The organism is Acinetobacter sp. C15, from assembly GCF_013420645.1.
Lineage (GTDB): Bacteria > Pseudomonadota > Gammaproteobacteria > Pseudomonadales > Moraxellaceae > Acinetobacter > Acinetobacter indicus.
This window is the reverse complement of the sequence record NZ_VOXR01000001.1, coordinates 57,672-173,014: the sequence shown is the minus strand read 5'-3', so window position 1 is coordinate 173,014 and position 115,343 is coordinate 57,672. Positions and strand designations below refer to the sequence as shown.

The 115,343-nt window shown below is 45.5% G+C and carries 110 protein-coding genes, 1 pseudogene and 1 riboswitch (2 of these 112 cut by a window edge); of the genes and pseudogenes, 73 read left to right on the top strand and 38 right to left on the bottom strand.

The window, feature by feature from the left end:
* A protein-coding gene (gene metK, locus FTT63_RS00835) for a methionine adenosyltransferase (RefSeq protein WP_005177421.1) crosses the window boundary here: on the bottom strand, positions 1-24 show its beginning. It extends 1,143 nt beyond the left edge of the window; the window shows 24 of its 1,167 coding nt (coding positions 1-24); its start codon is at positions 22-24; its stop codon lies beyond the left edge, outside the window.
* Positions 25-666: 642 nt separating this feature from the next.
* Here metK and tkt point away from each other — a divergent pair.
* From tkt to FTT63_RS00820, 3 genes are all read left to right on the top strand, one after another.
* Positions 667-2,655: a transketolase gene (tkt, locus tag FTT63_RS00830; protein WP_127799373.1), complete on the top strand. Its 1,989-nt coding sequence runs from the start codon at positions 667-669 to the stop codon at positions 2,653-2,655.
* Between the two features lie 87 nt (positions 2,656-2,742).
* Positions 2,743-3,192, top strand: coding sequence for an N-acetyltransferase (locus FTT63_RS00825; RefSeq protein ID WP_127799375.1), 450 nt, complete (start codon positions 2,743-2,745; stop codon positions 3,190-3,192).
* A 112-nt stretch (positions 3,193-3,304) separates the two neighbouring features.
* On the top strand, positions 3,305-3,889 hold the full coding sequence (locus FTT63_RS00820; RefSeq protein ID WP_005177424.1) for a YceI family protein: 585 nt from the start codon (positions 3,305-3,307) through the stop codon (positions 3,887-3,889).
* Between the two features lie 85 nt (positions 3,890-3,974).
* Here FTT63_RS00820 and FTT63_RS00815 read toward each other — a convergent pair whose 3' ends face one another.
* Positions 3,975-4,685: a glutamine amidotransferase gene (locus tag FTT63_RS00815; protein WP_127799377.1), complete on the bottom strand. Its 711-nt coding sequence runs from the start codon at positions 4,683-4,685 to the stop codon at positions 3,975-3,977.
* Between the two features lie 237 nt (positions 4,686-4,922).
* Positions 4,923-6,434 (bottom strand): aldehyde dehydrogenase family protein, encoded by a 1,512-nt coding sequence (locus tag FTT63_RS00810; RefSeq protein WP_016658247.1) that lies wholly within the window; start codon positions 6,432-6,434, stop codon positions 4,923-4,925.
* 245 nt (positions 6,435-6,679) lie between these two features.
* Here FTT63_RS00810 and FTT63_RS00805 point away from each other — a divergent pair, with 245 nt between their 5' ends.
* Positions 6,680-7,861: a transcriptional regulator gene (locus tag FTT63_RS00805; RefSeq protein ID WP_168406582.1), complete on the top strand. Its 1,182-nt coding sequence runs from the start codon at positions 6,680-6,682 to the stop codon at positions 7,859-7,861.
* Positions 7,862-7,918: 57 nt separating this feature from the next.
* Here FTT63_RS00805 and FTT63_RS00800 read toward each other — a convergent pair whose 3' ends face one another.
* Together FTT63_RS00800 and FTT63_RS00795 are read right to left on the bottom strand one after the other, a co-directional pair.
* The gene (locus tag FTT63_RS00800; RefSeq protein ID WP_180191881.1) at positions 7,919-8,914 is read right to left on the bottom strand and encodes an alpha/beta hydrolase; all 996 of its coding nucleotides are present in this window, start codon (positions 8,912-8,914) and stop codon (positions 7,919-7,921) included.
* Positions 8,915-9,160: 246 nt separating this feature from the next.
* Positions 9,161-10,333: an iron-containing alcohol dehydrogenase gene (locus FTT63_RS00795; protein ID WP_104491824.1), complete on the bottom strand. Its 1,173-nt coding sequence runs from the start codon at positions 10,331-10,333 to the stop codon at positions 9,161-9,163.
* 454 nt (positions 10,334-10,787) lie between these two features.
* Here FTT63_RS00795 and FTT63_RS00790 point away from each other — a divergent pair, with 454 nt between their 5' ends.
* From FTT63_RS00790 to FTT63_RS00775, 4 genes are all read left to right on the top strand, one after another.
* On the top strand, positions 10,788-12,806 hold the full coding sequence (locus FTT63_RS00790; RefSeq protein ID WP_180191880.1) for a hypothetical protein: 2,019 nt from the start codon (positions 10,788-10,790) through the stop codon (positions 12,804-12,806).
* 87 nt (positions 12,807-12,893) lie between these two features.
* Entirely contained in the window at positions 12,894-14,609 is a 1,716-nt protein-coding gene (locus tag FTT63_RS00785) for an AAA family ATPase (protein ID WP_127799385.1), read from the top strand.
* Positions 14,610-14,862: 253 nt separating this feature from the next.
* Positions 14,863-15,783 carry a LysR family transcriptional regulator gene (locus tag FTT63_RS00780; RefSeq protein WP_005177438.1) on the top strand — a complete coding sequence of 307 codons (921 nt, stop codon included), beginning with the start codon at positions 14,863-14,865 and terminating at the stop codon, positions 15,781-15,783.
* Positions 15,784-15,956: 173 nt separating this feature from the next.
* Positions 15,957-17,138: a CynX/NimT family MFS transporter gene (locus FTT63_RS00775; protein ID WP_227554659.1), complete on the top strand. Its 1,182-nt coding sequence runs from the start codon at positions 15,957-15,959 to the stop codon at positions 17,136-17,138.
* 43 nt (positions 17,139-17,181) lie between these two features.
* Here FTT63_RS00775 and FTT63_RS00770 read toward each other — a convergent pair whose 3' ends face one another.
* The gene (locus FTT63_RS00770; protein WP_034597660.1) at positions 17,182-17,634 is read right to left on the bottom strand and encodes a DUF441 domain-containing protein; all 453 of its coding nucleotides are present in this window, start codon (positions 17,632-17,634) and stop codon (positions 17,182-17,184) included.
* 151 nt (positions 17,635-17,785) lie between these two features.
* Here FTT63_RS00770 and FTT63_RS00765 point away from each other — a divergent pair, with 151 nt between their 5' ends.
* Positions 17,786-18,496, top strand: coding sequence for a pseudouridine synthase (locus FTT63_RS00765; protein WP_163170057.1), 711 nt, complete (start codon positions 17,786-17,788; stop codon positions 18,494-18,496).
* A 21-nt stretch (positions 18,497-18,517) separates the two neighbouring features.
* Here FTT63_RS00765 and FTT63_RS00760 read toward each other — a convergent pair whose 3' ends face one another.
* From FTT63_RS00760 to FTT63_RS00750, 3 genes are all read right to left on the bottom strand, one after another.
* Positions 18,518-18,961 (bottom strand): GNAT family N-acetyltransferase, encoded by a 444-nt coding sequence (locus FTT63_RS00760; protein ID WP_005177446.1) that lies wholly within the window; start codon positions 18,959-18,961, stop codon positions 18,518-18,520.
* 92 nt (positions 18,962-19,053) lie between these two features.
* A complete protein-coding gene (locus FTT63_RS00755; RefSeq protein WP_127799418.1) occupies positions 19,054-19,389 on the bottom strand; it encodes a type II toxin-antitoxin system RelB/DinJ family antitoxin in 336 nt (111 codons plus the stop codon).
* A 112-nt stretch (positions 19,390-19,501) separates the two neighbouring features.
* Positions 19,502-20,404 carry an RluA family pseudouridine synthase gene (locus FTT63_RS00750; RefSeq protein ID WP_016658238.1) on the bottom strand — a complete coding sequence of 301 codons (903 nt, stop codon included), beginning with the start codon at positions 20,402-20,404 and terminating at the stop codon, positions 19,502-19,504.
* 128 nt (positions 20,405-20,532) lie between these two features.
* Here FTT63_RS00750 and tsaE point away from each other — a divergent pair, with 128 nt between their 5' ends.
* The 4 genes from tsaE (at position 20,533) to hfq (ending at position 24,546) form a co-directional block, all read left to right on the top strand.
* Complete coding sequence (tsaE, locus tag FTT63_RS00745) at positions 20,533-21,012, top strand: tRNA (adenosine(37)-N6)-threonylcarbamoyltransferase complex ATPase subunit type 1 TsaE (RefSeq protein ID WP_075166770.1); 480 nt, start codon at positions 20,533-20,535, stop codon at positions 21,010-21,012.
* Positions 21,002-22,984: a DNA mismatch repair endonuclease MutL gene (gene mutL, locus FTT63_RS00740; RefSeq protein WP_168393937.1), complete on the top strand. Its 1,983-nt coding sequence runs from the start codon at positions 21,002-21,004 to the stop codon at positions 22,982-22,984. Before tsaE ends, mutL begins: the two co-directional genes overlap by 11 nt.
* Before the next feature lie 6 nt (positions 22,985-22,990).
* Complete coding sequence (gene miaA, locus FTT63_RS00735; protein ID WP_005177459.1) at positions 22,991-23,935, top strand: tRNA (adenosine(37)-N6)-dimethylallyltransferase MiaA; 945 nt, start codon at positions 22,991-22,993, stop codon at positions 23,933-23,935.
* A 92-nt stretch (positions 23,936-24,027) separates the two neighbouring features.
* The gene (gene hfq / locus FTT63_RS00730) at positions 24,028-24,546 is read left to right on the top strand and encodes an RNA chaperone Hfq (RefSeq protein WP_104472242.1); all 519 of its coding nucleotides are present in this window, start codon (positions 24,028-24,030) and stop codon (positions 24,544-24,546) included.
* 133 nt (positions 24,547-24,679) lie between these two features.
* Here hfq and FTT63_RS00725 read toward each other — a convergent pair whose 3' ends face one another.
* On the bottom strand, positions 24,680-25,978 hold the full coding sequence (locus FTT63_RS00725) for a peptidylprolyl isomerase (protein WP_016658233.1): 1,299 nt from the start codon (positions 25,976-25,978) through the stop codon (positions 24,680-24,682).
* Entirely contained in the window at positions 25,978-28,443 is a 2,466-nt protein-coding gene (locus FTT63_RS00720; RefSeq protein ID WP_180191878.1) for an LPS-assembly protein LptD, read from the bottom strand. The genes FTT63_RS00725 and FTT63_RS00720 overlap by 1 nt, the downstream gene beginning before the upstream one ends.
* Positions 28,444-28,563: 120 nt before the next feature.
* Here FTT63_RS00720 and FTT63_RS00715 point away from each other — a divergent pair, with 120 nt between their 5' ends.
* From FTT63_RS00715 to pyrF, 28 genes are all read left to right on the top strand, one after another.
* Positions 28,564-29,577 carry an aminoglycoside phosphotransferase family protein gene (locus FTT63_RS00715; RefSeq protein WP_005177470.1) on the top strand — a complete coding sequence of 338 codons (1,014 nt, stop codon included), beginning with the start codon at positions 28,564-28,566 and terminating at the stop codon, positions 29,575-29,577.
* The gene (gene murU / locus FTT63_RS00710) at positions 29,577-30,266 is read left to right on the top strand and encodes an N-acetylmuramate alpha-1-phosphate uridylyltransferase MurU (protein ID WP_171431954.1); all 690 of its coding nucleotides are present in this window, start codon (positions 29,577-29,579) and stop codon (positions 30,264-30,266) included. The genes FTT63_RS00715 and murU overlap by 1 nt, the downstream gene beginning before the upstream one ends.
* An 86-nt stretch (positions 30,267-30,352) precedes the next feature.
* Positions 30,353-30,985, top strand: coding sequence for a 16S rRNA (guanine(527)-N(7))-methyltransferase RsmG (gene rsmG / locus FTT63_RS00705; protein WP_075166778.1), 633 nt, complete (start codon positions 30,353-30,355; stop codon positions 30,983-30,985).
* 24 nt (positions 30,986-31,009) lie between these two features.
* Entirely contained in the window at positions 31,010-31,792 is a 783-nt protein-coding gene (locus tag FTT63_RS00700) for a ParA family protein (RefSeq protein ID WP_005177476.1), read from the top strand.
* Positions 31,789-32,676, top strand: a complete 888-nt coding sequence (locus FTT63_RS00695) for a ParB/RepB/Spo0J family partition protein (protein WP_005177477.1) — start codon at positions 31,789-31,791, stop codon at positions 32,674-32,676. Before FTT63_RS00700 ends, FTT63_RS00695 begins: the two co-directional genes overlap by 4 nt.
* Before the next feature lie 31 nt (positions 32,677-32,707).
* Positions 32,708-33,340: a MotA/TolQ/ExbB proton channel family protein gene (locus FTT63_RS00690; protein ID WP_005177480.1), complete on the top strand. Its 633-nt coding sequence runs from the start codon at positions 32,708-32,710 to the stop codon at positions 33,338-33,340.
* Positions 33,341-33,348: 8 nt separating this feature from the next.
* Positions 33,349-33,771: a biopolymer transporter ExbD gene (locus FTT63_RS00685; RefSeq protein ID WP_005177483.1), complete on the top strand. Its 423-nt coding sequence runs from the start codon at positions 33,349-33,351 to the stop codon at positions 33,769-33,771.
* Positions 33,771-35,495: a lipid A export permease/ATP-binding protein MsbA gene (gene msbA / locus FTT63_RS00680; RefSeq protein ID WP_180191877.1), complete on the top strand. Its 1,725-nt coding sequence runs from the start codon at positions 33,771-33,773 to the stop codon at positions 35,493-35,495. The genes FTT63_RS00685 and msbA overlap by 1 nt, the downstream gene beginning before the upstream one ends.
* Positions 35,496-35,501: 6 nt before the next feature.
* Positions 35,502-36,518 (top strand): tetraacyldisaccharide 4'-kinase, encoded by a 1,017-nt coding sequence (gene lpxK, locus FTT63_RS00675; RefSeq protein ID WP_075174512.1) that lies wholly within the window; start codon positions 35,502-35,504, stop codon positions 36,516-36,518.
* A complete protein-coding gene (kdsB, locus tag FTT63_RS00670) occupies positions 36,515-37,279 on the top strand; it encodes a 3-deoxy-manno-octulosonate cytidylyltransferase (RefSeq protein WP_180191876.1) in 765 nt (254 codons plus the stop codon). The genes lpxK and kdsB overlap by 4 nt, the downstream gene beginning before the upstream one ends.
* An 8-nt stretch (positions 37,280-37,287) precedes the next feature.
* The gene (locus tag FTT63_RS00665; RefSeq protein WP_075166783.1) at positions 37,288-38,271 is read left to right on the top strand and encodes a DNA polymerase III subunit delta'; all 984 of its coding nucleotides are present in this window, start codon (positions 37,288-37,290) and stop codon (positions 38,269-38,271) included.
* An 11-nt stretch (positions 38,272-38,282) separates the two neighbouring features.
* The gene (locus FTT63_RS00660) at positions 38,283-38,624 is read left to right on the top strand and encodes a PilZ domain-containing protein (protein ID WP_005177501.1); all 342 of its coding nucleotides are present in this window, start codon (positions 38,283-38,285) and stop codon (positions 38,622-38,624) included.
* A gap of 29 nt (positions 38,625-38,653) precedes the next feature.
* Positions 38,654-39,427 (top strand): TatD family hydrolase, encoded by a 774-nt coding sequence (locus FTT63_RS00655; RefSeq protein ID WP_180191875.1) that lies wholly within the window; start codon positions 38,654-38,656, stop codon positions 39,425-39,427.
* 59 nt (positions 39,428-39,486) lie between these two features.
* On the top strand, positions 39,487-40,101 hold the full coding sequence (locus FTT63_RS00650) for a TetR/AcrR family transcriptional regulator (protein ID WP_016658223.1): 615 nt from the start codon (positions 39,487-39,489) through the stop codon (positions 40,099-40,101).
* A gap of 5 nt (positions 40,102-40,106) precedes the next feature.
* Positions 40,107-40,679, top strand: a complete 573-nt coding sequence (locus FTT63_RS00645) for a prepilin-type N-terminal cleavage/methylation domain-containing protein (RefSeq protein ID WP_180191874.1) — start codon at positions 40,107-40,109, stop codon at positions 40,677-40,679.
* Between the two features lie 109 nt (positions 40,680-40,788).
* Positions 40,789-41,160, top strand: a complete 372-nt coding sequence (locus tag FTT63_RS00640; protein ID WP_227554686.1) for a type II secretion system protein — start codon at positions 40,789-40,791, stop codon at positions 41,158-41,160.
* Positions 41,157-41,792 carry a type II secretion system minor pseudopilin GspJ gene (gene gspJ, locus FTT63_RS00635; RefSeq protein ID WP_104472233.1) on the top strand — a complete coding sequence of 212 codons (636 nt, stop codon included), beginning with the start codon at positions 41,157-41,159 and terminating at the stop codon, positions 41,790-41,792. Before FTT63_RS00640 ends, gspJ begins: the two co-directional genes overlap by 4 nt.
* Before the next feature lie 20 nt (positions 41,793-41,812).
* Positions 41,813-42,772 carry a type II secretion system minor pseudopilin GspK gene (gspK, locus tag FTT63_RS00630; protein ID WP_171457073.1) on the top strand — a complete coding sequence of 320 codons (960 nt, stop codon included), beginning with the start codon at positions 41,813-41,815 and terminating at the stop codon, positions 42,770-42,772.
* A 148-nt stretch (positions 42,773-42,920) separates the two neighbouring features.
* Positions 42,921-43,517 (top strand): 6-carboxytetrahydropterin synthase, encoded by a 597-nt coding sequence (locus FTT63_RS00625; protein WP_005177512.1) that lies wholly within the window; start codon positions 42,921-42,923, stop codon positions 43,515-43,517.
* Between the two features lie 41 nt (positions 43,518-43,558).
* On the top strand, positions 43,559-44,272 hold the full coding sequence (gene ung, locus FTT63_RS00620) for a uracil-DNA glycosylase (RefSeq protein ID WP_005177514.1): 714 nt from the start codon (positions 43,559-43,561) through the stop codon (positions 44,270-44,272).
* The gene (locus FTT63_RS00615) at positions 44,269-45,393 is read left to right on the top strand and encodes an enoyl-CoA hydratase/isomerase family protein (protein WP_005177517.1); all 1,125 of its coding nucleotides are present in this window, start codon (positions 44,269-44,271) and stop codon (positions 45,391-45,393) included. Before ung ends, FTT63_RS00615 begins: the two co-directional genes overlap by 4 nt.
* A 3-nt stretch (positions 45,394-45,396) precedes the next feature.
* Positions 45,397-45,918 (top strand): tRNA adenosine(34) deaminase TadA, encoded by a 522-nt coding sequence (gene tadA / locus FTT63_RS00610; protein ID WP_127799402.1) that lies wholly within the window; start codon positions 45,397-45,399, stop codon positions 45,916-45,918.
* Positions 45,919-45,975: 57 nt separating this feature from the next.
* Positions 45,976-46,407: an SRPBCC family protein gene (locus tag FTT63_RS00605; protein WP_127801722.1), complete on the top strand. Its 432-nt coding sequence runs from the start codon at positions 45,976-45,978 to the stop codon at positions 46,405-46,407.
* A gap of 27 nt (positions 46,408-46,434) precedes the next feature.
* Positions 46,435-47,118: a (d)CMP kinase gene (cmk, locus tag FTT63_RS00600; RefSeq protein WP_127799406.1), complete on the top strand. Its 684-nt coding sequence runs from the start codon at positions 46,435-46,437 to the stop codon at positions 47,116-47,118.
* Between the two features lie 106 nt (positions 47,119-47,224).
* Complete coding sequence (gene rpsA, locus FTT63_RS00595) at positions 47,225-48,901, top strand: 30S ribosomal protein S1 (protein WP_005177527.1); 1,677 nt, start codon at positions 47,225-47,227, stop codon at positions 48,899-48,901.
* Between the two features lie 160 nt (positions 48,902-49,061).
* Entirely contained in the window at positions 49,062-49,367 is a 306-nt protein-coding gene (locus tag FTT63_RS00590) for an integration host factor subunit beta (RefSeq protein ID WP_005177533.1), read from the top strand.
* A 25-nt stretch (positions 49,368-49,392) separates the two neighbouring features.
* The gene (locus tag FTT63_RS00585) at positions 49,393-49,758 is read left to right on the top strand and encodes a lipopolysaccharide assembly protein LapA domain-containing protein (RefSeq protein WP_005177535.1); all 366 of its coding nucleotides are present in this window, start codon (positions 49,393-49,395) and stop codon (positions 49,756-49,758) included.
* Between the two features lie 245 nt (positions 49,759-50,003).
* Entirely contained in the window at positions 50,004-50,684 is a 681-nt protein-coding gene (pyrF, locus tag FTT63_RS00580) for an orotidine-5'-phosphate decarboxylase (protein WP_168407095.1), read from the top strand.
* 70 nt (positions 50,685-50,754) lie between these two features.
* On the opposite strand, the gene FTT63_RS00575 is transcribed toward pyrF, so the two are convergent.
* Both FTT63_RS00575 and FTT63_RS00570 read right to left on the bottom strand, forming a co-directional pair.
* The gene (locus FTT63_RS00575; protein ID WP_180191873.1) at positions 50,755-51,663 is read right to left on the bottom strand and encodes a lysine exporter LysO family protein; all 909 of its coding nucleotides are present in this window, start codon (positions 51,661-51,663) and stop codon (positions 50,755-50,757) included.
* Positions 51,664-51,704: 41 nt separating this feature from the next.
* The gene (locus FTT63_RS00570) at positions 51,705-53,234 is read right to left on the bottom strand and encodes an NAD(P)/FAD-dependent oxidoreductase (protein ID WP_160241354.1); all 1,530 of its coding nucleotides are present in this window, start codon (positions 53,232-53,234) and stop codon (positions 51,705-51,707) included.
* A gap of 157 nt (positions 53,235-53,391) precedes the next feature.
* Here FTT63_RS00570 and FTT63_RS00565 point away from each other — a divergent pair, with 157 nt between their 5' ends.
* From FTT63_RS00565 to FTT63_RS00545, 5 genes are all read left to right on the top strand, one after another.
* Positions 53,392-54,399, top strand: a complete 1,008-nt coding sequence (locus FTT63_RS00565; RefSeq protein WP_168381361.1) for an AraC family transcriptional regulator — start codon at positions 53,392-53,394, stop codon at positions 54,397-54,399.
* Positions 54,400-54,482: 83 nt separating this feature from the next.
* Positions 54,483-55,637, top strand: a complete 1,155-nt coding sequence (gene zapE / locus FTT63_RS00560) for a cell division protein ZapE (RefSeq protein WP_005177549.1) — start codon at positions 54,483-54,485, stop codon at positions 55,635-55,637.
* Between the two features lie 379 nt (positions 55,638-56,016).
* The gene (locus tag FTT63_RS00555) at positions 56,017-58,182 is read left to right on the top strand and encodes a malate synthase G (protein ID WP_005177554.1); all 2,166 of its coding nucleotides are present in this window, start codon (positions 56,017-56,019) and stop codon (positions 58,180-58,182) included.
* A 135-nt stretch (positions 58,183-58,317) separates the two neighbouring features.
* Positions 58,318-59,760 carry an aldehyde dehydrogenase family protein gene (locus FTT63_RS00550; protein ID WP_180191872.1) on the top strand — a complete coding sequence of 481 codons (1,443 nt, stop codon included), beginning with the start codon at positions 58,318-58,320 and terminating at the stop codon, positions 59,758-59,760.
* Between the two features lie 68 nt (positions 59,761-59,828).
* On the top strand, positions 59,829-60,497 hold the full coding sequence (locus FTT63_RS00545) for an SOS response-associated peptidase (protein ID WP_005177558.1): 669 nt from the start codon (positions 59,829-59,831) through the stop codon (positions 60,495-60,497).
* Positions 60,498-60,520: 23 nt separating this feature from the next.
* Here FTT63_RS00545 and FTT63_RS00540 read toward each other — a convergent pair whose 3' ends face one another.
* The gene (locus tag FTT63_RS00540; RefSeq protein ID WP_005177561.1) at positions 60,521-60,985 is read right to left on the bottom strand and encodes a MarR family winged helix-turn-helix transcriptional regulator; all 465 of its coding nucleotides are present in this window, start codon (positions 60,983-60,985) and stop codon (positions 60,521-60,523) included.
* A gap of 992 nt (positions 60,986-61,977) precedes the next feature.
* Here FTT63_RS00540 and FTT63_RS00535 point away from each other — a divergent pair.
* Positions 61,978-63,498, top strand: coding sequence for a transporter associated domain-containing protein (locus FTT63_RS00535; RefSeq protein WP_005177562.1), 1,521 nt, complete (start codon positions 61,978-61,980; stop codon positions 63,496-63,498).
* Between the two features lie 98 nt (positions 63,499-63,596).
* Here FTT63_RS00535 and FTT63_RS00530 read toward each other — a convergent pair whose 3' ends face one another.
* Positions 63,597-64,454: an alpha/beta fold hydrolase gene (locus tag FTT63_RS00530; RefSeq protein ID WP_180191871.1), complete on the bottom strand. Its 858-nt coding sequence runs from the start codon at positions 64,452-64,454 to the stop codon at positions 63,597-63,599.
* 117 nt (positions 64,455-64,571) lie between these two features.
* On the opposite strand from FTT63_RS00530, the gene FTT63_RS00525 reads away from it, so the two are divergent.
* Positions 64,572-65,033 (top strand): hypothetical protein, encoded by a 462-nt coding sequence (locus tag FTT63_RS00525; RefSeq protein ID WP_005177567.1) that lies wholly within the window; start codon positions 64,572-64,574, stop codon positions 65,031-65,033.
* 85 nt (positions 65,034-65,118) lie between these two features.
* Here the strand turns inward: FTT63_RS00525 and FTT63_RS00520 are convergent, their stop codons facing one another.
* Together FTT63_RS00520 and brnQ are read right to left on the bottom strand one after the other, a co-directional pair.
* Positions 65,119-65,364 (bottom strand): hypothetical protein, encoded by a 246-nt coding sequence (locus tag FTT63_RS00520; protein WP_016658209.1) that lies wholly within the window; start codon positions 65,362-65,364, stop codon positions 65,119-65,121.
* A 489-nt stretch (positions 65,365-65,853) separates the two neighbouring features.
* On the bottom strand, positions 65,854-67,146 hold the full coding sequence (gene brnQ, locus FTT63_RS00515) for a branched-chain amino acid transport system II carrier protein (RefSeq protein WP_163145845.1): 1,293 nt from the start codon (positions 67,144-67,146) through the stop codon (positions 65,854-65,856).
* 343 nt (positions 67,147-67,489) lie between these two features.
* Here brnQ and map point away from each other — a divergent pair, with 343 nt between their 5' ends.
* Complete coding sequence (gene map / locus FTT63_RS00510; protein WP_180191870.1) at positions 67,490-68,284, top strand: type I methionyl aminopeptidase; 795 nt, start codon at positions 67,490-67,492, stop codon at positions 68,282-68,284.
* A gap of 174 nt (positions 68,285-68,458) precedes the next feature.
* Here map and FTT63_RS00505 read toward each other — a convergent pair whose 3' ends face one another.
* Positions 68,459-69,358, bottom strand: a complete 900-nt coding sequence (locus tag FTT63_RS00505) for a LysR family transcriptional regulator (protein ID WP_075168197.1) — start codon at positions 69,356-69,358, stop codon at positions 68,459-68,461.
* Between the two features lie 176 nt (positions 69,359-69,534).
* On the opposite strand from FTT63_RS00505, the gene FTT63_RS00500 reads away from it, so the two are divergent.
* Positions 69,535-69,870, top strand: coding sequence for a hypothetical protein (locus FTT63_RS00500; protein WP_180191869.1), 336 nt, complete (start codon positions 69,535-69,537; stop codon positions 69,868-69,870).
* Positions 69,871-69,921: 51 nt separating this feature from the next.
* On the opposite strand, the gene glnG is transcribed toward FTT63_RS00500, so the two are convergent.
* Positions 69,922-71,397, bottom strand: a complete 1,476-nt coding sequence (gene glnG / locus FTT63_RS00495) for a nitrogen regulation protein NR(I) (RefSeq protein ID WP_005177581.1) — start codon at positions 71,395-71,397, stop codon at positions 69,922-69,924.
* Positions 71,384-72,493, bottom strand: coding sequence for a nitrogen regulation protein NR(II) (gene glnL, locus FTT63_RS00490; protein WP_127799497.1), 1,110 nt, complete (start codon positions 72,491-72,493; stop codon positions 71,384-71,386). The genes glnG and glnL overlap by 14 nt, the downstream gene beginning before the upstream one ends.
* A 350-nt stretch (positions 72,494-72,843) precedes the next feature.
* Between glnL and rimO the strand changes: the two genes are divergently transcribed.
* The 14 genes and pseudogenes from rimO (at position 72,844) to FTT63_RS00420 (ending at position 87,903) form a co-directional block, all read left to right on the top strand.
* Positions 72,844-74,187 carry a 30S ribosomal protein S12 methylthiotransferase RimO gene (rimO, locus tag FTT63_RS00485; RefSeq protein ID WP_005177586.1) on the top strand — a complete coding sequence of 448 codons (1,344 nt, stop codon included), beginning with the start codon at positions 72,844-72,846 and terminating at the stop codon, positions 74,185-74,187.
* Between the two features lie 48 nt (positions 74,188-74,235).
* Positions 74,236-74,964 carry a UMP kinase gene (pyrH, locus tag FTT63_RS00480; RefSeq protein WP_005177594.1) on the top strand — a complete coding sequence of 243 codons (729 nt, stop codon included), beginning with the start codon at positions 74,236-74,238 and terminating at the stop codon, positions 74,962-74,964.
* Positions 74,965-75,043: 79 nt separating this feature from the next.
* Complete coding sequence (gene frr, locus FTT63_RS00475; protein ID WP_005177597.1) at positions 75,044-75,598, top strand: ribosome recycling factor; 555 nt, start codon at positions 75,044-75,046, stop codon at positions 75,596-75,598.
* Between the two features lie 6 nt (positions 75,599-75,604).
* Positions 75,605-76,357 (top strand): polyprenyl diphosphate synthase, encoded by a 753-nt coding sequence (uppS, locus tag FTT63_RS00470; protein ID WP_005177599.1) that lies wholly within the window; start codon positions 75,605-75,607, stop codon positions 76,355-76,357.
* Positions 76,358-76,360: 3 nt separating this feature from the next.
* Positions 76,361-77,185 carry a phosphatidate cytidylyltransferase gene (locus FTT63_RS00465; RefSeq protein ID WP_045795728.1) on the top strand — a complete coding sequence of 275 codons (825 nt, stop codon included), beginning with the start codon at positions 76,361-76,363 and terminating at the stop codon, positions 77,183-77,185.
* Positions 77,186-78,382 carry a 1-deoxy-D-xylulose-5-phosphate reductoisomerase gene (gene ispC / locus FTT63_RS00460; RefSeq protein WP_180191868.1) on the top strand — a complete coding sequence of 399 codons (1,197 nt, stop codon included), beginning with the start codon at positions 77,186-77,188 and terminating at the stop codon, positions 78,380-78,382. It abuts the gene before it with no gap.
* Between the two features lie 3 nt (positions 78,383-78,385).
* Positions 78,386-79,741: an RIP metalloprotease RseP gene (gene rseP, locus FTT63_RS00455; RefSeq protein WP_104498766.1), complete on the top strand. Its 1,356-nt coding sequence runs from the start codon at positions 78,386-78,388 to the stop codon at positions 79,739-79,741.
* 42 nt (positions 79,742-79,783) lie between these two features.
* Positions 79,784-82,249, top strand: a complete 2,466-nt coding sequence (bamA, locus tag FTT63_RS00450) for an outer membrane protein assembly factor BamA (RefSeq protein ID WP_104499584.1) — start codon at positions 79,784-79,786, stop codon at positions 82,247-82,249.
* A gap of 42 nt (positions 82,250-82,291) precedes the next feature.
* Complete coding sequence (locus tag FTT63_RS00445; RefSeq protein WP_075168192.1) at positions 82,292-82,789, top strand: OmpH family outer membrane protein; 498 nt, start codon at positions 82,292-82,294, stop codon at positions 82,787-82,789.
* Positions 82,790-82,792: 3 nt separating this feature from the next.
* On the top strand, positions 82,793-83,863 hold the full coding sequence (gene lpxD / locus FTT63_RS00440; protein WP_180191867.1) for a UDP-3-O-(3-hydroxymyristoyl)glucosamine N-acyltransferase: 1,071 nt from the start codon (positions 82,793-82,795) through the stop codon (positions 83,861-83,863).
* A 5-nt stretch (positions 83,864-83,868) separates the two neighbouring features.
* Positions 83,869-84,354, top strand: coding sequence for a 3-hydroxyacyl-ACP dehydratase FabZ (gene fabZ, locus FTT63_RS00435; protein WP_087662207.1), 486 nt, complete (start codon positions 83,869-83,871; stop codon positions 84,352-84,354).
* The gene (lpxA, locus tag FTT63_RS00430; RefSeq protein WP_016658197.1) at positions 84,351-85,139 is read left to right on the top strand and encodes an acyl-ACP--UDP-N-acetylglucosamine O-acyltransferase; all 789 of its coding nucleotides are present in this window, start codon (positions 84,351-84,353) and stop codon (positions 85,137-85,139) included. Before fabZ ends, lpxA begins: the two co-directional genes overlap by 4 nt.
* A gap of 141 nt (positions 85,140-85,280) precedes the next feature.
* A riboswitch (glycine riboswitch) is annotated at positions 85,281-85,367 on the top strand.
* Between the two features lie 132 nt (positions 85,368-85,499).
* A pseudogene (locus FTT63_RS00425) lies at positions 85,500-86,749 on the top strand (D-amino acid dehydrogenase).
* A gap of 245 nt (positions 86,750-86,994) precedes the next feature.
* Positions 86,995-87,903 (top strand): AEC family transporter, encoded by a 909-nt coding sequence (locus FTT63_RS00420; RefSeq protein WP_104488970.1) that lies wholly within the window; start codon positions 86,995-86,997, stop codon positions 87,901-87,903.
* Between the two features lie 14 nt (positions 87,904-87,917).
* Here FTT63_RS00420 and FTT63_RS00415 read toward each other — a convergent pair whose 3' ends face one another.
* The gene (locus tag FTT63_RS00415) at positions 87,918-88,568 is read right to left on the bottom strand and encodes a hypothetical protein (protein ID WP_005177627.1); all 651 of its coding nucleotides are present in this window, start codon (positions 88,566-88,568) and stop codon (positions 87,918-87,920) included.
* A gap of 97 nt (positions 88,569-88,665) precedes the next feature.
* Between FTT63_RS00415 and ispF the strand changes: the two genes are divergently transcribed.
* Positions 88,666-89,154 (top strand): 2-C-methyl-D-erythritol 2,4-cyclodiphosphate synthase, encoded by a 489-nt coding sequence (gene ispF, locus FTT63_RS00410; RefSeq protein WP_005177629.1) that lies wholly within the window; start codon positions 88,666-88,668, stop codon positions 89,152-89,154.
* Here the strand turns inward: ispF and FTT63_RS00405 are convergent.
* The 3 genes from FTT63_RS00405 to FTT63_RS00395 all read right to left on the bottom strand — a co-directional run bounded on the left by FTT63_RS00405 (position 89,142) and on the right by FTT63_RS00395 (position 91,840).
* Positions 89,142-89,666: a protein tyrosine phosphatase family protein gene (locus FTT63_RS00405; protein ID WP_016658194.1), complete on the bottom strand. Its 525-nt coding sequence runs from the start codon at positions 89,664-89,666 to the stop codon at positions 89,142-89,144. The genes ispF and FTT63_RS00405 overlap by 13 nt on opposite strands.
* 64 nt (positions 89,667-89,730) lie before the next feature.
* On the bottom strand, positions 89,731-90,822 hold the full coding sequence (locus tag FTT63_RS00400) for a 3-deoxy-7-phosphoheptulonate synthase (protein WP_005177632.1): 1,092 nt from the start codon (positions 90,820-90,822) through the stop codon (positions 89,731-89,733).
* A 127-nt stretch (positions 90,823-90,949) separates the two neighbouring features.
* On the bottom strand, positions 90,950-91,840 hold the full coding sequence (locus tag FTT63_RS00395; protein ID WP_016658193.1) for a sulfite exporter TauE/SafE family protein: 891 nt from the start codon (positions 91,838-91,840) through the stop codon (positions 90,950-90,952).
* Between the two features lie 632 nt (positions 91,841-92,472).
* Between FTT63_RS00395 and lpxB the strand changes: the two genes are divergently transcribed.
* Positions 92,473-93,642: a lipid-A-disaccharide synthase gene (gene lpxB, locus FTT63_RS00390; RefSeq protein ID WP_180191866.1), complete on the top strand. Its 1,170-nt coding sequence runs from the start codon at positions 92,473-92,475 to the stop codon at positions 93,640-93,642.
* Here lpxB and FTT63_RS00385 read toward each other — a convergent pair.
* The gene (locus FTT63_RS00385; protein WP_180191865.1) at positions 93,632-94,570 is read right to left on the bottom strand and encodes an AraC family transcriptional regulator; all 939 of its coding nucleotides are present in this window, start codon (positions 94,568-94,570) and stop codon (positions 93,632-93,634) included. The genes lpxB and FTT63_RS00385 overlap by 11 nt on opposite strands.
* Positions 94,571-94,763: 193 nt before the next feature.
* On the opposite strand from FTT63_RS00385, the gene FTT63_RS00380 reads away from it, so the two are divergent.
* The gene (locus tag FTT63_RS00380) at positions 94,764-95,969 is read left to right on the top strand and encodes an alkane 1-monooxygenase (RefSeq protein ID WP_127799509.1); all 1,206 of its coding nucleotides are present in this window, start codon (positions 94,764-94,766) and stop codon (positions 95,967-95,969) included.
* Positions 95,970-96,060: 91 nt separating this feature from the next.
* On the opposite strand, the gene FTT63_RS00375 is transcribed toward FTT63_RS00380, so the two are convergent.
* The 5 genes from FTT63_RS00375 to FTT63_RS00355 form a co-directional block, all read right to left on the bottom strand.
* The gene (locus FTT63_RS00375; RefSeq protein ID WP_104513276.1) at positions 96,061-96,549 is read right to left on the bottom strand and encodes a GNAT family N-acetyltransferase; all 489 of its coding nucleotides are present in this window, start codon (positions 96,547-96,549) and stop codon (positions 96,061-96,063) included.
* Positions 96,550-96,664: 115 nt separating this feature from the next.
* On the bottom strand, positions 96,665-97,864 hold the full coding sequence (locus FTT63_RS00370; RefSeq protein ID WP_180191864.1) for an acyl-CoA dehydrogenase family protein: 1,200 nt from the start codon (positions 97,862-97,864) through the stop codon (positions 96,665-96,667).
* A gap of 26 nt (positions 97,865-97,890) precedes the next feature.
* Complete coding sequence (locus tag FTT63_RS00365) at positions 97,891-99,186, bottom strand: acyl-CoA dehydrogenase family protein (protein ID WP_127799513.1); 1,296 nt, start codon at positions 99,184-99,186, stop codon at positions 97,891-97,893.
* 224 nt (positions 99,187-99,410) lie between these two features.
* Positions 99,411-100,784 carry an AarF/ABC1/UbiB kinase family protein gene (locus FTT63_RS00360; RefSeq protein WP_005177645.1) on the bottom strand — a complete coding sequence of 458 codons (1,374 nt, stop codon included), beginning with the start codon at positions 100,782-100,784 and terminating at the stop codon, positions 99,411-99,413.
* A 165-nt stretch (positions 100,785-100,949) separates the two neighbouring features.
* Positions 100,950-101,255, bottom strand: a complete 306-nt coding sequence (locus tag FTT63_RS00355) for a hypothetical protein (protein WP_075167733.1) — start codon at positions 101,253-101,255, stop codon at positions 100,950-100,952.
* Between the two features lie 197 nt (positions 101,256-101,452).
* On the opposite strand from FTT63_RS00355, the gene FTT63_RS00350 reads away from it, so the two are divergent.
* The 3 genes from FTT63_RS00350 (at position 101,453) to aroC (ending at position 104,115) form a co-directional block, all read left to right on the top strand.
* Positions 101,453-101,830 carry a lysozyme inhibitor LprI family protein gene (locus tag FTT63_RS00350; protein WP_227554581.1) on the top strand — a complete coding sequence of 126 codons (378 nt, stop codon included), beginning with the start codon at positions 101,453-101,455 and terminating at the stop codon, positions 101,828-101,830.
* Positions 101,831-101,998: 168 nt separating this feature from the next.
* Positions 101,999-103,009, top strand: a complete 1,011-nt coding sequence (gene prmB / locus FTT63_RS00345; protein WP_045795711.1) for a 50S ribosomal protein L3 N(5)-glutamine methyltransferase — start codon at positions 101,999-102,001, stop codon at positions 103,007-103,009.
* A 14-nt stretch (positions 103,010-103,023) separates the two neighbouring features.
* A complete protein-coding gene (aroC, locus tag FTT63_RS00340) occupies positions 103,024-104,115 on the top strand; it encodes a chorismate synthase (RefSeq protein ID WP_016658184.1) in 1,092 nt (363 codons plus the stop codon).
* 362 nt (positions 104,116-104,477) lie between these two features.
* On the opposite strand, the gene FTT63_RS00335 is transcribed toward aroC, so the two are convergent.
* The 8 genes from FTT63_RS00335 to FTT63_RS00300 all read right to left on the bottom strand — a co-directional run bounded on the left by FTT63_RS00335 (position 104,478) and on the right by FTT63_RS00300 (position 110,507).
* Entirely contained in the window at positions 104,478-104,780 is a 303-nt protein-coding gene (locus FTT63_RS00335; RefSeq protein ID WP_005177656.1) for a cyd operon YbgE family protein, read from the bottom strand.
* 3 nt (positions 104,781-104,783) lie between these two features.
* Positions 104,784-104,885 carry a cytochrome bd-I oxidase subunit CydX gene (cydX, locus tag FTT63_RS00330; protein WP_002120988.1) on the bottom strand — a complete coding sequence of 34 codons (102 nt, stop codon included), beginning with the start codon at positions 104,883-104,885 and terminating at the stop codon, positions 104,784-104,786.
* Positions 104,886-104,911: 26 nt separating this feature from the next.
* Complete coding sequence (cydB, locus tag FTT63_RS00325; RefSeq protein WP_005177659.1) at positions 104,912-106,057, bottom strand: cytochrome d ubiquinol oxidase subunit II; 1,146 nt, start codon at positions 106,055-106,057, stop codon at positions 104,912-104,914.
* Complete coding sequence (locus FTT63_RS00320) at positions 106,054-107,640, bottom strand: cytochrome ubiquinol oxidase subunit I (RefSeq protein ID WP_005177660.1); 1,587 nt, start codon at positions 107,638-107,640, stop codon at positions 106,054-106,056. The genes cydB and FTT63_RS00320 overlap by 4 nt, the downstream gene beginning before the upstream one ends.
* Positions 107,640-107,831, bottom strand: coding sequence for a cytochrome oxidase putative small subunit CydP (gene cydP, locus FTT63_RS00315; protein ID WP_005177663.1), 192 nt, complete (start codon positions 107,829-107,831; stop codon positions 107,640-107,642). The genes FTT63_RS00320 and cydP overlap by 1 nt, the downstream gene beginning before the upstream one ends.
* Positions 107,832-108,534: 703 nt before the next feature.
* Entirely contained in the window at positions 108,535-109,152 is a 618-nt protein-coding gene (locus tag FTT63_RS00310; protein WP_180191863.1) for an OB-fold-containig protein, read from the bottom strand.
* A 27-nt stretch (positions 109,153-109,179) separates the two neighbouring features.
* Positions 109,180-109,488, bottom strand: coding sequence for a Rieske (2Fe-2S) protein (locus FTT63_RS00305; RefSeq protein ID WP_171065079.1), 309 nt, complete (start codon positions 109,486-109,488; stop codon positions 109,180-109,182).
* A gap of 14 nt (positions 109,489-109,502) precedes the next feature.
* The gene (locus FTT63_RS00300) at positions 109,503-110,507 is read right to left on the bottom strand and encodes an adenosine kinase (protein ID WP_104471445.1); all 1,005 of its coding nucleotides are present in this window, start codon (positions 110,505-110,507) and stop codon (positions 109,503-109,505) included.
* A 136-nt stretch (positions 110,508-110,643) separates the two neighbouring features.
* On the opposite strand from FTT63_RS00300, the gene FTT63_RS00295 reads away from it, so the two are divergent.
* The 3 genes from FTT63_RS00295 to FTT63_RS00285 form a co-directional block, all read left to right on the top strand.
* Positions 110,644-111,093, top strand: coding sequence for a GNAT family N-acetyltransferase (locus tag FTT63_RS00295; RefSeq protein WP_005177673.1), 450 nt, complete (start codon positions 110,644-110,646; stop codon positions 111,091-111,093).
* Between the two features lie 145 nt (positions 111,094-111,238).
* Positions 111,239-114,178 (top strand): insulinase family protein, encoded by a 2,940-nt coding sequence (locus FTT63_RS00290; RefSeq protein ID WP_127801033.1) that lies wholly within the window; start codon positions 111,239-111,241, stop codon positions 114,176-114,178.
* A 21-nt stretch (positions 114,179-114,199) separates the two neighbouring features.
* Positions 114,200-115,343, top strand: partial view of a phospholipase A gene (locus FTT63_RS00285; RefSeq protein ID WP_171431932.1) — the 5' portion only. 2 nt of this gene lie beyond the right edge of the window; 1,144 of the gene's 1,146 nt are visible here — the first part of the coding sequence; it begins with the start codon at positions 114,200-114,202; the stop codon is cut by the window's right edge — 1 of its three bases falls inside, at position 115,343.

The window sequence follows — 115,343 nt, the reverse complement described above, 5'->3', positions numbered from 1 at the left end:
GGTAAATACAGCGTACTCGCGCATAAGTCCTATCACAGTTATTTCAAAAGACGCAATATGTTACATCGAGTTAGACTTTAGGACTAGCTCAATACGACCAAATTGGCTGAATTTATTTCAATTCAATGACTTTTTATCTGATATAGGCATTTAAAAAACTGATATAAAATCCAAAACGGTATAGATTCATCATCCGGATAAACTTGAGTTTTAATTCAATAAATCACTATTTTAAAAGCGGCTGTATTCTTATAATTTATATTAGGAATCAACCAATTATCTTGTTTTTAGAGTTTTGGGAAAATGCTGTCTGTCATCTTTTGGTCGTCATCATGCTCTAAAATGAAGTCTGTTACTGTTGAGCAGGATTGTGCAGTTTTGAATTAAATTGAATGAATTTCACAATGAGCGCTTTTTTGTATAAAAAACCATCCAAACAGGTCAGTTATGTAACGGGAAAATCCGGATGAGCTACCCGGTTATTCGCCAGAAATTCAATTTTCTCATGCCTCTAGTCAGGAATTGTACGAAAATGCGCAGGCAAACGAATAAATACCGAAAAATTACCGCTGAGGCTTTACCCCATACGCTTTTTTTAAGACAATAGACGTGTTTTGAATTCCTATTCATCTTCCTTTATTAAACGATTTATTTGGACTCTGACCTATGACGACCCCGCTTAATGAACGTCGTATTGCAAACGCAATTCGTGTATTGGCTATGGATGCCGTGCAAAAAGCAAATTCCGGACATCCAGGTGCGCCGATGGGGATGGCAGACATCGCTGACGTGGTGTGGCGTGAATTTTTAAATCATAACCCGACGAACCCGCAATGGGCTAACCGCGACCGTTTTGTTTTATCCAATGGTCATGGTTCTATGCTGCATTATGCGCTGTTACATTTAACCGGTTATGATCTTTCAATTGAAGATTTAAAAGCATTCCGTCAACTACACTCTAAAACACCAGGTCACCCGGAATACGGCTATGCACCAGGGGTTGAAACCACCACTGGTCCACTTGGTCAGGGTATTGCCAATGCGGTTGGTTTTGCTCTGGCTGAAAAGACACTGGCAGCGCAGTTCAATAAAGATGATATGCAAGTGGTTGACCATTACACCTACTGTTTCCTGGGTGATGGCTGCCTGATGGAAGGTATTTCTCACGAAGTATGTTCACTGGCCGGTACTTTAGGTCTGGGTAAACTGGTGGTTTACTATGATGACAACGGTATTTCAATTGATGGTGACGTTGAAGGCTGGTTCTCTGATGACACTGAACAGCGCTTCCTGTCTTATGGCTGGCAAGTACTGAAAGTTGATGGTCATGATGCAGATGCTATTCGTGAAGCAACTGTGGCTGCCAAAGCTGAAACCGCTAAACCAACCATTATTATCTGTAAAACCATTATCGGTTTAGGTTCACCAAACAAACAGGGTAAAGAAGATTGCCACGGTGCACCGCTGGGTAATGATGAAATCGTGTTAACCCGCGAAGCGCTGGGCTGGACCGATGAAGCGTTTGTAATTCCTGAAGATGTGTATGCTGCTTGGGATGCGAAAACCAAAGGTGCTGAAACTGAAGCTGCCTGGAATGCTACTTTTGCTGCCTATGCAGCAAAATATCCTGCAGAAGCGGCTGAATTAAAACGCCGTTTAAGCGGTGAATTACCAGCAGAATTCTTGGCACAGGCCGATGCCTATATTGCTGAAGTGAACGCGAAAGCAGAAACCATTGCGACCCGTAAAGCCAGCCAGAATACGCTACAGGCTTTTGGTCCATTATTACCTGAATTATTGGGTGGTTCTGCGGACCTGGCTGGTTCAAACCTGACGCTTTGGAAAGGTTGCCAGGGCGTACAAGACAATGCCGCAGGTAACTATGTACACTACGGCGTACGTGAATTTGGTATGACCGCGATTGCCAACGGTGTGGCGCTGCACGGCGGTTTCATTCCTTATGTAGCAACATTCTTAATGTTCATGGAATATGCGCGTAATGCCGTGCGTATGTCTGCGTTAATGAAGCAACGCGTAATTCATGTTTATACCCATGATTCGATCGGTCTGGGTGAAGATGGTCCTACGCACCAGCCAATTGAGCAGATTGCATCGTTACGTGGTACGCCAAACCTGAACACATGGCGTCCATGTGACACGGTTGAAGCTGCGATTTCCTGGAAATCTGCTTTAAGCCGTGCGGAAGGTCCATCTGCGTTAATCTTCTCTCGTCAAAACCTGCCATTCCAGGCGCGTACTCAGGCGCAAATTGAAAACGCAGCCAAAGGTGGTTATGTGCTGGCTGAAGAAAAAGGGGAATTGAAAGCAATCATCATTGCGACCGGTTCTGAAGTGGCCTTGGCGATGGAAGCACATGCACAGCTTGAAGGTGTACGTGTGGTATCTATGCCATGTGCTGAAGAATTCATGCAGCAAGATGCGGCGTATCGTGAAGCAGTTCTGCCATCGAATATCCGTGCCCGTGTTGCAGTTGAAGCAGCGCATGTGGATTACTGGTGGAAATTTGTGGGTCTGGACGGCCGCGTGATTGGTATGACCACTTACGGCGAATCTGCACCAGCCAAAGATTTGTTCCAGCACTTTGGTATTACCACGGAAGCAGTAGTTGCTGCGGTGAAAGAACTGACGGCTTAATCGCTCAGAAATTTCAAAAAAGACGCTCCGAATGGGGCGTTTTTTTATGCTAGTTTAAAAGGCTGAATGATATAAAAGAAGACCCACATGACAGCAATCAGTATTGTGCCTTTGGCACAGACCAGTCAGCCGCAATGGCAAGCACTTTGGGTCGGTTATCAGGCCTTTTATCAAACTAAGTTATCAGATGAACTGAGTGCCCATACCTGGCAGCGTCTGACATCAGCCGAGTCTGCGCATATGTATGGTTTTGCAGCCTTGCTTGAACAGCAGATGGTCGGCTTTGTTCATGTGATGGAACATGACAGCTGCTGGACATTCAGGCCTTATGCCTATTTGCAGGATTTATTTACTCACCCCGATTATCGCGGGCAGGGTGTGGCCAGATTACTGATTGAACAGGTCTATATGGAAGCCAAAAAACGCCAGTGCGACCGGGTTTACTGGCTGACACAAGAAGCCAATCAAACTGCACAAATATTGTATGATAAAGTGGCACACAAGACCGGATTTATTCAATATAAACAAAGTCTGTAACGGCATCCATGCGTTAATCGTTTCATTGCTGCAACAGAACGTTTTATCTGTAGCAATGAACTCTAACAAGAAATCTATACACTAATAAGCATTCAAAAAGCGAGATAAAAGCATGAACTTTAAAGCACTTGTACTTGGTTTGGCGGTTACTTCAGTAGCAACAGCTGCGTTGGCAAAACCAGTGGCGTATCAAATTGACCCGACCCATACTGCAACTGTATTTAGCTGGGATCACTTTGGTTTCTCTACGCCATCAGGTAACTTCTCTAACATTCAAGGTACCATTAATGTTGATGAGAAACAGCCAGAAAAATCATCTGTCAACGTGACTATTCCATTAAACAGCCTGAACACCAACGTCAAAGCGCTGGATGAGCACTTAATGGCAGCAGACTGGTTTGATGCAGCAAAATATCCAACTATTACTTTCAAAAGTACCAAAGTTGAAACTCAGGACAAAAAGAACTTTAAAATCACAGGTGATTTAACCGTGAAAGGTGTAACGAAACCTGTAGTTCTGGATGCAGTACTGAACAAACAGGGTCCACATCCAATGACCAAAGCGGCAACTGTTGGTTTTAATGCCACCACGTCATTTGACCGTTCAGCATTTGGTATCGCCGGTTTTGTACCAAATGTAGGTGATAAAATTACTGTAAACATCACCACTGAAGCTTCTGTTGCTGCGAAAAAATAATTGCAAAAACAGCTAAAAAAAGCACCCGCTTCAGGGTGCTTTTTTTATGACGATGATAAATGTAAGGGCAATCTAAAGCTTCCGGTCAGCTTTGAGATTTTAAGCCGGCCAGAAACTGACCCAGAACCGTCGCGCTGACCTGTTGCAGTTGCGGCGCGTATTGCTGATGAGCGGCGCGTAAGGCGGGAATATTAATCTGGGCCTGACGTAATTCACAGGTATGGCCAATCAGCCATTTTTCTAAACTGTCTGCTGCAACTTCAGCATGAAACTGTAGTGCCAGAATATGTGGTCCGACCCGGAATGCCTGATTCGGATACAGGTCGGAGCTGGCCAGTAATTCAGCCTGTGCTGGTAAATCAAAAGTATCGCCGTGCCAATGCAAGACCGGTGTGTTGGCTAATGCCGCCAGTGGGTTATGCGCTGCATCTGCCAGACTGAGGCGGCTCCAGCCAATTTCTTTGGCATGGCCAGCATAGACTTTGGCACCCAAGGCATGAGCAATGAGCTGTGCACCCAAACAAATACCAATAGTGGGTAAATTCCTCTCTAAACGTACTTTTAGTAAGTCTATTTCTTGTTGTAAGAAAGGGTAGTCTGTGGTTTCATAAACGCCAATTGGGCCACCCAAAATAATCACTAATCCTTCATGCGCAAACGCCTTTTCTAGATTTTCCACACCAGCTTCAAAATACCGTACCCGTAAACCTTGTTCATACAGGACATCTTCCCACGCGCCGAGGTCTTCAAATGCAAGATGTTGAATGGCATAGACAGTGTCGGGTAAATCGAACATGGCAGATACTTCAGGCTGAAAGGGAGATTTAATGTAACGTGAAATAATCCTGAACTAAAGTGTAATACTTTAATAAAGGATAGATTTTTAATTTTATCTTCCGGTTTATAACACGCTGAAAGAGCGTGCTGCGAAAGTCATAGCATTTTATGTCGCAATAAAAACGCCCGATGCAAATACATCGGGCGCAGCTTGAAACGGTAACTTCAACGCTGTTGGAATCCTAAAGACGAGTCTTTAGAAAAAGCCAGCAGGTTTAGTTGAGTAGCTCACCAACAAGTTTTTGGTTTGTTGATAATGTTCTAACATCATCTTGTGGTTTTCACGGCCAATACCTGATTTTTTATAACCACCGAAAGCTGCATGCGCAGGGTAAATGTGGTAACAGTTCGTCCAAACGCGGCCCGCTTGAATAGCACGACCTGCACGGTAAGAAGTGTGCGCAGAACGTGACCAAACACCTGCACCTAAACCGTAAATGGTGTCATTGGCAATTTTAATGGCTTCATCAAAGTCTTTAAATGTAGTCACAGAAAGCACTGGGCCGAAAATTTCTTCTTGGAAAATTTTCATGTCATTGGTGCCTTTGAAAATTGTCGGCTCAATATAGAAACCACTGCCAACTTCATGACGTTCACCGCCACCCGTTAAAACTTGCGCACCTTCGGCACGACCTGTCGCAATACAACCCAAGATTTTGTCTTGTTGTTCTTGTGACGCCTGCGCACCAATCATAGTTTCAGTATCAAGCGGGTGACCTGTTTTAATACGTTTAACACGTTCTATCGCTTTTTCAAGGAAACGGTCAGCAATACTTTCCTGTACGAGCGCACGTGATGGACAAGTACAAATTTCACCCTGATTCAGCGCAAACATAGCAAAGCCTTCGAGTGCTTTGTCTAAGTAGTCGTCATCTTGCGCCATAATATCTTCAAAGAAAATATTTGGAGATTTACCACCAAGCTCCAAAGTCACTGGAATGATGTTTTCAGTGGCGTATTGCATGATCAATTGACCGACCTGGGTCGAACCTGTGAATGCAATTTTGGCAATACGTGGATTGGTTGCCAATGGGCGACCCACTTCTACACCGTAACCATTGACTACGTTTAATACGCCTGCTGGCAATAAATCTTGAATCAGTTCGACCAAAACTAAAATGCTGGCAGGGGTTTGTTCTGCAGGTTTAAGTACGATACAGTTACCCGCAGCCAAAGCAGGTGCAAGTTTCCATGTTGCCATTAAAATTGGGAAGTTCCATGGAATAATTTGCCCAACAACGCCCAACGGCTCATGAAAGTGATAGGCAATGGTATCTTCATCAATTTCAGAAATTCCGCCTTCTTGGGCACGAATACAGCCTGCAAAATAACGGAAATGGTCAATCGCCAATGGAATGTCGGCAGCCAATGTTTCCCGAACAGGCTTACCATTATCCCATGTTTCTGCCACTGCCAATAATTCTAGATTTTGTTCTAAACGATCTGCAATTTTTAATAAAATGTTAGAACGTGTTGTAGGAGATGAGCTGTTCCATTGTGCTTTGGCTTTATGGGCTGCATCTAAAGCCAGTTCAATGTCTTCTGCCGATGAGCGTGGGACTTTGGTAAATACTTTGCCATCTACAGGAGAGATATTTTCAAAGTATTCGCCTTTTACAGGGGCGACCCACTCGCCACCAATAAAGTTTTCGTATTGTGCTTTAAATTGAACTTTTGAACCGGGTTGATTGGGATCTACGTAACGCATAATTCTCTTCCTTTGATGGTTTTTTATAATCTGCCGTCATCTTTACCGTTTAGCACAATCCTGTATCTAAAATCAGGTTAAATTTACGGCTAAGGTATAAGGTACTTTAGTACGTTATTTGTTTAGCATACCAATATAAGGTTGGAAAAAGGTTGGAAAGTTGCAGGTTTACAAGCAGCGAACAAATCCTTACAAAAGTAAGCGGTACAATGGATGTAATGCCCACAGGATTGTGAGAATCAATAATGATGAAAAAACAAGACCTATTGGAAAAAAGGCAGCATATTGAACAATTTAGACAAAGCAGCAGTTTATCGCCGCTGCATGCGCAGCAAATTCAGCAGAGTATTTTAAAATCATGGCAACGCTCTCAAATTGCTGAAATTCCTGTTGATCGGTTGGCAGCCCCGTTAAATTATAGTCTAACGCATACACATGGTGGTTCGGCCTTACAACGTGCTGTGCAAAACTGTGCAGAGGATTTAAGACATATCGCACAGCAGTCCGACATGGTTGCAGCCGTGGGCGATGTGGGCAGTACAATTATTTGGACCGCAGCGAGCGCGCAAATGCGTAATGTGGCGGAACAGGTGCATTTTGTAGAGGGTGGGCAGTGGCGTGAGGAGTTGGTAGGCACCAATGCTTTGGCTTTGTCACTTAAAACGCAGCAAGCAAGTTGTGTGTTTTCCAGTGAACACTATATGTCATCATTACATGACTGGGTTTGTTATGCAGCGCCTATTTTAGACCCTTATTCCAAACAAGTATTGGGCGTAATTGATTTATCGACTACTTGGAAAAACCATAACAGTTTGGGGATGTTGGCAGCAGAACGCTGTGCTTCTTTGATTCAAAATGCACTGCTTGATCAGCAAAAACAGCAGCTTTATATTCGCGCGTTTCGCGTGCCACAAGTGTTATTTAATGGCAAAGTGGTGGTGATGACACCGCGTCAAATTGAAATATTGGTGATTTTGGCACTTTGTCCACAAGGCATGAGTTTAGATACTTTACACCAAGCTCTATATGGTGAGCGTAAAGTCAGTATGGGCACGCTTAAAGCTGAGATGTCTCAATTACGTGATATTCTAGGCGGGATGCTTGGTTCGCGTCCTTACCGAATTTTGGCGCATATAGAAGCCGATTTTTTACAAGCTGAGCAGGCTTTAGATGCTGGTTATGTGCAGTCTGCCTTACAAACGTGTGCAGGAGTATTTTTGGCGAAAACTGAAAGTCCATTTTTATGTGCATGGCGAGATTGCTTAGAATCTCGCCTGAGTGATGCCATTTTTAATGCACAAGATACTGATGTATTGCTAAAACATTTGGCACGCAGCCCTGAAGCGATTGACGCAGTGGAGCGTTTAATTGAATTGATGCCCAAGGGGCATCCTGCACATCAAATTTTATTAAAATACACAGCTTAAGGGATGCATCAAGTCATTTAGCCGTTAATTCACTTCCTTTAGTTCAAGTTTTTAGTTTTATAGCCCCTTGCGGTTTAACCAGTCAAACAAGGACTGATACACTTCCGCACGGACTTCGGGCGCAGAAAGTACCAAATCATGCACGCCATTTTCAATTTGGCAAAGCTGAATATCGCCATGCATGTGATGTCCATATTTTTGCATATCTGCAACATTTAAAATTACGTCAGTGCGTTGCGCAATCTCATTCCATTGGCGTGGATAACTACTTTGACTCGAATGCATAATTAAGGTGGGTACACCCAAATGTACGCTGGCATGAATTTCCTTTTGTGCTTCATGAATTGCACGTACAAAACTTAATCGCACTTTAGGATAGCGCGGTTTTTTCCATTCCAAATTAAATAACCATTCACCATGATATTGCTTGTGTAGACTTGGTACATAAAATGGATTAAGGCGGCTTGGAAATTTCATTTCTGGCAGTAATTTGCCTAATTGGCTTAAACGAGGAATGCCGACTTTTTTCTCAATTTCGCTCATATTGAAATCATAAAAAGGGCTGTTACACCATAGGCCGCGAATCAGTGGATGATTGGGATGATGTGCCACATATAACGTGGTGATTAATCCACCTGTTGAATGTCCCGCCAAAATCACTGAGTCATGTTCTTCTGCGGCAATTTGCTCAAGTGCAGCGGAAATTTCTGCATCATATTCAGACAAGCTGCGCACGTTGTACCAATGCTGATGTGACAAATGCGAACGCCCGTATTTGCGCAAATCTAAGGCATAAAAGTCGTAGCCGTACTGATTAAACTGGTCTGCCATTTCAGTTTGAAAGAAATAGTCAATAAAACCATGAATATAAAGTACGGCTTTACGGGTTTCCTGTTCAGCTTTTTTGCGTACCAAGGTAGCAATCACTTTGCCTTCATAATCAGATGGAAAATCCAGCGTCATTTGTTGGTAATCTGCACCCAAAATATCAGGTTGATAGCTTGGTGTTGTTTTTTGTTTTTTGCTTAACAGCATAAGGTGCTCGTCATCCATTTTATTTTGTCTATATCCTTGATGAGCTGTGCGCATTTGTCAAATTGAATTATGCAAACTCTCTGCATCTATAACGGTTTAGTTTTATGCTGAGAGTTCATTTTGTTCTGAACAGCAAAAAAAGCAGAACGCATCTGAGATGGTTCTGCCAAAGGGAAGGATAAAAATAAAACAGCAACAGAGGAAAATTGAAAAAAAGATGGGAGATGCTGAGCAAATCGTGATTCACTCAGCAGGAGATTCAAATTACATCGCGGCTTTAAAAATTTCGACCACTTGTGCATGATTGGCTTTACGTGGGTTGGTGAGCATGCAGGCATCTTTTTGTGCATTTTCAGCCATAATAGCCAAGTCATTTTCTTTAACGCCTAACTCTGCTAAACCTGTTGGAATACCAATTGAGCTAGATAATTCACGAATTGCATCAATTGCGGCATAGGCGGCTTCTGTGGTAGTTAATCCGTCAGTATTGACTCCCATCAATTCTGCAATATCTGCATAACGCTCAGGGCAGGCAATCAGGTTAAATTCGCAAACATGCGGCAATAAAATTGCATTACAAACGCCGTGCGGCAAGTTGTAGAAACCGCCAAGTTGATGCGCCATGGCATGCACATAGCCTAGAGAGGCATTGTTGAATGCCATACCTGCCAAATATTGCGCATAGCTCATGGCATCACGTGCTTCAATATTTTCACCATTTGCCACAGCAGGGCTGAGCCACTGGCTAATCATACGAATGGCTTTTTCTGCACAGGCATCGGTAATAGGATTGGCTGCAGTTGAAACGTAGGCTTCTACAGCATGGGTTAAGGCATCCATGCCTGTTGCTGCGGTTAAACCTGCAGGTTTGGCAATCATGAGTTTTGGATCATCAATGGCGATGAGTGGTGTACAGCGCCAATCGACAATTGCCATTTTAACGTGGGTGTCTGTATTGGTAATAATACAGAAACGGGTCATTTCCGAAGCTGTACCTGCAGTGGTGTTAATGGCAATAAGTGGGGTCATTGGCACGGTACTTTTATCAATGCCTTCATAATCACGAATATGCCCACCACCTGCGGTCACTAAGCCAATGCCTTTGGCACAGTCGTGGGAAGAACCACCACCTAAGGACACAATAAAGTCGCAGTGATTGGCATTGTAGGCATCGACACCGTTATGCACGTTAATATCGGTCGGATTTGGCTCTGCACCAGCAAAGATATGGCTGGCAACGCCTGCTTCGGTGAGGTAGCCTGCAATGGTATCGGCAACGCCAAATTTAAACAGTCCTTCATCAGTCACAATTAGGGCTTTTTTGGCGCCTAAATTTTGTGCTCTTACGCCAATTTCTTTGGCACAACCAGGGCCGAAGAGTGACACACAAGGAATATAAAAACCGTTGGTTTGATCTGCAATATTTTTAAAAGCCATGCTCAGATTCCTTCTTGCATTGGATATTGGAATAATGTGTTGTTATCGCGGTGTTGAACCGTAATTTGAGTATCCATTGCTTTGTTGTGAAATCCTACCTACCAAATACCAACCCTAGTTGCTGATCAAAGAGTGTAAAATAATCACTTGAAAATTATGGATTTTTAATTTGTTTTATTATCTGAAGTAGTGCGCAGTCTATAGGCAAGAGCACAAATCTTGTTTATAGTATTTTTTGTATCTCTAATTTTAAGGTGTGAATACAGCACACACATATTTAAAGTGTAATTCAATTAATAAGTGGCTTAAGCTAGATTGAAGAATTGTCCACTTTTTGCGGATGGGAAATAAAAAACAAAAAATAGGGATGTATCACGTGATGGGTCTATTCGGTGTAATCAAATAAAAATAAGATGACACTTAGATAGACCGCACTTAAGCATGAGGAGCGTATATGCAGCCAAGTCGCCAGCATAGCCAGTTGCATGCCGTTGCACAGCAATTGGTTCGTATTTCCAGTGTGGCCGCAGAAATCTATCAAGATCAAATGGATCTGGTTGGGCATTTTACAGCACAAAATATGTTTCGAATTGATCCTTTGCAGCATCGGGTCGAATTGTTGAATGGTCTGTTTAGCCTTGAATTTTATTCGCCAAAATCGCATACAAATTTAATAGAAACCCACTTTGAATTTGCGCGGCAACAGCAAGAAGCGTTTGAAGATTTTTTCTTACATGATCTGCATTTTTTGACAGGGGATTTAAAACCGCAGCATTCCTTATTTTTGCGTAAGCAGGCGCAGCAATTGCGGCAATTGATTCTGCAGCAAGTTTATCTTTGGGTAGATGGTGCAGCACGGGTTAAGCAATTGTTGTTGCATTTAGATGCAATGCAGGCACAAATTTTAGATCAGGCATTAATGCAGGTAGACGATCAGTATCAGCCAGTATTGACCAAATTTGTGCAGCAAGGGCAGCCAATTCCTGAAGATGTTTTAACTGCTTTATCGACACTGTGTGCTTTGGAATTTGTAGAGGGTGAAACCTTTTTGCCAGTGCAAGCACTGATGCAAAGTTATGATGATTTTTGTTTTAGTGCAGCAGAATTTCTGCCTAAAGCCATGTATCGTATTTTAAGTATCTCATTTCCAGAGCGATTTAATTTACAGGATTTAATCGATCATCAGGACGATATTCGGCTGTTGTATCGACACGCGGTAGAGCAGAGTCATTTATTAGGCTTTGTCCGGATTATGAACCGCGCGGTCTGGGCCGAAGATAATATTCTGGCCAAGCAGCATTTTCTGGAAAAAAATACCCGCATCTGGCAGACCAAAGTTGCGCGCTTGCCACTGTTTGATTATCCACGCGCAGTCAACTGGCTGTTTCGGCAATCGAAGCTGGTGCTGGACTGGCTCAGTGACAATATTCATCATTCCAGTGTCCGTGTCGCGGTGGTGGCGCTAAGTTTTGTTGATTGCAGCCAGATTCATCCACGCATTATTCTGGCCACCTTGCAGTATTTCCAGTATGCCTCGGCGCGGCTGTTTATTCAGAGCTGTGATCATTTTGCGCTGCAACATCAATGGTTTGAACATCAGCATAATTCCCGGGTGGTGCAAAAAGGCCAGCGCCAGTCACTGGAAGACCCGCGAATTAGCATCAGCCCGTCTATTTTGTATTTAGATGAATGGATGAATTTGCTGGCGATTGTTGCGGCACAGGATGAACTGCAGGTGAAACAGGTTTATGCACGTTTAAGCCGGGTGATGCAGGCCTATATGCTGCATCTGCATAAGGTCACGGCAGAACTGCCGGCTGAATTAATGCAGTTTATTCATCCGGAGAGTCAGCAATCGCGTGACTTTATGCACTGTTTACGCCGTCATCAGTTGACGCTGGAGCAATTCCGGCAGCTGTTTTATTTAAAGGCCGGGCCGGTGCGTGAATCGGTATTTGATGTCTATGTGCGCGATTATCTGGTCGATTATTTTAATGAAAAAAATTACACCCCGAAAAATGTCAGCTGGAGCAGTATTTTTCAGCGTGCGGTGCGCTGGCATCATGAGGTACATAAAGCCGAAATTCTGGCCAAGCTGAAAAAACAGTTAAACGTCCGCCACTGGCCGCCCGTATCGCTACAAGGCAGAACCCAGTATCTGGGCTGGTGCTTTGAGGAACTGAACAGTCTGGACCGGATTATTCAGGAGTCGCGCAGTTTTCATCATTGTCTGGCGGTGAGTTATAGCCAGAAAATTATTGAAGGCGAATATGTGGCTTTTCATATGTCATCGCCGTGTTATCGCCAGTCCTTAACGCTGGGTTGTCATCTGCTTGATGGACAGCTGCGCTTTGATCAGCTGGAATATCCGAACAATCATAAAGCGGAGCAATTGCTGGTCAATATTGCGGAACAGTTTATTCAATGGCTGAACAGCCGCTTAAAACCGGACCCATCTGCTGGAACTTTATGACAAGTGATGTCGCCAGATGTGGTTTTTGCCTTAACTTTTTGCTGAAAAATGGGTAGGCTATAGCCGTTCATCTACGGTATAGGTCTTATGAAACAGGAAACTGCACTCAAACTCTTAAAAGCGGGCGAAAATGTATTTTTAACAGGCTCGGCCGGTGCAGGGAAAACCTATACGCTCAATCAGTACATCAACTATTTAAAAGCGCGTAAAGTGCCGGTGGCGATTACTGCCTCGACTGGAATTGCCGCCACACATATGAATGGTATGACCATTCACACCTGGGCCGGCATTGGTATTAAAGATGTCTTGTCTGATGCCGACCTGAAAAATATGAAAGAGCGCAAATATCTGAAAGAACATCTGGAAAATGCGCAGGTCTTGATTATTGACGAAATTTCGATGCTGCATGTCAAGCAGCTGAATCTGGTCAATCAGGTGCTGAAATATTTTAAGGAAAGCGATGAAGCCTTTGGTGGTATTCAGGTGATTGTCGCTGGTGATTTCTTCCAGTTGCCGCCAGTGGGCAGAAATGATGAACGTAATCGCGATAAATTCTGCTTTATGTCGGAGGCCTGGGTCGAGGCCAAATTCCGGGTCTGCTATTTGACCGAGCAGCATCGTCAGGGCAATGACTTTTTAAACGATATTCTCAATGCGATTCGTCGTCAGGATATTGGCCCGCAGCATCTGCAGGCGCTGCAAAATACCCGTCAGCAGGATATTGGCGACACCTTTACCCGTTTATATACTCACAATATGGATGTCGATACCATCAACTTTAAGCATTTAAATGAAATTGATGCTGAAAGTCGCCAGTTCGATGCCAGCTGTGATGGGAATGACAAACTGATTGAAACCTTAAAATCTTCGGTGCGTGCGCCTGAAACCTTGACCCTGAAAAAACATGCCAAAGTGATGTTTGTTAAAAACAACTTTGATATGGGTTATATCAACGGCAGTCTGGGCGAGGTGATTGGCTTTGAAGAAGATGATGAATATGGCTGCCTGCCGAAAGTCAAACTGACTGATGGCACGGTGCTGCTGGTCGAACCGGAAACCTGGTCGATTGATAATGAAGCCGGAAAAACCATTGCCAGTTTCCAGCAAATTCCGTTGCGTCTGGCCTGGGCAATTACCATTCATAAATCGCAAGGTATGACTTTAGAAGCGGCAGAAATTAACCTGAGCCATACCTTTGAAAAAGGTCAGGGCTATGTGGCACTGTCACGATTAAAAACTCTAGATGGCCTGCGTTTATTGGGCTTTAACGAGCAGGCGCTGGAGCTGGACAGTCTGGCAATTAAAGCCGATCGCCGTTTTCAGGAACTGTCAGAGGAAGCAGAACAGAATTTTGCCGAAATTGACCTGACCGCACAGCATAAAGCCTTCATCCGGCATTGTGGCGGCACCTTGAATGAGGTTGAAATTGAACGCAATGAACGGAAAATCGCACGCAGTGGCGGCAAGCAGAATTATGCCTCAGCAACGCTAGATGAAACCCGGGCCTTGTTTGAAGAAGGTTATGAGATTGAAGATATTGCCCATGAACGTGGCCTGACTCCAGCGACGATTATTAACCATCTGGCGCGTTTGCATAAGGAACAGGGACTAGATATTTCGGTGGCGCATCCGGGTGAGGAAGTGGTGGAGCAAATCCGCAAAATTTATAAACGCCTGCAAAAACGTCAGCAAAGTGATTATTTTAATGATGATGGCACGATCAAGCTGCGCCCGATTGTCGAGCTGACCAGTCCGCGCATGGGCTATGATCAGGTGCGTCTGGCCTTGCTATATGTAGAATAAACTTTTCATCCTTCCGTAATAAAAGAGCATCTTAAAGATGCTCTTTTTTATGCTTATTCGGTATTTAGGCGTATTTCAAATTCAACTTCATCTTGCTTAAAAACAGCGCCATCTCTTAAAAGCTGCCTTATTTAGAATAATGAAACCAACTCATGGAATTTATGCTAAGATGAATTTAATTCATATTTTTATTTTTAGGGCGACATTGCATTCAGCGCAGTGCATCTCCTGATTTTGAGATACTTCATTTCCCATGCTTGAAATTCGTCATTTAAAAACCTTATTGGCCTTACGCGAACATGGTTCACTGGTGGCCGCGGCCAATGATTTATGCCTGACTCCATCTGCCATTTCCCATCAGTTGAAAGAGCTGGATCACTGGTATGGGGTGGAAGTGGTCAATCGTCGCTCGCGTCCGGTGACGTTTTCCAATGTGGGGCAGCGTTTGCTGAAACTGGCAGATGATATTTTGCCGCAGATCCAGATTGCCCAAACCGATATTACCCGGATTGTGCATGGGCAAACCGGCCGGATTATTTTTTCTTCGGAATGTCATAGCTGTTTTGACTGGCTGATGCCGCTGTTAAATCAGTACCGCCAGCAATATCCCGATGTTGATTTGGATTTTGCTTCCGGCTTTGAAGCCAATCCGCATGAATTATTACAACATGCCGAATTTGATTTACTGATTACCGCCGACCCGATTGCCTTAAAAGGCATCGAGTATTTCCCGATTTTTGAATATGAGTCGCGTCTGGTGCTGTCCAATACCCATCCATTGGTACGTGCTGCGGACATTTCGGTGCAGGACCTGGCCGAAGAAACTTTAATTACCTATCCGGTGGATAAACACCGCCTGGATATTATGGCCAAGCTGTTTATTCCGGCCAATATCTATCCGAAAGCCATTCGCACCACAGATTTAACCCAGATGTTAATCCAGCTGGTGGCCAGCGGTCGGGGTGTGGCGGCCTTACCGGACTGGGTGGTAAATGAATATGAACAAAAAGGTTGGGTCACTTCACGCCGTCTGCATTGTGTTTCGGCAGAAGGACTACGCCGCACGCTGTATGCTGGTTATCGCAGTGAAGAAAAAGAAAAAAGCTATTTTGAAGGCTTCCTGAAACAGCTGGAAAAATTTTCGCAAAAGCGTAGTCATTACTATGCACAATAACATCCGCACAAATAGCGTAATTTTTGAGTAAATAATGGTGAGGATTCAGGTCGTTGAATCATCTGCCAGCTACGCCATTTATTCAGGAAAAACATAAGATGAGATGTTTTTTTAATAAATGGCAGTTACTGAACTTGATAAGCTCAAGTCACAAGATTGAAGTGAGTAAGGGTATGTCCAAAGTACAATGGTTCAGCAGGGATATTTGGATTATTTGTGCAGGTTTTGTCGCGGCGATGCATGTCGGTAAATTACCGCCAGCGGTGCCGGTATTACAGCAGGAACTGGGGATCGGGCTGGTACAAGCTGGTTTGTTGCTGTCGCTGGTGCAAGGGGCTGGTATGCTGTTTGCACTGACCTTGGGCAGTTATGTCGAAAAAATTGGACTGAAACGCTGTGTCTTGCTTGGACTGGGCTTACTAAGCGCAGCCAGTTTGCTCGGTGGGTTTAGCCAAAGCGTCAGCAGTTTGCTGCTGCTGCGGGTAGTGGAAGGATTTGGCTTTTTACTGGTGACCTTAAGTGGTCCGGCCTATATTCGCCAGCTGGTGCCGGCAGAAGAAATTTCCGCCAAAATGGGCTTGTGGAGTGCCTATATGGGCGGCGGCATGGGGATTTCCTTATTACTGACGCCGTGGCTAATCACCATGATGGGCTGGCAAGGGGTATGGCTGACGCTAACACTACTGACCTTAAGCCTGTTTGCGCTGGTCGCCACCCGAGTGCCGAAACCGCAACAATCAACCCAGAAAATTGAAGTGTTTCAGCTGATCAAAACCACGCTCAAACATCCACCAGCGTGGATGCTGGCATTGATGTTCGGCACCTATGCCGGACAATGGTTTAGTCTGGTCGGTTTCTTACCGACGATTTATCAGCAAAACGAGATTTCCTTGACGCTGGCAGGCGCATTAACTGCCTCGGTGGCGATTGCCAATGCAGTCGGGACCTTTGCCTGCGGCATCATGTTGCAGCGCGGTTTGCTGCCTAAAACTTTAGTCCAAACCGGTTTTATCATCTTGATGCTGTGTGCCTTAAGTTTCTATATCTTTCAGGCCCAGTTACCATTTTTACTGCAGTTTGCCTGCGTGTTTAGCTTTTCGTTATTTGGTGGTCTGGTCGCCGCGGTGGTCTTTGCTCAAGCCTTGCGTTTTGCGCCTAGTCCGGTGGCCATTAGTGCGACCATTGGCATGATTTTACAGTGCTCAGCGACATCGCAGTTTCTGTTGCCACCAGCAATTGCTGCGATTGTTTTTGCCACCGGAGACTGGTTCTGGGTCGGTATTGTGATGGCTGCGTTCTCGGCAATGGGCTGGCTATTATGCCAAAAGCTGTTTCAGGCCGATGTACGTGCCTAATCGTGTATCCGTATCTCTTTAAAGCCGTGTCTGTATGAAGCGGCTATTTAGAACCAATCAATAACGATAAAATGCCGGCGGCAATTAATGGTCCGACCGGCACACCGCGCAGCAAGGCCACACCGGCAACCGTACCAATCAGCAGGCCAGCGACAATATTCGGTTGATGGCTCATCAGCTGTACCCCACGTGCACCGAGCCAGGCCACAAACAGGCCTATGCCAATCGCGAGTATGGATTTCCAGTGCATAAATGATTTCAGGATTTCATCACCGGGGATTTTACCGCTGGCAATGGGCGTTAGTACGCCAATGGTCAAAATGATAATGCCAATATTTAAACCATGCTGTTGCAAGAGCGGAAAATATACTTCCAGTGGTGTGATGCGAAACACGATTAACACCGCGGCAGCAATGGTGACGGCAGTATTGTGACTAAAAATACCGCAGGCCAATAAAATAAGCAGAACAATCAGGTTTAAATCGAGGTGTGACATACAGGCTGAACACGGTGGCATGGGAGAAAAAGAGGCCATTATTGTAGCCTTTTTCAGCGGGGCCTGCTGATAGATTCCAACTCCAGCGCGGTTTCAGTATAAAATACGCCATCTTCCATATTGATACAGCTTTCACTCCACAGGTAATTCGATGACTTTAGAAAAAATGTTGCAATCGCAAGGCTTTGGTTCACGCAAACACTGCCAGCAGCTGATTCAAAATGGTGCGATTGCCATTGAGGGTGAAGTCATCACCCAACCCAAACAGAAACTGCAGTTGCAGGGTTTAAAATTTTCGGTCTATGGGCAGGACTATACCTATCGGGAGAAGGTCTATATCGCGATAAACAAACCGCAAGGTTATGAGTGTTCACATCAGGCCACCCATCATTTTAGTGTGTTTGATCTGTTTGACGATATTTTGCTGAACCGTGGCCTGCAATGTGTGGGACGTTTAGATCAGGACACCACCGGTTTGTTATTGCTAACTGATGATGGCCAGTTTTTACAGGCGCTGACCCATCCGAAAAAGCATGTGGCCAAAGTCTATCGCATGTACACCGCAGATCCGGTCACAGATGCGCAAATCCAGCAACTGGCAGATGGAGTCGAACTGCGCAATGAAAGCGGCATTTTTGCTGCCACCGATATTTGCCGTCTGGCCGAGCACGAGCTGGAAATGACCATTCATCAGGGTGTCTATCATCAGGTAAAGCGGATGCTGGCAGCAGTTGGCAATAAGGTGGAAAAGCTGCATCGTCAGCAAATTGGCGCTTTAAACCTGCCAGAACTCGAGTTGGGGCAGTGGATCTATTTAGATGACGCCCAGGTACAGCAGGCGCGTACCCGGATGCAGGATTAAACCGGCTTTTAATAGATTGGGCTATTTTAAGAAACAGTGGTAGGTCTGAAACTCATTGTCTTTAATAAAGCCCATCTGTTCATACAGTTGATGCGATTGATAGTTGTTGTTCTGGGTTTGCAGACTAATCCGTAGTGCATTGTTATGACGGGCAAAATGAATTGCGGTATCAATCAGCTGTTTGGCCGAGCCTTGACGACGATAGACCGGCGTCACATAGACATCATCCAGAATATAATAGGTGGTACAGGCCACCGAAGAAAAGCCTAAATACAGCAGGATAAAACCGGTAATCACCTCATCTTTCACATGAATAAAAATCACGCTTTCATGATTTTCAAAACGCTGTTGTAAAAACTGGTGTGAAAGCTTCAGGTTAGAAGATGCACCATAAAATTGACGATATTCATCAAATAATACGGCCAGCTGCTCGAGATCTGCTACGGTTGCGCGTCTGACAATCATCCATGACTCCCTGCATATCTTATTGTTGTCTATGCAGCATAACCAAGTTTTTAGCAGATTAAATTAAAATATTGTTTATAAATACAACACTGTTAACTTTTGTCAGTTTCACCCAAGAGGGCATTTAATTCGGCAAACAGGTCCAGATCTTCATCGTCCAGTGGGGAAGTGTCGGGGCTGACGGGCGCAGGTGTTGGTGTGGCCTGAGTATTTTGCTGTTCTTGCTTGAGCTTTCTTAACTTGATCAGCTGCTCCAGATTAATATTCTGGTTTTCGATAGAAAAAGGAATAGATTTGGTCAGAACGACCTGTTTAAAGAACAGACGAACCGCTTGTGCCGGTGTAATCCCCAACTGTTTAAACACGGCAAAAGCCTGTTTCTTTTCCTGAGAATCCAGGCGAATTTGATAAACTTCAGTTTTTCTCATGATTTTAATTAATTTAAGTGCACTTAACTGTGTAGACACATTTTAATCTAACCATTTGTAATTTCAATATTCATACACAGGAAAAATTGAAATAAATGTAATGACAATTAGATTACAGTGTCAGGTCAAATTGGGAGCTAAACGCCATTGCTGCTTTGCTGATTGGGTCCTGAAAGCAAATATCTTTGGCCAGAAGCTGTAAAGGCGCAGAAAAATCATCTTCCGTTTTATGCTGCACCTGCGGATAAAATGGATCGTTTAAAATAGCAATTCCAAGCTGATTTAAATGCACCCGCAATTGATGCTGCTTACCGGTGACAGGTTTAAGCAAATACTTTGCCAAATGACCGTTATGCGCTAACAGCTCAATATCGGTTTCGCTGTTGGGTACTCCATCCACCACCTGCATGGTATAAAACGGCTGACCTTTTTCCATGCGGTAACGGGTGGTGCAAGGAAAACTTAAATCGGCACGAAAAGGTGCAATCGCATGATAGGTCTTGCGGACCTGACGTTCGGCAAACATTTGCTGATAAAGACCACGACTGGCCGGCTGTTTGGAAAATAGCACCACGCCGGCAGTTTCCCGGTCTAAACGGTGAATCGGGGTCAGCTGTTCATTGCCAGTTTGCTGTTTCAAACGCACCAGTAAGGTTTGCTGCACATATTGTCCGGTTGGGCTCATGGTCAGAAAATGCGGTTTATCTACCACCAGCAAATCTTCATTTTCAAATAAAATCTGATGCTGAAACGGCACCGTTACTTCATGGGCTAAAAAACGATAGTAAAAACAGTGTGTATGTGCCTGAAAGGGACTGTCTGTGTTTAGACGCTGACCATGTGCATCATAGACCAGACCATCCTGAAAGCGCGACAGCCATTCAGCTGCAGAAATATGCGGAAACTGCTGGCACAGGTAGGCATACACTGTACTTGCCGATGATGGCTGCAAGTAAACTTTGCTGGCGCTAACACCATTAATCATCGGGGGAATAAAATCGGCAGTGGAGCTCATGAACGGGTGCACATCTCAAATTAGGTAACAAATGCTGTGAAAAAATACAGATTCTGACGCAGTCGAATAGGCTTTTAAACGGCTGCGATGCTATCATAATTGCTGTTTTGAATCATGTCGCGAGTATTATGCAGTATTCATTTTGTCTGAACCTGAACAATGAACAAGAGACCCAAAATCTGGCTCAGGTTTTGGCGGCGCATTTCCCGCGCGGGGTGATTTATCTGATTGGGGATTTGGGCGCAGGGAAAACCACGCTGACCCGTTATCTGTTACAAAGCTTAGGTCATCAGGGATCGGTAAAAAGTCCCACCTATACCCTGGTGGAGCCGTATCAGGTCAATGGTCAGGATATTTTCCACTTTGACCTGTATCGCCTGAATGACCCTTATGAACTGGAGCTGATGGGCATCCGCGATTATCTGGATACAGCAAACGCCTTATTTTTATTTGAATGGCCATCAAAAGGTGGGGATGAAATTCCAGCACCGGACCTGATTATTAATATTCTAAAGTCTGAAGATGAACTGAGCCGCACCGCAACTCTCAACTCGTCTTCTGCCGCTTTGCAACACGCTCTGGAGCAGAATTTTACCCATGTCGGCTGATTTAAGTACACGTCGTATCCGCGCGCTTGATCCGGCACTGGCCAACCAGATTGCCGCCGGAGAAGTTATTGAGCGTCCGGCTTCTGTGGTCAAAGAATTATTAGAAAATGCGATTGATGCCGGTGCGACCGAACTGATTATCCGGGTGGAACAGGGCGGCAGTACCCTGATTGAAATTATTGACAATGGGCGCGGCATTCATCCTGAAGATCTGCCCTTGGCAGTGATGCGTCATGCCACCAGTAAAATTCAAACTGCCGATGACTTGCATGCCATTGTCAGCCTCGGTTTTCGCGGTGAAGCGCTGGCGTCCATTGCCGCAGTATCGCGTTTAAGCCTGATCAGCAGCCAGACAGATGAAGGGGTGGGCTATCAGGTTGAAGTGAATGGCACGGCTTTTGATCATCAGGAGATTGTGCCGGTGGCTGCGTCGAAAGGAACCCATATTCGGGTGCAGGATCTGTTTTTTAATGTGCCGGCACGCCGTAAATTTTTAAAAAAGCCGGGTACCGAATTTGGCCATATTGAAGAAATTGTGCGCCGTCTGGCACTGACGCATTTTGATATCCGTTTTGTGCTGGAACATAATAACAGCATCAAGCTGAACCTGCCGGTTGCTGACAGCGGCGAGCTGCGTTTTCAGCGTGTACAGCAATTGCTGGGACGACAGTTTACCGAAAATGCTTACTGGATTGATGCCGATAGTATCAGCATGCGTCTGTCGGGCTGGTTGGGCCATCCTTCCGATGCGCGGGCACAGGCCGATTTACAATATGTCTATGTAAATGGCCGGATTGTTAAAGACAAGACCATCTCACATGCGCTGCGCATGGCCTATGATGGTATTTTGCATGGTCATCAGCATGCGGCGTATTTGCTGTTTCTGGAAGTTGAACCTGAAAATATTGATGTCAATGTGCATCCAACCAAGCATGAAATCCGCTTTTTAAACCAGCGTGAAGTGCATGAGTTTGTGCGTCATTATGGCAAAGAAACCCTGGCACAGTTCCAAACCGCCAGTGCCGACTTGGCCACGGCCATGAAAACTGAAACCCCGGAGCCGGTGTTTGCGGCGCAGCCACGTTATCAGGAACAGTTCCAGCTGCATAAAGCAGCCGAAGCCATCGTGCCAGTATCTAATCAGGCGGCACCAGAATTACTGACAGATTTTAGCGATGCCCGCCCGCAAAGTGTGGATTATGCACTACCACAAGGCCAGAAAATGGCCAGTGGCCAGAATACCGGTTATAGCAACGCCTATACCGGTTCACAGCAGCTGAACAATGCGCTGAAAAGCTATCTGGCACCGTTACGTGAGCTGGATGAATCTGCATTATCCAGCCCACAGTCGGCCGCAGGTGATACGCAGCCAGCTCCGGTAGATGAACATCCACTCGGGATTGCCATTGCCCAGTTACACGGAATTTATATTCTGGCGCAAAATACCGAAGGCTTGATTATTGTCGATATGCACGCGGCGCATGAGCGGATTTTATTACAGCAAATGAAATCGGCTTGGGATAAGCCGGAATTCTGGACCTCACAGCAGCTGCTAATTCCTAAAGTGATTAGCATTAGCCGGATGCAGGCGATGCGGATTGAAGAGCTAAAACCGCAGCTGGCACGTTTAGGGCTGGATCTGGATCAATATGGTGATGAGCAGGTGATTGTGCGTGGGGTGCCGGCGATTTTGCATAAGGCCAATTTTGATGCGCTGATTCCTGAATTGTTGAATGATCTGGACCCGGCCGATGAAGCACAAGCGCTGCTACAAAAACGTGACCAGATTCTGGCCGGCATGGCCTGTCATGGTGCCGTGCGTGCGCATCGTATGCTGAGCCTGTCTGAAATGAACGCCTTGCTGCGCCAGATGGAACAAACCGAATTTGCCAGCCAATGTAATCATGGCCGCCCGACCTGGCGTGCCTTTCCATTGGCTCAATTAGATAAACTTTTTGCTCGAGGAGAGTAGTGGTACATGTCAAATCAATTGCCGGTCATCAATTTAATGGGACCTACTGCAAGCGGTAAAACTGCTTTGGCGTGTGAACTCTATGAACTGGGGCATTTTGAGCTGATTTCAGTCGATTCCGCTTTGGTGTATCAGGATATGGACATTGGTACCGCCAAACCAAGCAAAGCCGAGCAGGCGCGTTATCCGCATCATCTGATTGATATTATTACCCCTTTAGAGGTGTATTCTGCTGCGCAGTTTGTAGAAGATGCCTGTGCTTTAATTGATGATATGCATGCGCGTGGCAAAACCCCGATTCTGGTGGGCGGAACTATGCTGTATTTCAAGGCCTTGCTGGAAGGGTTGTCCAGTAATTTGCCAAGTGCAGATTATGCGGTGCGCGCTGAAATTGAAGATAAGGCGGCACGTGAAGGCTGGGAAGCGGTGTATGCCGAATTGTGCACGGTAGATGCTTTAGCCGGACAGAAATTTAAAGTCAGCGATAAGCAACGGATTATCCGGGCCTTGGAAGTGTTCAAGTTAACCGGTCAACCTATTACCAAACTACAAGCAGAACAGCCCAAAAATGTACCATATCGTTACACTTTTCATAATCACGCCTTGCTGCCAGATCGGGTAGAATTACATCAACGTATAGAAAAACGATTAGAAATAATGTGGTCAATGGGTTTTTTGAATGAAGTAGAAAGGCTTATTGAAAAATACGATTTAGATGAGAATTTACCCTCTATGCGCTCTGTTGGATACCGACAAGCTTTAGAATTTCTAAAGAAAAGTGATAAAAGTCTCAATAAAAAGCAGGAAATGGAGGATAAGGCCCTATTTGCAACACGACAACTTGCAAAACGTCAATATACTTGGCTCAGATCGTTGCAGGAATCGCATAAAATTCAAACATATTTTACGATAAAGCAGGCTCAAGAAGACTTGCGAAACTGTTACGGATAAAGCAAAATTTATGAACTGTCTTTTTTATAAATTTTAATTGAAAAATAAAGATAGTTTTTGCGCTGATTTTTAATTATTTTTGGAGTTATAACATGTCTAAAGGTCAAACTTTACAAGATCCGTTCTTGAATTCTCTCCGTAAAGAACGTATTCCAGTTTCTATTTTCCTTGTAAACGGTATTAAATTACAGGGTCATATCGAATCTTTTGACCAGTATGTGGTGCTATTAAAAAATACAGTAAGCCAAATGGTTTACAAACACGCGATTTCTACAGTTGTACCTGCACGTAATCCACGTCCTGCTGGTGCACCTGCTGGTGCTCAAGGCGCTGGTGGCTTCGGTGGTCAAGGCGGTGGCTTCGGCGGCGGTCAAGGTGGTGGCTTTGGCGGTCAAGGCGGCTTCGGTGGTCAAGGCGGCGGCTTCGGTGGTCAAGGTGGCTTCGGTGGTCAAGGCGGCTTCGGCGGTCAAGGTGGTTTCGGTGGTCAAGGTGCTGGCTTCGGTGGTCAAGGCGGCTTTGGCGGTCAAGGCGCTGGCTTCGGTAGTCAAGCTTCTGGTTTTGACAACGACTCTAAATTTGAAGATTCTCAAGAAGATGACAACAACCGTTAATCAATATTAAGGGCTTAAGTTCTCTTATAAAAAAACCGCTGAATTCAGCGGTTTTTTTATTGCTATTGATGGCGAGGTGAAAAGCCAGAATTAAAAAAACCAGTGCAGGCACTGGTTTTTCATTTTTTAAGACCTAGTTATTTTTACGGTCCAGGTTTGGATCTTTAATATCGACAAAGGCATTGCTGCGAATTTCACGTAACCAGCTGTCCAGTTCGGTATCAAACTGACGTTCACCTAGAATCTGGCGTGCCATACGTTCCTGGTATTCGCGGGTCATGTCCTGCTGGCGGGTATCTGTCACCTGTAGAATATGCCAGCCAAACTGGGTTTGAAATGGCTGGCTGATTTCACCTACCGGGGTGCTTTTCATTTGCTGTTCAAATTCAGGCACCATCACTCCAGGGCTAACCCAGCCCAGGCTACCGCCATCACGGGCAGAACCGGTATCGGTTGAGAAAGTACCGGCCAACACTGCAAAATCTTCACCAGCTTTGAGGCGGTTATACAAACTGTCAATCATGTGCTTGGCATTTTCTGGGCTCACCACTTCTGTTGGCTGAATCAGAATATGACGGGTTTGATATTGTGGGACCAGCGCGCGCTGTTCACCGGCTTTACGATCGACCAGTTTCAGCACATGAATACCATCATTGACTGCAATCAGCTCAGTGGTCTGACCGACGTCAAGTGCACTTACACGTGCAGCCAGTTCAGCCGGAATTTCAGAAAGGCTGCGGAAACCCATATCAGCCGATTCAACTTTGGTGGCAGCTGTGCTGAACTGCTTGTTAATGGCATTGAGGTCATTGCTGTTATTCAGTGCAGTTTTAACCTGTTCCGCGGTGGCCTGTGCATTTTCACCGGATACGCGCACATGCAACACATGCGCCTGACTGCCTAAAGCGGCCTGACCTTGCGGGGTTTTCAGGAAGTTATCGACATCCTGATCGCTAATTTTAATTCGCGACATCACGACTTGCTGACGCAGACGGTTAATTGCCAAATCTTCAGCAATACGGTTGCGTAAAGAGGCATAGGTCCCCGGTGCAATACGGTCGACTTTCTGCTGGAAATCTTCCAGACTTTTGCTGCCATTTTGCTGGGCCACACGCATCACCGCTTCATTTAATGCTTTTTCATCAGGTTTGATGTTGTAACGTTTGACCTGTTCCAGCTGTGCCTGACGCACGATCAGTTGTTCTAAGGCTTGTTGTTGTAAATATTGGGCCGGTGGCACGGTTTTGTTTTGTGCCTGTAATTGTTGCTGCATTTCGGCAGCGGTTTGCGCTAAATCACTTTGTAGGATGACACTGTTATCCACCACGGCCACGACCTGATCTACAGTTTGTGCAAAAGCAGGTGCAGCTGAAGAAATACATAAAGCTAAGGCAGTGGCTTTAAAAAATTGTTTTAACTGTGGTGTCTTCATTAACGTTGTGTCCAAGTTTGATTAGTTCTATTAAACCCTAAAATACGGTTTTCAAGTAAAGATGCAAGTTTATTGTTGAAACTGCCGAGGCCTTTCAGGTTTAATTCGGCCATGATGGCGCGTTTCGGCTTGACGTTGTGATCGGAGACATCATCCAGATCATTATAATAAGAGCGGCCGTAGACCGAGATGCCCCAGCAGCAGGATTCATAGTTCACACCGAGTAAATATTCACGGGCGACGCTATTGTCCAAATCGTATTGGGCATGACCCAGAATACGCCAGTTGTTGTAGACCGGTTGAATGAACGAGGCCACCACCTGATCATAATGATCCTGACGGTTTGGAATATGACGACGGTTAATATAGCCGACATTGTATAAATTGCCTTGTTCACCGGTATAGAACAGGTGCAGATCGCGCTGGGCATTGTCACCGTTTGACATCCAGGCGGCATTGGCACCAATATTCAGGTTTTCGGTTAACTGGCTGGCCAGACTCACTACCGGGCCGGTGCGGCTTTCGGTATCAAAGCTGTCTGCAGTATTTTCCAGGGTCACACGGCGATCTTCAAAGAAGAAGCTTTGACCCAGGCTGGCACGAATCCGCTCTAAACCTACTTCATCAAACAGGCTGTAGCTTAAACCGAGTGACAGGAAGTTGTTGTCTTCCAGGCGGTCATGGCCGTAGAAACGGTATGGGCTAAACAGCTGGTCATAATTAATGGAAGCAGTGGCTGAATCAAAATTTGGATGGCCATCCTGCTTCTGATACGGCGCGTAGGCATAGAAGGCACGCGGGGTAATGGTTTGCAGGAAGCGACCTTCTTTTTCAAAGGTCAGACCGGCGTCCAGGGTAAACTGCGGTACCGTCACCGATTTGGTTTCGCTAGATGAATCAAACTGATTCAGCGCGTTTTGGGTGTCTTTGTCAAAGAAGGTGTTGACGTTGCGAAGTGATACTTCTGGAATCACAAAAGACCATGGGTTGCGGTAGTTATAACGTACTTTAAAATCGTTATAGATACGGGTACCACTTGGCTCATAGCTGTTCAGGTCGGTGGTACTGGCTTCCAGATTGTTAATATCTTTCTTGAAGTAAGCCGTGTCGTGGTTAAACTCAATCTGGAAACCTTGCGGATTACCAGTTTTATAGTTCAATAAGAACTGTGGTAAACGCGCATACGGACGGTCTTCATCTGGAATAGTTGGGTCCAGCGGCTGGAAATCTTCAACTTTTAGCTGCGCTCTTAAACCCGGAATGCCATTGCGATAATTTAGTTCCCAGGCGCGGCGTAAGTTCAGGTCGGTTCTGGAGTTCGGGTTGTTGTTTAAGTCAGCAAAATAGTCTTTATCTGAAGCGTAGTTATATTCCAGATTGGTATTGAACTGCTCGTTAATCTGCCAGTTATGCAGAAAGTGAAAATCCTTACGATCTTCATCATTGTATTTATTGTCAGAGGCCAGGTAGCCGCCCCAGATCTGACCCTGACCAAAATTCTCGGTCAGATAGCGGAATTCACCTTCCAGCATCGGGCCACGGTCACCAATATAGCGTGGTGTCACGGTGGCATCATAGTTTGGAGCCAGGTTCAGGTAGACCGGTACCGCCAGTTCAACTCCACCATCATTGGTAAAGCCAAAACTCGGGGTCAAAATACCGGTAGTACGACGGTCATCAATCGGGAAGTTAAAATATGGCACTGCCAGCACCGGTACATCTTTTACATACAGTTTGGTGCCACGGGTTTCACCGCGACCGGTTTCCTGATTTAGCTTGATTTCATCGGCCTGAATTTTCCAAGTCGGTGCCTGTTCAGGCGGGCAGGTGCTATAGGTGGCATTGTTCAATACCAAGGTATTGGTTGAAGTGCGGGCAATCTTTTCCGCCATGCCATGTGCGTGCTGTTCTTCTGCAATATAGAAGCTGTTGTGTAAATCGCCTTGCTGGGTTTTCAGGTTGTAATTGATCTGGTCGCTTTGCGCCAGTAAACCGGCTTGCGCCATTTGTACCCGGCCTTCGGCACTGGCATAGGTCTGGGTCTGGTCAATGGTAATTTTATCGGCACGAATCTGGCGGCCTTGCTGGTCAATTACCACATTGCCTTCTAAAACCGAATCCCCATTAGGATTATAGTGACCATAATCAGCGGTAACGGTCGAGGTGGCTTCTTCAGCAGCAACGGCCACGGTGTCCGGGCTAATTGGCGTGACCCAGGCGCCTTGACAATAGGCTGAACTCAGCTCTTGGCCAAAACGCTGCTGGGCTTCTGGCGCGGTTTTATCGACATAATACTGTTCAAAAAACGACTGGCCCGGATAAGCATCCTGAATGCTCTGTTTGAGTTGTTGATTGGTGATGGATGAAGCGGGCTCTGTGGTCTCTGCATGACTGCTCATCGCGTGTCCACATAACAGGGTCAAGATCGCAGTCGCTAAAGGATTAAATTTAAACTGATGCTTCATTTGTCTCATTAACCAAGAGTGCTTAATCGCAATTAATTATTGTCGCATCATAGAGAAAAAGCGCAGAAGTAGCTACACTTAGCACTTTAAAAACTCAGCCTGTATTAGAATTTATTGCAAATGAATACACAACGTGAACAATTGATACAAACATGGATTACATCTGTACTCGGTTCAGATCAATTTGAAACTCATTTTTTAGCAGGCGATGCAAGCTTCCGTCGTTATGCACGAATCAAATTGAATAATAAAACATTTATGCTGATGGATGCACCACCAGAAAAAGAAGATTGTGGTCCTTTTGTGACGATTGATGAATTTTTTGATGCGCATGGTGTACGCGTGCCGCATATCATCGCCAAAGATTTGCAGCAGGGCTTTTTGCTACTGGAAGATTTTGGTGATGTATTGCTCTCGACCCTGTTAAATGAACAGACTGTCGATGACTACTATGCACAAAGCTTTAAGCAGCTGATCCAATTGCAGTCCATTGCTGGCGAAGGCCATTTCCCGGACTATTCCTATGAAAAACTGATCAGTGAAATGGAGCTGCTCACCGACTGGATGTTGCCCTCATTACAGATTCAGCCAACCGCAGAAGAGAGCGCGTTAATCAAGCGTACCTTTGCTATTCTGGCCAATGCGGCTTTGGCCCAGCCACAAGTGATTGTACATCGTGATTTTCACAGCCGGAACCTGATGAAAATTGCAGGTGAAACCGAACTTGGGGTGATTGATTTTCAGGATGCGGTAATTGGCGCCGATACCTATGATCTGATTTCAATTACCCGTGATGCCTACGTGCAGTGGAATGCAGATCGTGTCTATCGCTGGTTTAAAACCTTTTATGATTTGCTGCCGGAAAGCGCCAAGCAGGAGCGTGATTTTGAGCAGTTCAAGAAAGACGCCGACCTGATGGCGATTCAGCGTCATATCAAGATTCTGGGTATTTTTGTGCGCCTGTTCGAGCGTGATGGCAAATCGGGTTACTTAAAAGATTTGCCGCGCGTGATGTGGTATCTACTGGAAGAATCGCAGCCTTATGCCGAATTGCAGCCTTTTATGCAGTTTATTCGTGAAAAAGTTATGCCGGCATTTGAAGCCAAATATGGTCGTTATGAGGTAGCTGCCTGATGAAAGCCATGATTCTTGCTGCCGGTTTAGGTAACCGGATGCGTCCTTTAACCTTGCATACGCCTAAACCCTTGCTGGAAGTGGGCGGTAAGCCGCTGATTGTTTGGCATATCGAAAAACTGCAGCGCATTGGCGTAACCGAAATTGTGATCAATACCGCCTGGCTGGGTGAAAAACTGGCTCAGGCTTTGGGGGATGGCAGCCAGTTTGGCGTTAATATTCTCTGGTCGCATGAAGGCGAAGGTCTGGAAACCGCAGGCGGGATTATTAACGCGCTGCCGCTGCTCGGCAATGAGCCCTTTATTCTGGTCAATGGCGATGTCTGGACCACCATGGATTTTGCGCCATTATTGTCGGTACAACTACAGGAACAGCTGGCGCATCTGGTGCTGGTGGAGAATCCGGCGCAGCATCCGCAAGGCGATTTCACCCTCTCGGAACAAAAAGCCTATACCTTTGATCAGGAAAAATCCGGTGAAAATCTGACCTATAGCGGTATTGCCGTGATTGATCCGCAGATGTTCCAGGGCCTGGAAGGTGGCAAGCGTCCACTGGCACCGTTATTGAAACAGGCCATGCAGGATGAAAAAATTGCCGCCAGCAAATTGCAGGGTGTCTGGGTTGATGTTGGCACTCCTGAGCGATTAAATGCACTGGATCAACAAATTCAGCAAGGTGTGTACGCTTAAGTGCATATTCACTAAGCACTCGCTGCTGTGACTTGGCAGATAAATCGGTATACTTTCAGCTAACTTTTTCGAGACGTTCATTGTTTATGCATACGTTTTTTCAGGAACTCAAGCAGGGTAGTCAGGCCTTGGGTTTAGAGCTCAGCGATGAGACTTTAAATTTATTACTCCAATATCAAGATGCTTTGGTGCTATGGAACAAAGCGTATAACTTGACCGCAATTCGTGATCCGAAAGAAATGCTGGTCAAGCATTTGCTCGACAGCCTGAGTATTCTCAAAGATTTACCTGCCGGCCGTTTGCTGGACATTGGTACCGGTGGCGGTATGCCGGGCATGATCATTGCCTTATGTCAGCCGGAACGTCAGTGCGTGTTGCTGGACTCGAATGGCAAAAAAATCCGTTTCTTGAAGCAGTTTATTGCCGATCTGAAACTGCAAAACGTGGTGGCGGTCCAAACCCGAGTCGAAAATGAAGACAGTATCCGTGAGTTAGGCCAGTTTGATGTCATCACCAGCCGTGCCTTTGCATCTCTGACCGATTTTGTGGCGGCATCAAAACCGTTTATGCATGGACAGAGTATTATTGCTTCCATGAAAGGTCTGATTCCGGCCGATGAGGTTGAAGCATTGAAAGATGAGTTCAGCTGTGAAATTATCGAGCTAAAAGTTCCACGTCTGGACGAACAGCGTCATCTACTTTTATTAAAACATATTTAATTCATTCTAAGGATTGGGGTTACCATGGCACAAATTATTGCGATTGCGAACCAGAAAGGTGGTGTCGGTAAAACTACAACCGCAGTAAATTTGGCAGCATCGTTAGCTGTTTTGAAAAAGCGCGTTTTACTTGTGGATATGGATTCACAGGGAAATGCCACGATGGGTTCTGGTATCCAAAAAAACGACCTTCTATATTCCATTACCGATGTGTTGCTGGGCGAAGTGCCAATTGAAACGGCCATTACCAAATCGGAAGTGGGTTATAAGGTTTTAGGCGCAAACCGTGATTTGTCCGGTGTGGAACTGGCTATTGCCGAGCAGGAAGGGCGCGAGTTTATTCTGCGTGATGCACTGGGCGAAATTGAAAAAAGTTTTGACTATATTATTGTCGATTGTGCGCCAAGCTTAAGCTTAATTACCGTGAATGCGCTGGCTGCGGTACAGGGCGTGATGATTCCAATGCAATGTGAATACTATGCACTGGAAGGCCTGGCCGATTTAACCCAGACCATCGACCGGATTCAGCAGGCCTTAAACCCAGAGCTGGAAATTATTGGCGTGCTGCGAACCATGTACGATGCGCGTAATGCATTAACCCGTGATGTGTCTGAAGAGCTGCAGCAGTATTTTGGCAAAAAACTGTATGACACCGTGATTCCACGTAATGTGCGTCTGGCCGAAGCACCGGCGCATGGTTTGCCTGTAATTTATTTTGAGAAAAGTTCAAAGGGTGCAGTTGCTTACCTGAATCTGGCAGCTGAAATGTTAAAGAAAAGCAAAGTGAAAAAAGGAAGTAAAGCATGACCATAAAAAAACGCGGACTCGCCAAAGGTCGTGGTTTGGATGCCTTACTTGGGTCGATCCAGAAAGAAAAATTACAACTTGAAGCCCAGTCTTTGGATCATGGTCAGCTAAAACAGATTGATGTGCATTTATTAAAACGGGGTGAATATCAGCCACGCCGTTTTATCCATGAACAGGACTTACAGGAACTTGCCGCCTCGATTGAAAAACACGGGGTCATGCAACCGATTGTGATTCGTCCGATTGATGACGAACAGCATCCGTATGAAATTATTGCTGGTGAACGTCGCTGGCGTGCCGCACAGCTGGCGGGACTCACCGAAGTTCCGGCAATTGTCCGTGACCTGACCGATCAGGTGGCGATTGCACTGGCTTTAATTGAAAATATTCAGCGTCAGGATCTGAATCCGATTGATCAGGCCATGGCCTTGCAGCGCTTCCATGACGAGTTTGGTCTGAGCCATCAGGAAATTGCCGACACCGTCGGTAAGGCACGAACTACGGTCAGTAACCTGTTGCGTTTGTTGACTTTAACTGAAGAAGTTAAAGACCTGATGCAGCAAGGGCTGCTGGATATGGGCCATGCGCGCGCCATTTTGACCTTAAAAGCCAAAGATCAGCTGAAAGTGGCTGAACTGGTGATTGAAAAGAGTTTGTCGGTCCGTCAGACCGAACAGCTGGTGCGTGACTGGAGCGCACCAAAAACAGAAAAACCAAAAGCAGAACCGGCACCGGATATTCAGCAACTGACACAACGTCTGTCAGAGCGTTTCAGTGCCAATGTCAAAATTGATCATAACAAGCAGGGTAAGGGGAAGCTGGTGATCAGCTATCACTCCTTAGAAGAACTAGATGGTATTTTAAATATCTGCTTGGCTGATTAATTTTTATTGTAGATTTATTGGGGAAAATCGAATGTGGGAATTGGTAAAAGCAGGCGGTTGGCTGATGCTGCCGTTACTGTTGTGCTCTGTGTTTACGCTGGCCATCAGTATTGAGCGTTTTTTACGTCTTAAGCGTGCCGGTGTGGTGCCGAAAGCCTTGCAATTACAAACCGGACAGCCGGTGCAAGGCGTGTTACAGCAGTTGCAGCAATCGGAAAATTTACAGCACAGTACTTTGGGCCGAATCTTTATGGCTGGTGCGCAAAATAAACACCAGTCTGAACAGTTTGCGCGTGCGCAGATGGAAGCGACAGCCTCTCAGGAAATTGGCTATCTGGAAAAAAATATTAATTTCCTCGGGACTTTAAGTGCTGTGGCGCCGCTGCTGGGCTTATTGGGGACCGTTCTGGGGATTATTGAATCTTTCCTGATGATTGATATCAGTTCAAGCAACCCGACTTTAATGATTCCGGGGATTTCCAAGGCGCTGATTACCACCGCAGCGGGTATGCTGATTGCGGTGCCGGCCTTATTTGCTTACCGTTATTTCCAGCGTCTGGTACAGGAATATGTGGCCGAGCTGGAACAGCAGGCGACATTGTTTCATGCTGCGCTGTTTCATCAAACCCAGATTGTTGATGAAGACATTAAAAAAGCAGGCTAAGGTGACCTATGAAATTCAAACGCTCGCAAGTGGAAGATATTCATATTAACCTGACACCGATGATTGACTGTTTGCTGTTTATTCTGGTGTTCCTGTTACTGTCCACCAGTTTTAACCAGTTTAGCCGGATGAACCTGACCTTGCCGGAAGCGCAAGGGGTGCCACCGAAAGCCTATGACCAGAAAGTCGAGGTGGTGGTCGATGCCTCCGGGCATTATTCAGTCAACGGGCAGGCGCTTTCCAGTAAGGAAGTTGCTGATTTAAATACAGCAATTAAACAAATTTCCAATGATCGACGTGATTTAATGTTTATCATTGCGGCAGACGCGAAAGCTTCTCATCAGGATGTGATTCGTGTCATGGATGTTGCGGGACAACTGGGTTTCGTCAACATTAACATCAGTACGAAAGTACCAACTCGAGGCTATTAGTGAATCCGGATTATAAAGTCTACCTGCGTCTACTCGGTTATTTAAAACCTTTCTGGGGAATCGCAATTCTGGTTGTGGTGGGTTTTGCCATCAATGCGGCGACTGAGGTATCAGTGGCCAAGTTGCTGGAAAAAATTATTACGGCAATTCAGGAAAAAGACTACACCTTCACCCACCTGTTTCCTTTTCTGGTGGTGCTGTTGATGTTTTTTCGCGGTGTCGGCCTGTTTCTGGGTGGCTACTATACCGCGGTCATTTCACGTAATCTGGTGTTTAATGTGCGCCAGGAAGTATTTGCCAAATTGCTGCGCTTACCGTCGCAGTATTATCTGGACAATACCAGTGGCCACATTACTGCCAAAATCATGTATAACGTGGAGCAGCTGACAGCAGCCTCCACCGAATCTTTACGTACCTTGCTGCAACAGGGTTTAATTACCATTGCCTTGCTTGGTTACCTGTTTTATAGCAACTGGCGTTTGACCATCTGTATCCTGATTTTTGCCCCGCTGATTGGCCTGTTAATCCGGAAAGCCGCCAAGCGTATGCGTAAGCTGTCAATTCAGGTGCAGGATACCATGGGTGATGTGAACCACGTGGTGCAGGAAACCGTAAACGGCAATCTGGTGGTGAAAGGTTTTGCAGGTCATCAATACGAGCAGGAACGTTTTAAACAGAACTCGCTGGAAAATTTGCGCCGTGGCCTGAAAATGGTAGCTGTGCAGCAGCTAAACAGTCCGGTGGTACAGTTGATTATGTCGATTGCACTCTCCATCGTGATCTGGATTGCACTGCGCCCGGAAATTTTACGCGATACCTCAGCTGGTGAATTTGTGGCTTATATTACTGCTGCCGGGATGCTGAGCAAACCAATTAAAGCGCTAACCGATATCAACGAAAAACTGCAACGCGGTATGGCGGCGGCGCATTCTGTATTTGAACTGCTGGATATGCCGGAAGAAAAAAATACTGGTACCTTAACTCCAGCCTTAAAAGGCAATATTGAATTTGATCAGGCCAATCTGGTCTATGCCGATGGCCATCATGCCATTCATGACTTTAGCCTGAATGTTAAAGCCGGTGAAACCGTGGCACTGGTCGGACGTTCAGGGGCGGGCAAAAGCTCACTGGTTAATTTGCTGGTGCGTTTTCAGGAATTATCTTCAGGCCAGATCAAGCTGGATGGGTTGGATATTCACGAGATTGAACTGAATAGTCTGCGTACCCAAATTGCCATGGTGAATCAGCAGGTGGTGCTGTTTAACCGTACCGTGCGTGAAAATATTGCGTATGGTCAGCTGGAAGGTGCGTCGGATGAAGAGATCATCGCGGCGGCCAAAGCGGCGTATGCGCATGATTTTATTATGGCCTTACCACAAGGTTATGACACACCACTCGGTGCGCAGGGTTTAAACCTGTCCGGTGGTCAGCGTCAGCGTATCGCGATTGCCCGTGCTATTTTGAAAAATGCACCGATCCTGATTCTGGATGAAGCGACCAGTGCATTAGACAATGAATCTGAATACTTTATTCAACGTGCCTTTGATGCAGCGATGCAGAATCGTACCACCATTGTCATTGCACACCGTTTATCTACCATCGAAAATGCTGACCGTATTGTTGTGATGGATCAAGGGCGTATTATTGAACAGGGTACCCATCAGGAACTGTTAAACCAGCAGCGTGCTTATTATCAGTTGCATCAGCGCAATTTCGAGGAATAATCAGCCATGTCATTTGCACAATTCATTCAGGACGCTTGGAACAAGCAAGCCAAATGGTTGGTTGTGCTACGGCCGTTGGCGCTGTTATATCGTGGTGGCAGTGTGCTGAATCAGAAGCTGTATGCTTCGGGGATGAAAGCAGCCTATACCGCACCAGTGCCGGTGATGGTGATTGGCAACATTACCGTAGGCGGTAGCGGCAAAACGCCGCTGCTGATTCATCTGGTTAATTATCTGCATAGCCTGAATGTGCGTGTTGGGGTAATTAGCCGCGGCTATGGCGGCAAAGGCCCATTCCCGGCCTATGTTGATTTTGAATCGACGCCGGACATGGTCGGCGATGAACCCTGTCTGATTGTACAATCTACCGGTGCGCCAATGGCGGTCGGTGCCAATCGTCAGCAGAGTATTGAATTGCTGCTGTCCAGACATGAACTGGACCTGATTATCAGTGATGATGGTTTGCAACATTTGGCGCTCAATCGCCAGTTGGAATGGATTGTGCTGGATAATAATCGCGGTCTGGGCAATGAAAAAATTCTGCCTGAAGGTTATTTGCGGGAGCCGAAAAGCCGCCTGAATACAGCAACCGTGATTGAACATGCGGCACAGCCAAGTTCAGCGCTGAATATGCATCTAGAAGTGGCTGAGCCTTATTTACTTAATGCCATAGAGGGTAAGGTGTTTAATCCGCAAGATGCTTTTTATGCCGTGGTTGGGATTGGTTTTCCGCAGCGTTTTTATCGCACCTTAGAGTCGATGGGCATCCAGCAATTCCAGTGCCACGAATTTCCAGATCATCATGATTATGAAATTGATGACTTGCAGTTTGAAGATCATCAACCGATTATTACCACCGAAAAAGATGCGGTGAAAATTTTGCCCTTGCTGAAACAGTATCCTGATTTTAACCGGGAAATCTGGGTGGTGCCGGTTGAAGCGGTATTGTCACCTGCTTGTTATCAGGTTTTGCATCAACAGTTAGCGCAACTGGGTTTGACCCTGAATGAAGGACAGTTATGAAACACATCGTTATTCCTGCACGTTTTGCCAGTTCACGCTTACCGGGTAAGCCCTTACTTGAAATTCATGGCCGTCCCATGATTTTACGGGTGGTGGATCAGGCCAAAAAAGTTGAAGGTTTTGATGACTTATGTGTGGCGACAGATGATGTGCGTATTGCCGATGTCTGCCGCGCTGAAGGGGTGGATGTGGTCTTGACTTCAGCGGATCATCCTTCTGGGACTGACCGTTTAAGTGAAGTAGCGCGGATTAAAGGCTGGGCCAGTGATGACATTATTGTCAATGTGCAAGGTGATGAACCTTTGTTGCCCGCGCAGCTGGTGAAACAGGTGGCGCAGCTCTTGGTCGATCAGCCTGGCTGTTCGATGTCGACACTGTGTGAACCGATTCATGCACTGGATGAGTTCCAGCGTGACAGCATTGTCAAAGTGGTGATGTCCAAGCACAATCAGGCTTTGTATTTTAGCCGCGCGACCATTCCTTATGATCGTGACGGGGCGAAAAATGCCGTGCCGCAATTGCATGATCAGGCTTATCGTCATTTGGGCCTGTATGCCTATCGGGTAAAACTGCTACAGGAATATGTGACCTGGGACATGGGGCTGCTGGAGCGTCTGGAAAGTCTGGAGCAACTGCGTGTGCTGGAAAATGGTCATCGGATTGCGATTGCCGTGGCTGAAGCCAATTTACCACCGGGTGTCGATACCCAGGAAGATCTGGATCGTTTGAATACGCTTGATCTTGCGCATTTTGAATCGTAGAGCTGGCCATGCAGAATGAAGTGACTGCGCAGATTTATCCCTGGCAGCAAACAGTTTGGGATACACTAACGGGCAGATTTCCCCAGTTGGGCCATGGACTGCTGTTTTATGGTAAAAAAGGCTGTGGCAAAGAAGCTTTTGCGCAGCAGTTTCTGGCCTGGATTTTGTGCCAGCATCGTCATGAGCGCAATCTGCCCTGTGGCGAGTGCGGCAGTTGTCAATGGTTAAAATCAGATACGCATCCGAATTATGTTTATATCACGATCGATGAAGAGAATAAAAAACAAAACGCGAAAATTAAGATCGAGAAGATCCGTGATTTATTACCATTTGTGCAACAAACCGTAGATGGCTGGCGGGTCATTGTGATTGAGCCGGCAGAAGCCTTGAATATTGCTTCTGCCAATGCCTTGCTGAAAACACTGGAAGAGCCGGGCGAGCGGGTGGTGATTATCCTGCTGGCTGATCATTATTTGAAGTTGCCTGCAACCATTCGCAGCCGTTTACAGCATTTTGCCCTCGACCGGATTGCCCCGGAACTGGCCCATGATTTTTTAAGCCAGCACTTGCCGGAAAGCAGCGAGCAGCAAAAACAGCTGCTGATGAACCTGTCGAACCAGATGCCGCTGCAAGCCATTCAGGTGGCCGAGCAGGACTGGTTCTTTAAGCGCGCCGACTTTGTACAGGACTGGCAAAAATTGGTCAGTCAGAAAAATATGCCGATGGCAATTGCGACCAAGTGGAATAAAGAGCTGAGTTTTAGTGAATTTGGTCAGATGTTTGAATACTTGTTGTCAGATTTGATTTGTGTCAAGCTAAATCAACCGGTGAAAAACATCGACCTGACACTAAGTGCGCTGGCCGAGCAGTATTCGCTGGAAGCATTATTTGATATTTATAGTGATATACAACAATCAAAACAGATGACAGAGCAGAATGTTCAAAGCAATCTGATTCTTGATCAGCTGTGTATAAAATTGATGAATCTTTAAGGGGAAACAGTATGCAGCCACGTATGGGCGGAATTATCCAGGCCAATATTCCAGATTTAGAAACGCTCTATTTAAGTTATATGCCCTATGTGGTCGATGGCGGACTGTTTATTCCTTCCAAGCAACCGGTGCAGATGGGCGAAGAAATCTTTGTACTGGCCACTTTGCCGGAACAATCACAAAAAATTCCACTGACCGGTAAAGTAATCTGGATTTCACAAAAACAGAATGGGGTGAAATTACAGGGCTTTGGTATTCAGCTTAGTGGTGAAAAGGGTCTGTATTACAAAGCAGAAGCAGAAAGACTACTGGCAGGACTTAAGTCTTCAAATCGAAACAGTTACACTATGTAGTCTGTTCTAAGCTGTTGTAGGAAACGCCTGTGTTTGTAGATACGCATTGTCATTTAACCATGCTCGATTTAACTCCGTATGATGGAAATCTGGATCTGGCATTGGCGCAGGCGCGAGAAGCCGGCGTATCTAAATTTATGAGTATTTCGGTCGATCTGGACGACCATATCGAACTGGCAAAAATTGCCGCACGCCATGCAGATGTCGGTTATACCGTGGGTGTGCATCCTTGTGAAGATGCGGCCACTATGGCGTGTGCCACCACTGACTATCTGGTCGAGCTGGCACAACCGGAAAAAGTCTGGGCGCTGGGGGAAACCGGGCTGGATTATTATCACAGTACCGATTTTATTGCCGAGCAGAAAGACTGTTTTGCCCGCCATATTCATGCCTCGCAAATCGTAAAAAAACCGGTGGTGGTACATACCCGTTCAGCTAAGCATGATACGGTTGATATTATCCGCGCGGAAAAATCAACCCATGGGATTTTGCACTGTTTTACCGAAGATTGGGAAACCGCCAAAGCGGTACTGGACTGCGGTTACTATGTCTCTTTCTCGGGTATTGTGTCTTTTAAAAATGCCCAGGATTTACGGGATGTGGCCAAGCAGGTGCCACTAGATCGTGTCCTGATTGAAACCGATTCACCGTATCTGGCACCAATGCCATATCGTGGTAAATCAAATGAACCAAAATATGTCCCATATGTAGCCAAAGCCCTGAGTGATGTATATGATAAATCACTGGAAGAGATGGCTTTCATAACCATGCAGAATTTTGAAAACCTCTTGAACCAAAAGTAAAAATCTAGGATTTTTAAAACTGACCGATAAGTGCATAAGAGAGAGTTTATAGGGTGAAGATGGATCGTCAGGCTCAATTTCGAGCAAGAGAAACCTTAATTTTTCAAGTGGCAGAGCAATTGCTATTAGAAAATGGTGAAGCAGGGATGACGCTTGATGCCTTGGCCGCAGAATTGGACCTGGCCAAAGGCACGCTTTATAAACATTTCCAGAGTAAAGACGAGCTGTACATGTTGCTGATTATTCGTAATGAGAACATGCTGCTTGAAATGATCAAGGATGCTGAGAAAAAGTTTCCTGAACATTTGGCCTTCTTTATGCTGCATCACTTGCATCATCCAGAGCGTACGGTACTGTTCCATCAGATTGAAGAGCGCCTGTCGACTACCGGTATGGGCATCAACCATCTGTTTAACGAACTGTATCAGGTGCGTAAACAGCGCCTGCGTCTGATTATTCGCATGACCGAGCATTATCTGGAATCAATTCAGAGCAAAATGTCAGTGCGTGATTATCTGGCCTCGATCTGGTCATTGACGCACGGTGCGGCGGCCATTCTAAATTCCAGTTTTTACCAGCGTTATCTGGGTTCACGTGACACCTTGCGCGTGGCCTATATCGATCAGGCACTGGCCTTGCCGAAACAAGTTCAACATCTCGAACAGATCGTCTAAATCTCATGACTAGATCGCATCACTTCTCATCTGTTCGTGGTTTTACACTCATTGAATTGATGGTGGTGATTGTGGTCATGGCCATTGCTGCTTCATTGGTGCTGATGAATATCGGCGGGGTGGACCAGCGCAGTGCCATGCAGGCACGTGAAGTGTTTTTGATGGATGTGAAGAAGCTGCAACGCGAAGCAGATGATCAGTCGCGTGTGCTGGCCCTAAATGTGCAAAATGCCAGCGATGTGTCACCATTTCGTTATGAAGTTCTGGAATATTTGCCAGCAACCACCGCTACCGACAGTTCAAGCGTCATGCTCAGTCAAACCGCGACCCGCTGGCAAAAATATGCCGAATTTAAGATGCAAAGTTTGCCCGATGGGGTGAGCTTTCAAATCCTGCCCTTACAACACGGGTTTGAAAATGCGCAGAATGCCGCCTTGTTGCAAGGCGATGCCCCGAAACTGATCTGGCTGGGTAATGGTGAAGTCAAGCCGGTTCGAATTCAGTTTTATTTCGAGCAGCGTCCGGTTGGGGCTGAAATAGAAATTGATCATCTGGGTAAGATCGTGAATGAAGAATAAATTATTTTCAGCGTTCTCGCCTGATCTGCAAAAACTAGACCGGCTTTCCAGCTGTTCAACATCCGCGTACCGATTACGAGCACATCCGCATCAGACCCGATTCAAACGTATTGCCGGTTTTACCTTATTAGAAGTGATGGTGGCACTGGCGATTTTCGCTACAGCTGCCATGGCACTGACCCAAGTGGCCATGCAATATACCCAGTCCACCTCTCATGCCATTTTAAGAACCAAAGCGCAGTTTGTGGCCTTAAACGAACAGGCTCTAATGGAAATCCAGCAGGACTGGCTGACGGGTACGCAATCAAAACAGGTCACCCAGCAAGATGAAAACTGGCAAATTGATAAAAGTGCACAGCCGACCATTAGCCCGAATGTGCAGCGGGTAGAAGTGCAGGTCAGCTTATTTAACCCCGATACCGGCCAGGTGGAAGCTGGCATCACCCATTTGGTGTTTTTTAATCATCGGGTGGCGCAATGATTAAGGCTAAACGCGGATTTACCCTGGTCGAACTGCTGGTGGCCATTGCCATCTTTGCGGTGCTGTCTGCCTTGGGTTGGAAAGTATTTGATTATCTGGTCAAGGTCAAAGACCGTAACCAGTGGCATGAACAGCAGTTAGAAGGATTGCAGGGTGCCTATCAGCAAATTTTACGTGATAGCATTCAGATTGTGCCGCTGACCGCCAACATCAATAATGATATTCAGCCAGCTTTGGTATTACAAAACGGCCGTTTTAATTTTAGCAAGACCGGTGTGACCGATCCTTTGCAGCAGGGCATTGCCCCCACTGAACGGATTGAATATCAGTACCGGGCCGACGAACAAAAACTGTATCGTCTGAAATATGCCAATTTGCATCAGTCCGGGCAGGATCAGCCGGTTTCCAGCGTGTTATTGGGCGATGTTAGCCAATTTCAGGTCAGTGTGCTGAATCCGCAGGAACTGAGTAACTGGCCAGACAGCAGTATTGACTTAAATGATGATCAACAAAAACGTAAACTGCCAAAAGGCATTAAAATAAATTTAACCGTACAAGATGTACAATATGAATGGATTTTTAGCCTGTTAAATACCGACTTCCTGAAATCAGACAATAAAACCACATCATAAGACAGGCAGTGAATGGGGCAATGAGACAGAACATAAAACAGCAACAGGGTATTGCGCTAATCACCATTTTAATGATGGTGGCATTGGCCACCATTTTGGCGGCGACCATTGCCAAACGTCAGGCCTATACAGCAGAAAGTACCGCTTATTTAATGCGGCAGAACCAGTCCTTGCTCTATGCCAAAAGTGCCGAAGCCTTCTTTGCTGAATTGCTCAAAGATGATGCTGAAAATGCTGCCGAGGTCGATCATCTGCAAGAGAACTGGGCCCAGCCAATGCCAGCTTTTCCTGTTGATGATGGTTTTGTGTCGGGTGTGTTGAGTGATGAATCGGGGAAATTCAATTTAAATGCCTTGCTGAATGACAATGGTGGTGTCAATGAAAATGCCAAACTATATTTTGAACGGCTGCTGGTGCGTGTTGGCTTGCCTGCCCAAATCAGTGAAGCGGTAATTGACTGGCAAGATGCCGATGATTTACCCATCGGGCCGATGGGTGCCGAGAGTAGCTATTATCAGGGCCTACCTAATGGTTATTTACCTTCAAATTCCCTGTTTTATAGTGTCGAAGAACTGAAACAGGTGCGCGGCTTTGAAGAGGGCCAATATCAGCTGTTACTGCCTTATGTCAGTGCTTTGCCGAACCGCAGTACCAGTATCAACATCAATACGGCACCGGCTTTGGTGCTGGCCAGTATTGATGACAAGCTGGATGTGAACCAGATTCAGCAGGTGCTGGAACAGCGTCAGGCCAATCTGGAGCATTTTGCCAATACGCAGGAACTGTGGGAGCTGGATGCCTTTAAACAGGTGGATGCCGCCCTGAAAGCTCAGGTCGGTGCTTTACTGGGGGTACAGTCCAATTACTTTAAGGCAAAAATTGAAGTGATGCTGAGTGAACGCAAACGCCAGTTTAGTAGTGATCTGGTGCGCGATAAAAAAACGGTTTATGTGGCCTATCGCAGCATGGCACCATTTTAAAACACAGCCTTTCAGCGCAATTTTCACTGTGCATAAAGCGAGATAGGTTTTAGCTATCAAGTTAAACAGCAAATTTAATGCTTTATTCCTTTAATTTTGCTTTATAATTAATAGTCGATTCACAAATAATCTGGCCTGATCGGGACACATGTTAATTCGTAAGTTATTTAAGTTTGAAAATGCTCATATTGTGCGTAACTGCACTTCAGACCGCTGTAAACGTTCAATACACGGCCATAGCTATAAAGTTGAGCTGTTACTTAAGGCAACGAAATTAGATCATGGTCAAATGGTCTATGATTTTGGCTTGCTAAAAGGTGTGATTAAAGAAATTTTTGATTCTTTCGATCATGCGATCTGTTTCTGGCAACAGGACAATCCGGATTATATTCAGGCCTGCCAAAACTTCAGTGCACGCTGGGTCTCTTTACCAGTATCGCCATCTGCCGAGCAGTTTTCCCGTATTTTCTTCTTTCTGGCGCAGCAGGTGCTGGCCTCAACCATCACCCAGAATGGTGAAGGTGATGTTGAAGTCTATTCGGTAATTGTGCATGAAACCGATACCGGTTATGCGCAAAGCTTTTTAGAAGATATTGAAAACGAACAAATGGGACGGCTTGCCCTGGATCAGATCGAGTTTTCAGCGCAGGTGCGCGCGGAATGGTCAGATCCCGAGATGTATGAAAAATTGAAACAGGGTATTAAATTCCAAAACCCAAGCGTAGATTTACAGGTTAAACTCTAATACACACATCCTGACATGGATATAAAGGATTTAATACAGGTATGTCTTTAACTGAACAGCAACACGCGAAACTGGAGAAGGTTCAGTTAGATGCGAGCTGGAAATATGCCCTGAGCGATTTTTTGCTGGGTGAGAAAATGGATGCCTTAAAAGCATTCCTACTCGAAGAAAAACAAGCCAATAAAGTGATTTATCCACCAAGTGGCTTAATTTTTAATGCACTAAATACCACGCCGCTAGAGCAGGTCAAAGTCGTTATTCTGGGCCAAGATCCTTATCATGGTCCGAATCAGGCACATGGCCTGAGCTTTTCTGTGCAGAGAGGGGTTGCATTACCGCCATCTTTACGTAATATTTTCCATGAGTTACATACCGACTTGGGGCTAGATATTCCCAAGCATGGCGATTTAACCCGTTGGGCGGAACAGGGTGTGCTGCTGTTAAACAGTGTCCTGACTGTTGAGGCTGCACAGCCAACATCGCATCAGAAGCGGGGCTGGGAAGAATTTACAGATCATGTGATTGATGTCCTAAATGAACAGCGTGAGCATATTGTGTTCATTTTATGGGGTGCCTATGCACAGCGTAAGGGACAACGCATTGATCCGAATAAACACTTAATCTTGAAAGCCGCACATCCGTCGCCGCTGGCGGCAAACCGTGGTGGTTTTTTTGGATGTAAAGTGTTTTCAAAAACAAATAATTACCTGAAACAACATGGCATTGAGCCTATAGACTGGCAGCTGGACGCATGACACAAACTCCCGTATTGAAACAGTATCATCCCGATTTAATTGTTGAAGAAGCACAAAATGGCTGGCGTATTGTTCGTTTGAACCGTCCAAAGTCGTTGCATGCACTGGATGAATCTATCGTGACTGCTTTACTGGAAGTCTTTCAGGACTTTCATACGGATGAGCAGGTGAAAGCCATTTGGCTCGATTCCACTACACCAAAAGCTTTCTGTGCCGGTGGCGATGTGCGCAAACTGCGTCAACTGGTGATTAATGACGAAGTTGAGGCAGCCAATAAATTCTTTGAACAGGAATATGCGCTGGATTTGTTGCTGCATAACTATGCCAAACCGGTTCTGGTCTGGGGTGAAGGTTATGTGATGGGCGGTGGTTTGGGTCTGTTTATGGCAGCGCCGTTCCGTCTGGTAACCCCGCATTCACGTCTGGCAATGCCGGAAATTAATATCGGTCTTTATCCAGATGTAGGTGCATCGCGCTTTCTGGCAGATCGGGGTGCTATTGGTTTGTTCACTGGTTTAACCGGTTCGATTATGACTGCCGCCGGCGCTTACGGAATTGGCTGGGCCACACATATCTGTGATGTCGCACGTGATGTGGTGTTGGACCGGATGATTAATATTGACTGGGATCATTATCCGGCCGGGGATTTCCGTGCTATTGATGATACCTTAAACAGTATGCACCGTCCGGTTGGACCGGGGCCATTACAGAATTCGTTGGATGTGATTCATAGCGTGTGTCGTGGTGTCAACTTTGAACATGACTATGAAGCAATTGTCGGTCTAAGTGATGCGCGTAGTGACTGGTTGCGTCAGGCCAGTGAAAACCTGCAAAAAGGTTCACTGACAACTGCAGCCCTAAGCTGGTTATTATGGCAATGGGGCAAACAGGTGCATTCATGGAATGAAGTGTTTGAACTGGAAACCCAGATTTCGGCCTGGAAAATCAATCATCCTGACTTTGTCGAGGGTGTGCGTGCCCGTCTGGTCGATAAGGATTTATCTCCAGAGTGGAAGCAGGGCGCTGATCGCAGCCTGAAAGGTATTCTGGCTGATGATCCACCGGTGACGTCAATTCAAAGCTGGAATGACCTGCTGAAACGTCATGGTGTTATCAGCTGATTTATGTCTGATGTAGAAGTTTATTCTGATGAATACTGGATGCAGCATGCTTTTGAGCAGGCTGCATTAGCGGCCTCGCAGGGAGAAATTCCTGTCGGGGCAATTTTAGTCAGTCGGAACCAGATTATTGGGTCAGGCTATAATGCGCCCATTTCCCTGAATGATCCTACTGCGCATGCTGAAATTCTGGCGATTCGTCAGGCCTGTAGCCACATTGCAAATTACCGTTTGCCGGAAGATACCACGCTCTATGTCACGCTAGAGCCGTGTACCATGTGTGTGGGTGCGCTGATTCATGCCCGGGTAAAACGGGTAGTATTTGGTACCACCGAGCCGAAAGCCGGTTCTCTGGTTAGTGCACGCCAATTGCTGGACAGTGGCTATTATAACCATCTGTTTGAGTTTGAATCGGGCTGTTTGCAAACCCAGTGTGCAGCCCAGTTGAGAGATTTTTTCAAGCTGCGTCGTGAGCAGAAAAGACAGCAAAAATTACAACAAAAGTCCTTAAATGATCAGAATCTTTAAAGCATTTTCCTCTACACTAAGCCGTGTACGTGATTGAATCCCTTTAGGAACAATAAAATGAACGCTATTCAAATTAAAAAAGAATTTAATGCGCCTGTAGCACAGGTATTTGAATTAATGTCGAAACATGCCACCTATAACACCGCTTTTGCACCTTTGCAGGTTAAGCGTGTCAAGGATTCCACTGATCCTGAACGCCCGGATGGTGTGGGTTCGGTGCGCCGGATGGGTTTTGGCCCGGTTAAGCCTTTGCAGGAGCAGATTACGGTGCTCGAGCCAAATCAGCGGATTGAATATAAAATTATTAAAAATCCGTTGGTGAAACATCATTTGGGCGTGATTGAATTTGAGCCTGTGGCAGAAGATAAAACCCTGGTGACCTATCGGATTGAGCTGCAGGCACGCGCGCCTTTTGTCAGTAAACTCATTCTTGCCCAGTTGAAAACTGCAATTAAAATCGGTTTAAGTAAACTGGCTAAATCTGTATAAAAATCTGTAAATATGTCTGGAAACGCAATGACAGTTCAAATTATTACCATTGATGGGCCAAGTGGCTCAGGTAAAGGTACGCTTGCCGCCAAACTGGCTGCACATTATCAATTTCACTTGCTGGATTCAGGCGCGCTGTATCGTCTGCTTGGGCTGTCATTGCATAAGGCAGATTTGCTGGAAAGTCTGAGTAACGAACTAAGCAAATGCATCGAAATTGCAACAAATTTAGACATCAAATTTCAGAGCACAGCAACCGGCACTCAGGTCATGCTGGATGGCGAAGATGTTAGCCAGACCATCCGTACCGAACGTGTCGGAGAATATGCTTCAAAAGTAGCAGCAATTCCGGAACTTAGAACGGCATTGTTGGCCCGTCAGCGTGCTTTTGCCCAGGCGCCGGGGCTGGTAGCCGATGGTCGTGACATGGCCACCTCCATTTTTCCTGAAGCACAAGCCAAAATTTATCTGACTGCATCGGCAGAGTCGCGCGCGCAAAGACGTGTAAAACAGTTGCAGGGTATGGGGCTGGATGCTAAAATGAACGACATTTTAGCTAATATCGAAGCTCGCGACAAACGAGATATGGAGCGCGAAGTTGCTCCACTCAAGCCAGCGGTTGATGCTTACATCATTGACAGTTCAGATTTGAACATCGATGAAGTCTTTCAACTGATGACACGTTATGTCGATCGGCAGTTAGCAAACTAAATTTATTCAGCGAATGCATAGCTTGATCAGTTTTATACGGACTATGTAAACGCTTAACTAAACCGGCCTTGTCTGATCCAAGACCGCTGACTTTATCGGAAATATCATGACCGAATCTTTTGCAGCCCTCTTTGAAGAAAGCGAATTAAACCTCAACGTTGAAAAGGGTGCTGTCATCCAAGGCGTTGTAGTAAGCATCGACTCTGATTGGGTAACAGTTGACACTGGCCTTAAATCTGAAGGTATTGTTGACCGTGCTGAATTCTTAAATGAACAACGTGAACTTGAAGTTCAAGTTGGTGATACTGTTGATGTTGTTGTTGAAGCTCTCGACAACGGTATGGGTCAAACAGTTTTATCACGTGAAAAAGCGAAACGTGCTGAAACTTGGACTAAACTTGAAAAAATCTTTGAAGACGGCGAAATCGTTACTGGTGTTATCTCTGGTAAAGTTAAAGGCGGTTTCACTGTTGACATCGGTCCAGTTCGTGCGTTCTTACCAGGTTCTTTGGTAGACACTCGTCCTATCCGTGACACCACTCACCTTGAAGGTAAAGAGTTAGAATTCAAAGTTATCAAGCTTGACGCTAAACGTAACAACGTTGTTGTTTCTCGTCGTGCTGTTATGGAAGCTGAATCTTCAGCTGACCGTGAAGCGCTTCTTGCTCAGCTTGAAGAAGGTCAAACAGTTACAGGTACGATCAAGAACCTTACTGATTACGGCGCGTTCGTTGACCTTGGCGGTATCGATGGTCTTCTTCACATCACTGACATGGCTTGGAAACGTATCAAGCACCCATCAGAAGTTGTTGAAGTTGGTCAAGAAGTTACTGTTAAAGTACTTAAGTTTGACAAAGAACGTAACCGCGTATCTTTAGGCCTGAAACAATTAGGCGAAGATCCATGGTTAGCGATCATGAGCCGTTATCCTAAAGGTTCTATCGTTAAAGCTCGCGTAACTAACTTAACTGACTACGGTTGCTTCGCTGAAATCGCTGAAGGCGTTGAAGGCTTAGTACACGTTTCAGAAATGGACCACACCAACAAAAACATCCACCCATCTAAAGTTGTTCAGATTGGTGACGAAGTTGACGTTATGGTTCTTGAAGTTGATGAAGAGCGTCGTCGTATTTCTCTTGGTATCAAACAAACTCGTGCTAACCCATGGGAAGAGTTTGCTAAGAACCACGACAAAGGTGAAAAAGTTTCAGGTACAATCAAGTCAATCACTGACTTCGGTATCTTCATCGGTTTACCAGGCGGTATCGATGGTCTAGTTCACTTGTCTGACATCTCTTGGAACGAACAAGGCGAAGAAGCGATTCGTCGTTACAAGAAAGGTGACACTGTTGAAGCGGTTATCCTGTCTGTAGACGCTGAAGGCAACCGTATCAGCCTTGGTATCAAGCAATTGAACAGCGATCCATTCAACGATTTCTTGGCTGCTAACGAACGCGGTGCGCTGGTTAAAGGTACTGTAACTGCAGTTGACGCGAAAGGCGCGACTGTTAAGTTAGCTGACGAAGTTGAAGCAACTCTGAAAGCATCTGAAATCAACCGTGATCGCGTTGAAGATGCAACTAAGTTCTTAGAAGTTGGTCAAGAAGTTGAAGCGAAAATCATCAACGTTGACCGTAAGTCTCGCTCTATCAACTTGTCTATCAAAGCGAAAGACGAAGCTGAAGAGAAAGAAGCAGTAGCTAACTTACGTCAAGCAACAGCTTCTCAAGACAATGGTCCTAAGACTATTGGTGATCTGATCAAAGCTCAGATGAACCACTAAGTAGCCGTGGAAAAGTATGATTAATGTAATTTAACTCTTACTTTTTACACAAATACTGTAAACGGTAGCGTAGTATTAACTTATTGCGCTACCGTTTTGTATTTAAACAGGTTATTATCGGTTTTAAGTTAAAGTAGCTTGATAATTAAAGAGGTCGCAGATGACTACTGAAGCACTTAATAAGTCTGACTTAATAGAGCGAATTTCCCTAAAAAATCCACATTTAGCGGAACCTTTAGTTGAAGAAGCTGTTAAGATTATGATTGATCAAATGATTGAATCACTGTCTGCAGATAACCGAATTGAAATTCGTGGATTTGGTAGCTTTGCATTACATCATCGTGAGCCACGTGTAGGTCGTAACCCGAAAACGGGCAAGTCAGTTAAAGTGGCGGCAAAAGCGGTACCTCATTTCAAACCAGGTAAAGCATTGCGCGATGCAGTGAACGCATCTGCAGAGAAATAATTAATTTATATCCTGAGGTGTGTTTATGCGTTACGTCTTAGTCGCATTATTGATTGTACTGTTTGGCTATTCATTGGCTCTGGTTTTACAAAACGGGACCGAGCTGTCGGTTGACCTTTTGTTCACTCAAGTTCCAGCCATGCGTTTGGGGTTGTTGTTATTACTGACCCTGGCATTGGGTGTTGTTGTTGGACTTTTACTGGGTGTGCAGATTTTCCGCGTATTCCAGACCAGCTGGGAAATCAAGCGACTGCGTAAAGATATTGACCATCTGCGCAAAGAGCAAATTCATACGGCACAGTTGGCAGCGGCTGAGGCAGCTGCAAATACGCGCCATGAAAAAACGGTAGTCGATATTCATCCGAATGATCGTTCATCTACACCTTTATAGTGGACGCTTGAATAAAGTTGAATGGCTTTTTTGAGGTCTGCAACTTGAAATATTTAACGCTTAAGAGCTGATCTCCTAAGCGTTTTTTTATGCAGCCATGTTTTGAAACGCTTAGTTTGTTCTATAAGGTTTTATAAATAAGCAGCTTAATTTAACTGCTTTGCTTATATTCAATAAAATTCACTTGGTTGCCAGATTTGAAATTCGTATAATGCTTTAATTTTGTCAGTTTTAAGGGTCTTCTCATGAGTATTATCGTTGCTTTAGATGCAAAAAGTCATTACGACGCAATGACAATTGCCGAGCAGCTAGACCCAGCCTTATGTCGGGTTAAGGTCGGTAAAGAGCTGTTTACCCATGAAGGGCCAGCAGTGGTCAAAGCACTGCAAGATAAAGGCTTTGAAGTTTTTCTGGATTTGAAATTCCACGATATTCCTAATACCACGGCTCAGGCTGTATGTGCGGCAGCAGACTTAGGGGTGTGGATGGTGAATGTGCATGCCTCTGGCGGCCGAAAAATGATGGAAACCTGTGTAGAGCGCTTAAAAGCAGGGAATTACAATACCCAGCTTATTGCGGTGACTGTTCTGACCTCAATGGGTCGTGAAGATTTACGTGATATCGGTTTAGATATTGAGCCATTTGAACAGGTGAAGCGTTTAGCTGCCTTAACCAAAGACAGTGGTTTAGATGGTGTGGTTTGTTCAGCGCAAGAAGCCAAGATGCTGCGTGACAGCTTGGGTCAGGAGTTTGCTCTGGTAACGCCGGGGATTCGCCCTGAAGGTTCAGCTGCAGATGACCAGAAGCGTATCGTCACGCCTAAACAGGCGATGATGGATGGTTCAACACATCTGGTGATTGGTCGCCCAATTACCAAGGCGGAACATCCTCGTCAAATGCTTAAAGATATTCTAGCGACGTTGTAATCTCCCTAAACCCCCCTTTTCCAAAGGGGGGACTCCTCCCTTTGTAAAGGGAGGTTGGAAGAGGTTAAATCTAAATCACTGCCAGAATACTGACCACGATAGGTGCCAATACTGACAACACAAAACCACTGACCATGGCATGCGGAATAAAGTCATTGCCACAGGCCTGTTTCACCATTGGTAAGGTCACATCCATCGCTGTAGCGCCGGCAGAAGAAATGGCCGCACGCGGATAACGCCAACCCATCAGATACATCAGCACAATCGCAAAGATTTCGCGGAATAAATCATTCATCAGGGCAATACTGCCCAGTTCAGCTGTACGCAGTTCACTAATTACAATCCCGCTCATGGAATAAAAGCCATAGCCTTGCGACAGCATGATCAGATCTTTTAGGGAAATGTGTGATAGCCAGAATAAGCAGAACAGCGCCCCTAAAATCGAGCCAACAATACAGCCCACTGGCACCAGCAGGATGTTCCAGTTTAACCAGGAGTGGTCAAGTGGTGCACGTGCGAGATCAAAACCAATCATTAGCATAAAGACCAGTAATAAATGCCAGGTACTAATATGTAAATTGAGCTGCCAATATTCACTGCCCAGATAAAGCAGATAACCAGCGGATAAAGCAATGAAGGCATAACTGATATTGAGTAAGGATTGTAGTACCAGACTGAAGGATACGCGTCCTTGGCTGGGCTGAAAACCGGCCCATTTAAACAGGCCATAACAGCAGGCGAAAGCGCCGAGACTGGTGCTAAATGAAATCAGCATTGCGCTGGTTAAAATACGTTCCGGTTGAGGGATTTGGTTTAAAGTCTGGGCAAATTCAAGTGAAATGGCGATGAGGAGAATATAGCTAAAATAAGGTAACAGTTTTAGCATAAGCTGTTGCAGCCAGCGGGGAAACCGGGCTGCAAAGGCATAGCCGAGATAGAGACAAAATAGTAGCTGGAAAATAAGCCAAAAGGATTGCATCTATACTCGCCTAAAATCAATTCCTGCTTATTATGCCTGAATTAGCTGGCCAGCTGTTGTTTTGCACGTTTATTCAGTAAGCGATAATCGGCCGGATTCACTTTCTGGGTTTTTAACCAGTATTTCCAGGTATAGGTCGGCCAGAGGGCAAAGTTTTTACCGCCATCTTGCTGATACCAGCTGACACAACCGGATTGCCAGATGGTCCCGGCCAGCATCTCCTGAACATAACGGTTATAGTCATCATGAACCTGATCTTTAATAACTATAGCATCGGTCTGGGTACGTTCGACCAGCTTGATCATCTGCAAAATATAGTCAACCTGTGCCTCAATCATAAACACTACGGAATTATGCGCCAGCACGGTATTGGGGCCTAGCAGCTGGAACAGGTTGGGAAAGCCTTTGGTGCAAATGCCATAATAACTTTCGGCGCCATCTTTCCAGGCCTGTTTCAGCTCCACGCCATGTTCACCGACACAATCAAACGATTTCAGATAAATGCGCGGATCGGTAATAAAACCGGTGCCATAAATCAGACAATCAATTGGGCGTTCTTTGCCATCTTTGGTGATGATGCTGTGTTCAGTCAGCTCCTGAATGGCATCAGTCACCAGTTCGACATTGGTGCGATTAAAGGTCGGATAATATTTATTGGAGACCAGAATACGTTTACAACCCATAATGTAGTCGGGAATCAGCTTGGCGGCGATGCGTTTGTCCTTGACCTGATATTTTAAAAAGGCTTCGGCCAGTTTCTGGGTATATTTCATTACCCCTGGTTTTACAATCGGCACCACGCGGGATTCATTGGACCAGTACAGGCGGGCGCGGTGCAGTTTTCTAAACCAGTCAAACTTTTTAAACAGCTTTTTTTCAAGCTGGCTATAGAGTCGTTCATCGCGTGGAATCACCCAGGCGGCGGTACGCTGAAACACATACAGCTGTCTGGTTTGTGGGGCAATTTCCGGAATATATTGAATGGCACTGCCGCCAGTACCAATTGAGGCGACATTTTTACCGTTTAAGTCGTATTGATGATCCCACTGCGATGAATGAAAGACCTTGCCTTTAAATTTTTCGATCCCCGGAATATGTGGAATTTGCGGCACATGCAAGGGTCCGGAGGCAAATACCACGTATTGGGCAATTAGCTTGCGCTGCTGATTGAGCTGTAAATGCCATTCGCAGTCCTGTTCCTGATAATGCGCAGACAGGACTTCAGTCTGAAACTGGCAATAATCTCTGAGCTGGAACTGATCGGTCAGGCCCTGAATATAGGCAAAAATCTCTGGCGCTTCGGCATAGCGTTTTGACCAGTCGGTTTTGGGCGCAAATGACAGGGAATACATATGCGATTGCACATCACAGGCCGCACCCGGATACTGGTTTTCCCGCCAGGTACCACCAACCTCATTGGCTTTTTCCAGAATAATAAAATCGGTGATCTGTTGCTGCAGTAGGCGAATGGCCATCGCCAAGCCACCAAAACCGGCACCAATAATGGCAATTTTAGTTTTTTGAACGGCATGATTTGTAGAAAAATCATGATTTGACAATGCATCATGCATAGTTGTATATCCTTTTCTTTTTATTTCTATGATTAGCATATAAGCGGGTCAGTGCAGATGCCATGATAGCACTGACAGAAAAATTGATATTTTCGGCAATTTAAAAATAGTGAATGATATAGTAAAACAGATATACAGACGTGACTCAAGCGCCCCTATGAAACGATCCATTCTCGGTCTCATGTACTTAATTCAAGGTATGCGAAATGCCGGAATTGATGTGGATGAGCGTTTGCAAAGTATCGGGCTGCATGCAGATGCACTGGATGCCAGTTCGGTGATTCATCCGCGACTGGAACTGGATATTCTGAAGATTATTGGCGCCGGGGTGCGACCTGAGCAGGGTATTTTTATTGGCCAGCATTATGCACTGGCCGGTTATGGTCCCTTGCTGATGTTACTGGTGACCTCTGACACTATTGCGACCGCGATTGAAAAAGGCATTCAGTATCAGGGGCTGACTCATCTGACCGGGCAGCTAAAGCTGAAACATGAAGCAGATCGGGTGGCGCTGCAATATCTGCCGAATGATCTGGATAGCGATTTGGGTATGCTGCGGGCGCAATGTGAAATTTCCGGGACTTTCAAGTTTATTCAGGATCTTTACAAGATGATGAGCCTGAATGTGCCGCAAATCCGTATTGAACTGCCATTTGCACGTCCAGATCAGGCACAGGCCCTGGTGGCTTATCATGACTATTATGGTCATGACTTGTGTTTTGGCCATGACCATGCAGCGTTCTGGTTCGAGCAGTCGGTGCTGGAAGTGAAAATTCCATCCGCCGATTCAATTACCTTTAAGACCTTTGAAGAAAAGTGTATTCAAGAGCTGCAGCGCTTAAAACTGGAAGATCAGGCACCGACCTTGGTGCAGCGGGTCAAAGATTATCTGGAATTGCAGCAGGGCGTGATGCCGACCATGGCCGAAACCGCGCAGGCCTTACAGATTCCAGAGCGCACCTTGCGTCATCAGTTACAGCAGCTGAACACCAGTTATAAACAGATTCGTGAAGATTTAATTAAAGACAAGGCATTGAGATTAATTGAATATCAAGCTTATTCAATTGAAATGATTGCAGAGTTACTGGGTTATTCAGAACCTGCGGCCTTTAATCATGCCTTTAAACGCTGGTTTGGACAAAGTCCGCGCCAGTATGGGAAATAGCCTAAGCATTTTAAACCCAAAGTGGTATATTGTGCGGCGGTTATCTTCGTTATCATTTATTAACCCCAAAAGTACTGAATAATATGTCTGACTTCAACTCATCCCACAACACAGCATATACTCCATTGTCTCCGGCAGAACGCTATGCACAGGCGTTGGCGTCGGGGCAGTTCATGCCAGATGAAGCACAGGCCGAAGCGGTACACGAGCTGGATCGGGTGTGGCAAGAGTTAATTCAGCGTTATAAAGCCTCGAAAAAGGCCTTTCGCCGTTTTCGTCGTCAGACATCTCCGCGCGGTGTGTATATGTGGGGTGGGGTTGGACGCGGTAAAACCTGGCTGATGGACCAGTTCTATGAATCAATTCCGTTTCGCCGCAAAATCCGTATGCACTTCCATCACTTTATGCAGCATGTGCATCGTGAACTGAACAAACTGTCAGGGCAGCGTAACCCGCTCGATACAGTGGCTGACCAGATTTATAAAGATGCGGTGATCATCTGTTTTGATGAATTCTTTGTATCTAACGTGACCGATGCCATGATTCTCAGCGACCTGTTCCAGAAGCTGTTTAATCGCGGTATTACTTTGGTGGCCACCTCAAACATCGCGCCAGATGGCTTGTATAAAAATGGTATTCACCGTGACCGCTTTATTCCAACCATTGAAATGGTGAAAAAGAACTGTGCCATTTTAAATGTCGATGCAGGAGTGGATTACCGTTTACGCGTGTTAAAACAGGCGCAACTGTTTAAATCACCGCTGACGCATGACCATAATGTCTGGATGGCGCAGCGTTTTGATGCACTGACTCATACCCAAACCCATTCGGATGAGCCCATTACCATCAACAACCGTTTAATTGAAACGGTGGCGCATACTGAAGATGTGTTGTGGTGTGAATTCTCGGAAATGTGCCTGAAACCGCGTAGCCCAGCTGACTATATTGAAATTGCCAACCTGTACAATACCGTGCTGGTCAGTAATGTGCCGCATTTAACCGATTATCTGGCCGATGGTACACGCCGTTTTATTTATCTGGTCGATGAGTTTTATGATCGTGGTGTAAAACTGCTATTAACCTCTGAAGATTCGATTATTGAACTTTACCAAGGTGAAAAACTGGCCTTTGAAATTGAACGGACGCGTTCACGTTTGCTGGAAATGCAGTCCGATGATTATTTACATGCAGCGCATCGTCAGATTTCGGCTGCGGGTGCATCGACTGAAGCATCTTAATACTGAATTCGACATATTTAAAAAGCGTCCAACCGGGCGCTTTTTTTGTAGCAAAAAATCTTTGCTGCTTTTATCGACATTTTGTTCAATTCATGGCTTAATCTTGACTAATAATAAAACCCGGAAGGGCTGAAGTGCCGAATTTTCTTTACAATTCTGAACTTAAGTCTAATTTCGACATTTCAAAAACTTTATACACTGTAGGTTATATATTTCGCTTAATGATAATGTCACATCCTAAGATTATTTTATTTTTAAATAGCAATATTTATTTAATAAAAAATGATCACTATTTAGCAATGTGATAATACTATTCAGCCAAATATAAATCGGTATACTAGAATCTCTTGTATAAAAAGTAGCAATATCAGGAAAGACAATGACTGCACGTATTCAAAAAGGCAAGTTAGCGATTGCTAAAGAACTTTACGATTTCATCGAAAATGAAGCATTACCAGGTTCTGGTTTAGACAGTGACACCTACTGGAAAAACTTTGAGCAAGTCGTTGTCGACCTTACGCCTAAGAACAAGGCATTGCTTGCCAAACGTGATGATCTGCAAGCGAAGATTGACGAATGGCATCGCAATAACACATTTGAACTAGAAGCTTACAAAGCTTTCTTGTCTGAAATTGGCTACTTATTACCAGAAGTAGAAGATTTTCAAATTACGACTGAAAATGTAGATGAAGAAATTGCATTACTGGCAGGCCCACAGCTGGTTGTCCCTGTACGTAATGCGCGTTACTGCCTGAACGCAGCCAATGCACGCTGGGGTTCTCTATACGACGCACTATACGGCTTTGACGTAATCTCTGAAGAAGATGGCGCAGAAAAAGGCAAAGGCTATAACCCGAAACGTGGTGAGAAAGTTATCGCATTCGCGAAAAACTTCCTGGATGAAACTTTCCCGTTGGCGCAAGGTTCACATGCAGATGCAACAAAATATGCGGTTGAAGGCAATGCACTGGTTGTTAGCCTGAAAGATGGCTCAACTACGACTGTTGCAGATGCTGCTAAATTTGTCGGTTATAACGGCGAAGCGGCTGCACCAACTGAAGTTGTGCTGAAAAATAACGGCCTGCACGTCATCATCCAGATTGATGCCAACAGCCCAATTGGCCAAACTGATGCTGCTGGTGTTAAAGACGTAGTTCTTGAAGCTGCAGTAACAACAATCCAAGACTTGGAAGACTCTGTTGCAGCGGTTGATGCTGAAGAAAAAGTAGAAGGCTACCGTAACTGGTTAGGCCTGATGAAAGGTACACTGGAAGAGTCGATTGAGAAAAATGGTAAAACCATTACCCGTAAACTCAATGCTGACCGTACCTTCAAAAATGTTGAAGGCGGTGAAACCAAGGTTCATGGCCGTTCATTGATGCTGCTTCGTAACGTAGGTCACTTGATGACCAACCCGGCGATTCTGGTCGATGGTGAAGAAATTTATGAAGGCATCATGGATGCATTGGTAACACCTCTGCTTACTGTGGCTGACATCCGTGGTGAAAACACGATCAAGAACTCGCGTAAAGGTTCAATGTACATCGTGAAGCCAAAAATGCATGGTCCAGAAGAAGTGGCATTTGCAGTTGAACTATTCGAGCGTGCTGAACAGGCGCTGGGCTTACCTGCGAAGACTTTAAAAATTGGTATCATGGATGAAGAACGTCGTACTTCTGTGAACCTGAAGAACTGTATTGCACAGGCGAAAGACCGTACCATCTTCATTAACACAGGTTTCATGGACCGTACTGGTGACGAAATCCATACCTTCATGGAAGCGGGTCCATTCGTTCGTAAAGGCGAAATCAAAGGCCAAAAATGGTTCCCGGCGTACGAAAACCGTAACGTGATGGTCGGTCTGCAAACCGGTTTACGTGGTAAAGCACAGATTGGTAAAGGCATGTGGCCTAAACCAGACATGCTGCTAGACATGTACAAAACCAAGACTGAACATCCAGAAGCGGGCGCAAGCTGTGCATGGGTTCCATCACCAACAGGTGCAGTGGTTCACGCGATTCACTACCATCAAATTAATGTCGCGAACCGTCAGCAGGAACTGCTTGCGACTGAAGCGCTGCCATTAGATGACCTGTTAACGCCACCACTGGCAACAGACACCAACTGGTCTGACGAAGAGAAACTGAAAGAGCTTGAAAATAACTGTCAGGGTATCCTAGGTTATGTGGTTCGTTGGGTTGACCTGGGTGTGGGCTGTTCGAAAGTTCCAGACATCAACGATGTTGGCCTTATGGAAGACCGCGCAACTTTACGTATTTCTTCTCAGCACGTTGCTAACTGGTTACGTCACGGTATCGTCACGCGTGCACAGGTTGAAGAAGTGATGCAACGTATGGCGAAAATTGTGGATGAGCAAAATGCCAACGATCCACTGTACACACCAATGGCAGCAGACTTTGCCAACAACGTTGCATTCCAGGCAGCGTCTGACCTGATCTTTAAAGGTGGCGAGCAGCCAGCAGGTTATACCGAGCCGCTATTGCACGCAGCACGTTTAAAATTAAAAGGCTATACAGGTGACTAATCCTGAATTTGCCTGATCTAAAAAAGCCTTCTTCGGAAGGCTTTTTTTATGGCAATAATTACACACCGAATAGCACTAGAACTTTCTGTGCAGACCTTTTAGAGTGAGGGAAATCATCAAAATCTGGAAGATGTTATGGGCGCGTATCAATTTCTTGATCAACAGTTTATTGCCGGTGAATGGATCAAGGGCACTTCAACCCGAATCCTGGACAATCTGAATCCTTATACCGAAGAAAGCATTTTAAAATTACAAGGTGCCAGTATTGTCGATGTCGACAGTGCCTATGCGGCGGCTTTGGAGTATGCCGCAAAGTGGGCAGACAGTTCAGCCGAAGCACGAAAAAATCTGCTGCTGCGCGTAATTGAGATTATTCAGGCGCGTCGGGAGGAAATTATCGACTGGCTGATTCAGGAATCGGGCAGCACCCGCTTAAAAGCCAATATTGAAGTCGATGCTGCAATAGGCATTTTAAAAGAAAGCTCGACTTTCCCGGAGCGTATGTTAAGCCAACAGTTGCCATCTCCCGATCCAACCCGTCAAAGCTATGCGGTACGTAAACCGCTGGGCGTGGTGGCGGTAATTAGCCCGTGGAATTTTCCTTTTCATTTAAGTATGCGTTCGGTGGCTGCAGCACTGGCGCTAGGCAATACCGTGGTGCTGAAACCGGCCAGTGATACGCCAATTACCGGTGGCTTGCTGCTGGCTAAACTGTTTGAAGAAGCCGGTGCTCCGATGGGCAGCCTTAGTGTGCTGGCAGGTGCAGGTAGTGAAATCGGCGATTATTTTGTTGAACATGAAGTGCCGAAACTGATTTCCTTTACCGGTTCTACCGAAGTGGGCAAGCGCGTAGGGCAATTGGCAGTGGGCAGTCCGAATTTAAAACGGCTGGCGCTGGAGCTGGGCGGAAACGCACCTTTGGTGGTGCTGGATGATGCCGATCTGGACTTGGCGGTAGAACTGGCGGTGATGGGGCGCTTTTTGCATCAGGGGCAGATTTGCATGAGTACCAACCGCATTATTGTTGATGCAAAAGTGCATGACAGTTTTGTCGGTAAACTGGTTGAACGCAGTAAAAGCATTCCTTTTGGTGATCCGAATGAAGATACTACAGTGATTGGCCCAATTATTAACCGCGATCAGGTGCAGAAGATTCAGCATATTATCCAGCAAGGACAAGAGGCTGGCGCGACGCTGGTACTGCAAGGTGCCACGCGCGGTCATGTGATTCCACCGCATATTTTTATTGATGTTGACCCGGCGTCGAGTCTGGCGCAAGAAGAAAGTTTTGGGCCGGTACTGCCGGTGATTAAAGCGCAAAATGAAGCTGAAGCACTGATGCTGGCCAATGCCACACGTTTTGGCTTATCCAGTGCAGTCTGTAGCGCCAATATTGAACGTGCCAAAGCCTTTGCCTTAAAAATTGACGCTGGGATGACGCATATCAATGCCATTACCGTGGCGGATTATCCGAATGCGCCTTTTGGTGGCGAGAAAAATTCCGGTCTGGGGCGTTTTAATGGTCAATGGGTCTTAGAAGAGTTTTGTCGCACCCACTGGTTAACGCTACCTAGTTAAAGCGTAGGCGCAACTTAACCGCCTGAAGGCGTATAATAGAGCTGTCTAAACTGAGCAGCCATATTTCAATGTGTGCCAACTTTAAACCGCTTACGCCACAACAGCGACAGGATTTAAATCTCCCGGATATTCCTTTTGAATATGAAGATGAGGTCTATCCGGGTTATCACTTGCCTTTACTGTTCAAATCTGAACAGGGACTGGAATGGCGTAAGGTGATGTTTGGTCTGGTGCCGAAGTGGGCGGAAGATAAGAGTATTGCCCATAAAACCTATAATGCCCGTAATGAAACCCTGTTACAGAAACCCAGCTTTCAGGAAGCGGTGCTGAAACGCAAGTTTGGGGTCATTCCGGTAACGGAGTTTTATGAATCCAAATATATTGACAATAAACCGCAGCGCTGGGGCGTGCGCCGTAAAGATGGGCAGGCGTTTTATATTGCGGCTTTATATGAAATTTGCAAAATTCAGGATGAGATTATTCGTTCCTGCACCATGATTACCATGGACGCGATCGACCACCCAATGATGAAAGACTTTCATGAGCCGGGCAATGTCAAACGTTCGGTGATTGTGATTCCACATGCACGTTTACAAGAATGGCTTGGCCAAACTCAGCCGGATATTCAGCGTTTTGTCGAAGGTTTTCCGGTTGAAGAATTTGAATGCTCGCATGTACCAAAAATAAAAATCGAAAAAGTTAGCCCCCAACTGAACTTTTTCGATTCTTTGTCATAAACAGTGTACAGAATGCTGGATGATTAACGCGATAAGTTATTAAAAATATGACGCAAACTGTCCATCATTTTTTCAATCTGTAGCGGGGTTAAACCTTCAAAGGACTGTTCCAGTACCACACCGGTCAGGTCATTGATTTTTTCGGTCATGGCATGGCCCTGATCGGTCAGAATAACCCGGGTGATGCGCGCATCATCTTCACAGGAGTAGGTCTCCACCAGGCCTTCTTCTTTCAGGCGATAGACAATTTTGGTGGTGGTCGACATCTTTGATACCACCATGTCTGACAGGTCGGAAACGCTGGCATTCGGTTTGGCTTTTAGCGCAATCAGAATGCGGCGGCGTGAGTTATCCAGACCATATTTCTTGAGTGCATGATCGACATTTAACACATATTGAGCATGGACTTGGGTTACCCAGTAATAAGGAAACTGCTCAATATTGAAGTCTTCAGTAGAAGGCAGAAATTTGGAATATTTCTTGGTCATTTAGTTATTCCTTGCATTTTTAATTGTATTTGTGTGAAATCCCATCACATTTTATTTGAAATGTCATATGCTTAGCAAGTCGTTTTAATCGTATTCGTCAATAAAAGGCTCAGTCAAAGCGTTTTTATCGGGAGATCAGCTGGCTTAGACTGGGATAGTTAGGGAGAGATCATCCCTATTTTAGTCCTGATAAATGGTCACAATCTTCTGTGTAAACTTCAGTATTTCATCTTAAAGATGCGTATTTTTAAAGTGGTTTAGATGAGTAATGAGGATGAAGGTTTTATCCAGCAATCATTCAGCCTAAAACACCCCAAAGTCTTGTCTCCTAAAAAAACAACCATTTTCACTTGATCTTAATTGGCTGTTTTTTCTGCTTGAAATAGCAACTGATAGAGCGTGACACCTCTCTCGCGCAGTACTTTGATAAACGTATATTTGTTGCATTGTCATATATTTTTATTCGTTATTTTTTGCATGAAAATGATCATGATGATGATGTTAAGAGTGAAGCATTGAGGTTAGGGACTTGCTTATCTTTCTTCAGGATTTACTTTCAAACCGTTTAAGTAAAAGTAACAAATTGAAAACTGGGCTACATTTATCTCAATACTAGAAATTTGAGTCTTTTAGATAGAAAAATAATATCTTGGAATTTATTTTTTAATAAAATAATAAAAATCATATATTTATATTTAAGTTGTGAAATCTAGCCCCGATTTTTGCTCTGATTGCAGTCATTTATCTCTCTTTGGAAGTTTTAATAAAACCTGAAATTTAATTACAAACTTGTACTTTTTTTAAGCAGAAAACTTGGCTTAATTTAACCAATACAGGAATTTACCAAAAAAATTCCGAAAAAATGATTACAAAAATAGAAGATTATGCATAATATTTTTATCTACAGTTGAAAAGGTTAAATTTATGGATCCGTCGCCGGGCCCAGGTCTACATTTCGAATTACACGCTAACCCTATCGGAGAGATGAACTAATGGAGTTTTTATTAGATCCGGGAATTTGGGTTGGTTTAATAACACTTATTATTTTAGAAATTGTTCTAGGTATTGATAACCTAGTCTTTATTGCCATTCTGGCAGAAAAATTACCTCCTGAGCAGCGTGATAAAGCCCGTGTGATTGGCTTGTCTTTGGCTTTGCTCATGCGTTTGGGGTTATTATTCGCAATCTCTTGGTTAGTCACCTTGACTCAACCGCTTATTTCGATATTTGATTTAACATTCTCAGGGCGGGATCTGATTCTCCTGTTCGGTGGTTTGTTCTTGGTCTATAAGGCCGTGACCGAATTGCACGAGAAGATGGAAGGCAAGCCGGAAGTTAAAGTGACCACCAATGTGGTTTATGCCAGCTTCACCGCAGTGGTTGCCCAGATCGTAATCCTGGATGCCGTATTCTCTTTAGACTCTGTTATTACCGCAATTGGTATGGTCGACAACATCTATGTGATGATGGCCGCCATGATTGTAGCAATGGCGGTCATGTTACTGGCGTCTAAACCGCTAACAGCCTTTGTTAACCGTCATCCAACCGTGGTAATCTTGTGTTTAAGCTTCCTGCTGTTGATTGGTATCAGCCTGATTGCAGAAGGTTTTGGTTTCCACATTCCGAAAGGTTATATCTATTCAGGTATTGGTGTAGCCATTGCCATTGAAGCCTTTAACCAGTTTGGGCAGCGTAATGCGGCAAAACATGAAGCGAAAATTCCGCTGCGTCACCGTACTGCAGATTCGATTCTGAAGTTAATGGGCGGCCGTATTGAAACTACGGACATGCATTCAAGTGAAGCACAAGAAACCTTTGCGCATGAAGAGCGTTATATGATTGGCGGCGTATTAACGCTGGCAGAACGTTCGGTTGCGTCGATTATGACGCCGCGTAACCAGATTTCCTGGGTGAACATTGAAGATACACCAGAACAGATTCGTGAGCAGGTATTGTCGGTACCGCACAGTTTATTCCCGGTGTGTCGTGGTAGCCTTGACAAAGTCATCAGTATTGTTCGTGCCAAAGAGCTACTGGATGTGCTAGATGATGAAGAAGCCTTTAAGGCGCTGGTGAAACGTCACCGTCCAATTTACATTTTTGAAAAAATGAAAGTCATTGATGCGATCAATACTTTGCGTACTTCAAAAGGTTCATTGGTATTGGTGAGTGACGAGTTTGGTAATGTGCAAGGTCTGATTTCGCCGCTGGATGTGTTTGAAGCGATTGCCGGTGAGTTCCCGGATGCCGATGAACAGCCAGATTTAATCCGTGTTAACGAGACCACCTGGAAAGCGACCGGTATGCTGGACGTTTATCAGCTTGAGCTGGAACTGGGTATGCTGGATCTGGTGGAAGAAGATGCAGGCTATATTAGTGTTGCCGGCTTAATCTTGGATAAAACCCAGGGCGATGTACAAGTCGGTACGCATCTGGACTATCAGGGTGTACACTTTGAAGTCACCGAGCTGGAAGGTAATCGCATTAAAACCGTGATGATTACCTACGCTTAATTGCCAAAAGTTGGTAAATCAAAAAAGCCTCACTGATGTGGGGCTTTTTCATGTCTGGTATTTATCTAAAGTTCATTTTTCTCAAGAGCGTTACAGTTTTAGATACGCAGTTCAGCTGCAATCACCGGCCACAGGTTCTGGTGAGAGCGTTTAAACATCAGCATATGACCAATTGCCTTGTGGTCATACTGCTGCGGTTTTAGCTCAATCATTCGGGTAGCAGCATTAGGATAGAGGCGCAGTAAATCTTTGACGTTGGCTTCAGTGGCAATTTCGTCATCGGAACTCCAGAGTACGCTCATCGGGCTACGGATGTCAGCATGAAAATCTTCAAATACGCTTTTGCCAATGGCATTGATTACATAACCGGGTTTGCCACAAAACTCTGCCCATTGCCGGGCCACATTTTTCGGTAAATTTTCGCCCATACCAATGGCCTGGGTTGGGCCATATCCATGGGTAATGCGGGCGATCGGGAAAATGACCTGAAACATTAGTGGCGCCAGTAGTTTGGTGCGTCCTTTAAGGCCTTTGACATGGCCGGTCGAACCCGATACCGCTACAACTTTGGCCACCTTGGCATGGTTGGGGCAAATCCCCAGCAGCTGGCCGCCAGCACTATGTCCCAATAAAATCACCTGTTCGGCCTGGCTCAGTTGCAATACATGCTCGATACCGGCTGCAATGTCCAGTTGGCCCCAATCGACAATACTGGCTTGTGAGTGCTTTAATTTCCCTTGTAAAGAGCCGCCAATACCGCGAAAATCAAAACTGAGCACGTCATAACCTTGCTGGCTTAACCACTCGGCAAAAGGATGATAAAACCCTTGCGTGATGCCAGTCGCGGGACAAATTAGGACAGGGTAAGGCTGCTTTTTAGCCTGATGGGTGTAGAAGCGCCCACTCAGCTGATAGCCATCTGCGCAGGTAATATGGACGGGGTCAAACGAAGTCATAGGATGAACATTAAAAAAAGTGAATGACTCTAATGTAAAGGAGTTTGCTGTGAATGCAGTTGCAATCTCTGACTTCGGGGTCATGCAGTAAGGCAATTCAAATAAGGACAAAACGAAATGAATGCAATGGATCTTGATGTTGCGGTAAAAGGAGCGATTCTGGCCAGCGGTATATTTTTATGGGTGGGCATGCTGACCGGAGTGTGGAAATACTGGCAGATTCGGCATTCACCACAGGCGCGTGCTCATTATTATGTCGATATTGCGCATCGTAGCAGTTTGCTCTATGCGCCGGCCAGTCTGATTCTGGCAGCCATGGCTTATTTTTCGGTATGGTCCACCGAACTGAATTTGCTACTGGTGGCAATTAACCTGTTTTTCTTTGCTTTTTCAATCTTGAGTTATGCATTGCATGGTTATTTAAAGGACACCACCAATCAGTTTAAAACTCCGCATCAGTTGGGCAAATGGCATCTGCCGAAAAGCTTAATGAGTCTGGCGATGTTGCTGCTGGTACTGGGTGAGGTACTGGCCACCTTGCTACTGGTGGTGGGTGCGGGATTATATTTATGGGCTTAAGGGTGTGTTGCCAAGCAGTATAAAAAGCTATTTTTCTGATTCTGAGCAGATGGATGAAGGCTCATCCATCTGGGTCGGTTAAAAATTAAGAGTTGTGCTGATCAATGGGAGCCGGCTGTCGATATTTTTCATCGACCACAGCCCAAATATAGAAGGCGATACAGACGATTAGTGCGTAGATAAAGTATGCGGGTTTCAGGTTACCCTGAATCAATCCTTGAAAGACCAGCGTCAGCAGCAGCGCAAAGGTGGTGCTGAGGAAAGTCACTAAATTGTTATTTGCCTTCAGAGCGTTAATGAAGACTTGCTTATTGAAATGTAATGATAACATCTCCATCCCTCCTGTATTTTGATCAAAAACAGACTATTTTGATCGGATTAGTTTGTTTAGTTGTACTGCGAATTGCAGTGTATTTCAAGCGCCTATCGCAATATTTTGAAAGAACATAGTGTGTATAAATAAATGCTCAAATTCAGTTCATTTATTTACGGAATATTAGGGCATCACTGTAAAGAAGTGAGTAAAGATGTAGCATTATTTATGCCAGCTTAACAATAGGGCAGCTATTAGGCTTTGGTAGAAGGTATGCAAAAAGAGGGTAAAGAGCAGCATTGCGCTGAATTGAAGGGTTTCAGAGAATGAGGAGAAGCGAAAGTGGATGAGCTTACTTCAATTGACCTGGAAGTTGAGCAAGATTGAGCTAAACCAGACTGAAAGAAAGTGACACAATAAGAGTCAGTTTGGGTAAAACTTGACCATTATTGAGCAATTTAAAATCGGGTTTGGGTAAAACCAGACTTTAACGACTCGGGTTAAGGCTTAGTGTTTAACCTTGTCGATCACAATACAAATCAGCAGGACAATGGTAGATGGAATCAGCCAGGCCAGGTTTTGCGCGCTTAATGGTAAGTTCAGTAAAGCTTCAGGTAAAAAGCCATCTAGACCCGCTACTTTTAAGCCATCAATCACGCCAAAGAATAAGGCTACTGCGGTGACCGGACGAATTACACGCGCTGGAGAATGGAAGTTTTTCCAGAAAAAGCCCAGTAAGATCACTACAATCGCAGGTGGATAAATCGCGCTTAATACCGGCACTGAGAGTGCAATCAGTTTGGTCAGACCGAGGTTAGAAATCACCAGTGAGAAACCGACTAAGACAAATACCCAAGTACGATACCTAATACGGGTAATTTGCGAGAAGTATTCTGCACAGGCACAGGTCAGGCCAATCGCGGTTACCATACAGGCAATGAAAATCATGGCACTTAAGAACAGGGAACCTAAGTCACCAAAAGCATGTTGCACATAGGCATGCAGGATCACTGCGCCATTGGCTGCATTCGGTGCTACTTCATGACTGCCCAAGCCCAGTTTAAACAGGCTTAAATACACCAGGGTTAAACCGATACCAGAGATCAGTCCGGCAATCATGGCGTATTTGGTCATCAGCTTTTTATCGCTGACCCCACGCGAACGCATGGCATTAATAATCACAATACCAAATACCAAGGCACCCAGGGTATCCATGGTTAAATAACCATTGACGAAACCTTCAGAGACTGGACTGTTGATATAGTTATTAATGGCTGGCGGAATATGACCCGCGGGAATGAACGTTGCTGCAACACCCAGAATAATTAACGATAAAATTTTCAGGGGCGACAGGAAATAACCCACCGTATCCAGAATCTTGTTGGGATACAGCGCAACAATAGTCACTACAATAAAGTAGATCAGACTGTAAATCAGCAAGCTGCTCGGAGCTGCACCAAAATAAGAGGAGAAACCAATTTCATAAGAAACGGTTGCGGTACGGGGAATGGCAAATAAAGGGCCTACCGCTAAATAACACACCACGGTCAAAATCAGACTGGCTGCTTTGCCCAGTGGCGAACTTAAAAGCTGGATAGAACCTTCTACACGAGACAGGGCAATAATGGTCAACACCGGCAAGCTCACGGCTGTAATTAAAAAGCCGAAAGCTGCTAACCAAACGTGTTCACCTGCCTGCTGTGCAACAATAGGCGGAAAGATAATATTGCCGGCACCGATAAATAGTGCAAAGGTCATTAAACCTAAGGCAATAATATCCCGTGTACGTAAACTCGTCATAAGGGAGATAGATCGGTTAAACAAAAGAAAGCGATTCTAGAACATGGCAACTGCTTTGGCTAATTTATTTTATAAATCTTATGAATTATTTTTATATCTTGGCGTGGGAAATTGATCGGGTTGTCAAAAATTAGTGAAACTATATTGTTGATTTAATTTTTAAAAGATGAAAACTGTTAAATATCAAAAGATAAATTTGAAAAAACAGTCAATAAATATAAAGATTTTTAATTGTTGAATATTTAAGCAGTAGTAGGTTTGTGGTAGATGGAAGCGCTTGTGATCAAACAAAAGTCACTGAAAAGGACTATACTAAGCAAATGTTTCATAGGGGATTTTAAGCATGAGAGCGTCTGCCGTATCGATTAAAACCGAGCAGGATTTAGAAAAATTACGTGTTTCAGGTCGTTTGGCTGCTCAGGTTTTGGCGATGATCGGGGAGCATATCAAGCCGGGCGTGACCACTGAATATCTAGATGACCTGTGTCACGACTATATCGTAAATACCTTGCAGGTGATTCCGGCCAATGTCGGCTATTGCGGTTATACCAAAACCACCTGTATTTCACCGAATGAAGTGGTTTGTCATGGTATTCCATCTGCGTCGGTTGTGCTCCAAGATGGCGATATTATCAATATTGATGTGGCGGTAATTAAAGATGGTTATTACGGCGATACTAGTCGCATGTATTACGTCGGGACAATCAAGCCGGAAGCGAAAAGACTGGTCGAAACCACCTATGCGGCGATGGTCGCAGGGATTCATGCGGTGAAACCGGGTGCGACTTTAGGCGATGTTGGTCATGCAATTCAAACGGTCGCGCAGCAGGCCGGCTATAAAGTGGTGCGTGAATATTGCGGGCATGGTATTGGTAAAATTTATCATGAACAGCCAAGTGTACTGCACTATGGACAGCCCGATCAGGGGCTACAACTCAAGCCAGGTATGGTGTTCACGATTGAACCGATGGTGAATGCCGGCGGCTCCAGAGTCAAAGAGCTTAATGATGGCTGGACCGTCGTGACCACCGATAAATCACTTTCTGCACAGTGGGAACATATGATTGCCGTGACTGAAACCGGCTTTGAAGTGCTGTCGCCGTGGCCGGAAGGTACCGGAGCATACCCAGAAATCTAGCTATAAAATGGCTTATTTATACTTTAAAAGTATTAAGTGATATAAATTGACTATTTGTTAATGCTGTCTTTTGTACATATTATGTATTCATAGATTCTTGCTGTAGTTTCTAGTTTTTATAGCTTATCCATCCCTGGATAAGCTTTTTTTTTGCCTGAAATTTGATGGTTGGCTTTAACGCTGTGACAGTTTTTCCACCAGAAAATCAATAAACACCCGTACCGCCGGTAATAGCCCGCGACGGGATGGATACACGGCATGAAAAACCCCGTGCGGCGCACGCCAGTTCGGTAGCACGCGTACCAGTTCGCCTGACTGAATATACGGCTCCACAATATTGTCCGGGAGCAGGGCAATCCCACAGTCCTGACGGGCCAGTTGCGCCTGTAGCATCAGATCCGAACCCATTACGGTCGGGTTGACTTTAATTTTCTTCTGCTGCTGATGTTCATCATAAACCACAATATGCTGATCGACATGATCATCAGCCATACTGAGAATATGATGCTTGGCCAGATCTTCCGGCTGTTTCAGGTCGCCGTGCTGGTTTAAATAGGCCTGACTGGCAAAGAGATGCTGTTCAATGGTTTCAAAGGTACGAATCACCAGATTCGGATCATCATCCAGATTGCTGCGTACACGCAAGGCCAGATCAATCCCTTCATTAATCAGATCAACCCGGCGGTTACTGACCAGAAGCTGGACTTTAATTTCCGGATAGGTCTTTAAAAATTCCGGCAGAATTCTGGACATTTCATTCTGGGCAATGGAGACCGGCAGGCTAACTTTAATCAGGCCGCGCGGCTGAATACTCAGATGATCAACCAGATCATGTGCTGCCTGTGCTGCATTGGCCATCACCTGTGCATGTCGATACACGTTCATGCCAATATCGGTTACGGCAAAATGGCGGGAATTGCGCTGAATCAGGCGCACGCCCAAACGTTCTTCCAGATTGTGCACACGGCGGCTCAGTTTGGATTTGGGGATATCGGTTGCACGTTCTGCGGCGCTAAAACCGCCATGCTCAACCACCTGGGCAAAGCAGTAAAAATCATCGAGGTCCGAAAGCATGTGTAGTTATTCCATTTATGCAACGATAAGCAGATTAAATTATGATTGTTCTGGGCTGTCAATTTGATTTGTGCGGTTTTTGCAGCGTCTCTTTTCGCCTTTGTGATGCGTGGCGAGCTTAAGTTATGGCTACAAATCCTTTACACTAAGGATAAAGTCCATGAGATGATCAATACATGTCTTATCAACTGATTCAACAGCCCGATGCCGATGCCAACGTGATTTGTCCTTGCTGCCAGCAGGCGATTATTGACTGGTCACAAGAGCAGTATATTCAGCCCTGTGAGCATACGCTGTTTGTGGCGCTGGATTTGGGTTTTGAATATATTGCTGATGTATTTGAAGCAACCATGGCGCGTAGTGTCGATGAAATTCACGCACATGATGATCAGCTCAATATGTTTCAGGAACTGACCACAGCCAGCTTTCCGCATTATCTGATCATTCACACTGATTTGGGTGTGCAGGATTTATCGCGTTATATCGGCATTGCTGTGCCGGAATCCAATTAAAAAAATAAGCTCCATAAGGAGCTTATTTTTTATCATAAAGATCAGGCTGGTTTAGCCTTCAATTTCTTCCTCAACATCATCATCAGCACTGTCCATGCCCAGCTCTTTCAGCTTACGGGTTAGGGTATTACGTCCCCAGCCCAGCAGTTCAGCGGCATGGCGTTTGCGGCCACGGGTTTGTTGCAGCGCGGCATTAATCAGGGTACGTTCAAACATCGGTGTGGCGATGTCCAGAATTTTCATTTCGCCGTTTTTCAGTTTCTGTACGGCCCATTGACCCAGCAGCTCATCCCAGTGATGGATCGAGACGCGGTCTAAATGCAGATTGGACGGTACATCGCCTGATTTTTCAATTGGAATCTGTTTCAGTTCCGAAGGTAAATCTTCCGGATAGACTTCACGGCCGGTAATCATGACGGTTAACCAGCGGCAGGTGTTTTCCAGTTGACGCACGTTTCCTTGCCAAGGTAATTGCTGCATATATTCCTGGGTTTCCGGACGCAAGATTTTCGGACTCACGCCTAACTCTTTACCGGCACGCGCCAGGAAGTGCTGCGCCAGCATTGGAATATCTTCACTACGATGCGCCAGTTTTGGAATATGAATCCGGATCACGTTCAGACGGTGATACAAGTCTTCACGGAAACGGCCTTCGTGTACCAGCTTTTCCAGATCTTGGTGCGTTGCTGCAACAATACGCACATCTACCTTCACCGGAATATGGCCACCAACACGGTAGAATTCACCATCGGCTAAAACACGTAATAAACGGGTCTGGGTTTCAAATGGCATATCGCCAATTTCATCCAGGAACAAGGTGCCGCCATTGGCCTGTTCAAAACGGCCCTGACGCTGGGTGTTGGCGCCGGTAAAGGCCCCTTTTTCATGACCAAATAATTCGGTTTCAATCAGGTCTTTCGGGATGGCGGCCATGTTGAGCGCAATAAACGGCTTGCTGCTACGCGGTGAATGGCGATGCAGGGCATGCGCCACCAGTTCTTTACCGGTCCCTGATTCACCATTAATCAGTACGGTAATATGCGATTGCGATAAACGGCCAATGGCACGGAACACTTCCTGCATTGCCGGTGATTCACCAATAATTTCAGTCGATTGAATGGGCTGTGCGGTTTTGGCTGATTCCTGTTGCTGTAATTTGGTGATATGCAAAATGGCACGATTGACCAGCGCTAGCGCTTCATCAATATCAAACGGTTTTGGCAAATATTCAAAGGCACCAGTTTGATAGCTCGACACTGCAGATTCCAGATCTGAATGTGCGGTCATGATAATCACTGGTAAATCCGGATAGCTGGCTTTGACTTTACCGAGGAAGGTCAGGCCATCAATACCCGGCATACGGATATCGGTCAGGATTACATCCGGTGCATCGACACCCAGTTGCTCCAGAGCAGATTGGGCTTCTTCAAAACTGGTGACGTCAAAGCCCTCTTCCTTGAAGGTTTTTTCCAGTACCCAGCGCATGGCACGATCATCATCAATTACCCAAATTTTATTTCGCGACATGGTTAGACTCCCAAGGTATATATAAGCTAAATATTGTTTTTCCTGGAACAGATTGGCACTCAATCATTCCGTTGTGTTGATGCATAATATTCTGTGCGATGCTCAGGCCCAGCCCGGTGCCTTTGGCGCGTGCCGTAACCAGCGGATAGAACACCGATTCAATAATTTCTTCCGGCACACCGGGGCCGTTGTCTTCAATATCGACCCGTACCACCGAGCGATGAATCACGCCATTAATGGTGACCAGGCGCTGAATACGAGTTCTTAAAATCAGTTCGGGCTGATGTTCTACAAAGAACTCCTTGTTTTCCATCATGGCCTGTACCGCATTGACGCTAATATTCAGCATGACCTGAATCAGCTGGTCACGATCCGCCATCACTTCCGGCAACGACAGGTCATAATCCCGGATGATTTTGACTTTTTTCTTGGTCTGGTTGGCAATTAGCGAGCGCACGCGTTCCAGTGGTTCATGGATATTGACCAGTTCGTAACTCGGTAACTGACGTGAACCCAGCATGGTGTCAGCCAGATTTCTGAGCCGATCGACTTCATTAATAATAATGTCGGTAAACTCTGCATATTGAGAGTCATTCAGACTGCGCGCCAGTAGCTGGGTTGCACCGCGAATGCCGGCCAGCGGGTTTTTAATTTCATGCGCCACGCCGCGCACCAGCTGCCGCGCCACCTGATGCTGCTGAATCAGGTTTTCTTCTTTGGAAATTTTCAGCATCCGGTCAATCGGATTCAGCTCAATCAGCAATAAAGGATGATAGCTTTTGCCGGCATTCAGCTGCGAAGTGGTGTAATCGACATGAATGTCTTTAAAGTTGACATTAATGGTGGCTTCACGGCGGGTATAAGGCTGTCCGGTGCTTAAAGTATTCTGTAGTGCTTCGTAGGTATTAAATTCATCGGTCGGGAGATGCAGTAAATTCATTACCGGCTGTCCGGCAGCACGTAATAAACTGATATCAAACAGCGCCTCACAAGAGGAATTGAGGTAAAAAATATTCAGGTTGCTGTCAACCAGTAAAATGGCAGTGGTCAAATTGTCCACTAAAAGGCGATAGTCGATAGCCGGGCTTTGATCCATTAGCGGTGGCATCCTGTATTAAAATAGCGCAATGGCATCTTCATAAAGCAATAGATTTCTGAATTAAGAACGTTAATGATGCAAATTAAGCAAAATGCACGCCAACTTTGTTCAAATTCCTGTAAATCAAGCCAATTTATGAGAAAAATGCGCTGAAATGGACGGGTTGATTCAGGTATAGCGGATAACGCCAGTGCTGTAAACCAAAAGTGAATCAAAATGGTGCAATATTGTGTATAAGCCGGCTTTAGTGGTTGTATTTTGGTGCATTATGCAAAGAGTGGGCTATTTCTCTATTTTTATGGCCAGAAAAGTCATACAATACGCGCATTCTAGTGGAGCGCAGATTCATGAAGTCCCCCAAAGTCGGTTTTGTTTCTTTAGGTTGTCCTAAGGCATTGGTAGATTCTGAACGAATTTTAACTCAGTTAAAGACTGAAGGTTATGATGTCGCATCGGATTATGACGGTGCTGATTTAGTCGTGGTTAACACCTGTGGTTTTATTGAATCTGCAGTACAAGAGTCTTTAGACGCCATTGGCGAAGCCATGAATGCCAATGGTCGCGTCATTGTGACTGGCTGTTTAGGTAAAGACGAAGACAAGATTCGTCAAATGCATCCGAATGTCTTAAAAGTGACCGGTGCAGCAGCCTATGAAGAAGTCATGGATGCCGTGCATCAGTATGTGCCGGAGCCGCCAAAGCACAATCCGTTTATTGATCTGGTGCCAGAACAGGGGATCCGTTTAACCCCGAAACATTATGCTTACCTGAAAATATCAGAAGGCTGTAACCACCGTTGTACTTTTTGTATCATCCCGAGCATGCGTGGTGATTTAGTTTCCCGTCCGGTCGGTTCTGTTCTGGAAGAAGCCGCAGCGCTGAAACGTGCTGGTGTAAAAGAAGTTCTGGTCATTTCTCAAGATACTTCAGCTTATGGTGTGGATACCAAATACAAGCTGGATTTCTGGAACGGTCAGCCGGTTAAAACCAAATTCTATGACATGTGTGAAGCCCTGGGCCAGTTGGGCATCTGGGTCCGTTTGCACTATGTCTATCCTTATCCGCATGTCGATGCCGTGATTGACCTGATGGCGCAAGGTAAAATCTTACCGTATCTGGATATTCCATTCCAGCATGCCAGTCCGAAAATCCTCAAGCTGATGAAACGTCCGGCGCACAGTGAAAATACACTAGAGCGCTTAAATGTATGGCGTGAAAAATGTCCGGATCTGGTGATTCGTTCCACCTTCGTGGTTGGCTTCCCGGGCGAAACCGAAGAAGACTTCCAGATGTTGCTGGACTGGTTGAAAGAAGCGCAGCTTGACCGTGTTGGTTGCTTCACCTATTCACCGGTTGAAGGTGCAACCGCGAATGATCTGCCAGACCATGTGCCGGAAGAAATCAAGCAGGAACGTTATGAACGTTTCATGCAGGTGCAGCAGGAAATTTCAGCCGCAAAACTGCAAAAACGTATTGGTCAGACCATGACTGTGCTGGTGGATGATCTGGAAGAAGAATTCCCGGTTGCCGTTGCGCGTTCTTATGCAGATGCACCTGAAATTGATGGTAACGTGTTTGTTGAAGATATCGACAAGTCAAAAATTAAAGCAGGCGATTTGCTTGAAGTCGAAATTACCGATGCAGATGAATACGATTTATTTGCCAAGCTGATTGCGATCAAATCTGCTTAAGTACTGATATACAGAAAAAATTTAAATTAAATACTTTGGAGTTTGATGATGTTGGATTCTAAAAAGCCACGTTATGAACGTATTTTGCTGAAGCTTTCAGGCGAGGCACTGGCGGGTAATAAGGATATGGGGATTGATGCCCAAATCCTTGATCAGATGTCTTTGGCAATTGCGCACCTAGTCGGTCTGGGTGTGCAAGTGGGTATCGTGGTTGGTGGCGGTAACCTGTACCGTGGCAGCCAGTTACAAAAAGACGGTCTGGTCGGTCGTGTGACTGGTGACCAGATGGGTATGCTGGCGACTGTGATGAACGGTCTGGCCATGCGTGATGCTTTAGTACGCCGTAACATTAAAACACGTCTGCTTTCAGCACTGCCAATTGGTACCGTTGTAGAATCTTATTCAAGCCGTGATGCAATTCGCCACCTAACTCAAGGTGAAGTGTGCGTATTCGTTGCCGGTACAGGTAACCCGTTCTTTACCACAGATACGGCAGCCTGCTTGCGTGGTATTGAAATTGAAGCCAATCTGATTCTGAAAGCCACCAAGGTAGATGGCGTTTATAACAAAGATCCAAGCAAATACGAAGATGCGGTGAAATATGACACCCTGACGTTCGATCAGGTGTTAGATGAAAAGCTCGGCGTGATGGATTTAACCGCAATCTGCTTATGTCGTGACCACAATGTACCGTTACAGGTATTTGATATGAATAAAGCCGGTGCTTTACTTTCAGTGGTTATGGGTGAAAAAGAAGGAACTCACGTTACGAACTAATGTACGTGGGCCTGAAAGCTCTTTATACTACACGCTATTTTAGTAATTACATCTTTAAGAATTAAGTAAGGAAGATCATATGATTAACGATCTTAAAAAAGACAGCGAACAGCGTATGCAAAAGACTCTGGAGTCTTTGGAGCAAGGTTTTGCCAAAGTTCGTACCGGCCGTGCCCATCCATCAATCTTAAACGGTGTGATGGTTCCTTACTATGGCTCAGATGTGCCGTTAAACCAGGTGGCGAACGTGGGTGTTGAAGATTCACGTACTCTAATCGTACAGCCATTTGAACGTACCATGGTGTCTGCAATTGACAAGGCGATTCGTGAGTCTGACCTCGGTCTGAACCCGATTACCGCTGATTCGATTCGTGTGCCGCTACCAGCTTTAACCGAAGAAACCCGTAAAGACATGCAGAAAGTTGCGCGTTCTGAAGCGGAAAATGCCAAAGTGGCGATTCGTAACATCCGTCGTGACGTCTTGGGCGATATCAAAGCATTGTTGAAAGAAAAAGAAATTTCTGAAGATGATGAACGTCGTGCAGGTGATGATATCCAGAAAATCACCGACAAATATGTTGCTGAAGTCGACAAGCGTTTGGCTGCTAAAGAAGCTGAGTTGATGAAGGTCTAATTGTTGATGACCACATCTGAAGACTGTCAGACGCTTCCAAAACATGTTGCCATCATCATGGATGGCAACAACCGTTTTGCCAAGAAAAATCAATTGCAAAAAGGCGACGGTCACCGTGAAGGTAAAAATATTCTAGATCCGATTGTTGACTATTGTCGCAGCAAACACATTCAGGCACTCACCGTTTTTGCATTTTCAAGTGAAAACTGGAATCGTCCGCAATATGAAGTTGATTTACTCATGCAATTGCTGGAAGACACGATTCATGAGCAAATGCCGCGCATGGAAAAATACCAGATTGCCTTGCGTTTTATTGGTGATCGCAGCCGTTTATCCCCACATCTACGTGACTTGATGTTGCATGCTGAACAAAGGACTGCTAAGTTCAGTAGCATGACTTTAACCATTGCCATCAGTTATGGTGGCATGTGGGATATGGCAGAAGCAGCCAAACAGATTGCGGCTGATGTGCTGGCCAATAAAGTCGCACTGGAACAGATTGATAGCACGCTGTTCGGTCAATATGTGTGCCTGGGTGATTTACCGCCTGTGGACCTGTTGATCCGTACGGGTGGTGATTATCGGCTGTCCAATTTCTTGCTTTGGCAAGCCGCGTATGCCGAACTGTACTTTACTCCGACCTTGTGGCCAGAGTTTAGTGTGGAAGAGCTGGATGATGCGTTTCATGTGTTTGCAGGACGCGAACGTCGCTTTGGAAAAACTTCAGAGCAAATCCAACAAGAGAAACTTGAGAATTAATACATGTTAGAGCGGATAATTACCGCATTGGTATTGGTCGCTGTGGTGCTGAGCTGTATGTTTGCAACTCAGTCCCATTATCCAATGTTTGTGCTGATGATTTTTGCAGCAGGGGTTGCGGGCTATGAGTGGTTCAAACTCATGCCAAGAACAACAAAATATGTCATCAAGCCCATGGCTTGGGGTTATGGTCTGGTGACCGCCGCTCTTTCCGCGCTTGCTTTATATTTTAGTGATATTGCGTTATTGCTGTGGTCAGCCTCGATTTTAACCTGGCTGCTCAGCCTGTATTGGGTTAAATCCTATCCTGAATATGATGGCTGGTACAATCCAAGCCTGAACTTTATTGGCTTTGTGCTGATTTCTGCCGCCGTGACTGCCATTTATGCGGTCTGGACCCATTCACCGTGGTGGCTGATGTATCTGTTCCTGCTGGTTTGGGGTGCAGATTCAGGCGCTTATTTTGTCGGACGCAAGTTTGGTAAAAAGAAACTGGCACCACATGTCAGTCCAAACAAATCGGTGGAAGGTTTATATGGTGGCGTGTTTACCGCCATCCTGATTGTGCTGTTTGTAGAAATTGTCTATCTGGACTTAAGCCTGACCCAACATATTTTATTCCTGATTCTGTCCATGATAACCGTGTTTAGTTCGGTACTGGGCGATCTGTTTGAATCCATGATCAAACGCCGTGCCGGAATTAAAGACTCTGGTCGTATTCTGCCAGGACATGGTGGAGTGCTGGACCGCATTGACTCCTTGCTCGCAGCGGCTCCAATCTTTGCTGCAAGCATGTATGTACTGAAACTTATTGGCGTAGATTTATAGATGTTACAATCTGTTTGTATATTGGGTGTTACAGGTTCGATTGGTCAAAGCACCTTAAAAATACTGCAACAACATCCTGAAAAATATTCGGTATATGCCGTAACGGCTCACAGTCGTATTGCTGAGCTGGTTGAAATATGCAAACAGTTTCATCCCAAAGTGGCCGTGGTACCGGCTGCACAGGTCGATTCCTTAAGACAGTTGTTGCAGCAGGCCAATCTTGCCGATATTGAAATCCTCTGTGATGAAGCTGGTTTAATAGCTGTGGCTTCACATCCTGAAGTGGATGTGGTGATGGCGGCAATTGTTGGTGCCGCAGGTTTAATGCCAACCTTGGCCGCAGTGCAGGCCGGTAAGCGCGTGCTACTGGCCAATAAAGAAGCCCTGGTGATGTCCGGTGACCTGATGATGCAGGCAGCGCGTGATCATGGCGCTTTATTATTGCCGGTCGATTCCGAACACAATGCAATTTTCCAGTGCCTGCCGCAAAACTATTTTGAGGTCGAGCGTAATGGTCAACCAAAACTGGGTGTGCAGCAGATTCTGCTGACCGCATCGGGTGGGCCATTTTTAAATCATAGTCTGGAACAGTTACACAGTGTGACCCCGGCGCAAGCCTGTAAACATCCCAATTGGTCTATGGGTCAAAAAATTTCCGTCGATTCCGCCACCCTGATGAACAAGGGTCTGGAGCTGATTGAAGCCTGCCATTTGTTCGCAGTAAAAGAACAATTTGTTACAGTGGTGGTGCATCCACAGAGTATTATTCACTCCATGGTTCAATATGTCGATGGAACAACTTTGGCACAAATGGGTAATCCGGATATGTGTACGCCAATTGCGCATGCGTTGGCCTGGCCGGAACGTCTGCAGACGCATGTTCCGCCGCTGGATTTATTTATCCATTCACAGCTGAATTTTCAGGAACCGGATACCACGCGTTTCCCGGCCTTAAAGCTGGCACGTCAGGCCATGCAGGCAGGCGGTATTGCACCGACCTTGCTAAATGCGGCCAATGAAATTGCAGTGGCATCTTTCTTGCAAAACCAGCTTGGGTTTACCCAGATTCCAGAAATTGTTGAACAGACCCTGAATCATCTGGCCAATCGCGCCGCAGATTCAATTGAAACCATTCTTCAGGCAGACCAGAATGCCCGTGCTTTTGCACAGCAGTGTGTGATTCAGACAGGAAGTTAAGACATGAGTGCCTTATTTATTATTGTTGCGGCCATTCTTTTGTTGGGGCCGTTAATTGCAATTCATGAATTTGGGCACTACTTTGTTGCACGCAAACTGGGGGTCAAAGTCCTGGTTTATTCTATTGGTTTTGGCCCGACAGTGCTGAAATGGACCTCGAAGAAATCCGGTATTCAATATCAGCTCTCGGCTTTGCCTTTGGGCGGCTATGTCAAAATGCTGGATGAACGTGAGGGCAATGTGGCAGAAGAAGATCTGCCTTTTGCTTTTAACCGTCAGCATCCGTGGAAACGGATCGCGATTGTCGCGGCAGGTCCTTTAATTAATCTGGTTTTTGCGATTGTACTGTTCTGGATTCTGTTTTTACCGTCTCAGGAACAGCTGAATACCCGTGTTGGGAAAGTCTTGCCACAAACGCCTGCGGCTGAAGTGAATATGCAGCCGGGTGACCGGATTACCGCAGTCGATGGTACCCAGGTTAGCACCTGGGAAAAACTGAATTTTGCGCTGGTGGATCGTGCCGGTGAAACAGGTACCATTCATATTCAGGCCAACCGCGATGGTCAGCCACAAAACTTTCAATTACCGATTCAAGATTTCTTGAAAGATCAATCTCAGTCACCACTTGAGGTGCTGGGCTTTACGCCATATCGTCCGAATATTCCAGCAGTGGTCAGCAAACTGAGTGAAGATGGCGCTGCCATTCGTCAAGGGATGAAAGAAGGTGACCAGATTTTAGCGATTGACGGTGTTGTCATGAAAGACTGGTACGATGTGGTACAAGTGGTACAGGCATCGCCAGAGAAACTGTTGAAGATTGACGTGTTGCGTCAAGATCAGCGGGTACAGCTGGAAATTATGCCGCAGGCCAAACGCGACAATATGGGCAACACCACCGGTATGTTAGGTGTACAAAGTGACCCGGGAAAAATAACAATTCCTGAAGAATATAAACAAACCATTCAATATAGTCCTACAGAAGCCTTAATGATGGCGGTCGATAAAACCGGTCAAATTTCCTCGATGATTTTGAACTCCATCGTCAAAATGGTGCGTGGTCTGATTGGTTTAGATAACCTGTCTGGCCCGATTACCATTGCCAAGGTGGCAGGACAAAGCGCTGAAATGGGCTGGCAAACTTTTATTTCGTTTATGGCCCTAATGAGTGTAAGCTTGGGTATTCTAAATTTACTGCCAATTCCAATGCTGGATGGTGGACATTTGGTTTATTATTTTATAGAACTAATTCGTGGTAAACCTGTTTCTGAACAAATACAATTAGTTGGTTTAAAAATTGGTATGGTATTGCTCGGTAGCATGATGCTTCTGGCATTATTTAATGATTTTATGCGTTTATAACAACGTGGATAGGCAATAAATTTAACATTGGAAAAGACTGGCATGCAGCACACACATTTATTTATGCCTCTGGCACTGGTTAGTGCTATGGCAGCAGTACAACAAGTATATGCAGCAGATGAATTTATCGTAAGAGATATACAAATTGACGGACTTGTTCGTTTAACGCCAGCCAATGTTTATGGAATGATTCCTGTAAATAGTGGTGATCGTGTCAACGATGCCACCATTGCAAATGCAATTCGCAGCCTGTATGCCACAGGTTTATTCGATGATATTAAAGCTGCCCAGCAAGGTGATACCTTGGTGTTTCAGGTGGTAGAACGTCCGATCATTTCGAAAGTCGAATTTAAAGGCAATAAATTAATTCCAAAAGAAGCCCTTGAAGAAGGCTTAAAGAAAATGGGCGTGGCTGAAGGTGAAGTGCTGAAAAAGTCTGCTTTGCAAACACTAGAATCGGAACTTGAACAGCAATACATGCAGCAAGGCCGTTATGATGCCGATGTCAAAGTCATTACCACAGCACGTCCGAATAACCGCGTCGACCTGACCATCGAGTTTATTGAAGGTAAAGCGGCCAAAGTTTTTGATATTAATATCATTGGCAATACCGTCTTTAAAGACAGCGAAATTAAACAGGCCTTTGCAGTCAAAGAAAGTGGCTGGGCTTCTGTGATTTCACGTAATGACCGTTATGCGCGTGAGAAAATGGCAGCAAGCTTGGAAGCTTTACGTGCGCTGTATTTAAACCGTGGTTATATCAACTTTAATATCAATAATTCGAGCCTGAACTTAAGTGAAGACAAACAGCACATCTTCATTGAGGTGTCGATTGATGAAGGCGAACAGTTCAAATTTGGTCAAACCAAATTCTTGGGTGATGCTTTATATGCACCAGAAGAATTAAAAGCGCTGCAAATCTATAAAGATGGTGAAACCTATTCGCAAGAAAAGGTCAATGCGGTTAAGCAGCTGCTGCTTCGCAAGTATGGTAATGCCGGTTATTACTATGCAGAAGTGAATGTGGTGCCACAAATTAATGAAGAAACCAAACAGGTTGATCTGAACTATTACATCAATCCGGGCCAGCAAGTCACCGTACGCCGGATTAACTTCAGTGGTAACACCAAAACTGCCGATGAAGTATTACGTCGTGAAATGCGCCAGATGGAAGGTGCATTGGCCAGTAATGAAAAAATTGATCTGTCTAAAGTCCGTTTAGAACGTACTGGTTTCTTTAAAACCGTGGATATTAAACCGGTGCGTGTTCCGAATGTACCGGATCAGGTTGATCTTAACGTTGCGGTGGAAGAACAGCATTCAGGTACTAGTACATTGGCGGTGGGTTTCTCGCAAAGTGGCGGTGTAACTTTCCAGGCCGGTTTAAGCCAGACCAACTTCTTGGGCACCGGTAATGCCGTGTCGATTGACCTGTCGCGTTCAGAAACACAAGACTACTATAACCTAAGTGTAACCGACCCGTACTTTACTATTGATGGTGTACGTCGCGGTTATAATATGTACTACCGTAAAACCAAACTGGATGATGACTATAACGTTAACAACTATGTGACCGACAGTTTCGGTGGCGGGATTAACTTTGGTTATCCAATTGATGAAAACCAGAGTATTAGTGCGGGCTTAAATATTGATCAGACAGAAGTGACAACCGGTCCTTATGTATCGACTTATGTTCGTGATTATCTACTTGCCAAGGGTGGTAAAGCAACAGGGCGTACGGATACCTTCTGTCCAGAGGGTTCATGGGATGAAGAAAATCGTGAATGTACTGCACCTCAGGAATTTTTTAATGAGTTTAAGGGTGATTTCTTAACTTATAATTTGAACTTGGGCTGGTCATATAATACTCTTAACCGTCCGATTTTCCCAACGACGGGGATGTCACATCGGGTGAATGCTGAAATCGCCTTACCGGGCAGTGATGTGGAATATCAAAAAGTCACCTATGATGCGCAGGCCTATTATCCGCTGGGTAAAGATTTTGTGCTGCGTGGCTATGGTAAAGTGGGCTATGGTAATGATTTACCATTCTATAAGAACTTCTATGCCGGTGGTTATGGCTCGGTACGTGGTTATGACAACAGTACGCTTGGTCCAAAATATGATGGCGTATACTTTGATGAAACTAATCAAAGAGATCCATCTCCAGAAGAAGTGGGTGGTAATGCTTTAGTACAGTTTGGTACTGAACTGGCTTTACCGGTACCATTTAAAGGCGATTGGGCGCGTCAGGTTCGTCCGGTGCTTTTTGCTGAGGGTGCGCAAGTCTTTGATACCCAATGTGATGTTCCTAATACGGCAGAAGAACGTCAATATTGTAAAGACAATTATGGCTTTGACTTTGGCAATATGCGTTATAGCGTCGGTGTAGGCTTTACCTGGATTACCATGATTGGCCCATTGTCCTTAAGTTATGCATATCCGCTGAATGAAAAACCAGGTGATGAAACCAAGAATATCCAGTTTGAAATTGGCCGTACGTTCTAAGTACGGTCTGTTCATGGATGCTTGAAATAGGGATAGATCAAGATGAAGAAGATACAACTGGCGGTTTTAGGTTTCACACTGTCCTGTGCCGCAGCGGCACAGGCAGCAGGTTATGGTGTGGTCAGCTTAGAACGTGTGGTTGAAAGCAGCAGCTATTTAAAACAGCAAAATAGTGCATTGCAACAATCGCTTAAACCTCAAACCACTAAACTTGAACAGCTGGGTAAAGAGCTGGAAACGTTACAGCAACGTGCTCAGCAGTCAGCAAATTTATCTGAAGCCGATAAGCAGAAATTGTCGGCGCAGTATCAGGCCAAGTTAAAAGAATTTAATACTTTACAGCAAAGTTTGCAGACCAAAGTGCAGGCTGATCTGCAAAAAATGAATGACAGTTTTGAGCAGCGTATCAAGCAGGCAGCAGAACAATTGCGTAAAGAAAATAATTTAGATGTGGTTTTGAACAAAAACTCAGCACTTGCCTATGACCCTAAGTATGATTTAACTGATAAAATGATTCAAAAGGTTAATGCAATCAAGTAATCAATGAGTTATCAACATTATCGCTTAGAAGAACTTGCTCGTCTGGTCCAGGGCGAGCTGGTCGGTCAGGCCGATTTAGGTCTCCAGGGTTTAGCGAGCCTGGAGCTTGCTGAACCGCAGCACATTGCTTTTGTCAATGCCGATAAGTATGTGGAGCAGGCAAAAGTATCTAAGGCGGGTGCTTTAATTGTCACGCCCGAGTTACAGCAGCAGCTTGATACGCATCAGAACTTTATTGTGGTGGCAAATCCGTATCTGGCGTTTGCAATTTTAACCCATGTCTTTGAGCGTAAGCACACCCAAATGGGTATTGAAAGTACCGCACAAATTCATCCCTCAGCGATCATTTCTGAAAGTGCTTATATTGGCCATTATGTGGTGGTGGGTGAAAATTGTGTGGTGGGTGATAAAACCATTATCCAGTCGCACAGCAAAATTGATGATTTTGTTGAAATTGGTAAAGAATGTTTTATTGATTCGCATGTCACTATTACTGGTGAAGCTAAAATTGCTGATCGGGTCCGCATTCATGCCAATACCGTAATTGGTAGCGAAGGCTTTGGTTTTGCTCCGTATCAGGGTAAATGGCACCGTATTGCACAATTAGGTTCAGTACAGATTGGTAATGATGTACGAATTGGTTCGAATTGTAGTATTGACCGCGGTGCGCTGGATGACACCATTTTGGAACATGGTGTCATAATTGATAACCTTGTGCAAATCGCCCACAACGTGAAAGTAGGGGCCAATACTGCTATCGCTGCAAAATGTGGTATTGCCGGCAGTACTATCATTGGCAAAAACTGTATTCTGGCAGGCGCATGTGGGGTCTCTGGTCATCTTTCTATTGCCGACAATGTGACTTTAACCGGAATGTCAATGGTCACAAAGAGTATTTCTGAACCAGGAACCTATTCTTCGGGCACCGGTGCATTACCAAATGCGCAATGGAAACGCGCGGTGATTCGCTTTAGACAATTAGCAGATGTGCCATTGACCCAATTGCAGAAAAGACTCGATCATATGCAGACTCAAATTGAGTCCCTTGAATCAACTTTAAAATTGCGTAAATAATTATGATGACTGAGTCGAATACCCCAACATTTACGAAACCTGAATTGCCAATGCATATTCAAACCATCCGTGAATATTTGCCACATCGTTATCCATTCTTATTGGTAGATCGAATCGTTGATGTAACTGACAACGGGATTGTGGGTTATAAGAACGTTTCGATTAATGAAGAGTTTTTACAAGGACATTTCCCTGAATATCCAATTATGCCAGGGGTGTTGATTGTAGAAGCGCTGGCACAGGTTTCAGGCGTGCTTGGCTTTATTATGAATAATCAGAAACCGACTGCGGGTGCATTATTCCTATTTGCCGGTGCCGAAAAAGTTAGATTTAAAAAACAAGTGGTTGCAGGCGACCAACTTGTATTAAAATCTGAATTAGTAATGCAGAAACGTGGTATTTACAAATATAATTGTATCGCCACGGTCGATGGCATTGTTGCAGCAACCGCGGAAATTATGATTTCGCATCAGAAAACAGAGCAAGCATGAGCAATAACCCCCTCATTCACCCCACCGCTATAATTGACTCCTCTGCAGTCATTGCGCCTGATGTGCAAATTGGACCTTATAGTATTATTGGTCCGAATGTCAGCATTGGTGCGGGTACAAAGCTGCATTCACACGTGGTGGTGGGTGGCTATACCCGTATTGGTGAGCATAATGAGATTTTCCAGTTCGCAAGTGTTGGCGAAGTCTGTCAGGACCTGAAATATCAGGGTGAAGAAACTTGGCTGGAAATTGGTGACTATAACCTGATTCGTGAACATTCCAGCTTGCATCGCGGGACGGTTCAGGACAAAGGCATCACTAAAATTGGTAGCCACAACCTGTTGATGGTCAATACGCATATTGCTCACGACTGTATCGTGGGTGATCACAATATTTTTGCCAATAATGTCGGTGTCGCAGGGCACGTGCATGTCGGTGATTATGTGGTGGTGGGTGGAAACTCGGGTATTCATCAGTTCTGTAAAATTGACTCTTACAGCATGATTGGTGGCGCATCTTTAATTCTGAAAGATGTACCGGCCTATGTGATGGTTTCGGGTAATCCTGCGCATGCTTTTGCTATGAATATTGAAGGTATGCGTCGTAAAGGCTGGTCGAAAAATGTGATTCAAGGATTACGGGACGCCTTTAAACTGATTTACAAATCAGGATTAACCACTGAAGAAGCCATTCAGAAAATCCGTGCAGAGATTCTGCCAGAAGTGCCGGAAGCACAGCGTTTAATTGATTCACTAGAACAGTCTAAACGCGGGATTGTACGCTAACACGCTGTTTGAAGCTGATTCAAAAAACTGCTCCAATTGGGGCAGTTTTTTTATATCCAGATTTTGAGGTTTCTTGAACATCAGATACAAATTTCTACTCGTGCTTGGCCCGGATTTTGCTCATATTCAAGCTATACAATAAAAATTATTGCGGGAGAGCGGCACTTGGTGCTCGCCGAAGGAGCAACGACCCCGGAAACTCTCAGGCAAAAGGACCGTAATAATTCAAAACTCTGGAGAGAAGCACGCGCAGTGCTCACCGAAGGGGATGGTTGGGCTGAACATCAGTTCAATCGAAGCTCTCAGGTACCCTGACAGATGGGGCATCACGTCTGAAACAGCTGTTCCAAGGAGCGTTTTATGCCGAATGTTGTTGTCATTGGTGCAGGAATTACCGGGGTCACTTCAGCCTATGAGCTGATGCGTTTGGGCTATCAAGTCACGGTGATTGACCGGCATTTATACCCGGCGATGGAAACATCGTATGCCAATGGTGGCCAGTTATCGGCCAGTAATGCAGAAGTCTGGAATCAGAAAGCCACTGTACTGAAAGGCCTGAAATGGATGTCGCAAAAGTCGGCGCCGCTCTTATTAAATCCTGCATTTGATCTGCATAAGTATGGCTGGCTGATCGAGTTCTTAAGCAATATCCGCAACTATGAACACAATACCCAGGAAACAGTGCGCCTGGCACTTCTGGCACGCAAACGTTTATTTGAAATTGCAGAACAGGAACAGATTGATTTCAATCTGGAAAAACGTGGAATTTTACATTTTTATCATAATAAAGCGGATTTTGACTTTGCAATTCGGGTCAATGATTTGCTCTGTCAGGGGGGCTGGAGCGTTATCAGGTCAGTCTGGATGAAATCCGACAGATTGAACCAAGTCTAACTGGGCAATATTATGCAGGTTTTTACTGCCCGGGAGATGCCACCGGCGACATTCATAAATTCACGGTGGGGCTGGCTCAAGTCACCATGCAGCAGGGTGTACGTTATATTTTCGGCCGGGATGTTCATGATGTTCAGCTAGACGCCCAGCAGGTACAGCTGAGTTATCGGCCAGCCATTGAAGATCCGCTGGCAGATCAGCCGATGGTGGAAACCTTACATGCCGATGCCGTGCTGATTTGCGGCGGTGTGAGGAGCTATCAATTGGCGCGACAGGTAGGTGATCGGGTCAATGTTTATCCGGTCAAAGGCTATTCCATTACCGTCAATTTACAGGATGAACAGAGCCAAAAGCAGGCACCTTGGGTCAGTCTGTTAGATGAAAGTGCCAAAATTGTGACCTCACGTTTAGGCACAGATCGGCTGCGGATTGCCGGAACGGCCGAATTTAATGGTTATAATCGCGATATTCGCCATGACCGGATTCAGCCACTGGTGCGCTGGGTGCAGCGGAATTTTGATATTTCAACCGAAAGCGTGGTGCCGTGGGCAGGTTTACGTCCGATGATGCCAAATATGATGCCGGTGATTCGGCAGGGCCAGCATCCACGGGTATTTTATAATACTGGCCATGGGCATCTGGGCTGGACCTTATCTGCGGCGACAGCATTGATGATTAGTCAGGAAATTGCGCAGCATTATCCGGTGACCGGGTAATGAGAACATTCAGTTAAGCTCTGTTTTAAAGTAACAGGGCTTTAGGAGAGATGCTGATCATCTGCCGGGTTCTGGCAAAATAAATCCATCAAAATGAAGCAAATCGCTGTCAATTCAACGGACTATTTGGCTTATACTCAGGCTTTAAATAAAATATCTTTTTGCTTTAAGATTTTGAACTGCCATTAAAAAAATGGATTGAGATGCTGCCGTCCTGGGCAGACCGCGATATGTATGGATAAACGATGGCAAATATAATTCTGGTTGCGCTATTTCCTTTAATCTTTCTGATTGCGTTGGGCTATGTACTCAAGCGCTTTAGGTTTTTAGAAGATAAATTCTGGCACGGTGCAGAAAAGCTCAACTACTATCTGCTGTTCCCGGTGATGCTGTTTTTGGGCCTGGCGCATGCTGAAATTCAGGCCAGCGAAATTCGCCACATGATGCTGGGAGCGGGTCTGACCCTGCTGATTGCGGTTTGTCTGTTATATATCCTCAAGGCGCTGTATGGCACTGCAGCGGCACGTTTTGGCGTGTATATGCAGGGCATGGTGCGTTTTAATACCTATATCGGTCTGGCGCTGTCGGCGTCTTTGTTTTATCAGCAGGGTATGGCGCTGTTTGCTATTCTGCTGGTGTTTTGCATTCCTCTGGTCAATGTGCTTTCGGTTTTGGCCCTGACCAATTCAGAAGGGATGCGCTTGCAATCCATCCTGTTATCATTATTGAAAAATCCCTTAATTTTAGGCTGTATTGCAGGCGGGGTGTTTAATCTGCTGAATTTACGCTTATGGATTGGCTTTGAAAATTATTTAAAACAGATTGCCATTTCCAGTTTGCCATTGGGCTTGATGTGTATTGGTGCAGCATTACAGTTTCAGGGGCTGCGTAAAGATCTGCGGACCTTGTTATTAAACACTTTTGGACGCTTGCTGTTGATGCCGATGATTGCGTTGGCGACCTGTCTGGCATTGAATCTGCCGGCCCTGCATACCCAGATTCTGGTGATGTTTTTTGCCTTGCCGACGGCCTCATCGGCTTATATTCTGACCAAAGTTTTGGGGGGAGATAGCCAGCTGATGGCCAGTGTGATTAGCCTGCAGACTGTGTGTGCGGCGTTCAGTTTGCCATTGATTTTGTGGTGGGTGATGTAAAGCGCTGTCAGGTTTTAATCATAGAGTCGATAAATACCACTAAAACGCTCGCAGCCTTTTTGTTCAGTACGCACCGCTAGATAAGCCTTCTGAAAGTCGAGCTGGTAATTGCAGTCATGTTCATTGTCAATAATATGCTGCTTTTGCTGCGGTGAGGTATAAGCCAGTAAGGAAATGGTTTGGGTATCTAGCTTGTTGTTTGGACTGCGATAGGCCACACCTTCAATTTTAATACTGTCTTTATTCAGTTGATGAATCTGCAAATGTACCGGTTGCTTGGCCAGTTGTCCCTGTTCAAATTTCAGATAATGCTGGGTCATGCTCTGGTTCATCGAGCTAAAGAAATTTAACTGATCCAGACGCGCTTCAAACTGTTGTTTAAAACACTCGGTGGTTTTACACTGCTGCGCACGTTTAAACCAGAGCTGATGGGTATCTTGCAGAATACGCAGCGGGGCATCGGTCACCAGAAAAGCTGTCAGAAACTGATCATTGAGCTGCTCACGAATCTCCTGTAAATCGGCATGGCAGATTTTATTGAAAGCAGGCGTGTTGGCCTGCTCGCAATTGATTTTCTGTGCATGCGACAGCGGGGTGCCCGCGGCGCCCAAAAACAACAGGGTTCCAATGATTTTTATAAGATTCATCTCGGTTTTCAACAGCATGATCGCTTATACTTTCATTAGCTTGCGTAAGCTAACTATAGCGAAAGAGAAACTGTGAATACAAGATTTCAATCGTTTATTTCTGAAGGAGTTGAATATGGTTGCACAAATACGAATTGGGCAGGGAATAGACGTACATGCCTTTGAAGAAGGCGATTTTGTGACATTGGCTGGGGTTAAAATTCCACATACCCATGCTCTGAAAGCCCACTCAGATGGGGATGTGATTTTACATGCGCTATGCGATGCCTTATTGGGTGCATTGGCACTGGGCGATATTGGACAGCATTTTCCCGACACCGATCCTGAATTTAAGGGCGCTGACAGCCGGGTGTTGCTGAAGCATGTTTATCAGCTGATTTTAGACCGCGGTTATCTATTGAATAATGCCGACATTACCGTGGCCTGTGAACGCCCGAAACTGGCCAAGCACAATCTGGAAATGCGCCAGAGTATTGCCGATGTGCTGGATGTGGATGTGACTCAAATCAGCATTAAAGCCACCACCACGGAAAAATTAGGCTTTACCGGCCGTCAGGAAGGAATTCTGGCTACAGCTACGGTGTTAATTTGTCACGCAAAGTGATCGGTTTTCATTAAGGAAATTTGCAGTTCCTGGGTTGCTTTACGGCCCTGAAGTTGTAAGGCAACAGCGTGAATCAGACCGGTCCAGGTTTCATTCGGCTCCCAGATCTGGTGCAACATTTCCTGCGCGGTAGGCATGTCCATATTCATATAATACTGACGATATAAATACATCAGGCTGCTGACATGCTGATTGGTACCGCAATGCAACCACACCATCTGATCCTGCACCAGATGATCAATCAGGTCTAAAACCAGCAGACATTGGGCGTCAGATGGAGTTTCCCAAGAGATGGGCAGTTGTACATAGTTCAGGCCCAGTTCCAGACAGATTTTATCTTCATTGGCTAGATGCTGCTCGGCATCACTCAGTGCGACATTAACCACAGTGGTAATGCCATATTCTTTAATCTGACGTAACTGTTCCGCATTCGGCTGGCCGGATGTGTACAGGTGTTCATGCACAAACTGAAAGTGATCAATTTGGCTTAAAGCGGTTTCAATTTCATTCATCAGATAAAATTTCCTGCAACTGAAATGGAAACGCCATCTTGACGATGGCGTTTTTGAGTCAGTTTTAGCGGCTGGCTAAAACCTCTTTCAATGCTTCATGCATCTCAAGCAGGGATTTTTCAGTGGTTTCCCAGTCGATGCATCCATCGGTAACAGACTTACCATACTCCAAATCGCAAAGATTTGCAGGAATATCTTGACGACCGCCTTTTAAATGACTTTCGACCATAATCCCGACAATTGATTTATTGCCATCTAAAATCTGTTCGGTGATGTTTTTTAAGACCAGTGGTTGCAGGTACGGGTCTTTGTTGGAGTTGGCATGACTGGTGTCAATCATGATTTTGGTGCTGACTTTGGCTTTAATTAGCGCTGCTTCTGCATCGGCGACTGAACCGGCATCATAGTTTGGCTTGCCATTACCACCACGCAATACCACGTGCGCATAGTTGTTACCGCTGGTACGAATTACCGACACCTGACCATGTTCGTTCAGCCCCAGGAAGCTGTGACCATGTTTTACAGACTGCATTGCGTTGGTCGCAACAGTTAAGCCGCCATCAGTACCATTTTTAAAGCCAACCGGTGAAGACAGGCCAGAAGACATTTCACGGTGAGTCTGACTTTCTGTGGTACGCGCACCAATCGCTGACCAGGAAATCAGATCCTGATAATACTGTGGAGAGTTCGGGTCCAGTGCTTCAGTGGCACAAGGCAGACCTTTTTCATTCAGTTCCAGCAGCAGTTTACGGCCAATACGCAGACCTTTTTCAATATTGAAAGAGTCATTCATGTCCGGGTCGTTAATCAGACCTTTCCAGCCCACGGTCGTACGCGGTTTTTCAAAGTACACCCGCATTACGATGTATAAGGTATCTTTTACTTTTTCGCTCAGCACTTTCAGGCGGTCTGCATAATCATGTGCTGCCACAGGATCATGAATCGAGCAAGGCCCAATGACCACAAACAGACGTTTGTCTTTACCATCAAGAATATTGCGGATGGTTTCACGACCTTTCAGTACGGTGTGATAAGCAGAGTCAGTCAGTGGAAGTTCTGCTTTGAGTTCAGCAGGGGTCACAAGTGGCTGGATGCTTTTAATATTCACATCATCGATATCTGAAGGTGTAATAGGGTTAGACTGTAAAGTGTTCATTGCCGTCACTGGTTTAATCGTATACAAGATTGTTTAATAGCCTGAATATAACACGAATATAGCAGCCTATTGTTATAAAAAAGATCAATAGATTACTGAAAAAAAAGTGATGAATCGCAGAGATAAATTAAACTGGCGATGTTTTTTCAGCGCTCACCACCATCGCCGCTTCAACTGGTTGTGCCGGTTTGGATTTGACCGGGTTCAGCATAAAGTTCACCCCAAGCGCGAACAGGGTAATGCCCAGCACTTTACGGATAATTTTTTCAGGCAGGCGTGAGCTGACTAAAGTACCGACCACAATTGCCGGAATAGAACCGACCAGTAACCACATCAGCAGTTCAAAATCGACATTGCCCGAGGTCATGTGACCCATACCGGCGACAAAGGTCAATAAGACTGCGTGGACCACATCGGAGCCGATAATGCGGATCATTGGCAAGTTCGGGAACATTAGCACCAGCGCCATAATGCCGAAGGCACCTGCACCCACCGAAGATAGGGTGACGAACACACCCAGGACAATTCCCATCACCACAATCATCGCGCGCTTGTTGGTGGCCTTCAGGTCGACCTTTTCCAGGTCTTGAGTCATATCTGGCAATTCGTGTTTGCGATATTTGTTGAAAAATTTTTCAATCTGGCTGCGGAAAATAATAGATATGCCGGTTAGGGTCAGCATAAAGCCTAAGACCATGGTCAGCACAGCTTTATAATGCGTGGACTGGCTTAAATAGTTGTCGAGTACCCAATGCGTTGCAAAAGACGCCGGGATACTGCCGACAGACAGCCAGATCACAATTGGCCAGACGATATTCATTTTTTTGGCATGGACTAGTGAACCACAGAATTTGGAAATTGCGGCATAGAGCAGATCGGTACCAATGGCAATGTGCGGTTCAATCTTAAACAGGCTGATTAAAATCGGGGTCATTAACGAACCACCGCCTACACCAGTCACACCTACACAGAAGCCAACCAAAACACCTGCCAAAATAAACTCAACTGCACCAAACATGGGGATATGCCATACATCAAAAAACGTGCTTATCTTATGACTTTCGGATATAAGTCGTTGGCATGATTAATGATTTGCTTATTCTAAAAAATGCTAAAGATGAGAAAAAGATCAACATTTATAGTGAAACAGCGTGGAGTAGATCTATCTGAAATCTGCTGGATTTAAAGCTGAAAAAAAGGGGATTTTTTAGTAAAAAGATCAGGATGTGCAGGGCCGAATAGACGGATTTTGTGATGACAGCGCAGCAAAATGGAAAGATAAAAAGATTAAAAATAGCAGGAAATTTCACTTTAAAATTATTATTTGTGTATTCAGTGTCATTACATAGGGATGACATGTGTTGGGGTTTTGGATTTTATTTGATCAATCTTTCAGCATGATAAAAAGCAGTTAATGGTCATGAAACTGCAAGTCAGGTGGAATAGAGTGAGATAAAGCGGTGAAAGCGTGATAAATGAATGGGCCCAGCACAGCATCATCAATCAAACCTGATAGTCATACTGGATAAAAATAAAGCAGTTAAAATATAGAAAAACCTGAATTTTTTCTCAGCTCAGGACAAACAGTCGTTACAGTCACTTCAAGCAGAATATGTTAAAATTTCACGCAGCAATTGAAGGAGCAAGGTCTTGCAAAAACGAAAACTGAAAATAGGCATTGTGGTGGGAGAAGTTTCTGGGGATACCTTGGGTGCCAGACTGATCCGCCGTTTTCGTGAGCAAGGCATTGAGGCCGAATTTGAAGGCATTGGCGGCCCGCAAATGATGGCTGAAGGCTTTAAAAGCTATTATCCGATGGATATTTTGTCGGTCATGGGCATTGTTGAAGTCTTAAAAGACATTAAAAAGCTGTTTGCCGTGCGTGATGGACTGGTTGAACAGTGGGTCAAGGAGCCGGTCGATATTTTTATTGGGGTTGATGCGCCGGATTTTAACCTGCGATTATCGAAAAGCCTGAAGCAGAAAAGTCCAAGCATTAAAACCGTGCAGTATGTCAGTCCTTCGGTCTGGGCATGGCGTCAGGGTCGTGTTCACGGCATTAAAGCCAATATTGATCTGGTGCTGTGTTTATTTCCATTTGAAAAAGCCTTTTATCAAAAATGGCAGGTTCCGGCTGCCTTTGTCGGGCATCCATTAGCGAGTCAGTTGCCTGTCGATAATAATCTGGCCGATGCCAAACTGGAGCTGGGGCTGGAAGCCTCACAAAAGCATATTGCCTTATTGCCGGGCAGTCGCCGTGGTGAAATTGAGCGTTTAGGGCCATTGGTTCTGGCGGCCGCTGAAATTCTGGCTGCCAAATATCCAAACTATCACTTCTTAATTCCCGCCATTAACGATGCGCGTAAACAGCAGATTGAAAGTTTATTACAGCACTGCGCTGCTGATCTGAGATCACGGGTCAGTCTGCTGGAAAATACCGATACAGAATCAAAAATTGGCCGTCAGGTCATGAATGCGGCGGATATTGTGGCGCTGGCTTCGGGTACTGCAACGTTGGAAGCAATGTTATTGCATCGTCCGATGGTGACTTTTTATAAGCTCAACCGGATTACCTACTGGATTGCCAAACTGCTGGTTAAAATTCCGTATTACTCGCTACCGAATATTATTGCTGGTAAAAAAGTGATTGAAGAGCTGATTCAGGAAGAGGCTACGCCAGAGCGTCTGGCGCATGAAATTGAAAAGCTGATGCATATTGAAGCTGCACAAATTCAGGTGATGCAGCATCGCACCATGCATAAACAGCTGCTGTCGGGCAATTGTGAAGACCCGGTGGCCGCGATTCTGGCTATTTTATAAGAACCTGCTGAAACTGCTGCCGGTACTGGCTTGGGGTCAGGGCAAACTGTTTTTTAAAAGTCTGGCTAAAGGCGGTTTCAGAAGAATAGCCAACTTTATAGGCAATTTGCTGGATTGAGAGCTGGCCATGACGTAAATATTGAGCCGCCAGTCTTAAGCGATGTTGCTGTAAATAGGCCAGTGGCGATTCACCAACAATCTGGGCAAACAGATTGGCAAATTTTGAGCGCGACATGCAGCATTGTTCGGCCAGGGTTTCGACGGTCCAGCTTTTTTCCGGTTGTCCATGAATGGCGGTTAAAGCATTGGACAGTTCCAGATGGGTCAGGGCACTGAGCCAGTTATTAGAATCATTCAGCTGGGCAATATAATCACGCACACATTCAATAAATAAAATACTGATCAGATGGTCAAGAATTTTATCGCGGCCGGGACGAATCTGATGGCTTTCTACCGCCAGAAACTGTAAGCCAATTTGCAGCCATTCCGGCGCAGTGCTGCTCATAATATGATGAATATGCATATAGTCCGGCAAGGCATTTAACAGCGGCTTGGCCATAATGCTGTCCATTGTGCCGTGCATGGCTAAAATAAATGATTTTTCACCGGATGCTTCACCAAACTCGATGGTCTGCTGGCGTTTCTGCTGAAACAGGTCACTAATATCCAGGGCATCTAGCCACTTCAGTTGCGTGCTACTTTTGCCAACATGGCTACCGCCGGAAGGAATCAGCACAATATCACCGGCCTGCGCATAGACCTGACGCTGGGTCGATAATTCCAGATATAATTCACCACTTAGTACCACATAGGCAATAATGGCGCTGTGATCCTGATATTGAAATGCCCAGTTTCCCTGTGGATTCAAATAGATAAATTCAGATTTGTTGAGATGAATATCATCAAAAATTTTACTTAAAGCATCCATACCGGGTTGATATCTTCTTATTTCGAGCTTAGCTATTTGGTCATTAAGCCTGAATTTATCGTGTGATGAAAGGCCAATTTCAGGCAATGTGGGCCAAAGACGTTTACATAGCTTTTTTGGACGTTTGCAACTGTTCTCTGTGGCTTGTTTGCTGAAATATATAGATAAGTTAAGCAGGATGGAAGTGCAGGCAATGAATGCTCCGCTACAACTCACAGAACAACAACAGCAATTTTTACTTGAAAAATCCGGTCTGGCTTTAGATAAAAAACGTTATTTATGGCTGATTAGCCCATTTTTACCGGTTTTAGGCATTGGGATTCTGGCCGGTTACCAGTTTGCACCGAAACCATTTAAAACTGTATTTGCCCTAGGTGGACCACTGTTAATTCATGTGATTATTCCCAGCATTGATACTCTGGTTGGTAAAGATGAGCACAATCCAAGCCCAGAAGAGGTCAAGCTCTTGGAGCAGGACCCGTATTATTCCCGTCTGGTAAAAAGTTTTATTCCCTTGCAGTATATCGCCAATATTTATGCGGCCTATCTGGTCTCACGTAAAGAGACTTCGCTGCTGGATAAAATTTTTCTGGGTGCGTCGATGGGACTGGTTAATGGGGTGGCGATTAATACTGCACATGAACTGAGCCATAAATCCTCCAAACTGGAGCATTATCTGTCGCATCTGGCGCTGGTGCCGTCGGGTTATAACCATTTCCGGATTGAACATCCGTATGGGCATCATAAACGCGCTGCAACCCCAGAAGATCCGGCGTCTTCCCGTATGGGCGAAACCTTTTATGAGTTCTGGCCACGTACGGTGAAAGGCTCGTTTAAATCGGCAATTGAAATTGAAACCCAGCGTTTAAAACGCAAAGGCAAGAATTTCTGGTCCAAAGACAATGAATTGCTACAAGGTTGGGGCATGAGTGCGCTGTTTCATGCCGGAATGCTGGCCAGCTTTGGGAAAGGCATTGTGCCGTATTTAAGCACGCAGGCCTTTTATGCAATCAGCCTGTTTGAACTGGTCAATTATATTGAGCATTATGGCTTGCTTCGACAAAAAGATGCGCAGGGCAAATATAAGCGTACCCAGCCGGAACATAGCTGGAACAACAATAATATTGTCACCAATCTGTTTTTATATCAGTTACAGCGTCATTCCGATCATCATGCCTATCCGACCCGTCCATTTCAGGCCTTGCGACATTTTGATGAAGCCCCTGAATTGCCAAGCGGTTATGCCAGTATGTTGCTGCCGGCGCTGATTCCACCGCTGTGGTTTAAAATGATGGATAAACGCGTGTTCAAGCATTACAAAGGTGATTTAAACAAAGCCAATATTCAGCCGAAACGCCGTTTAAGCCTGTTTAAAAAGTTCGGCCTGAAGGCAGATTAAGTATAGAAAAATCCATTCGACTGTTTTAGTCAGCCCTATGGTGAGTAGGGCTTTTTTGTACGCAGGCGGTTGATGTTACCCAGATTCATGTTCATTTAACGCTCTTTTCCATCCAGATTTCACAGGCATGACTATGACCGGTCTGGCCTTGTGGGGCAGACAAATGTACAAAACCGAGCTTTTCATAGAGTTTCACTGCCTGCCACAGTGATGCTGTGGTTTCCAGATAGCAGGACTGAAAACCGGCCTGCTGGGCAAAGTCAAAAGCGTGTTCCAGAATCTGTTTGGCAAATCCGTAGCCACGTACTGCTGGCAGAAAATACATTTTCTGGATTTCCAGGCGGCTTGGATCACCCTGCAAAGGCGCAGCACCGCCACCACCAAAAATGTCGCCTTGATTATTGGTAACGACCCAATACTGTGCGTGTGGCTGTGAATACACCGCATATAAATCATCGACCGCAGCATCGGCCACGGCAAAACCGGATTCCGGCGCCAGTCCAAATTCTTTGGAAACCTCACGAATAATACGGGCCAGTGCAGGATTATCTTGGGCTTGAATCGGGCGTAAAAAATACATAAGCGCAGTGCTAAAAGATAAAGAGATGAATTTTATCACTAAATATTCATCTCTTGAGCAGATTTGAGGCACATCTATTGGACTTTAAATGTCGCTTGATGCTGTACTCGGTATCTTATTTAAGTTCACTGGAACTTTTGCCCAGTTCACGTCGGGCAATAATCAGTTGCTGAATTTGCTGGGTGCCTTCAAAAATATCCAGGATTTTGGAATCGCGCGCCCATTTTTCCAGCAGTTCATCTTCGTTATAGCCCACAGCGGCGGCCAGTTCTACACACTTCAGGGTAATTTCATTCCCGACACGGCCAGCTTTGGCTTTGGCAATTGAGGCTTCTTTGGAATTAGGCTGCTTGTTATCGGCCATCCAGGCAGCTTTAAGCATTAATAAACGCGCTGCTTCCCATTCGGCTTCCATGCGATAAATCTGCGCGGCTATCTGGGAGCTGTGTAAATAGGTGGTCTGATAATGCTCATCCAGCTCGTGTTTAAAAATCTGCTTGATCCGTTCCAGGGATGCTTTGGCACAGCCAATGGCCATGGCCGCGACCAAAGGACGGGTGTTGTCAAAGGTTTCCATCACCCCGGCAAAGCCTTTGGATACATCAATTTCGTTATTGCCAAGCAGGTTGCTGGCTGGCACCCGGCAATCGACAAAGCTGATGGCTGCAGTATCCGAGGCTTTAATTCCGAGTTTATGCTCCAGTCGCTCTACGGTCATGCCGGGTGTGCCTTTCGGCACCACAAAAGACTTGATGGCCGCACGGCCGAGCTTTTTATCCAGTGTGGCCCAGACCACCACGGCATCGGCGCGTTCACCCGAGGTCACAAAGATTTTCTCGCCATTCAGGATATAATCATCACCATCTGCGACCGCTGTGGTGCGAATTGCCGCTGAATCGGAGCCGCAGCCGGGTTCGGTAATGGCCATGGCGGCCCAGGTGCCATGAAAACGCTGTAACTGTTCGTCATTGGCCACCGCAGCAATGGCGGAGTTCCCCAGACCCTGACGCGGCATACTCAGCAGCAGGCCGGTATCGCCATAACACATTTCGACAATACTTAAAGCGGTGGACATATTGACGCCATTTTTATTGCCACTGGCGGTATCGCCACGTTTATTCACCGCAGCGCCGGCGTTCATGCCATCGCCACCTGCATTCATGCCATCGACCACTGAGGCCAGCATATCCAGTTCTTTCGGGTAGGCATGTTCCGCCTTATCATATTTACGTGAAATTGGACGCAGGACATTCAGGGCAACCTCATGTGCCTGATCAATCAGCAGTTTAAATTTTTTCGGGTTCTGTAAATTCATGGGCTGTTCCTTATTTTTATGGTTATTTAGGCATGCAGGCCAGACTGGACAATCGCGGTCGCGCGCAGATCACGATACCAGCGCTCGACCGGATGTTCTTTGGTAAAGCCGTGACCGCCCAGAATCTGCACGCCATTTGTGCCAATTTGCATGGATTTTTCTGCACATAACAAGCGTGCCAGATAGGCTTCCCGATGAAAGTCCTGTCCAGCTTCGGCCAGACTGGCAGCATTCAGCACTAGCATGCGCATCGCATCAATTTCAATCGCCATATCGGCAATCATAAAAGCCACACTTTGACGATGTGAGATGGGCTCGCCAAAGGCCGTGCGCTGGTTGGCATAGTCAATACAATAGGCTTTCACGGCTTCGCAGCACCCAACCGCCATGGCACACCAGACTAAATTACCCAAATCAATAAAAGCACTATAGTCAAAATCATCATCGCCCAGACGTTCGGCTGGGGTATGCTGAAAACTGAGGGTGACTGTTTCTGTGGCCTTCAGCCCCATTGCCGGGCTTTTTTGTGCACGAATGCTGCTGTCGCGTTTCACCACAAATACTTCTGGCTGGCCATTGAATTCAGCACTTACCAGATACAAGTCCGCCGTTTCACCCAGCATTACCAGAGTTTTTTCACCCTGAATCCAGTACTGGCCCTGGCTAAAAGTGGCTTGTGTATTTAAACGCAGCGGATCAAAAGCCGGTGTAGCTTCCTGCACGGCAAAGCTGGCGCGCAGTTCCGAATCTTCTGCAAAACTGGTCAGATAACGTGACTGGATGCTTTCAGAACCCCAGCGGGTCAGGGCATTGATTACCCCAAAGGTCGACAATAAACCTGCGGTCAGGCTGAAATCACCCCGGGCCAAATGCTCGGCCATCAGAATATTAGTGACAATATTCTGCTCGCTGGCCACGCCACCCAAAGCCTCCGGCAGTGCATAATCATTCAGGCCCAAATCCTGACTGTGTCGCCATAACACTTCGGGAAACTGTTCCAGATGATCCGTCTGATGCGCCAGTGGATAAAGCACCTCTGTGGCAAACTGCTGCATGGTATCTACCGTCATTTGCTGTTCTTCGCTCAGGCTTAAATCAAACAGGGATTTTTGCTGATGGGGTAAACGCTGTCTGGGTACATCATCGTGCTTTTGAAAAGCTTTCTGGGTCACGCTTAAGGTTTTAAAGCCGGCTTTGGCACCCTGATATAAAGATTTTTCTACAAATTTACGCAGTTTGAGCTGGTCTAAAACCTCGCTGCTGGCAAGCCGAGTGAGCAGCGACAGTCCAAATCCTTGGGCCTTGTTTACCATATTGGTCATTGTTGTTGTTCCATCATGCGGGTGATTATTTTTATGCTGACACGCGGCTGTTTAAAAAACCATGTCAGAACTGACATACTCAATTGTCAAAGATAAACGGTTGTTGCAAGATGAAACAGGAATCTAAATATTTGCTTCTGTTTATATTTTTAATTTTTGGAAAGAGCGGGGAAGGGAGAGGATTGACCCGAATGACATTAGCTGCATTCGGGTCGGGTGTGGCTTTACTGGAATTTTTTGATCATGTCGCGCACATTGGTTTTGGCATCAATCACGGTCATAAAGGTGTAAGCCCCAATAAATTTACGGCTAATAAACATAAACTCTTTCGGCGGAACACTGAAATAACGTGAAGCCATGGATTTAGAGGCCTGTTGCATCACCCGGCTATGCAGCTGGCTTTTTTTCCAGTCATAACGATGCTGATCATCCATGACACCGGCTGGTAAATCCGGGTTGTTTTCAGGACTGCTAAAGGCTTCGGTGGCCAGTAAAAAGACTTTGGCCATATCTGGTTTAATGCTTTGCGGAATGGAATCAAAAAATTCATAACCGGTCATGGCTTTCACCATCATCTCTGCGTCATGCTGATAGCCGGCCTGAATCAGGTTACGTGCGACCGAGAGCAGGTTGTCATCAAACTGGCGAATGGCACCGAAATCCAGCAGCACAATTTTATCCTGTACATCTGCACCATTACCCAGACGTACCAGATAGTTACCGAAGTTTGGGTCGGTCTGCATTTCGCCCCATTCAAAAATTTCCCGCACTGCCACTTCTAAAGAGGCTTCACCAAGCAGGTTACGACGTTCTTGCGGTAAAGACAGCATCACCGGACTGTTGATTGGCACGCCACGTTCAAAGGTCATGCACAACACCTGATCGGTACAGTAATCTTCAATAATGGTTGGAACGATATAACGCGGGTCCTGCTTTAAACGCTCGGCAAAACGGCGTGTAGTGGCCGCCTCAATCCGATAATTGACCTCGCGGTGCATCATTTCGCGGACTTCATCAAACCACTGATCAAATTCACGGGTTTGCGGCACCATGCGGGTCAGTTTCAGCATGTTTTTAAACAGACTCATATCCGAATCAATGGCATCGGCCACACCCGGATACTGGATTTTTAATACCAGTTCCATACCATCAGATTTACGGGTGGCGCGGTGTACCTGAGCCAAAGAGGCAGTACCTAAAGGCTCATGATCAATGGTGAGATCATTAAGTTTTGAACCTAACTGGTCCTGTAACTGGGTTTTTATCGCAGGCCAGGCCAGGGCAACGGTCTGGTTATTCAGGGTGTTCAGGGCTTGGGTGATTTCTTCAGGCAAAAAATGTTCGCCGTAAAGCGCCATCATCTGGCCAATTTTAACGATAGAACCTTTCAGTTTGCCAATTTCTGCGACCAGATAATCGGCCTGTTCTTTCATGGCTTTTTTGCGTTTCTTTTCTTTTTCTTCTTCACTGGAAAAGATTGAACCGGCGCTGGAGGCGGCCCAACGTGTCCCGGCCAGCAACGATGCCTTCGCGATCGATAAGCGTCGATCCATAGAGGAAGTTTTCAATTGTTTAAGCTTATCGTTCTGATCTGACATGTAAATTTAATCCTTCAATCAGCAATTCGCAGAAAGGTCATAGTTTAACGAATATTAACGGGTCTTAACGTATTAAAAAAGTTCAAGTTGCTGAATGTCGAGTTAAGTTTTGCATTCTCTATGAAATAGCCTAAGCAAAATCTATAAAGATGCAATTTCGCTCACTTACATCCGGAATTTAATCTTGAGGGTACTTTTTTGTTGCAGCATCTGCTTGTTTTCATCAATGTATTTTAAAATCAGGCTTTGTACCGATTCATGCAGAAAACCATGCGCATAGCCTTTGACAATAATAATGCTGGGCAGGTTAAAGAACAGATATTTGGCATCATCCAAAGTCGCATCCTGAAAAATGCCGTGTTCCACCAGCATTTGCTGTAAAAACTGTTTTTCCTGCAAGACACGCGGTGAATCGTTGTCATTCCAGTAGTTTTGACGCATGGCCAGCAGGTTATTGTGTTTGTAACTCATATCAACAGGTTCACGGGAGTCTCATAGTCAATATAAGGTCTATTTTTGCAGATTCAATCGCAAAATGGCAGGAAATTGTGAAGATCTGGAAATTCTATCCTGTTCATCGCTATAGGTTTTTTGCTTGAAGTTCAGTAATATGCTTTACATAAATTAAAACAAAGATGATCGCTGTGTTTGGCAGCAAGGGGAATATGATGCGTTTAGCATTCATCGGGGGAATGGCCTGGGCGCTGCTGGCGGGTTCGGCCTATGCGCAGGAAAGTTATTCAAAACAGTATATTCAATGTAGCAATCATGCTTATGGGCAAACATCCGTCTTGCAAAAATGTGTCAATAAAGAACTGAAACAGCAGCAAAAACGCTTAAAGAAAAGCTATAAGTCTTACTATCGGGCCAGTGGGGCATATCAGGCCAATATTGCCCAGCAACATGCGCTGTGGGAGCAGCGTTTAAAGCAGCAATGCTATCGGGGCATGAACGGTGATGTTGCCAAATTGCAGCAATCGCGTTGTACGCTGGCACAGGTGATTGATCAGGCCAATTATTATCAGAGCAAATTTATTGCCCGTTAATCGTGTACTTACCATTTCAGGGCTTTATTCCAAATCTGGCTAAGGCCGTGAAAGTTGAGATCAATTTATCAGATTGAAATCCGGCTTTTACGCACAGAGACATTATAAAAGCGCACAAAACAAGGTATCATAAGGCGTTTTAAAAAATTGACTCTGGAGAGACCTTAGGTGGATCGACCGACTATTAGCCCTGAACATTTGCAGGAAGCCGCTGAAACATTAGTCACCATTCGTGATTTTATCCGTTTTGGTGTAACAGCATTACGTCAATATGATGCACATCTAGGTCAAGGTACAGAAGATTATTTTGCTGAAAGTTCCGCGTTGGTATTACAAACCCTGTCGCTGGACTGGAATGCCGATGCAGAAATTCTGGATGCCAAATTACTGCCGAGCGAAAAGCAGGAATTTTTAAGTCTGCTGGAGCGTCGTATTAATGAACGCACGCCAACCTCTTATCTGCTCAATCTGGCCTATTTCTATGGCAAGCCGTTTTATGTCGATGAGCGTGTACTGATTCCACGTTCGCCAATTGCTGAACTTATCGAAAACCGTTTTGCGCCATATTGTCTGGATGAAAATGGCCAGATGGGTGAAGCCAATAATAACTTGCCAGCCAACCCAAATCCGCAAATGCCACGTCGTATTCTGGATATGTGTACCGGTTCAGGCTGTATCGCAATTGCATTGGCTTATGCTTTCCCGGATGCAGAAGTGGATGCGACCGATATTTCTAAAGATGCTTTAGAAGTTGCGGCCATTAACACCGAACATCACAACATGCAGTATCAGGTGGCGCTGCTTGAGTCGGATTTGTTCTCTAAAATTCCAGCAGAAAATCAGTATGATCTGATTGTATCGAATCCACCATATGTCGATGCCGAAGACATGGCCGACCTGCCAGATGAATTCCGTCATGAGCCAGAGCTGGCGTTGGCTGCCGGTCAGGATGGTCTGGACTTGGTGCGTAAAATGCTGGCCCAAGCCGCAGACTATTTAACCGAAGATGGTCTGATTGTGATTGAAGTCGGTAACTCTGAATGGGCCATGAAACAGAACTTTAATACCGTCGATTTCCACTGGCTACAATTCCAGAAAGGTGGTTCAGGCATTTTTGCCCTAACCGCAGCACAGTGCCGTCAATACCGCGATTTATTCATTCAATCTGTTAATTCATAAAGGAGTCGTTGCACATGGCAGGTAATAGTATTGGACAACTCTTCCGTGTCACGACTTGTGGTGAATCGCATGGTGTAGGCCTGATGGCCATTGTTGATGGTGTACCGCCAGGCCTGGAACTGACAGAAGCCGATTTACAGCACGATTTGGACCGCCGTAAGCCGGGGACTTCCAAATTTGCAACTCAGCGTAAAGAGCCGGATCAGGTTGAAATTATTTCTGGGGTATTTGAAGGTAAAACCACCGGTACCCCAATTGGCCTGTTGATTCGCAATACCGACCAGAAATCCAAGGATTATGGCAACATTGCCCAGACTTTCCGTCCGGGTCATGCCGACTACACCTATACTCAGAAATACGGTTTCCGTGATTATCGTGGCGGTGGTCGTTCCAGTGCCCGTGAAACCGCGATGCGTGTGGCTGCCGGTGCGATTGCCAAAAAATATCTGGCAGAAAAATTCGGGATTCTGATTCGTGGTCATGTGACCCAGATTGGCACCGAAAAAGCGGAAAAGCTGGACTGGAATGAAGTGCCGAATAACCCGTTTTTCTGTGGCGATGCCGATGCTGTGCCACGTTTTGAAGCGCTGGTGACTTCACTGCGTGAACAAGGCACCAGCTGTGGCGCCAAACTGGAAATTCTGGCCGAAAAAGTGCCTGTGGGCTGGGGTGAGCCGGTATTTGACCGTTTAGATGCCGATATTGCTCATGCCATGATGTCGATTAACGCGGTTAAAGGCGTAGAAATTGGCGATGGTTTTGCCGTAGCGGAACAGTTCGGTCATGAAACCCGTGATGAACTGACCACTCAAGGTTTCCTGGCCAATCATGCTGGCGGTATTTTGGGCGGTATTTCCAGTGGTCAAACCATTCGTGTAGCGATTGCGCTTAAACCAACCGCATCTATTACCACACCGGGTAAAACTATTACTATTGATCGTGAAGATACCGATGTACTGACCAAAGGCCGTCACGATCCATGTGTGGGTGTGCGTGCTGCACCAATTGCGGAAGCGATGCTGGCGATTGTGCTGATGGATCATTTCTTACGTCACCGTGCACAAAATGCCGATGTGGTGGCGCCATTTGCACCGATTGAGCCTTAGTTATCCCAGATTAAAGAAGCCGGACTGAATGTCCGGATTTTTTTATGGCGATAGGTTGTATCCGTTTGAAATCGCCTAAGAAATACCGCGATCAATGAGATAAATACAGAAGTTGATTGAGCTTGAATCTAAATATTGGTTGCTTTATCACCACCTTAAATTAAGCATCCATATAGACATCAATTCAGATATAAATAAAAAGCGGGGTTGGATAAAAATAGATTTTAATTTTTAAAAGAGATCGGGCTGATCTTTTTTAAAGGATGTGGGAAATCATCTTGTGATGAAATTGTGCTGATCCCATTTTGTATCAGAATGGATCTCCCAGAAATTAAAAAGCTCCCCGAAGGGAGCTTGTTTCATCAAGAAAAGAACCAGGTGTAATAGCCCCAGATCATTAATGGCCAGGCCACAAATGGACTAAACAGCCATTTCCACAGCCAGAAACGTGGGACAAAACCAACACCATGGATAAATCCGCCGGAAATGCCAATCATGATGTACATCATGGCACTGTGGCTGTAATTGCCATCGGCATCCAACATGGCAGCTGGATGAAGTAATAACACGGCTGCCAATGGAAAGGCCAATAAGCAAGAAATGACCATCGCAAGTTTATTCGGTTTTTTTTCGATTACTGGAGTTTCCATTACAACCTCTGTCATGACTTATTCCTCATCCAGGTCTTGATGATGCTCGATATAGAGCGCACTCAGTACACCTGCAAAACAGGCCATCAAAATACCGAGAATCCAAGCAAAATACCACATAATCTTTACTCCTTTAGAGCATAGCCTTAGTACAGGCTATGCGAATTCTCTTTGATGTGTTTGTTGGTAATCACGCCCCACATCTTGTAGTAACACCAGGTGGTGTACAGCAAAATGATTGGCACAAAAATACAGGCTGCAACAGTCATTACCGTTAAAGTATTTTGACTAGATACCGCATCCCACATGGTTAAGCTAGATACAGGATCTATGCTCGATGGCATCAGGAATGGGAACAGGGCAAAACCTGCAGTCAGAATCGCACCTGTTACTGCCAGTGCAGAACCAGTGAAGCTTAAACCTGCTTTACCTTTAGAGGCTGCCAGAATCACAATGATACCGCCTAGAATACCCATAATTGGCGCAATCATGGTGATCGGGTAAGCCGAGTAGTTGTTCATCCAGCCCGGGTTGGCATTAGTCATCACTTCTTTGGCTAACGGGTTTGCAGCGCTACCGGTGTCATATGGTGTAACCAGGGTATAACCTTGGATGCCACCGAAGTATAACCATGCACCTGCCAGCAGGAAGCAGACCAGGAACACGATACCGCTGATTTTGGTGGCTTTGGCAGAACGCTCGCGTAAAGCACCATCGGTACGTAACATTAACCATGCACCACCATGCGCACACAGCATGGCCAGGCTCACGATACCGCAGACCAAAGCAAACGGGTTAAGCAGGGCAAAGAAGCTGCCGGTGTAGTTGGATCGTACAGTCTCATCCAGTTCAAAAGGTACACCTAAGAACATGTTACCGAACGCTACGCCAAATACCAGCGCAGGTACTGCACCACCGATACATAGACCCCAGTCCCAGGCAGTACGCCATTTAGTGTTTTCCAGCTTGGAGCGGTAGTCAAAGCCGACCGGACGCAGGAACAGCGCAAACAGGACTAAAAGCAGCGCCCAGTACATGCCCGAGAAGGCGGTTGCATACACCATTGGCCATGCAGCGAACAGCGCGCCACCAGCAGTAATGAACCAGACCTGATTACCGTCCCAGTGTGGGGCAATCGTATTGATTGCCGCACGACGTTCTTCATCATTTTTTCCAACGAATGGCATGATCGCCATAGAGCCCATATCGAAACCATCGGTGAGGGCGAAACCGATGAGCAGTACGCCCACCAGTACCCACCAGATGATTTTGAGTAATTCATATTCGATCATGCTTGAGTCTCCTCAGATGCTTTTTTGGCAGCTTCCAATTTTTCGAAATGGTATTTGCCGGTATGTAACGAGCTTGGACCAAGACGAGAGAATTTAATCATCAGGTACATTTCAATGATCAGCAGTACGGTATAGAACGATGCTAATGCAATGATTGAACCCCATACATCGCCAGTACTTAAGCTAGATGCAGAGAGATATGTTGGTAGAACTTCACCAATAGTCCAAGGTTGACGACCTACTTCAGCCACATACCAGCCAGTTTGCGCAGCAATCCATGGCAATGGTAGGGCAATCAGGGCGAATTTTAATAACCAAGGTTTGTTTTCTGCATTACGTTTTGCTACAGCCAGTGTTGCCAGAACGAACAGGAGTAGCATTAAGAAGCCAGAAGCCACCATGGCACGGAAGGCCCAGAACAAGCTTGGAACGTGTGGAATAGTGTCTGCTGCAGCAAGTTTGATTTGCTCATCAGTCGCATCTACCACGTTAGGTGTATATTTTTTCAGTAACAGGCCATAACCCAGGTCTTTTTGAGATTCATCAAATGCCGCTTTGAGTTCTGGTGAGGTGTCACCTGCACGCAGTTGTTCAAGTTGCTGATAAGCCACCATACCGTTACGGATACGCACTTCATGCTGGGCAATCAGGTCTTTGATCCCGGTCACTTCTTCAGTGGTTGAACGTGTTGCAATCAGACCCATCACATACGGAATTTTAATCGCATAATCGGTGGTCTGGGTTTCCTGATTTGGAATACCAAACAGAGTAAATGCAGCCGGTGCCGGGTGAGTTTCCCATTCCGCTTCAATTGCAGCCAGTTTGGTTTTTTGGACATCGCCCAGTTCATAACCAGACTCATCACCTAGTAAGATTACAGACAGGGTAGATGCCAGACCGAAGATAGCCGCAATCGCGAAAGAACGACGCGCAAATGGCAGGTCACGTTTTTTCAGCAGGTAGTAGCTCGAAATCGCCAGAACGAAAATCGCACCTGTAACATAACCGGCAGAAACGGTATGGACGAATTTAACCTGTGCCACCGGGTTGAAAATTAGCGCACCAAAATCAATCATTTCCATACGCATGGTTTCATAGTTAAACGCAGAGCCGACCGGGTTTTGCATCCAGCCGTTAGCCACCAGAATCCACAGTGCCGACATGTTTGAGCCCAAGGCCACCAGCCAGGTTACACACAAGTGCTGTACCTTGGACAGACGATCCCAGCCGAAGAAGAACAGACCAATAAAGGTCGATTCAAGGAAGAAAGCCATCAAGCCTTCAATGGCCAGCGGAGCACCAAAAATATCACCCACGTAGTGCGAGTAATACGCCCAGTTTGTACCGAACTGGAACTCCATGGTCAGGCCGGTAGTTACCCCTAAAGCAAAGTTAATACCGAACAGTTTTCCCCAGAATTTGGTCATGTCCTTATAAATTTCTTTGCCGGAAATCACATAGGTGGTTTCCATAATGGCCAGAATAAAAGCAAGACCAAGTGTCAGTGGAACAAAAATAAAATGATACATCGCGGTCATTGCGAACTGGAACCGCGAGAGATCGACCACGCTTTCAGAAATCATCAACGTGTCTCCTTGATTTGGGAAGGATTGCTGGCAATACGCTCAGCAACTTGAGAGTCAAAATTTTCAGGAATGGTAGGGGCATCGAACCAGATATTTTTAATCGCCATTAAAATAACAACCTTAATTATTAAAATGGCTGCTATTTCTCGGGTTACACGACGGTTCAAATCTTTTGGGACTAAGCTCATAGAAACAAGCCTGTTTTTTAAACTGTGTCTTATATTATTAAACAAAATAATACAAAAAATAAATAGCCTGCACAGTTAAAATAAAAATATATTGTTTATGTATTAAAATACAATAACTTATAAAAAGTTTTTTTAATTTTTAATCAAAAAAATTCCAGTTAAAAACCTGACTAAAACGCTTGTATTTATAATTAATTATTATTCTGACTAAAATGGTGCGAATTAAAATTTAATTCTGACTAAAATAGTTATATTTGAAAATTTTGACGATTTTATTAAAAATTCCAGCTTTTAATTTTTAACTTTTATTCAATAGTTGGGTGTTAAAAAATGGCTGTAAGGCTTGAGGTGTAAGCATTTGCGCGGAAAACAATCAAGCACCAAAATGAAGCAATTTGTAGCAAATATGCACAATGAAGTGCGATAAAAGTGCAATAAGCAGCGACACGGAAAATTTCTTTTTTAGTCTTCAACGTGGAGGGCAGAGTGAATAACTACAGCGAACAACCATAGAGATAGTCACAATGCACAGAACAGCTGATCTTGAGGCCAAGAGAAAGTGAATCGAGCAGCTTAAACGGAAAGAACGAACGTACACGGCAAGGAAGAAGGGAAAGCTGCGAGATACATGGCGTTGTAGCTTTACCTTGGACAAAGTAAGGATGTGTATCTGACTCGTGGCTGAAAGATGAGCGAGCTTAAATCAGCTGCTAGTTTCACCATAGAACAGATTGTTCGAAGCGGAAATTTTCTTGGCAATGTAATAGGATTTTTTTTGCCGGATTAAAATGACTTGTGCCTGAAATTCTAATTCACCAAATTCCGGTTCGACCTGCACGTAATGCAGCTGGCCGTATTCATCACGAACCCGGGCCTGAGCCGAAAAACCGGGACGGGCATTGCCACTGGAAATGGTGGCCAGTCGGCCCAGCAAATTGACATGCTGAATGGTTTTTTGCGGTTTAATCACCTGATCCAGACAGTGAATCATAAACACGGTAAAAAACAGGGCAATGATAAGCGCCGGTAAAATCAGATAGTACGATGGAACAAAACTTTGCTGCTGCGAATAGAGCGCAAACTGCAGGAAATAGCCTGCAACACTAAAATTCAGGAGCAGAAATACGAAAATTAGCAGTTTGGAGAATTTGACATTGAGTAAGGGAGAGTCTAGCAGCCGCTGCGGAAAGAGCTGCTTGAATATCGCGCTGGGCTTGAGATTAAAATAACGCCCCACAATTTCCGCCAGGCTGAGCAAGACAAGCGCAATCAGACTTAAATGAAAAGGAATTAAGTCGATGTCTAATACAAACTCAAGCATGGCGTAACCTGCAGATGGGGCTTAAAATTATTCTGTTAAGTAAATTCCGCCATCAGAATGCACGGTAATCTCTACTTTTTCAAGTGCTTGACCTTGGCATGGGCCAGAAATACATTCCCCGGTTTCCACTACAAACAGCGCACCATGAGTCGAACATTCAATAAATTCTTGATCCCGGTCTAAAAACTGGTTTTCCAGAAATTCAAGCTCGACCTGCAAATGCGGGCACAGGTTCTGATAGGCATAGAACATGCCATCACGTTGGGTAATAAAAATGGTATCGCCATCTGGAAGCTCGAACGAGCGTGCTTCACGTTCAGGGATATCTTCGGTCATGCAGATTTTATGCATTAGGCACATTCCTTGTTATAGCTCTGAAGAAGGGTTGCGTACTGTTCAACCTCTAGACGTGGGCCAAATTGTGATACTACTTCACTGGAAATTAAAATGGCCAGCTCGGCAGCGGCTTTAAAGCCAAGGTTGGCATTCAAGGCATACAGGAATGCACCGGCAAAGGCATCACCCGCACCATTGGCATCAATGGCATGCACCTGACGGCCTGCAACGCTAAAGGTATGTTGACCATCAAAAATCATTGCGCCTTGTGCGCTCATTGTAATGACAACGTATTTGCTTTTTTGCTTCAGCTGTTCCAAAGCGGCTTCTGCCGTGTCGGTGCCGGTATACATCATGGCCTCCTGCTGGTTACAGAACAGCAGGTCCACGCCATCATCGAGTAATTCATCTAAACCTTGACGCGCATATTGCACCATTGCCGGGTCAGATAAGGTTAAGGCAATTTGGGTCTGGTGAGCTTTGGCAATTTCGCGCGCCTGTTTTACCGCCTGACGTGCGCTGTCCGAAGTCGATAAATAACCTTCGATATACAGCCATTTCGCGGTTTTTAAGGGTTCAAAATCAATTTGTGCATCGGTGAGTTCTGCAGTAATACCCAAATAGGTATGCATGGTGCGCTCAGAATCCGGGCTGACTAATACCATACAGGTTCCGGTTACGCCTTCACTGACCGATTTTGCGGTGGTGCGAATGCCCGCATCATTCAGGCCATTCAGGTAAATTTCACCCAAGTCATCATTACCTACGCGGCAGGCATAAAAGGCAGAACCGCCCAATGCGCTAAAGGCAACTGTTGTATTTGCAGCCGAACCGCCTGAAGCTTGACCTTTATAGCTTTGCGTTTGCTGTAAGTTGTTGTATAAATTTGCTTGGGTTTCGCCATCGGTCAGCTGCATGGTGCCTTTTTGCAAATTTTGTTGAGTAAGGAAGTCATCAGAGACTTGAAATTCCTGGTCAATGAGTGCATTACCAATTGCAAAGAGGTCAACAGTTGCCATGTCGTTCAATCACATCAAAAAATAAATGCTAAGTTTACACCAATGCTCAGGATTGCTGTAGATTTGTGAATAAAATTCATTTTTTAGACGGTTTTATTCATTGAGGAAAGTTAGTAAAGCAGATCAGGATAGTGAAATGAATATCGAGATAAAAGAAGCGCAAGGATTACCAGAGCAAATTGTAGAGCTTGAAAAACAAGCATCAAAAGAGGGTTTTGCTTTTGTACAGCGTTTAATTGATGAGTATCAGAGTGCCAAGAATCGTTTCGATCAGCCTGGGGAGTTTTTACTTTTTGCTTATGATCAGGACAAGCTGATTGCCTGTGGTGGCCTGAACCAGCAGTGGAATGATCAGGAAGTGGAACAGGGAATTGGCCGGGTGCGCCGTTTCTATGTATTGCCTGAATATCGTAAACATGGCGTGGGCAAGCTGTTATTGCAATACTTAGAGAAAAAGGCACGTCCTCATTTTTCGGCCCTATGTCTGGATACCGAAACCAAATCTGCGGCGCATTTTTACCAGAAGCAGAATTATGTCTATGTCGAAAACCATCCCAATTATAATTATTTTAAATATTTGGTTTAAACGGCAGCATGAGCTTCGGACTGGGGTTTGAAAATTGCCTGGGTTGCAAATTTCTATAATTTTAGTCGGGATTTAAGCGTGAATTATATCAAGAACTAAAGCTATAATGGCTTTAGTTTTTTTATTTTGATGATTAGGAGATCGCATGACTGTAGATGTCACTGAAACCATTTCTCAAACCGTTCATCCTGCGTTTCAGTTGGTACGTCAACACCATGTTGAAGCCTTAGACATTTTAGTGTCTGAATATAAGCATCGGGTTACCGGTGCGGTGCATTATCATTTGGCCACCAATCATGATGAAAATGTATTTCTGGTGGCATTTCGTACCCAGCCCATGGATTCCAAGGGCGAAGCGCATATTCTGGAACATACTGCACTGTGTGGCTCTGAAAAATTCCCGGTACGCGACCCGTTTTTCCTGATGATTCGCCGTTCATTAAACACCTTTATGAACGCCTTTACCGCAGCCGACTGGACGGCCTATCCATTTGCCACCCAAAACCAGAAAGATTTCCAGAACCTGCTGGAGGTGTATCTGGATGCAGCCTTTGCAGCCAACCTGAATCCACTGGATTTTGCCCAGGAAGGGATTCGTATCGAGCTGGAAAATGGCGAGCCGGTATATAAAGGCGTGGTCTTTAATGAAATGAAAGGCGCGATGAGTTCGCCTTCAGATCAGTTGTATCACCAATTGGCGCATCATTTGTTCCCGGAAACCACTTATCATTACAATTCCGGTGGTGACCCGAAAGATATTCCGGACTTAACTTACCAAGAGTTAGTGGATTTCTACAAATCCCATTATCACCCAAGTAATGCGGTATTTATGACTTTTGGTAATCAGTCAGCGTATGACTTGCAAGAACAGTTCCAGAGCTTGGCTTTAGCCAAGTTTGAACAGGGCGAAACCCTGTATTCAAAACCTGAGCGCCGTTTGGCTGCGCCAGTGACCGTAACTGAAAGCTATGCGGTCGATGCTGAAGATTTAAAAGACAAAACTTACCATGTTCTAAGCTGGTTATTGCCAGAAGCCAGTGATATTAAACTGCGTTTGGGCATGCGTCTGGTCGAAGGTGTGTTACTGGAAAACTCGGCTTCACCACTGCGTCATTATTTAGAAACCTGTGGTTATGCGCAATCAACCGGGCCATTTATGGGCGTGGATGATTCCAACTTTGAAATGACTTTCTTCTGTGCCATTCAAGGTTCTAATCCTGAGCATGCAGTAACCTTTAAAGAGGGCGTCTTCAAGGTACTGCAAGAAGTGGCGTCTAAACCGGTCGACAATGATACCGTCAATGCCATTTTACACCAGATCGAGCTGCATCAGCGTGAAATTAACGGCGATGGTATGCCATACGGTTTAAGCCTGATTCTAAACGGCTTGAGCAGCGCGATTCACCATAGTGATCCGGTGCATGTCTGGGATGTTGACAGTGCCATTGAACAGGTTAAAGAAGAACTGAAAGATCCAATGTGGCTGTCTCAGTTGATTCAGCAGCACTTGATTGATAATCCGCATCGCGTCCAAATGACCCTGGTCCCAGATGCCAGCAAATCAGCCAAAGATGCCGAAGCTGAAAAAGCCCGTCTGGCTGAAATTGGTGCGCAGCTGACCGAAGCACAAAAAGCAGAAATTATCGCCCAGACCGAAGCGCTAAAAGTGCGTCAGGATACCCCGGATGATTTAAACCTGCTGCCAAAAGTCGGCCTCGAAGATGTGCCGGCAGAATTGCAAATTGTACAGGGGCAGCTACGTGAGATTATCTGCAACCGCATTGATACACCATTAAACCTGTATCATGCCGGTACCAACGGTATTTATTACCAGCAGGTCTTGGTGCGTATTCCCGATGAGATCGTGAAATCGCCTTATTTTAATCTGCTGTCGATTTTAATGGGTGAAGTCGGTGCCGGTGAATATGATTATCTGGAACTGCAACAGCTGCAAACTGCAGTGAGTGGCGGTCTGGGTATGGGGGCATCCTTACGCTCTAAGGTCGATGACAAAAACCGGATTAGTGCCTGGCTGACCTTAACCACCAAATCACTGGTGAATAATTTTGATGCCATCCGCCTGCTAAAAATTGCCTTTGAGCAACTGCGTTTTGATGAAAAAGACCGGATTATCGAGCTATTACAGCAACGTAAAACGCGCTGGCAGTCCCGGGTATCGGGTGCAGGACATAGCTATGCCATGCAGGCCGCTTCACGTAACCACAGTGCTTTAGCGCTGCGTGACTATCACAATACTGGTCTGGGTGCATTGAACTGGTTAAGCGAGCTGGTCAGCAAAATTGAACAGGATGATGCTGCTTTTGATGCGCTGATGGATGAGCTTAAGCTGATTCACAGTATGTTGCTGCAAGCGCCAAAACAGTTCCTGCTGGTCTGTGAAGAGCCACAATCAGACCGTTTGATTGAAGAAATCCAGACCGTGTGGGACAAGCTGGCAATTGAACTGCACGAGGCAGCTTTAACTCAAGTGCCTGTTGAAAATAACAATGCAGATGAAGCCTGGCTGATTCAGGCCAATGTGCAGTTCTGTGCGGCAGCGTATCCTGCGGTGGAAGTATCGCATCCAGATGCAGCACCATTGATGGTCTTGGCGGCGTATTTGCGCAATGGCTTCCTGCACAGTGCCATCCGTGAAAAAGGCGGCGCCTATGGTGGCGGTGCCAGCTATGATGGCAATGCCTGCTCGTTCCGTTTCTATAGCTACCGTGACCCGCGTCTGGCTGAAACCTTTAAGGATTTTGAGGCCAGTGTGGACTGGTTGCTGAATGCCGAGCAGTTACCGCATCAGCTGGAAGAAGCCATTCTAGGTTTGATTGCCAGTATGGATAAACCAGGCTCTCCAGCCGGTGAAGCAATTACCGCATGTTATGCCTTATTACATGCGCGCACCCCGGCCTTTAGAACCAAACTGCGTGAGCGTTTACTGGCGGTTACTTTAGATGATCTGAAACGTGTGGCCGACGTTTATTTGCGTCAGCAAACCCCGGTGAAATCGGTGGTAGCACCGGTGGCGAAACGTGAAGCGCTGCAGGAGCTGGGTTTCCAGATCAAACAAGTCAATTAAAAAAACAATAGAGGAAGTTCTATGGCGTTCAATCCTGTTGAGCGCACAAGCTGGTCGCTGAGTGTTACTGCACTCAGCGCTTTGTTTGTGACACATGTACAGGCGCTGGAAGCAACGGTGGTCACCATTCCACCGACACCGGAAGCCTGTGTGGCGCTGGAGTCCAATGCCGAGCGTTTAGCCTGTTATGATGCTTTATTCAAGCTGCCGGAAGCGGAAAATGCAGATCTGGTTTCCGAGCGTCAGGCAGCGCAGCAATTGGCCCCTCCACCAGAAACCGTTAAAGAAAAAATTGTGGCCGGGGTGAACAACCTGTTTTCACTGGAAGGTTCACATATTGATCCGAACGTGTCATTGCTGGATAAACGCTGGGAACTGGCACCCGAAAGCAAGCTGGGCACCTGGAATATCCGGGCTTATCAACCGGTGTATCTGATGCCGGGCTTCTGGACCTCCGATAAAAACGAACGTCCATCCAGTCCGAATGAAAACAATACCGTTACTGAAGCGCAGCAGCAGAATCTGACATCAACCGAAGCCAAATTCCAGTTGTCACTAAAAACCAAAGCGGTTGAAAACCTGCTGGGCGATAATGGCGATCTCTGGCTCGGTTATACCCAGTCCTCACGCTGGCAGGTTTATAATGGTGAAGAATCACGCCCATTTCGTGAAACCAATTATGAACCTGAAGCCAGTTTAATGTTCAGAACCAATTATGAGATTCTGGGCTTGAATGGGCGCTTGTTAGGCCTGACCTTGAACCATCAGTCCAATGGCCGTTCCGATCCGCTGTCACGGAGCTGGAACCGGGTCATTTTGAATCTGGGCTTTGAAAAGAACAATTTTGCGCTGATGTTGCGTCCGTGGTATCGCATTGAAGAAGACCGCAGTGATGACAACAACCCGGATATTAAAAACTATATTGGCCGTGGCGATATGCTGGCATTCTACCGCTGGAAAGATCATGATTTCTCGCTGATGTTACGGCATAGCCTAAAAGGTGGAGATGATGCGCATGGCGCTGCCCAGTTTGACTGGGTATTCCCGATTAGCGGCAAATTAAGAGGGCATTTCCAGCTGTTTGATGGCTATGGAGAAAGCCTGATTGATTATAACCACCGCGCGACCTATGTCGGCCTAGGTGTATCGTTAATGAACTGGTTCT

Bases quoted from the DNA above. Each gene is read 5' to 3' on its own strand.
- FTT63_RS00525 (WP_005177567.1), top strand. From the start codon at position 64,572: ATGAATGCAATGGATCTTGATGTTGCGGTAAAAGGAGCGATTCTGGCC.
- FTT63_RS00770 (WP_034597660.1), bottom strand. From the start codon at position 17,634: ATGTCACACCTCGATTTAAACCTGATTGTTCTGCTTATTTTATTGGCC.
- FTT63_RS00385 (WP_180191865.1), bottom strand. From the start codon at position 94,570: ATGGATGCTTTAAGTAAAATTTTTGATGATATTCATCTCAACAAATCT.
- FTT63_RS00650 (WP_016658223.1), top strand. From the start codon at position 39,487: ATGGATCGTCAGGCTCAATTTCGAGCAAGAGAAACCTTAATTTTTCAA.
- gspJ (WP_104472233.1), top strand. From the start codon at position 41,157: ATGATTAAGGCTAAACGCGGATTTACCCTGGTCGAACTGCTGGTGGCC.
- FTT63_RS00605 (WP_127801722.1), top strand. From the start codon at position 45,976: ATGAACGCTATTCAAATTAAAAAAGAATTTAATGCGCCTGTAGCACAG.
- rpsA (WP_005177527.1), top strand. From the start codon at position 47,225: ATGACCGAATCTTTTGCAGCCCTCTTTGAAGAAAGCGAATTAAACCTC.
- FTT63_RS00500 (WP_180191869.1), top strand. From the start codon at position 69,535: ATGTCTTATCAACTGATTCAACAGCCCGATGCCGATGCCAACGTGATT.
- lpxD (WP_180191867.1), top strand. From the start codon at position 82,793: ATGAGTTATCAACATTATCGCTTAGAAGAACTTGCTCGTCTGGTCCAG.
- bamA (WP_104499584.1), top strand. From the start codon at position 79,784: ATGCAGCACACACATTTATTTATGCCTCTGGCACTGGTTAGTGCTATG.
- FTT63_RS00585 (WP_005177535.1), top strand. From the start codon at position 49,393: ATGCGTTACGTCTTAGTCGCATTATTGATTGTACTGTTTGGCTATTCA.
- pyrH (WP_005177594.1), top strand. From the start codon at position 74,236: ATGTTGGATTCTAAAAAGCCACGTTATGAACGTATTTTGCTGAAGCTT.
- FTT63_RS00765 (WP_163170057.1), top strand. From the start codon at position 17,786: ATGACTTTAGAAAAAATGTTGCAATCGCAAGGCTTTGGTTCACGCAAA.
- FTT63_RS00570 (WP_160241354.1), bottom strand. From the start codon at position 53,234: ATGCATGATGCATTGTCAAATCATGATTTTTCTACAAATCATGCCGTT.
- FTT63_RS00335 (WP_005177656.1), bottom strand. From the start codon at position 104,780: ATGACAGAGGTTGTAATGGAAACTCCAGTAATCGAAAAAAAACCGAAT.
- FTT63_RS00530 (WP_180191871.1), bottom strand. From the start codon at position 64,454: ATGACTTCGTTTGACCCCGTCCATATTACCTGCGCAGATGGCTATCAG.
- FTT63_RS00405 (WP_016658194.1), bottom strand. From the start codon at position 89,666: ATGAATGAAATTGAAACCGCTTTAAGCCAAATTGATCACTTTCAGTTT.
- FTT63_RS00820 (WP_005177424.1), top strand. From the start codon at position 3,305: ATGAACTTTAAAGCACTTGTACTTGGTTTGGCGGTTACTTCAGTAGCA.
- FTT63_RS00775 (WP_227554659.1), top strand. From the start codon at position 15,957: ATGTCCAAAGTACAATGGTTCAGCAGGGATATTTGGATTATTTGTGCA.
- FTT63_RS00320 (WP_005177660.1), bottom strand. From the start codon at position 107,640: ATGATTTCTGAAAGCGTGGTCGATCTCTCGCGGTTCCAGTTCGCAATG.
- FTT63_RS00810 (WP_016658247.1), bottom strand. From the start codon at position 6,434: ATGCGTTACGTAGATCCCAATCAACCCGGTTCAAAAGTTCAATTTAAA.
- FTT63_RS00625 (WP_005177512.1), top strand. From the start codon at position 42,921: ATGTTAATTCGTAAGTTATTTAAGTTTGAAAATGCTCATATTGTGCGT.
- FTT63_RS00725 (WP_016658233.1), bottom strand. From the start codon at position 25,978: ATGAAGACACCACAGTTAAAACAATTTTTTAAAGCCACTGCCTTAGCT.
- FTT63_RS00755 (WP_127799418.1), bottom strand. From the start codon at position 19,389: ATGAGAAAAACTGAAGTTTATCAAATTCGCCTGGATTCTCAGGAAAAG.
- FTT63_RS00800 (WP_180191881.1), bottom strand. From the start codon at position 8,914: ATGGATGACGAGCACCTTATGCTGTTAAGCAAAAAACAAAAAACAACA.
- FTT63_RS00395 (WP_016658193.1), bottom strand. From the start codon at position 91,840: ATGTTTGGTGCAGTTGAGTTTATTTTGGCAGGTGTTTTGGTTGGCTTC.
- miaA (WP_005177459.1), top strand. From the start codon at position 22,991: ATGTCAAATCAATTGCCGGTCATCAATTTAATGGGACCTACTGCAAGC.
- FTT63_RS00790 (WP_180191880.1), top strand. From the start codon at position 10,788: ATGCAGCCAAGTCGCCAGCATAGCCAGTTGCATGCCGTTGCACAGCAA.
- glnL (WP_127799497.1), bottom strand. From the start codon at position 72,493: ATGGATCAAAGCCCGGCTATCGACTATCGCCTTTTAGTGGACAATTTG.
- FTT63_RS00310 (WP_180191863.1), bottom strand. From the start codon at position 109,152: ATGCTTGAGTTTGTATTAGACATCGACTTAATTCCTTTTCATTTAAGT.
- FTT63_RS00695 (WP_005177477.1), top strand. From the start codon at position 31,789: ATGACCATAAAAAAACGCGGACTCGCCAAAGGTCGTGGTTTGGATGCC.
- tkt (WP_127799373.1), top strand. From the start codon at position 667: ATGACGACCCCGCTTAATGAACGTCGTATTGCAAACGCAATTCGTGTA.
- hfq (WP_104472242.1), top strand. From the start codon at position 24,028: ATGTCTAAAGGTCAAACTTTACAAGATCCGTTCTTGAATTCTCTCCGT.
- fabZ (WP_087662207.1), top strand. From the start codon at position 83,869: ATGACTGAGTCGAATACCCCAACATTTACGAAACCTGAATTGCCAATG.
- uppS (WP_005177599.1), top strand. From the start codon at position 75,605: ATGACCACATCTGAAGACTGTCAGACGCTTCCAAAACATGTTGCCATC.
- FTT63_RS00300 (WP_104471445.1), bottom strand. From the start codon at position 110,507: ATGGCAACTGTTGACCTCTTTGCAATTGGTAATGCACTCATTGACCAG.
- FTT63_RS00350 (WP_227554581.1), top strand. From the start codon at position 101,453: ATGCGTTTAGCATTCATCGGGGGAATGGCCTGGGCGCTGCTGGCGGGT.
- glnG (WP_005177581.1), bottom strand. From the start codon at position 71,397: ATGTCGCGAAATAAAATTTGGGTAATTGATGATGATCGTGCCATGCGC.
- FTT63_RS00355 (WP_075167733.1), bottom strand. From the start codon at position 101,255: ATGAGTTACAAACACAATAACCTGCTGGCCATGCGTCAAAACTACTGG.
- tsaE (WP_075166770.1), top strand. From the start codon at position 20,533: ATGCAGTATTCATTTTGTCTGAACCTGAACAATGAACAAGAGACCCAA.
- FTT63_RS00360 (WP_005177645.1), bottom strand. From the start codon at position 100,784: ATGTCAGATCAGAACGATAAGCTTAAACAATTGAAAACTTCCTCTATG.
- FTT63_RS00365 (WP_127799513.1), bottom strand. From the start codon at position 99,186: ATGACCAATATGGTAAACAAGGCCCAAGGATTTGGACTGTCGCTGCTC.
- FTT63_RS00415 (WP_005177627.1), bottom strand. From the start codon at position 88,568: ATGCTGTTGAAAACCGAGATGAATCTTATAAAAATCATTGGAACCCTG.
- tadA (WP_127799402.1), top strand. From the start codon at position 45,397: ATGTCTGATGTAGAAGTTTATTCTGATGAATACTGGATGCAGCATGCT.
- kdsB (WP_180191876.1), top strand. From the start codon at position 36,515: ATGAAACACATCGTTATTCCTGCACGTTTTGCCAGTTCACGCTTACCG.
- cydX (WP_002120988.1), bottom strand. From the start codon at position 104,885: ATGTGGTATTTTGCTTGGATTCTCGGTATTTTGATGGCCTGTTTTGCA.
- FTT63_RS00465 (WP_045795728.1), top strand. From the start codon at position 76,361: ATGTTAGAGCGGATAATTACCGCATTGGTATTGGTCGCTGTGGTGCTG.
- FTT63_RS00815 (WP_127799377.1), bottom strand. From the start codon at position 4,685: ATGTTCGATTTACCCGACACTGTCTATGCCATTCAACATCTTGCATTT.
- FTT63_RS00805 (WP_168406582.1), top strand. From the start codon at position 6,680: ATGATGAAAAAACAAGACCTATTGGAAAAAAGGCAGCATATTGAACAA.
- FTT63_RS00780 (WP_005177438.1), top strand. From the start codon at position 14,863: ATGCTTGAAATTCGTCATTTAAAAACCTTATTGGCCTTACGCGAACAT.
- FTT63_RS00545 (WP_005177558.1), top strand. From the start codon at position 59,829: ATGTGTGCCAACTTTAAACCGCTTACGCCACAACAGCGACAGGATTTA.
- FTT63_RS00400 (WP_005177632.1), bottom strand. From the start codon at position 90,822: ATGAACACTTTACAGTCTAACCCTATTACACCTTCAGATATCGATGAT.
- lpxK (WP_075174512.1), top strand. From the start codon at position 35,502: ATGTCATTTGCACAATTCATTCAGGACGCTTGGAACAAGCAAGCCAAA.
- FTT63_RS00715 (WP_005177470.1), top strand. From the start codon at position 28,564: ATGAATACACAACGTGAACAATTGATACAAACATGGATTACATCTGTA.
- FTT63_RS00720 (WP_180191878.1), bottom strand. From the start codon at position 28,443: ATGAAGCATCAGTTTAAATTTAATCCTTTAGCGACTGCGATCTTGACC.
- FTT63_RS00535 (WP_005177562.1), top strand. From the start codon at position 61,978: ATGGAGTTTTTATTAGATCCGGGAATTTGGGTTGGTTTAATAACACTT.
- lpxA (WP_016658197.1), top strand. From the start codon at position 84,351: ATGAGCAATAACCCCCTCATTCACCCCACCGCTATAATTGACTCCTCT.
- rseP (WP_104498766.1), top strand. From the start codon at position 78,386: ATGAGTGCCTTATTTATTATTGTTGCGGCCATTCTTTTGTTGGGGCCG.
- FTT63_RS00380 (WP_127799509.1), top strand. From the start codon at position 94,764: ATGAATGCTCCGCTACAACTCACAGAACAACAACAGCAATTTTTACTT.
- murU (WP_171431954.1), top strand. From the start codon at position 29,577: ATGAAAGCCATGATTCTTGCTGCCGGTTTAGGTAACCGGATGCGTCCT.
- FTT63_RS00295 (WP_005177673.1), top strand. From the start codon at position 110,644: ATGAATATCGAGATAAAAGAAGCGCAAGGATTACCAGAGCAAATTGTA.
- frr (WP_005177597.1), top strand. From the start codon at position 75,044: ATGATTAACGATCTTAAAAAAGACAGCGAACAGCGTATGCAAAAGACT.
- cydB (WP_005177659.1), bottom strand. From the start codon at position 106,057: ATGATCGAATATGAATTACTCAAAATCATCTGGTGGGTACTGGTGGGC.
- rimO (WP_005177586.1), top strand. From the start codon at position 72,844: ATGAAGTCCCCCAAAGTCGGTTTTGTTTCTTTAGGTTGTCCTAAGGCA.
- gspK (WP_171457073.1), top strand. From the start codon at position 41,813: ATGAGACAGAACATAAAACAGCAACAGGGTATTGCGCTAATCACCATT.
- FTT63_RS00690 (WP_005177480.1), top strand. From the start codon at position 32,708: ATGTGGGAATTGGTAAAAGCAGGCGGTTGGCTGATGCTGCCGTTACTG.
- FTT63_RS00700 (WP_005177476.1), top strand. From the start codon at position 31,010: ATGGCACAAATTATTGCGATTGCGAACCAGAAAGGTGGTGTCGGTAAA.
- FTT63_RS00540 (WP_005177561.1), bottom strand. From the start codon at position 60,985: ATGACCAAGAAATATTCCAAATTTCTGCCTTCTACTGAAGACTTCAAT.
- FTT63_RS00685 (WP_005177483.1), top strand. From the start codon at position 33,349: ATGAAATTCAAACGCTCGCAAGTGGAAGATATTCATATTAACCTGACA.
- FTT63_RS00505 (WP_075168197.1), bottom strand. From the start codon at position 69,358: ATGCTTTCGGACCTCGATGATTTTTACTGCTTTGCCCAGGTGGTTGAG.
- FTT63_RS00305 (WP_171065079.1), bottom strand. From the start codon at position 109,488: ATGACCGAAGATATCCCTGAACGTGAAGCACGCTCGTTCGAGCTTCCA.
- cmk (WP_127799406.1), top strand. From the start codon at position 46,435: ATGACAGTTCAAATTATTACCATTGATGGGCCAAGTGGCTCAGGTAAA.
- FTT63_RS00550 (WP_180191872.1), top strand. From the start codon at position 58,318: ATGGGCGCGTATCAATTTCTTGATCAACAGTTTATTGCCGGTGAATGG.
- FTT63_RS00445 (WP_075168192.1), top strand. From the start codon at position 82,292: ATGAAGAAGATACAACTGGCGGTTTTAGGTTTCACACTGTCCTGTGCC.
- FTT63_RS00375 (WP_104513276.1), bottom strand. From the start codon at position 96,549: ATGTATTTTTTACGCCCGATTCAAGCCCAAGATAATCCTGCACTGGCC.
- cydP (WP_005177663.1), bottom strand. From the start codon at position 107,831: ATGAGCTTAGTCCCAAAAGATTTGAACCGTCGTGTAACCCGAGAAATA.
- FTT63_RS00645 (WP_180191874.1), top strand. From the start codon at position 40,107: ATGACTAGATCGCATCACTTCTCATCTGTTCGTGGTTTTACACTCATT.
- FTT63_RS00590 (WP_005177533.1), top strand. From the start codon at position 49,062: ATGACTACTGAAGCACTTAATAAGTCTGACTTAATAGAGCGAATTTCC.
- FTT63_RS00615 (WP_005177517.1), top strand. From the start codon at position 44,269: ATGACACAAACTCCCGTATTGAAACAGTATCATCCCGATTTAATTGTT.
- FTT63_RS00825 (WP_127799375.1), top strand. From the start codon at position 2,743: ATGACAGCAATCAGTATTGTGCCTTTGGCACAGACCAGTCAGCCGCAA.
- FTT63_RS00555 (WP_005177554.1), top strand. From the start codon at position 56,017: ATGACTGCACGTATTCAAAAAGGCAAGTTAGCGATTGCTAAAGAACTT.
- pyrF (WP_168407095.1), top strand. From the start codon at position 50,004: ATGAGTATTATCGTTGCTTTAGATGCAAAAAGTCATTACGACGCAATG.
- rsmG (WP_075166778.1), top strand. From the start codon at position 30,353: ATGCATACGTTTTTTCAGGAACTCAAGCAGGGTAGTCAGGCCTTGGGT.
- FTT63_RS00575 (WP_180191873.1), bottom strand. From the start codon at position 51,663: ATGCAATCCTTTTGGCTTATTTTCCAGCTACTATTTTGTCTCTATCTC.
- FTT63_RS00565 (WP_168381361.1), top strand. From the start codon at position 53,392: ATGAAACGATCCATTCTCGGTCTCATGTACTTAATTCAAGGTATGCGA.
- FTT63_RS00370 (WP_180191864.1), bottom strand. From the start codon at position 97,864: ATGAATTTACAGAACCCGAAAAAATTTAAACTGCTGATTGATCAGGCA.
- mutL (WP_168393937.1), top strand. From the start codon at position 21,002: ATGTCGGCTGATTTAAGTACACGTCGTATCCGCGCGCTTGATCCGGCA.
- brnQ (WP_163145845.1), bottom strand. From the start codon at position 67,146: ATGACGAGTTTACGTACACGGGATATTATTGCCTTAGGTTTAATGACC.
- FTT63_RS00760 (WP_005177446.1), bottom strand. From the start codon at position 18,961: ATGATTGTCAGACGCGCAACCGTAGCAGATCTCGAGCAGCTGGCCGTA.
- FTT63_RS00785 (WP_127799385.1), top strand. From the start codon at position 12,894: ATGAAACAGGAAACTGCACTCAAACTCTTAAAAGCGGGCGAAAATGTA.
- FTT63_RS00660 (WP_005177501.1), top strand. From the start codon at position 38,283: ATGCAGCCACGTATGGGCGGAATTATCCAGGCCAATATTCCAGATTTA.
- aroC (WP_016658184.1), top strand. From the start codon at position 103,024: ATGGCAGGTAATAGTATTGGACAACTCTTCCGTGTCACGACTTGTGGT.
- zapE (WP_005177549.1), top strand. From the start codon at position 54,483: ATGTCTGACTTCAACTCATCCCACAACACAGCATATACTCCATTGTCT.
- ispF (WP_005177629.1), top strand. From the start codon at position 88,666: ATGGTTGCACAAATACGAATTGGGCAGGGAATAGACGTACATGCCTTT.
- FTT63_RS00420 (WP_104488970.1), top strand. From the start codon at position 86,995: ATGGCAAATATAATTCTGGTTGCGCTATTTCCTTTAATCTTTCTGATT.
- FTT63_RS00290 (WP_127801033.1), top strand. From the start codon at position 111,239: ATGACTGTAGATGTCACTGAAACCATTTCTCAAACCGTTCATCCTGCG.
- ung (WP_005177514.1), top strand. From the start codon at position 43,559: ATGTCTTTAACTGAACAGCAACACGCGAAACTGGAGAAGGTTCAGTTA.
- FTT63_RS00520 (WP_016658209.1), bottom strand. From the start codon at position 65,364: ATGTTATCATTACATTTCAATAAGCAAGTCTTCATTAACGCTCTGAAG.
- FTT63_RS00750 (WP_016658238.1), bottom strand. From the start codon at position 20,404: ATGAGCTCCACTGCCGATTTTATTCCCCCGATGATTAATGGTGTTAGC.
- FTT63_RS00665 (WP_075166783.1), top strand. From the start codon at position 37,288: ATGCAGAATGAAGTGACTGCGCAGATTTATCCCTGGCAGCAAACAGTT.
- ispC (WP_180191868.1), top strand. From the start codon at position 77,186: ATGTTACAATCTGTTTGTATATTGGGTGTTACAGGTTCGATTGGTCAA.
- FTT63_RS00795 (WP_104491824.1), bottom strand. From the start codon at position 10,333: ATGGCTTTTAAAAATATTGCAGATCAAACCAACGGTTTTTATATTCCT.
- map (WP_180191870.1), top strand. From the start codon at position 67,490: ATGAGAGCGTCTGCCGTATCGATTAAAACCGAGCAGGATTTAGAAAAA.